The 111,383-nt window shown below is 61.9% G+C and carries 113 protein-coding genes and 3 tRNA genes (1 of these 116 running past the window's edge); 56 read left to right on the forward strand and 60 right to left on the reverse strand.

Going from position 1 to position 111,383, the window contains the following annotated elements; genetic code table 11:
* The 4 genes from AV929_RS04825 to AV929_RS04840 all read right to left on the reverse strand — a co-directional run.
* The coding region (locus AV929_RS04825) for a surface glycoprotein (protein WP_196219975.1) at window positions 1–399 on the reverse strand (399 nt) is incomplete at its 3' end.
* 430 nt (window positions 400–829) lie between these two features.
* Window positions 830–1,582 carry a VOC family protein gene (locus AV929_RS04830; protein ID WP_064287595.1) on the reverse strand — a complete coding sequence of 251 codons (753 nt, stop codon included), beginning with the start codon at window positions 1,580–1,582 and terminating at the stop codon, window positions 830–832.
* A 72-nt stretch (window positions 1,583–1,654) separates the two neighbouring features.
* On the reverse strand, window positions 1,655–2,095 hold the full coding sequence (locus AV929_RS04835) for a TIGR04206 family protein (RefSeq protein WP_014040755.1): 441 nt from the start codon (window positions 2,093–2,095) through the stop codon (window positions 1,655–1,657).
* Window positions 2,096–2,229: 134 nt separating this feature from the next.
* The gene (locus AV929_RS04840) at window positions 2,230–3,339 is read right to left on the reverse strand and encodes a GTP-binding protein (RefSeq protein WP_014040756.1); all 1,110 of its coding nucleotides are present in this window, start codon (window positions 3,337–3,339) and stop codon (window positions 2,230–2,232) included.
* 159 nt (window positions 3,340–3,498) lie between these two features.
* Between AV929_RS04840 and AV929_RS04845 the strand changes: the two genes are divergently transcribed.
* The 5 genes from AV929_RS04845 (at window position 3,499) to rpl12p (ending at window position 6,612) form a co-directional block, all read left to right on the forward strand.
* On the forward strand, window positions 3,499–3,699 hold the full coding sequence (locus AV929_RS04845) for a hypothetical protein (RefSeq protein ID WP_044951920.1): 201 nt from the start codon (window positions 3,499–3,501) through the stop codon (window positions 3,697–3,699).
* A 138-nt stretch (window positions 3,700–3,837) separates the two neighbouring features.
* Entirely contained in the window at window positions 3,838–4,326 is a 489-nt protein-coding gene (locus tag AV929_RS04850) for a 50S ribosomal protein L11 (protein ID WP_004591731.1), read from the forward strand.
* Window positions 4,327–4,563: 237 nt separating this feature from the next.
* Entirely contained in the window at window positions 4,564–5,202 is a 639-nt protein-coding gene (locus AV929_RS04855) for a 50S ribosomal protein L1 (protein WP_050036750.1), read from the forward strand.
* Between the two features lies 1 nt (window position 5,203).
* The gene (locus tag AV929_RS04860; RefSeq protein WP_064287596.1) at window positions 5,204–6,247 is read left to right on the forward strand and encodes a 50S ribosomal protein L10; all 1,044 of its coding nucleotides are present in this window, start codon (window positions 5,204–5,206) and stop codon (window positions 6,245–6,247) included.
* 17 nt (window positions 6,248–6,264) lie between these two features.
* On the forward strand, window positions 6,265–6,612 hold the full coding sequence (gene rpl12p / locus AV929_RS04865) for a 50S ribosomal protein P1 (protein ID WP_014040760.1): 348 nt from the start codon (window positions 6,265–6,267) through the stop codon (window positions 6,610–6,612).
* A gap of 149 nt (window positions 6,613–6,761) precedes the next feature.
* On the opposite strand, the gene AV929_RS04870 is transcribed toward rpl12p, so the two are convergent.
* Together AV929_RS04870 and AV929_RS04875 are read right to left on the reverse strand one after the other, a co-directional pair.
* The gene (locus tag AV929_RS04870; RefSeq protein WP_064287597.1) at window positions 6,762–10,535 is read right to left on the reverse strand and encodes a hypothetical protein; all 3,774 of its coding nucleotides are present in this window, start codon (window positions 10,533–10,535) and stop codon (window positions 6,762–6,764) included.
* A 527-nt stretch (window positions 10,536–11,062) separates the two neighbouring features.
* Window positions 11,063–11,134: transfer RNA gene (locus tag AV929_RS04875), tRNA-Ala, on the reverse strand.
* Window positions 11,135–11,344: 210 nt separating this feature from the next.
* Here AV929_RS04875 and AV929_RS04880 point away from each other — a divergent pair.
* Genes AV929_RS04880 through AV929_RS04900 form a run of 5 tightly spaced genes read left to right on the forward strand, consistent with a single transcriptional unit; the run spans window position 11,345 to window position 14,676 of the window.
* Complete coding sequence (locus AV929_RS04880) at window positions 11,345–11,950, forward strand: hypothetical protein (RefSeq protein WP_064287598.1); 606 nt, start codon at window positions 11,345–11,347, stop codon at window positions 11,948–11,950.
* Window position 11,951: 1 nt separating this feature from the next.
* Window positions 11,952–12,539: a hypothetical protein gene (locus AV929_RS04885; protein ID WP_014040763.1), complete on the forward strand. Its 588-nt coding sequence runs from the start codon at window positions 11,952–11,954 to the stop codon at window positions 12,537–12,539.
* A complete protein-coding gene (locus AV929_RS04890) occupies window positions 12,527–13,507 on the forward strand; it encodes a hypothetical protein (RefSeq protein WP_014040764.1) in 981 nt (326 codons plus the stop codon). The genes AV929_RS04885 and AV929_RS04890 overlap by 13 nt, the downstream gene beginning before the upstream one ends.
* On the forward strand, window positions 13,497–13,940 hold the full coding sequence (locus tag AV929_RS04895; RefSeq protein ID WP_008313095.1) for a hypothetical protein: 444 nt from the start codon (window positions 13,497–13,499) through the stop codon (window positions 13,938–13,940). The genes AV929_RS04890 and AV929_RS04895 overlap by 11 nt, the downstream gene beginning before the upstream one ends.
* A complete protein-coding gene (locus tag AV929_RS04900; protein WP_008313093.1) occupies window positions 13,933–14,676 on the forward strand; it encodes a hypothetical protein in 744 nt (247 codons plus the stop codon). The genes AV929_RS04895 and AV929_RS04900 overlap by 8 nt, the downstream gene beginning before the upstream one ends.
* Window positions 14,677–14,684: 8 nt before the next feature.
* Here AV929_RS04900 and AV929_RS04905 read toward each other — a convergent pair whose 3' ends face one another.
* Entirely contained in the window at window positions 14,685–16,421 is a 1,737-nt protein-coding gene (locus AV929_RS04905) for a polymer-forming cytoskeletal protein (protein WP_064287599.1), read from the reverse strand.
* Window positions 16,422–16,569: 148 nt separating this feature from the next.
* Window positions 16,570–18,261 carry a hypothetical protein gene (locus AV929_RS04910; protein WP_014040767.1) on the reverse strand — a complete coding sequence of 564 codons (1,692 nt, stop codon included), beginning with the start codon at window positions 18,259–18,261 and terminating at the stop codon, window positions 16,570–16,572.
* A gap of 369 nt (window positions 18,262–18,630) precedes the next feature.
* Between AV929_RS04910 and AV929_RS04915 the strand changes: the two genes are divergently transcribed.
* The 4 genes from AV929_RS04915 to AV929_RS04930 are packed head-to-tail and all read left to right on the forward strand — an operon-like array spanning window position 18,631 to window position 21,084.
* Window positions 18,631–19,101 carry a 30S ribosomal protein S15 gene (locus AV929_RS04915; protein WP_008313088.1) on the forward strand — a complete coding sequence of 157 codons (471 nt, stop codon included), beginning with the start codon at window positions 18,631–18,633 and terminating at the stop codon, window positions 19,099–19,101.
* Window positions 19,102–20,223 carry a hypothetical protein gene (locus AV929_RS04920; RefSeq protein WP_064287600.1) on the forward strand — a complete coding sequence of 374 codons (1,122 nt, stop codon included), beginning with the start codon at window positions 19,102–19,104 and terminating at the stop codon, window positions 20,221–20,223.
* Complete coding sequence (locus tag AV929_RS04925) at window positions 20,220–20,450, forward strand: KEOPS complex subunit Pcc1 (RefSeq protein ID WP_004518217.1); 231 nt, start codon at window positions 20,220–20,222, stop codon at window positions 20,448–20,450. Before AV929_RS04920 ends, AV929_RS04925 begins: the two co-directional genes overlap by 4 nt.
* A complete protein-coding gene (locus tag AV929_RS04930) occupies window positions 20,443–21,084 on the forward strand; it encodes a 30S ribosomal protein S3ae (RefSeq protein ID WP_053969003.1) in 642 nt (213 codons plus the stop codon). Before AV929_RS04925 ends, AV929_RS04930 begins: the two co-directional genes overlap by 8 nt.
* A 187-nt stretch (window positions 21,085–21,271) precedes the next feature.
* Here the strand turns inward: AV929_RS04930 and AV929_RS04935 are convergent, their stop codons facing one another.
* The 3 genes from AV929_RS04935 to AV929_RS04945 form a co-directional block, all read right to left on the reverse strand.
* Window positions 21,272–21,715, reverse strand: a complete 444-nt coding sequence (locus AV929_RS04935; protein WP_064287601.1) for a plastocyanin/azurin family copper-binding protein — start codon at window positions 21,713–21,715, stop codon at window positions 21,272–21,274.
* Window positions 21,716–21,780: 65 nt separating this feature from the next.
* On the reverse strand, window positions 21,781–22,926 hold the full coding sequence (locus AV929_RS04940) for a 5-(carboxyamino)imidazole ribonucleotide synthase (protein WP_064287602.1): 1,146 nt from the start codon (window positions 22,924–22,926) through the stop codon (window positions 21,781–21,783).
* Window positions 22,927–22,951: 25 nt separating this feature from the next.
* Window positions 22,952–24,925, reverse strand: coding sequence for a flippase activity-associated protein Agl23 (locus AV929_RS04945; RefSeq protein ID WP_064287603.1), 1,974 nt, complete (start codon window positions 24,923–24,925; stop codon window positions 22,952–22,954).
* Window positions 24,926–25,076: 151 nt separating this feature from the next.
* Between AV929_RS04945 and ribH the strand changes: the two genes are divergently transcribed.
* Both ribH and AV929_RS04955 read left to right on the forward strand, forming a co-directional pair.
* Window positions 25,077–25,490 carry a 6,7-dimethyl-8-ribityllumazine synthase gene (gene ribH / locus AV929_RS04950; protein ID WP_050007152.1) on the forward strand — a complete coding sequence of 138 codons (414 nt, stop codon included), beginning with the start codon at window positions 25,077–25,079 and terminating at the stop codon, window positions 25,488–25,490.
* Window positions 25,487–26,647, forward strand: a complete 1,161-nt coding sequence (locus AV929_RS04955) for a pyridoxal phosphate-dependent aminotransferase (protein WP_064287604.1) — start codon at window positions 25,487–25,489, stop codon at window positions 26,645–26,647. Before ribH ends, AV929_RS04955 begins: the two co-directional genes overlap by 4 nt.
* A gap of 320 nt (window positions 26,648–26,967) precedes the next feature.
* Here the strand turns inward: AV929_RS04955 and AV929_RS04960 are convergent, their stop codons facing one another.
* From AV929_RS04960 to AV929_RS04970, 3 genes are all read right to left on the reverse strand, one after another.
* On the reverse strand, window positions 26,968–27,678 hold the full coding sequence (locus AV929_RS04960; RefSeq protein ID WP_225308096.1) for a hypothetical protein: 711 nt from the start codon (window positions 27,676–27,678) through the stop codon (window positions 26,968–26,970).
* A gap of 94 nt (window positions 27,679–27,772) precedes the next feature.
* Entirely contained in the window at window positions 27,773–28,201 is a 429-nt protein-coding gene (locus tag AV929_RS04965) for an adenylyltransferase/cytidyltransferase family protein (protein ID WP_064287605.1), read from the reverse strand.
* A complete protein-coding gene (locus AV929_RS04970; protein WP_014040778.1) occupies window positions 28,198–28,695 on the reverse strand; it encodes a Mov34/MPN/PAD-1 family protein in 498 nt (165 codons plus the stop codon). Before AV929_RS04970 ends, AV929_RS04965 begins: the two co-directional genes overlap by 4 nt.
* A gap of 94 nt (window positions 28,696–28,789) precedes the next feature.
* Here AV929_RS04970 and AV929_RS04975 point away from each other — a divergent pair, with 94 nt between their 5' ends.
* Window positions 28,790–30,703, forward strand: a complete 1,914-nt coding sequence (locus AV929_RS04975; protein ID WP_064287606.1) for a DHH family phosphoesterase — start codon at window positions 28,790–28,792, stop codon at window positions 30,701–30,703.
* A 27-nt stretch (window positions 30,704–30,730) separates the two neighbouring features.
* On the opposite strand, the gene AV929_RS04980 is transcribed toward AV929_RS04975, so the two are convergent.
* Window positions 30,731–32,356 (reverse strand): phosphatidylserine/phosphatidylglycerophosphate/cardiolipin synthase family protein, encoded by a 1,626-nt coding sequence (locus tag AV929_RS04980; RefSeq protein WP_064287607.1) that lies wholly within the window; start codon window positions 32,354–32,356, stop codon window positions 30,731–30,733.
* Window positions 32,357–32,398: 42 nt separating this feature from the next.
* Window positions 32,399–33,670, reverse strand: coding sequence for a HEAT repeat domain-containing protein (locus AV929_RS04985; RefSeq protein WP_064287608.1), 1,272 nt, complete (start codon window positions 33,668–33,670; stop codon window positions 32,399–32,401).
* 125 nt (window positions 33,671–33,795) lie between these two features.
* Between AV929_RS04985 and AV929_RS04990 the strand changes: the two genes are divergently transcribed.
* From AV929_RS04990 to AV929_RS05055, 14 genes are all read left to right on the forward strand, one after another.
* A complete protein-coding gene (locus tag AV929_RS04990) occupies window positions 33,796–35,418 on the forward strand; it encodes a uracil-xanthine permease family protein (RefSeq protein WP_014040782.1) in 1,623 nt (540 codons plus the stop codon).
* 2 nt (window positions 35,419–35,420) lie between these two features.
* Window positions 35,421–35,843, forward strand: a complete 423-nt coding sequence (locus AV929_RS04995; RefSeq protein WP_014040783.1) for a hypothetical protein — start codon at window positions 35,421–35,423, stop codon at window positions 35,841–35,843.
* Window positions 35,844–35,889: 46 nt separating this feature from the next.
* Window positions 35,890–36,540, forward strand: a complete 651-nt coding sequence (locus tag AV929_RS05000) for an AIR carboxylase family protein (RefSeq protein WP_014040784.1) — start codon at window positions 35,890–35,892, stop codon at window positions 36,538–36,540.
* A gap of 156 nt (window positions 36,541–36,696) precedes the next feature.
* Window positions 36,697–37,110: an NADH-quinone oxidoreductase subunit A gene (locus AV929_RS05005; RefSeq protein WP_004957100.1), complete on the forward strand. Its 414-nt coding sequence runs from the start codon at window positions 36,697–36,699 to the stop codon at window positions 37,108–37,110.
* Window positions 37,103–37,795, forward strand: a complete 693-nt coding sequence (locus AV929_RS05010) for an NADH-quinone oxidoreductase subunit B (RefSeq protein ID WP_004957101.1) — start codon at window positions 37,103–37,105, stop codon at window positions 37,793–37,795. Before AV929_RS05005 ends, AV929_RS05010 begins: the two co-directional genes overlap by 8 nt.
* A gap of 6 nt (window positions 37,796–37,801) precedes the next feature.
* Entirely contained in the window at window positions 37,802–39,484 is a 1,683-nt protein-coding gene (locus AV929_RS05015; protein ID WP_014040785.1) for an NADH-quinone oxidoreductase subunit D, read from the forward strand.
* Window positions 39,484–40,524, forward strand: a complete 1,041-nt coding sequence (locus AV929_RS05020; RefSeq protein WP_014040786.1) for a complex I subunit 1 family protein — start codon at window positions 39,484–39,486, stop codon at window positions 40,522–40,524. Before AV929_RS05015 ends, AV929_RS05020 begins: the two co-directional genes overlap by 1 nt.
* Window positions 40,525–40,570: 46 nt before the next feature.
* The gene (locus AV929_RS05025) at window positions 40,571–41,032 is read left to right on the forward strand and encodes an NADH-quinone oxidoreductase subunit I (protein ID WP_004518194.1); all 462 of its coding nucleotides are present in this window, start codon (window positions 40,571–40,573) and stop codon (window positions 41,030–41,032) included.
* Between the two features lie 293 nt (window positions 41,033–41,325).
* Window positions 41,326–41,595: an NADH-quinone oxidoreductase subunit J gene (locus AV929_RS05030; RefSeq protein WP_004591678.1), complete on the forward strand. Its 270-nt coding sequence runs from the start codon at window positions 41,326–41,328 to the stop codon at window positions 41,593–41,595.
* Window positions 41,592–41,990 carry an NADH-quinone oxidoreductase subunit J gene (locus tag AV929_RS05035; RefSeq protein WP_014040787.1) on the forward strand — a complete coding sequence of 133 codons (399 nt, stop codon included), beginning with the start codon at window positions 41,592–41,594 and terminating at the stop codon, window positions 41,988–41,990. The genes AV929_RS05030 and AV929_RS05035 overlap by 4 nt, the downstream gene beginning before the upstream one ends.
* Window positions 41,987–42,289, forward strand: coding sequence for an NADH-quinone oxidoreductase subunit NuoK (gene nuoK / locus AV929_RS05040; RefSeq protein WP_014040788.1), 303 nt, complete (start codon window positions 41,987–41,989; stop codon window positions 42,287–42,289). The genes AV929_RS05035 and nuoK overlap by 4 nt, the downstream gene beginning before the upstream one ends.
* A gap of 3 nt (window positions 42,290–42,292) precedes the next feature.
* Complete coding sequence (nuoL, locus tag AV929_RS05045; RefSeq protein ID WP_014040789.1) at window positions 42,293–44,386, forward strand: NADH-quinone oxidoreductase subunit L; 2,094 nt, start codon at window positions 42,293–42,295, stop codon at window positions 44,384–44,386.
* Window positions 44,387–45,922: a NuoM family protein gene (locus AV929_RS05050; RefSeq protein ID WP_014040790.1), complete on the forward strand. Its 1,536-nt coding sequence runs from the start codon at window positions 44,387–44,389 to the stop codon at window positions 45,920–45,922.
* Complete coding sequence (locus AV929_RS05055) at window positions 45,923–47,473, forward strand: NADH-quinone oxidoreductase subunit N (RefSeq protein WP_014040791.1); 1,551 nt, start codon at window positions 45,923–45,925, stop codon at window positions 47,471–47,473. It begins immediately after the preceding gene.
* A 45-nt stretch (window positions 47,474–47,518) separates the two neighbouring features.
* On the opposite strand, the gene AV929_RS05060 is transcribed toward AV929_RS05055, so the two are convergent.
* On the reverse strand, window positions 47,519–48,466 hold the full coding sequence (locus tag AV929_RS05060) for an MBL fold metallo-hydrolase (protein WP_064287609.1): 948 nt from the start codon (window positions 48,464–48,466) through the stop codon (window positions 47,519–47,521).
* Window positions 48,467–48,614: 148 nt separating this feature from the next.
* Here AV929_RS05060 and AV929_RS05065 point away from each other — a divergent pair, with 148 nt between their 5' ends.
* From AV929_RS05065 to AV929_RS05085, 5 genes are all read left to right on the forward strand, one after another.
* The gene (locus AV929_RS05065) at window positions 48,615–48,884 is read left to right on the forward strand and encodes a hypothetical protein (RefSeq protein WP_008313024.1); all 270 of its coding nucleotides are present in this window, start codon (window positions 48,615–48,617) and stop codon (window positions 48,882–48,884) included.
* Window positions 48,885–48,932: 48 nt separating this feature from the next.
* Window positions 48,933–49,007 (forward strand) — tRNA-Val (locus AV929_RS05070).
* Window positions 49,008–49,343: 336 nt separating this feature from the next.
* Window positions 49,344–50,093: a pirin family protein gene (locus tag AV929_RS05075; protein WP_064287610.1), complete on the forward strand. Its 750-nt coding sequence runs from the start codon at window positions 49,344–49,346 to the stop codon at window positions 50,091–50,093.
* 96 nt (window positions 50,094–50,189) lie between these two features.
* Window positions 50,190–50,750: an NAD(P)/FAD-dependent oxidoreductase gene (locus tag AV929_RS05080; protein ID WP_014040793.1), complete on the forward strand. Its 561-nt coding sequence runs from the start codon at window positions 50,190–50,192 to the stop codon at window positions 50,748–50,750.
* Window positions 50,751–50,844: 94 nt separating this feature from the next.
* Entirely contained in the window at window positions 50,845–51,258 is a 414-nt protein-coding gene (locus AV929_RS05085; protein ID WP_007190793.1) for a DoxX family membrane protein, read from the forward strand.
* 20 nt (window positions 51,259–51,278) lie between these two features.
* Here the strand turns inward: AV929_RS05085 and AV929_RS05090 are convergent, their stop codons facing one another.
* The 4 genes from AV929_RS05090 to AV929_RS05105 form a co-directional block, all read right to left on the reverse strand.
* Entirely contained in the window at window positions 51,279–51,893 is a 615-nt protein-coding gene (locus AV929_RS05090) for a TetR/AcrR family transcriptional regulator (protein ID WP_050007154.1), read from the reverse strand.
* Window positions 51,894–52,002: 109 nt separating this feature from the next.
* Window positions 52,003–52,350, reverse strand: a complete 348-nt coding sequence (locus tag AV929_RS05095; protein ID WP_050007155.1) for a TRAM domain-containing protein — start codon at window positions 52,348–52,350, stop codon at window positions 52,003–52,005.
* Window positions 52,351–52,404: 54 nt separating this feature from the next.
* Entirely contained in the window at window positions 52,405–52,782 is a 378-nt protein-coding gene (locus AV929_RS05100) for a hypothetical protein (RefSeq protein WP_050007156.1), read from the reverse strand.
* A gap of 75 nt (window positions 52,783–52,857) precedes the next feature.
* The gene (locus AV929_RS05105; RefSeq protein WP_064287611.1) at window positions 52,858–54,099 is read right to left on the reverse strand and encodes a hypothetical protein; all 1,242 of its coding nucleotides are present in this window, start codon (window positions 54,097–54,099) and stop codon (window positions 52,858–52,860) included.
* A 121-nt stretch (window positions 54,100–54,220) separates the two neighbouring features.
* Between AV929_RS05105 and AV929_RS05110 the strand changes: the two genes are divergently transcribed.
* Window positions 54,221–54,664 (forward strand): DUF6653 family protein, encoded by a 444-nt coding sequence (locus AV929_RS05110; RefSeq protein ID WP_050007157.1) that lies wholly within the window; start codon window positions 54,221–54,223, stop codon window positions 54,662–54,664.
* Window positions 54,665–54,721: 57 nt separating this feature from the next.
* Here AV929_RS05110 and AV929_RS05115 read toward each other — a convergent pair whose 3' ends face one another.
* A complete protein-coding gene (locus AV929_RS05115) occupies window positions 54,722–55,768 on the reverse strand; it encodes a phytoene/squalene synthase family protein (RefSeq protein ID WP_064287612.1) in 1,047 nt (348 codons plus the stop codon).
* A gap of 151 nt (window positions 55,769–55,919) precedes the next feature.
* Here AV929_RS05115 and AV929_RS05120 point away from each other — a divergent pair, with 151 nt between their 5' ends.
* Together AV929_RS05120 and AV929_RS05125 are read left to right on the forward strand one after the other, a co-directional pair.
* Window positions 55,920–56,147, forward strand: coding sequence for a hypothetical protein (locus AV929_RS05120; RefSeq protein WP_225308094.1), 228 nt, complete (start codon window positions 55,920–55,922; stop codon window positions 56,145–56,147).
* Between the two features lie 140 nt (window positions 56,148–56,287).
* Window positions 56,288–57,625, forward strand: coding sequence for a glycoside hydrolase family 68 protein (locus AV929_RS05125; protein ID WP_064287613.1), 1,338 nt, complete (start codon window positions 56,288–56,290; stop codon window positions 57,623–57,625).
* Between the two features lie 44 nt (window positions 57,626–57,669).
* Here AV929_RS05125 and AV929_RS05130 read toward each other — a convergent pair whose 3' ends face one another.
* The 3 genes from AV929_RS05130 to AV929_RS05135 form a co-directional block, all read right to left on the reverse strand.
* Window positions 57,670–59,781 (reverse strand): GH32 C-terminal domain-containing protein, encoded by a 2,112-nt coding sequence (locus AV929_RS05130; protein WP_064287614.1) that lies wholly within the window; start codon window positions 59,779–59,781, stop codon window positions 57,670–57,672.
* Window positions 59,782–60,017: 236 nt separating this feature from the next.
* Window positions 60,018–60,152 (reverse strand): hypothetical protein, encoded by a 135-nt coding sequence (locus AV929_RS22745; protein ID WP_023843340.1) that lies wholly within the window; start codon window positions 60,150–60,152, stop codon window positions 60,018–60,020.
* A gap of 220 nt (window positions 60,153–60,372) precedes the next feature.
* Window positions 60,373–61,869 (reverse strand): hypothetical protein, encoded by a 1,497-nt coding sequence (locus AV929_RS05135; protein ID WP_064287615.1) that lies wholly within the window; start codon window positions 61,867–61,869, stop codon window positions 60,373–60,375.
* A gap of 206 nt (window positions 61,870–62,075) precedes the next feature.
* On the opposite strand from AV929_RS05135, the gene AV929_RS05140 reads away from it, so the two are divergent.
* The gene (locus tag AV929_RS05140) at window positions 62,076–62,261 is read left to right on the forward strand and encodes a hypothetical protein (protein WP_008311620.1); all 186 of its coding nucleotides are present in this window, start codon (window positions 62,076–62,078) and stop codon (window positions 62,259–62,261) included.
* Here AV929_RS05140 and AV929_RS05145 read toward each other — a convergent pair.
* Both AV929_RS05145 and AV929_RS05150 read right to left on the reverse strand, forming a co-directional pair.
* Window positions 62,258–63,352 carry a rod shape-determining protein gene (locus AV929_RS05145; RefSeq protein ID WP_008311619.1) on the reverse strand — a complete coding sequence of 365 codons (1,095 nt, stop codon included), beginning with the start codon at window positions 63,350–63,352 and terminating at the stop codon, window positions 62,258–62,260. The genes AV929_RS05140 and AV929_RS05145 overlap by 4 nt on opposite strands.
* A gap of 140 nt (window positions 63,353–63,492) precedes the next feature.
* Window positions 63,493–63,978 carry a FlaD/FlaE family flagellar protein gene (locus AV929_RS05150; protein WP_014040806.1) on the reverse strand — a complete coding sequence of 162 codons (486 nt, stop codon included), beginning with the start codon at window positions 63,976–63,978 and terminating at the stop codon, window positions 63,493–63,495.
* A gap of 170 nt (window positions 63,979–64,148) precedes the next feature.
* Between AV929_RS05150 and AV929_RS05155 the strand changes: the two genes are divergently transcribed.
* Both AV929_RS05155 and AV929_RS05160 read left to right on the forward strand, forming a co-directional pair.
* Complete coding sequence (locus AV929_RS05155; RefSeq protein WP_014040807.1) at window positions 64,149–65,054, forward strand: ParA family protein; 906 nt, start codon at window positions 64,149–64,151, stop codon at window positions 65,052–65,054.
* Window positions 65,051–66,034: a chemotaxis protein CheW gene (locus AV929_RS05160; protein WP_064287616.1), complete on the forward strand. Its 984-nt coding sequence runs from the start codon at window positions 65,051–65,053 to the stop codon at window positions 66,032–66,034. Before AV929_RS05155 ends, AV929_RS05160 begins: the two co-directional genes overlap by 4 nt.
* A gap of 710 nt (window positions 66,035–66,744) precedes the next feature.
* Here AV929_RS05160 and AV929_RS05165 read toward each other — a convergent pair.
* The 4 genes from AV929_RS05165 to msrA form a co-directional block, all read right to left on the reverse strand.
* The gene (locus tag AV929_RS05165; RefSeq protein ID WP_064287617.1) at window positions 66,745–67,890 is read right to left on the reverse strand and encodes an NAD(P)/FAD-dependent oxidoreductase; all 1,146 of its coding nucleotides are present in this window, start codon (window positions 67,888–67,890) and stop codon (window positions 66,745–66,747) included.
* A 69-nt stretch (window positions 67,891–67,959) separates the two neighbouring features.
* On the reverse strand, window positions 67,960–68,934 hold the full coding sequence (mvaD, locus tag AV929_RS05170; protein WP_014040810.1) for a phosphomevalonate decarboxylase MvaD: 975 nt from the start codon (window positions 68,932–68,934) through the stop codon (window positions 67,960–67,962).
* Window positions 68,935–69,021: 87 nt separating this feature from the next.
* Window positions 69,022–69,558 carry a cob(I)yrinic acid a,c-diamide adenosyltransferase gene (locus AV929_RS05175; protein WP_014040811.1) on the reverse strand — a complete coding sequence of 179 codons (537 nt, stop codon included), beginning with the start codon at window positions 69,556–69,558 and terminating at the stop codon, window positions 69,022–69,024.
* A gap of 100 nt (window positions 69,559–69,658) precedes the next feature.
* The gene (gene msrA, locus AV929_RS05180) at window positions 69,659–70,327 is read right to left on the reverse strand and encodes a peptide-methionine (S)-S-oxide reductase MsrA (protein WP_014040812.1); all 669 of its coding nucleotides are present in this window, start codon (window positions 70,325–70,327) and stop codon (window positions 69,659–69,661) included.
* Between the two features lie 91 nt (window positions 70,328–70,418).
* Here msrA and AV929_RS22255 point away from each other — a divergent pair, with 91 nt between their 5' ends.
* The 3 genes from AV929_RS22255 to AV929_RS05190 all read left to right on the forward strand — a co-directional run bounded on the left by AV929_RS22255 (window position 70,419) and on the right by AV929_RS05190 (window position 71,268).
* Window positions 70,419–70,589: a hypothetical protein gene (locus tag AV929_RS22255; protein ID WP_004591646.1), complete on the forward strand. Its 171-nt coding sequence runs from the start codon at window positions 70,419–70,421 to the stop codon at window positions 70,587–70,589.
* A gap of 68 nt (window positions 70,590–70,657) precedes the next feature.
* Entirely contained in the window at window positions 70,658–70,861 is a 204-nt protein-coding gene (locus AV929_RS05185) for a hypothetical protein (protein WP_014040813.1), read from the forward strand.
* Window positions 70,862–70,899: 38 nt separating this feature from the next.
* Complete coding sequence (locus AV929_RS05190; RefSeq protein WP_014040814.1) at window positions 70,900–71,268, forward strand: response regulator; 369 nt, start codon at window positions 70,900–70,902, stop codon at window positions 71,266–71,268.
* 128 nt (window positions 71,269–71,396) lie between these two features.
* On the opposite strand, the gene AV929_RS05195 is transcribed toward AV929_RS05190, so the two are convergent.
* The 6 genes from AV929_RS05195 to AV929_RS05220 form a co-directional block, all read right to left on the reverse strand.
* Window positions 71,397–74,519: a PAS domain S-box protein gene (locus tag AV929_RS05195; RefSeq protein ID WP_064287618.1), complete on the reverse strand. Its 3,123-nt coding sequence runs from the start codon at window positions 74,517–74,519 to the stop codon at window positions 71,397–71,399.
* A 76-nt stretch (window positions 74,520–74,595) separates the two neighbouring features.
* Window positions 74,596–76,017, reverse strand: coding sequence for an aminomethyl-transferring glycine dehydrogenase subunit GcvPB (gene gcvPB, locus AV929_RS05200; protein WP_064287619.1), 1,422 nt, complete (start codon window positions 76,015–76,017; stop codon window positions 74,596–74,598).
* An 82-nt stretch (window positions 76,018–76,099) separates the two neighbouring features.
* Complete coding sequence (gene gcvPA / locus AV929_RS05205; protein WP_064287620.1) at window positions 76,100–77,443, reverse strand: aminomethyl-transferring glycine dehydrogenase subunit GcvPA; 1,344 nt, start codon at window positions 77,441–77,443, stop codon at window positions 76,100–76,102.
* A 106-nt stretch (window positions 77,444–77,549) separates the two neighbouring features.
* Window positions 77,550–77,927: a glycine cleavage system protein GcvH gene (gcvH, locus tag AV929_RS05210; RefSeq protein ID WP_014040818.1), complete on the reverse strand. Its 378-nt coding sequence runs from the start codon at window positions 77,925–77,927 to the stop codon at window positions 77,550–77,552.
* A complete protein-coding gene (gcvT, locus tag AV929_RS05215) occupies window positions 77,924–79,015 on the reverse strand; it encodes a glycine cleavage system aminomethyltransferase GcvT (protein ID WP_064287621.1) in 1,092 nt (363 codons plus the stop codon). The genes gcvH and gcvT overlap by 4 nt, the downstream gene beginning before the upstream one ends.
* A 226-nt stretch (window positions 79,016–79,241) precedes the next feature.
* Window positions 79,242–81,041: a PAS domain-containing sensor histidine kinase gene (locus AV929_RS05220; protein ID WP_064287622.1), complete on the reverse strand. Its 1,800-nt coding sequence runs from the start codon at window positions 81,039–81,041 to the stop codon at window positions 79,242–79,244.
* A gap of 163 nt (window positions 81,042–81,204) precedes the next feature.
* Between AV929_RS05220 and AV929_RS05225 the strand changes: the two genes are divergently transcribed.
* The gene (locus AV929_RS05225; protein WP_014040821.1) at window positions 81,205–81,651 is read left to right on the forward strand and encodes an NYN domain-containing protein; all 447 of its coding nucleotides are present in this window, start codon (window positions 81,205–81,207) and stop codon (window positions 81,649–81,651) included.
* A gap of 53 nt (window positions 81,652–81,704) precedes the next feature.
* A complete protein-coding gene (locus AV929_RS05230; RefSeq protein ID WP_014040822.1) occupies window positions 81,705–82,550 on the forward strand; it encodes a TatD family hydrolase in 846 nt (281 codons plus the stop codon).
* Window positions 82,551–82,556: 6 nt separating this feature from the next.
* Here the strand turns inward: AV929_RS05230 and pstB are convergent, their stop codons facing one another.
* The 4 genes from pstB to AV929_RS05250 are packed head-to-tail and all read right to left on the reverse strand — an operon-like array spanning window position 82,557 to window position 87,159.
* Window positions 82,557–83,456, reverse strand: a complete 900-nt coding sequence (gene pstB / locus AV929_RS05235; protein ID WP_014040823.1) for a phosphate ABC transporter ATP-binding protein PstB — start codon at window positions 83,454–83,456, stop codon at window positions 82,557–82,559.
* A 3-nt stretch (window positions 83,457–83,459) separates the two neighbouring features.
* Complete coding sequence (gene pstA / locus AV929_RS05240) at window positions 83,460–85,160, reverse strand: phosphate ABC transporter permease PstA (protein WP_014040824.1); 1,701 nt, start codon at window positions 85,158–85,160, stop codon at window positions 83,460–83,462.
* A gap of 19 nt (window positions 85,161–85,179) precedes the next feature.
* Window positions 85,180–86,112: a phosphate ABC transporter permease subunit PstC gene (gene pstC, locus AV929_RS05245; protein ID WP_044951933.1), complete on the reverse strand. Its 933-nt coding sequence runs from the start codon at window positions 86,110–86,112 to the stop codon at window positions 85,180–85,182.
* A 51-nt stretch (window positions 86,113–86,163) separates the two neighbouring features.
* Window positions 86,164–87,159 (reverse strand): PstS family phosphate ABC transporter substrate-binding protein, encoded by a 996-nt coding sequence (locus AV929_RS05250; protein ID WP_014040826.1) that lies wholly within the window; start codon window positions 87,157–87,159, stop codon window positions 86,164–86,166.
* A 308-nt stretch (window positions 87,160–87,467) separates the two neighbouring features.
* On the opposite strand from AV929_RS05250, the gene AV929_RS05255 reads away from it, so the two are divergent.
* A complete protein-coding gene (locus AV929_RS05255) occupies window positions 87,468–88,466 on the forward strand; it encodes a phosphate uptake regulator PhoU (RefSeq protein WP_064287623.1) in 999 nt (332 codons plus the stop codon).
* 55 nt (window positions 88,467–88,521) lie between these two features.
* On the opposite strand, the gene AV929_RS05260 is transcribed toward AV929_RS05255, so the two are convergent.
* The gene (locus tag AV929_RS05260) at window positions 88,522–88,893 is read right to left on the reverse strand and encodes a 30S ribosomal protein S8e (protein WP_008311571.1); all 372 of its coding nucleotides are present in this window, start codon (window positions 88,891–88,893) and stop codon (window positions 88,522–88,524) included.
* Window positions 88,894–88,983: 90 nt separating this feature from the next.
* Here AV929_RS05260 and AV929_RS05265 point away from each other — a divergent pair, with 90 nt between their 5' ends.
* Window positions 88,984–89,424, forward strand: coding sequence for a DUF2240 family protein (locus AV929_RS05265; protein ID WP_008311569.1), 441 nt, complete (start codon window positions 88,984–88,986; stop codon window positions 89,422–89,424).
* Complete coding sequence (locus AV929_RS05270) at window positions 89,424–89,768, forward strand: hypothetical protein (RefSeq protein WP_064287624.1); 345 nt, start codon at window positions 89,424–89,426, stop codon at window positions 89,766–89,768. Before AV929_RS05265 ends, AV929_RS05270 begins: the two co-directional genes overlap by 1 nt.
* Window positions 89,769–89,904: 136 nt before the next feature.
* Here AV929_RS05270 and AV929_RS05275 read toward each other — a convergent pair whose 3' ends face one another.
* Window positions 89,905–90,387, reverse strand: coding sequence for a hypothetical protein (locus tag AV929_RS05275; RefSeq protein WP_049943000.1), 483 nt, complete (start codon window positions 90,385–90,387; stop codon window positions 89,905–89,907).
* Window positions 90,388–90,507: 120 nt separating this feature from the next.
* Between AV929_RS05275 and pyrF the strand changes: the two genes are divergently transcribed.
* A complete protein-coding gene (gene pyrF, locus AV929_RS05280; RefSeq protein WP_014040831.1) occupies window positions 90,508–91,341 on the forward strand; it encodes an orotidine-5'-phosphate decarboxylase in 834 nt (277 codons plus the stop codon).
* Between the two features lies 1 nt (window position 91,342).
* Here pyrF and AV929_RS05285 read toward each other — a convergent pair whose 3' ends face one another.
* Complete coding sequence (locus AV929_RS05285; RefSeq protein ID WP_064287625.1) at window positions 91,343–91,543, reverse strand: hypothetical protein; 201 nt, start codon at window positions 91,541–91,543, stop codon at window positions 91,343–91,345.
* A 138-nt stretch (window positions 91,544–91,681) separates the two neighbouring features.
* On the opposite strand from AV929_RS05285, the gene AV929_RS05290 reads away from it, so the two are divergent.
* The gene (locus tag AV929_RS05290) at window positions 91,682–91,870 is read left to right on the forward strand and encodes a hypothetical protein (RefSeq protein WP_064287626.1); all 189 of its coding nucleotides are present in this window, start codon (window positions 91,682–91,684) and stop codon (window positions 91,868–91,870) included.
* Here the strand turns inward: AV929_RS05290 and trpG are convergent.
* Genes trpG through trpD form a run of 4 tightly spaced genes read right to left on the reverse strand, consistent with a single transcriptional unit; the run spans window position 91,867 to window position 95,724 of the window.
* On the reverse strand, window positions 91,867–92,490 hold the full coding sequence (gene trpG / locus AV929_RS05295; RefSeq protein ID WP_064287627.1) for an anthranilate synthase component II: 624 nt from the start codon (window positions 92,488–92,490) through the stop codon (window positions 91,867–91,869). The two genes, AV929_RS05290 and trpG, sit on opposite strands and share 4 nt — an antisense overlap.
* Window positions 92,487–94,091 (reverse strand): anthranilate synthase component I, encoded by a 1,605-nt coding sequence (gene trpE / locus AV929_RS05300; RefSeq protein ID WP_064287628.1) that lies wholly within the window; start codon window positions 94,089–94,091, stop codon window positions 92,487–92,489. The genes trpG and trpE overlap by 4 nt, the downstream gene beginning before the upstream one ends.
* Window positions 94,088–94,732 (reverse strand): phosphoribosylanthranilate isomerase, encoded by a 645-nt coding sequence (locus AV929_RS05305; protein WP_064287629.1) that lies wholly within the window; start codon window positions 94,730–94,732, stop codon window positions 94,088–94,090. The genes trpE and AV929_RS05305 overlap by 4 nt, the downstream gene beginning before the upstream one ends.
* Window positions 94,729–95,724 carry an anthranilate phosphoribosyltransferase gene (gene trpD / locus AV929_RS05310; protein WP_064287630.1) on the reverse strand — a complete coding sequence of 332 codons (996 nt, stop codon included), beginning with the start codon at window positions 95,722–95,724 and terminating at the stop codon, window positions 94,729–94,731. Before trpD ends, AV929_RS05305 begins: the two co-directional genes overlap by 4 nt.
* Window positions 95,725–95,902: 178 nt before the next feature.
* Here trpD and AV929_RS05315 point away from each other — a divergent pair.
* Window positions 95,903–95,977: transfer RNA gene (locus AV929_RS05315), tRNA-Val, on the forward strand.
* A gap of 627 nt (window positions 95,978–96,604) precedes the next feature.
* Here the strand turns inward: AV929_RS05315 and AV929_RS05320 are convergent.
* From AV929_RS05320 to AV929_RS05340, 4 genes are all read right to left on the reverse strand, one after another.
* The gene (locus AV929_RS05320; RefSeq protein ID WP_064287631.1) at window positions 96,605–97,552 is read right to left on the reverse strand and encodes a hypothetical protein; all 948 of its coding nucleotides are present in this window, start codon (window positions 97,550–97,552) and stop codon (window positions 96,605–96,607) included.
* Window positions 97,553–97,708: 156 nt separating this feature from the next.
* Window positions 97,709–98,236, reverse strand: a complete 528-nt coding sequence (locus AV929_RS22260) for a hypothetical protein (RefSeq protein ID WP_064287632.1) — start codon at window positions 98,234–98,236, stop codon at window positions 97,709–97,711.
* A gap of 523 nt (window positions 98,237–98,759) precedes the next feature.
* Window positions 98,760–99,548: a hypothetical protein gene (locus AV929_RS05335; protein WP_155120725.1), complete on the reverse strand. Its 789-nt coding sequence runs from the start codon at window positions 99,546–99,548 to the stop codon at window positions 98,760–98,762.
* Window positions 99,549–99,556: 8 nt separating this feature from the next.
* On the reverse strand, window positions 99,557–99,955 hold the full coding sequence (locus AV929_RS05340; protein WP_064287635.1) for a hypothetical protein: 399 nt from the start codon (window positions 99,953–99,955) through the stop codon (window positions 99,557–99,559).
* A 75-nt stretch (window positions 99,956–100,030) separates the two neighbouring features.
* On the opposite strand from AV929_RS05340, the gene AV929_RS05345 reads away from it, so the two are divergent.
* On the forward strand, window positions 100,031–100,630 hold the full coding sequence (locus tag AV929_RS05345; protein ID WP_064287636.1) for a CBS domain-containing protein: 600 nt from the start codon (window positions 100,031–100,033) through the stop codon (window positions 100,628–100,630).
* A gap of 202 nt (window positions 100,631–100,832) precedes the next feature.
* Here AV929_RS05345 and AV929_RS05350 read toward each other — a convergent pair whose 3' ends face one another.
* The 5 genes from AV929_RS05350 to AV929_RS05370 all read right to left on the reverse strand — a co-directional run bounded on the left by AV929_RS05350 (window position 100,833) and on the right by AV929_RS05370 (window position 107,652).
* Window positions 100,833–101,117, reverse strand: coding sequence for a hypothetical protein (locus AV929_RS05350; RefSeq protein ID WP_064287637.1), 285 nt, complete (start codon window positions 101,115–101,117; stop codon window positions 100,833–100,835).
* Window positions 101,118–101,162: 45 nt separating this feature from the next.
* Window positions 101,163–101,486 carry a hypothetical protein gene (locus AV929_RS05355; protein WP_230458839.1) on the reverse strand — a complete coding sequence of 108 codons (324 nt, stop codon included), beginning with the start codon at window positions 101,484–101,486 and terminating at the stop codon, window positions 101,163–101,165.
* Window positions 101,487–101,628: 142 nt separating this feature from the next.
* A complete protein-coding gene (locus AV929_RS05360) occupies window positions 101,629–104,262 on the reverse strand; it encodes a DUF1156 domain-containing protein (RefSeq protein WP_064287639.1) in 2,634 nt (877 codons plus the stop codon).
* Between the two features lie 2 nt (window positions 104,263–104,264).
* The gene (locus tag AV929_RS05365; protein ID WP_064287640.1) at window positions 104,265–105,155 is read right to left on the reverse strand and encodes a hypothetical protein; all 891 of its coding nucleotides are present in this window, start codon (window positions 105,153–105,155) and stop codon (window positions 104,265–104,267) included.
* Entirely contained in the window at window positions 105,139–107,652 is a 2,514-nt protein-coding gene (locus AV929_RS05370) for a DUF499 domain-containing protein (protein WP_064287641.1), read from the reverse strand. The genes AV929_RS05365 and AV929_RS05370 overlap by 17 nt, the downstream gene beginning before the upstream one ends.
* Window positions 107,653–107,993: 341 nt before the next feature.
* On the opposite strand from AV929_RS05370, the gene AV929_RS05375 reads away from it, so the two are divergent.
* A complete protein-coding gene (locus tag AV929_RS05375) occupies window positions 107,994–108,800 on the forward strand; it encodes a hypothetical protein (RefSeq protein WP_064287642.1) in 807 nt (268 codons plus the stop codon).
* Here AV929_RS05375 and AV929_RS05380 read toward each other — a convergent pair.
* Window positions 108,797–109,810, reverse strand: a complete 1,014-nt coding sequence (locus AV929_RS05380; RefSeq protein ID WP_064287643.1) for a tyrosine-type recombinase/integrase — start codon at window positions 109,808–109,810, stop codon at window positions 108,797–108,799. The genes AV929_RS05375 and AV929_RS05380 overlap by 4 nt on opposite strands.
* 490 nt (window positions 109,811–110,300) lie before the next feature.
* Between AV929_RS05380 and AV929_RS05385 the strand changes: the two genes are divergently transcribed.
* Window positions 110,301–110,654 carry a hypothetical protein gene (locus AV929_RS05385; RefSeq protein ID WP_050007161.1) on the forward strand — a complete coding sequence of 118 codons (354 nt, stop codon included), beginning with the start codon at window positions 110,301–110,303 and terminating at the stop codon, window positions 110,652–110,654.
* A gap of 11 nt (window positions 110,655–110,665) precedes the next feature.
* On the opposite strand, the gene AV929_RS05390 is transcribed toward AV929_RS05385, so the two are convergent.
* Both AV929_RS05390 and AV929_RS05395 read right to left on the reverse strand, forming a co-directional pair.
* Entirely contained in the window at window positions 110,666–111,157 is a 492-nt protein-coding gene (locus AV929_RS05390) for an HTH domain-containing protein (protein WP_064287644.1), read from the reverse strand.
* Between the two features lie 181 nt (window positions 111,158–111,338).
* On the reverse strand, window positions 111,339–111,383 hold the 3' portion of the coding sequence (locus AV929_RS05395) for a lycopene cyclase domain-containing protein (protein WP_050036796.1). The gene runs 276 nt beyond the window's last position; 45 of the gene's 321 nt are visible here — the last part of the coding sequence; its start codon lies off the right edge, out of view; it ends in the stop codon at window positions 111,339–111,341.

Raw genomic sequence — 111,383 nt, forward strand, 5'->3', positions numbered from 1 at the left:
CGTCACGTCGATGTCCTCAGCGACGACCGTGTTGTCACCGCCGGAGAGACCTGAAACCTCGACGGTCAGGTTCCGGTTCGGCTGAACGTCCTGATCCAGACTGAACTGGAGGCGTCCAGTCGTCCCGTCGTCAGTCCCGTCGACTGACGAGACACCGTAGTTGCTCGGGTTCTCGTTTCCGTCGATGTAGATGTCGATGTCTCCCGTCGTGACTGGGCTACCGGTTGAACCATTGAGTGCCAATTCGACTGTCCCGCTATCGTATTCTGCTGCCTGCTGGACGCTGACGTTCGCGGCGGCGGCTGCGCCACCGGAGAACGCGATGGTCCCGGCGAATACCGAGAAGACCATCAGCGCCGTGAGGAACAGGCTGCGAACCTTGTCTGAATTTCCTGTCATAGTTTGTGTTTGCTATCGGGCGACCCCAGCAGTTTTCCACCTGGTCGGAACGCGGCCACCGTGGCCACGCATAGACCGAACCGGCGTACTCACTTCTGGCGTCATGGGTAGGGGTACAGTCTAAACGATAGGTGTCTGTTGTATATGTTTTGTGGTTAGGAAATCTGATTGTCATGAATAGTCAAGCCCCAAAGACGCCATCTGAGGCGATTAGATGTGGTCCAAGCAGCTTGTAGGTCATAGCACAGGATCGGCATTCGGGCGTTTGACGGCCCAGAGATACGTATCGGAGATGGTATCGCTGGCCTGAGACGCTAGGGCTTCACAGATCCTCACTGCTCGCTCAGGAACGACTCCGTAGACGAATCTCCTTCTGACAGCTACCGCGCGAGAATAGATTAGAACAGACGGGTAGTACCGACCAGTGCCGTCAGTTGGTCACGAGTTCGATTTCGCGGGCGTCGGGGTCTTTGGTGAACGCGTAGCGGTCGTCACAGCTCTCGGGGTCGCGGTAATCCTCGGCGTGGCGACCCATCAGCGTCTCCCACGCGCTATGGAGGTCATCGGTTCGAACCGCGAGATGCCCCCAGGCATCGCCGAGTTCGTACGACCGGCCGTCGTAGTTGTAGGTGAGTTCGACCGACATCGCCTCTTCTGGGGCATCCTCGGGCTTGAGGAAGTACAGGGCGAAGTCGTCGAACTCCTCGCGGCGGAACAGGTCGTAGTCGAGCTTTCGGGTGTACCAGCCGATAGCCTGTTCGGCGTCTTCGACACGGATCATCGTGTGGTCCAGCGACCACTTCGCGCCGTGGTCCCGTTCGACGATCTCGATCTCGTGACCGTCGGGGTCCGTGACGAAGGCGTAGGAGCCGCCACAGGAGTCCGGGTCGCGGTAGTCCTCGACGCCGGCGTCCATCAGCTCGTCGTAGGCCTCGTACACGTCGTCACAGCGGACGGCGATGTGTCCCCACGCGTCACCCATCGTGTACGAGCGCCCGTCGTGGTTGTACGTGAGTTCGAGCAGGGCACCATCATCGTGGACGTCCTCCGGACCGAGGAAGACGTTCGTGAAGGTGTCGGCCTCCCAGCGGCCCTTCTCCTCGTAATCGAAATACGTCTGGTACCAGTCCAGCGACGCGTCCAGATCCTCGACGCGCATCATCGTATGATCGAGTGACCACATACACGGCACATGGTGCGAGCGAGCGAAAAGGCTACCGCCACAGGTGGTTCCGTCCGGATTCGATACCGCGGCTCACTCCGTCGCCGTGTCCGCTCGGATAGCCGGGAGGTAGTACCACCAGACCACGATAAGCAGGACAAGGGAGCCGACCGGGACAGCCACGTAGTTGAGCCGCCTGTTGAATCCCAGAAACACCGGAAACTGCGTCAGACCCGCACCTGCGAGTGCGAGGGCGGTCACCCGAACATCCTCACGCCAGACGACACCGGCAACGGCGCTGGCTAGAGCAAAGGCATACAGCAGGACGCCCGAACCCCACGATTCGATAAACTGCGGGAGTGCGCTGGTAAAGCGGATGAAGTAGCTGTAGACCGAGAGCAACTCCGGCGGGTTCGTGTTGAACAGGCCAAACGAGAAGACGAGCGTCAGTTCCTTTCCAATTAGCACCACTGTCCAGGGGACGAGGCCGGCAACAACGACGGCGATAAGACGGCGTCTGGGACCGCGGTCCATAGTTGGTAGCAGGGTTCCACACCAATGAACGCATCTACTCCGCTATGCGGTAGCGGTCCTCCACAGGATTGTTCTTCCGTGGGACCCTTTCTTTTCAGTTGTTCGCGTGCACGCGAGAACCGACGCGCGACAACCTAGCGGTTAGCGACGATCCGCAAGATATCTTCGTCAGCGAGTTCGTGGTCGCGCCCGACCTGCTGTTCGTCGTGCTTGGCGCTTGGACCGGTCACACGAGCGAATCGGAAGCGCTCGTCGAAGCTCCCGCCGAGTTTCTCGCAGGCGTCGTCGACGGTGTCGCCCTCGCGGAGTATCAGCGGTTCCTCGCGGTCGACACCGCGGCCCGGCTTGTCCATGTAGATCCGGATCAGGCCGAGTTCGTCCCAGATGCGTTCGGTGAGGCTATCGAGCCCTTTCTCTTCCTCGGCGCTGATGAAGATTGCTTCGTCGGGGTCGATGTCACGCTCCCGGAGCTCGTCTTCGACTTTGGGCAGGTAGTCGGGTTCGATGAGGTCAGCCTTGTTGACAGCAACGAGGGAGGGCAGATAGACGCGGTTGTCCATCACGCCGTCGATGAGCTGGTCGATGTCGATCTGCTCGCCGATGGTGACGTCGGCGTTGACGTAGCCGTGCTCGCGCAGAACGGCTTTGACCGTCTCGTCGTCGAGTTCGACGCCGGAGGCAGTGTTGACCGAAATCCCGTCCTTGCCCTTCTTCCGGACGTTGACCCACGGCGGGTCCTGGTCGAGTCGGATCTTGTTCTTGTACAGTTCTTCGCTGAGTCGGTCGTACTGGTCGATCTCGAAGACGGAGATGAGGAAGACGATGAGGTCCGCAGTCCGGACGACGGACAGCACCTCCTTGCCGCCACCGCGACCACCAGCAGCCCCTTCGATGAGACCGGGAACGTCGAGAATCTGGATGTTCGCTCCCTTGTGCTTGAGCATTCCCGGGTAGACATCAAGTGTGGTAAACTCGTAGGCTCCCGTTTCGGACTCGGCGTTTGTGAGTGCGTTCAGCAGCGTCGACTTCCCGACGCTGGGGAACCCGACGAGCGCGACGGTCGCGTCGCCGTGTTTCTCGACGCCGTAGCCACCGCCGCCGCCCGAAGAGGCCTGCTGTTCGAGCTTTTCCTTTTTCTCCGCGAGCTTGGACTTCAGCCGACCGATATGGGCCTCTGTAGACTTGTTGTAGGGAGTGCTGGCGATTTCGTCCTCGAGTTCCTGAATCTCCTCTTCGAGCCCCATTAAGTGTATGTCGGCCCCTCGCACCGAATAAGGCTTTCCTCCCTCGCCGACGCCACCCCATCGGCCCGGGTCGACGCAGTTGTCCTGCCGTTCAGAATGGTCAAACGACCCTCATGTAATTCGACACACCTATAGGGTATCCACCGTCATGTGTCGATAATGGGAGCGGCGAGTCGGTTCCGCGACAGCACGCAGATACTGCTGCCAGTCGGTGCGCTCGACGGAATTCGCGAGGAGTTGGAACAGCAGTTCACTGTGAGTGTTCATCAGGACGGTGAACAGATTCGGATAATCGGCTCCCCAGTCGAAATCAAGGACGCGAGCGACTTCCTCGCGCGGCACGGCGTGACGTTCGCCTGAACTGACTGGGATTCTATTCTTTGCCGCGCTGACCTCTTGTTTGTTGGTTCCAAACGGTGAGCGTTCGTGCGTGTGGAGGCCTCACGCAGCGATCCGTGAAACGCAATCCTTTAAACTGCCGCGAGGATTCCACTATGTATGGCTGGAACTATCGAAGTCCTCGTTCCCGGTGGGGAGGCCAACCCTGGCCCGCCACTCGGTCCGGAACTCGGCCCGACACCGGTGGACGTGCAGGCAGTCGTACAGGAAATCAACGACCAGACGGCAGCGTTCGACGGCACCGAAGTCCCCGTCACCGTCGAGTACGACGACGACGGCTCCTTCGAGATCGAGGTCGGTGTCCCGCCGACGGCCGAACTCATCAAGGACGAGGCCGGCTTCGAAACCGGCAGCGGCGAACCACAAGAGGACTTCGTCGCTGACCTCTCCGTCGACCAGGTCAAACAGATCGCCGAGCAGAAGCATCCCGACCTGCTCTCCTACGACCTGAAGAACGCTGCAAAGGAAGTCGTCGGGACGTGCACCTCCCTCGGTGTCACCATCGAAGGCGAGAACCCACGCGAGTTCAAGGAACGCATCGACGCGGGCGAGTACGACGACGTGTTCGCGGCCGAAGCACAGGCGTAAGTCGGACCGCTGTGCGGCTGGCGTGTGTTTTCCCTTGCTTTCGACGCTGTGAGCTACTGCACAGTCGGTGGGATCGTCACCAGCGACTGGTCCCTGAGAACCGGAAACACGCCCGTCAGCGGCCCTTGGGCTGGTTCGACGGGTTTAAGTGTCGCATTGGCGTCTACCCGCACGAGACAGGCATCCGCCTGTTTCACTGACCCGTAGAAGCCGATTGGCGTACTACGGAGGTGAACAATGGCAGATCAGGAAATAGAGAACGCAGTCTCGCGCGCACTCGAGGACGCACCTGAGCGGAATTTCCGCGAAACGGTCGACCTCGCTGTGAACCTGCGCGACTTAGATCTTAACGACCCGTCGAACCGCGTCGACGAGTCCGTCGTGCTTCCTGCTGGCACCGGCCAGGAGACCACTATTGTGGTCTTCGCCGAGGGCGAAACCGCCCTCCGTGCCGAGGAAGTCGCAGACGACGTACTCGACGAGGACGAACTCGAGGAACTGGGTGGCGATGACGACGCCGCCAAGGACCTCGCCGATGACACTGATTTCTTCATCGCAGAGAAGGGCATGATGCAGGACATCGGTCGCTACCTCGGGACCGTCCTCGGTCCGCGTGGGAAGATGCCGGAACCGCTCGACCCCGACGACGACGTCGTCGAGGTCATCGAACGCATGAAAAACACCGTGCAGCTCCGCAGCGGGGAACGGCGAACGTTCCACACGCGGGTCGGCGCGGAGGACATGTCCGCCGAAAACATCGCGGACAACATCGACGTTATCCTCCGCCGTCTGCACGCGGACCTCGAGAAGGGCCCGCTCAACATCGACACTGTCTACGTGAAGACGACGATGGGGCCTGCGATGGAGGTTGCCTGATATGAGCGCCGAATCCGAACGCAAGACCGAAACCATTCCCGAGTGGAAGCAGGAAGAGGTCGACGCCATCGTAGCGATGATCGAGTCCTACGAGAGCGTCGGCGTCGTCAACATCGCCGGGATTCCGTCCCGACAGCTACAGGACATGCGACGTGACCTGCACGGGACCGCCGAACTTCGCGTCTCCCGGAACACGCTGCTTGAGCGTGCGCTTGACGAAGTCGACGACGGACTCGAAGACCTCAACAGCTACATCACCGGGCAGGTCGGGCTCATCGGGACCGACGACAACCCGTTCTCGCTGTTTCAGGAACTCGAGGCCTCCAAGACGCCCGCACCCATCGGTGCCGGCGAGGTGGCCCCGAACGATATCGTGATTCCGGAAGGCGACACGGGCGTCGACCCCGGTCCGTTCGTCGGCGAACTCCAGAGCGTGGGTGCCGACGCACGCATTCAGGAAGGCTCCATTCAGGTCCTTTCTGACTCGACGGTGCTTGACACCGGCGAGGAAGTCTCCCAGGAACTCGCGAACGTGCTGAACGAACTCGGTATCGAACCGAAGGAGGTCGGTCTCGACCTCCGCGCCGTCTTCGCTGACGGCGTGCTGTTCGAACCCGAGGAACTGGAACTCGACGTCGACGAGTACCGGAGCGACATCCAGGCGGCTGCCGGCCGGGCGTTCAATCTCTCGGTCAACGCCGACTACCCGACCGCGACGACGGCCCCGACGATGCTCCAGTCCGCTCGTGGCAACGCCAAGAGTCTCGCGCTCCAGGCGGCCATCGAGGACCCCGAGGTCGTGCCTGACCTCGTGAGCAAGGCCGACGCACAGGTCCGTGCGCTCGCCTCGCAGATCGACGACGAAGAGGCGCTCCCGGAGGAACTCCAGGGCGTCGAGGCCGACGTGGCGACAGAGGAACCGACTGACGATCAAGACGACGACACCGCATCCGAGGACGACGCCGACGCCGACGACGCGGCCGAGGAGGCCGACGACGGCGACGACGACGAGGACGCCGGCGACGCGCTCGGAGCGATGTTCTAACAACACACACTACAACAATGGAATACGTATACGCTGCACTCATCCTGAACGAATCGGGCGAAGAGATCAACGAAGACAACCTCACCGACGTGCTCGACGCCGCAGGCGTCGACGTCGAGGAGTCCCGCGTCAAGGCCCTCGTCGCCGCCCTCGAGGACGTCGACATCGAGGAGGCCGTCGACCAGGCCGCTGCGGCACCGGTGCCGGCAAGCGGTGGCGCGGCCGCACCCGCCGAGGGTGGCGCTGACGAGGCCGACGAGGCCGACGAGGAAGCCGAAGAAGAGGCTGCCGACGACGGCGGCGACGACGATGACGACGAGGACGACGAGGCAAGCGGTGAGGGCCTCGGCGAACTCTTCGGCTAACTCGGTTCAACACAGCACAGCTTTTCTTTGCGTGCGCTCGACCGGTGAGAGGCATCGCTACCGCTCGAATCCTGGAAGCCGCCGTATTGCCTGCCTTCGAAGTATCGTCCGACGAACAAGCGACTGCAGAAGGATGTCGATGCGGCTGTTTAGCTACCGAGTGTCACCGTGTCTGAGTCGACCGTAACCGGTGAGTCGTTCCCGGTCGCCCCCGTTTCGTCGACGTTCTTGAGATATATCTCACCCGTCGCGGTGTCGGCCACGGTGCCGCTCGCCGTTTCGTCGTACACGGTCACCTCATAGGTGTAGTAGCCGGGGTCGAGATCGACGTCGTAGCCCGCCCAAGCCGGGAACGGATCGGTATTGGTCAGGTCGCCGGTCCCAGCAGTGACCATCTCGGAGCCGGCGAAGACGGTCGACCCGTCGCTTTTGTTTTTGATTGTGAGGTTCACTTCCCGTTCGTCACCTACGGTCCCGTTATTGCGGACCTCCACGGTCATCCGCTGTGCGCCGCCGCGACGCTCGATTAGTTCTGAGGTGTTGTAGGTCTCCGCGCCGATGTTCACCGACTGCGTGTCGTTGACGACAACGTTCGACTCCCCCACGAAGAACGACAGTTCCGGGGACGTGGAGTTCGACGTTTCGATGTAGTAGGTGTAGTTGCCGCGACTGGTCGGCATATCAAGCGTAAACTGTCGGGTTTCACCTGGGTTGAGGTCCGCTGACATGGTTTTCGAGTCGATGTCGGTAAATGACGGACTTGTATCGTCGTTGTTTTTCGCACGGAGGACGACGGTATCTGTACCGTCCTGCTCGCCAACGTTAGTGACGTTGACAGTCGCCGTTGCCGTGTCGTCACTGTCAATCACGCTCTCGGCACGGACTGAATCAATCTGCATGAACTGTCCTTCCGTATCACCGACACGCACGTTCCCGCTCGCCTTCTGTTGCGTACCGGGGATAGATACCGTGTACGGATAGCTTTCCCCAGTTGCCTTTGAACTAGTCGGAAGGGTGAACGTGACGGTTTCGGTCTCTCCGGGTTCAATTGTCGTCGAGTTCGTCCCGGCACTGTTGCCATCAAAGCTGCTCTCTAGGGTAGCTTCACCGCTCTTTCCGCCGACGTTCATTACCTCAGCCGTCAGCGTTGCGTCGGTTGTCTCATCAACCCTGCTTGGGGCGTCGGTGTCGATGAGGTTGTACTCCGGACCCGTCTGTACGTCTTTTTCGATTGCGTTGACTGTGAACAGGACAACGGCATCGTTATAGTCAGGGTCGCCGTCATTTGCCGCGTTAGCTGGGTCTGCGTCCTCCTGTGAGAGTTCATAGAGGAGTGCGCGTTCCCCGTCGCCCAGTTGGAGATACCCCGTGTCGTTCACGCGGCTTCCGAGCGTATCCTGAATGTCTCGCTGGTACCACTGTGCTTGCTCGAACGCTGGAAGCTCGTCGCCGTCGTTCAGGATGACGAGGTTCTGCTGGTTCTGTGTCTGGCTGACAGTGGTCGTGTCGTATGTATCCCAGTCACTACAGTACTTCGTGTCATAACCAGCCAGCTCAATCGAAGGAGAGGTGTAGGAATACCTGTCACAGCCGTAGGACTTTGCAAAGACTGAGATCTCCGTTCCGGGTTCGAACGAATCGGAGTAGTAGTACGGGTTCTCGTGTTCGTCAGAGATGAGGCGCTGCTCCGCGTGCGGACCATTGATGTCGCCGTTCTCGTACCCCCGCCAGAGTCCGATCGACTGTGGGTCGGACCCGTTGTCGACATATAGTGACATCTGCACGGGTGCATGGTAGATGTAGTTCCAGCGATTTGAGAAGCCTTCCAGGTCCGCACCCTTCAGCGCAACCGAAGCATTGACCGACTGCTGTATCGTGATCGTCGAGCCGTTCCCTTCGAGCAGCGAGTCCGGCTCGACGGTCAGCGTCGACTGTCGCGACCGGTTCGCCGTCGAGAAGGTTACCGAGTAATCCCCGGGTTCGGTGGGCGCCGTGACGGTCCGATTGAGCGTGACGCTCTCCCCGGGGTCGAGCCGTTCGTCCTCCGCAATGTGGGTCGTTCCGTTGTACTCGACGCGCAGTGTTTGCTTTCCTTCGGTTCCGCCGGTGTTCGCGACGGCGAACTTGATATTCGTCTGGTTGTTCGGTGCGACGGGGTTCTGTACGTCTACAGCGGTGATCTCGTACAACGGCGGCGACGATGAACCGACGACGAAGGACCCTGACCCGGTATCGTCCGGTGTCTCGACGACATAGGTGTACTGCTGTGGTGACCCGACTATTAGCGGGCCACTGGTCACTGAAGCGGTCCCCGACTCAGTGCCTCGGCGAGTCCCGTTGAGGGTGAGCGTCGTGGTCTTCGACGCAACAACGCTGCCAGACGCGTTCTCGATACGGACCTCGACATCGGTGGATTTCCGAATGTCACCAGTGTTTTCGACCGTTGTGTCAACGGTCGCCGTATCCCCACTTTGCAATCCACCCGGCGGCGAAACGGACGCTATCTCGAACACACCTGCATCACCGACGATGAAGTAGTGTCCGTCGTCGTTGTGTTGTGAGTATGTATCATCCTCTGTTTCGACTTCCAGGTCGTACGTGCCGTTCTCCGACGTTGGCATTGACGGCCCGAAGTCGATTGTTCGGCTCTGTCCAGGGCCGACCAGCACGCTTCGCGTCGTGCTTTTCGACCCGTTGACGCGGAAGACGACCTCCTGATCTGCCGTCATTTGCCCAGTGTTCGTGACTGTGACCTCAGCCGATGGGACCTGATTCAGCCGCGCTGTTGCCGGAATCGAATTGCTGGTGACATCCAGTGACGGCGTTCCGTGGACGGACGTATACTTGATGACTTTGTAGTCTTCGTCCTGCTTTGACTCCACAGTGAAGTTGTGTGGCGTCGCCGACGAGACGCTCACCGACCGACTCACAGTGGTCGATTCCCCGCCGATGAGGGTCATTGTCTCCTCCACCTCGCTTGGTGACCCCGACTGGTTGTGCTTCAGCGTGATATCCTGTGTATCTTCTAAGCCTCCGGTGTTCCGGACCGTCGCTGTCACGACTGCTTTCCCAGGGTCTGACGGGTCCGGCTTGACCGTGACACCCTCGACTTTGAACTTCGGGTTCGTCACGTCGCCGAGTGCAAAGCGTATGTGAACGCTCTCTCCCGGCTTGACAGACGCCGGGGTCACCTCAACGTACTGATCATCGTAGGTGCTCCGTGCCCAATCTGCCCAGGCGCGGGCATAGCTACTGTTTTCGATAGTCAATGTCGCGTTGGCGACTTGCGACGGAGTACACTCATAACTGGGTGACGAAATTGAGCCGGTTCGCGCGTCCTCGTAGGACGCGTCGGTGAACAGGGCCATCTGCAGTGCCGCTTCGTGCGACCGCTTGGCCGTCGCGTTGGATTGAATGGCAACCGAACTCCCCTGGATCTGCTGTCCGGAGATATTTGCGAACGATACCGACAGTGCCCCTTCGTCGTAGTTCACTGCTGGGGGCGACGACATCGTTGCGCCCGACTCGGTCATCCGCCACACACCCCCGCCCTGATAGCCGACCTGTTGGCCGTTCTTTTGATACCGAATCGTCTGCAGCGAGCGGTTCCCCGTCGAACAGGCCGAGCGTCCGTTCAGCGTCAGATTGTATGCCGCGTTGCCAGAAACGGCGACGTCAGACCGAACCCGGTCTGGGATCTCGACTGATTCGTTGGTGTCTGACCGCTGGAAGCTCTGATCGACCGACAGCAGCACCTCCTCGGCGAGTTCGACGTTCGCGTCGTCGTTGACATCTCCGATTGTCTGTTGCCCCACCTGAACGATCAGTACGGCACCAACAATGACGGCGCTTGCCAACAACACCACACCCAGAACATGCGATACACCCCGGTCTCCAGCCCCCCGGCTGCCCCACTCGAACATACTTATTTACATACCAACTATTGCACATAAGTTTACTGTTTCACCCATACTAATAACGGTTCCATCGGTGACCTACTGAGGTTAAACAGCAGGTATTCCCTCTAACGGGACCTACCAGCGGTATACACTACCGGCACCGTGTGTCGAATTCCGGAGCCACTGACATTACAATACCCTCCGTAAATGTCATATATTAACCAAGATTGCTATGCCATATGTTGGAACGCTTGTGATATGTGACAACACTAAACAAGATTTAGTTGACTGAGGTTCCTTATTATTCGTATACGGTGGACTGGACGGTACTTACGTAATGCGAATTGAGCCCCAACTTGACCTTTTAATTGAATCCGGCAGCAACGGGTAACGGTTGGTTTAGTAATGTCTCTAGCTGGTTTTTCTCCTAATATCTTGGTTAGACAGTATTGTGCCCTCGATTGTGTGGTTTATTATAGAATCTGCCGGGCTACATCCCAAATCAGCCTACCTGTGTCGTCGATCTCTCATCCACGACGGTAAAATAAGGATGGACTCGCCGGGATTTGAACCCGGGGCCTCTCCCATGCCAAGGGAGTGATCTACCCCTGATCTACGAGCCCTTGCGTGCATTGTTTGCTTCCCGATGGGATTGCTTAAACCCATCGAAGCACCGGGACATAGAGAACCGGCCCCACGGTCTCGGTTAGGCCAGTACTACATCGGCCTCGTGGAGTGCATAGAAATCTGGTAATTGGAGTTACAGTACGGCCATAATGGCTATAACGACTGAGGCCATCCCTACAGTAATCTCAGTTTAGTGAATCAGGCTCATGAACCGTAGGAGAAACGAGACGCAGTCTAACGACCGGCGTGTCGGCCGGTCACTCTGGATCGAAGAGCACCGGCGCGGGCAGACGACGCTGGACTTCGCGATCGGTATGAGCCTGTTTCTGAGTGTCCTGATATTCATTTTCCTGTTCATTCCGGGGTTGTTGTCGCCGTTTTCTGCGGGGGTTCAGGAGGAGACAGTCACGACCGACAGAGTCGCCGATGGGCTCACAATGGGGATGCTCGGTTCGCCACAGCAGCTGTACGTCCTAGACGAACACTGTACTCGGGAGTTCTTCGCTGGGAACGCACCACCGTCAGGATGTGGCTACGAGTCAGGCGGGAGTGCGGAGGAACGGGTCGGGCTCGACCCGGCTCGGGAGAACGTGAACGTCACAATCCGGGGGAACGCGACGGCAACAGCGGCCTCCGGTGAAACGCTCTGCTGGGATGGAGCAACTGAGGAACTCGTTGAAGCTAGTGGTAGTTGTGGGACGGTACTCACTACTGGTGGGAACCCGCCGACAAACAACGACGCGTCGGTCACTGCGTTGCGAGTGGTCTCGTTGAACGGGCAGGATGTCACAGTACGCGTGGTGATGTGGTAGCATGCGCGCGCAGGCACACACGCTCGAAGCCATCGTCAGCGGCATGCTGTTACTCGCGAGCCTGGTGTTCGCGCTGCAGATGACGGCGGTGACGCCGCTGTCCGCGAGCACGTCGAGTCAGCACATCGAGAACCAGCAGCAGGCAATCGGCCACGGCGTCCTCGCCTCCGCGGCGGCAGAAGACGCACTGAAACCGGCTGTGCTCTACTGGGACAACAGCACGGCGCAGTTCCACAACACGGCCGGCGGTCGGGAGTACTACACGAACGGGCCGCCGGACAATCGATTCGGGGAGTTGTTAGAACGCGCGTTCGACCAGCGGGGAATCGCGTACAACGTCTATCTCAGGTTCCAGAACACGCAGGAGCGAACCGTCACGACACGATACATCTACAGCGGCGAACCGAGCGACAACGCGGTGCGTGCGAGCCACACAATCACGCTCATGGACGACGACCACCTGCGTGATGCGGACGGGACGCGCAACAGCACGCGGCTCGGTGACCCAGCGACCGATTATACGGTTTCGGACACTGGAAAGAACGTCTACAACACGGTCAGCGTAGAGGTGGTCGCGTGGCGCATCTGAACGACGACGACCGCGGACAGATAATCCTCATCGCCGCGTTGGCCCTGGCGGTGACGTTCATCGGGCTTGCGCTGGTCGTCAACTCCGCGATCTACACGCAGAACCTCGCGAGTCGGGGCGAGGTCGCCGGGAGCAACGACGCGCTGGAGATGCGGGCGATGGTGGAGACAAACGTCGGGGGCGGCATCACCGCGGCGAACAAGTACAACTACTCGACCCAAACAACACTCGAAACCGGTGTGCGTGAGAGCATCGGGACCGTCAGTACACAGACGGAACGCCAGCGGGTCACGAGCGGGACGCTGGTGAACGTCACACTCGCCGGCCCGCCGACCTACGGCACGCGGATCGCCCAGACCAACACGTCATTGTTCGAATCCGGCGAGGCGACACCGAGCGCCGATTGGATGGTCAGAGAGCGGGTCACGCGCCCGGGTGACGGAACGAACGCGACCAGACGGTTCGTCATCAACGCGACACAGCTCCCCAGTTCGGGAAGTGAGTTCGTCGTCGTAGCGAACGGCACCGGCGGCAACCCGAAATGGACGATGCGGGTCTGGGGTGACGTCGGACCCAGCGGGACGGTCAACGTGGAAGTCGACACACCGAGTGGCACACAGACGTGTGCTGTCCCTATCGAGGAGCCGTACGCCCACATCGACGTGACCGGCGGAACAGTCCAGGGCGAGCCGTGTCTCGCGCTCCAGGGCGGGAGCTTCGACGGGCGGTTCGCTCACGGTGTCGGCGACGAATACAACATCAGCTACGAGTCGGGCGACCAGATCAGGGGGAACTACTCGATGGTTGTCCGCGATAGCAAGCGGGCCTACACGCTCGATACAGCGCCCGCGTCGCCGTTCAGCACAACCGCAATCTACGATGTGACCGTCCGCTACCGCTACGACACGTCGAACCTCCGGTACGAGGCAAAGATACGGGTGGCCCCGGGTGAGCCAGATGCGTCGTAACCGTGCCGTCTCAACGACGCTGAGCTACACGCTGAGCCTGGCCATCGCCTCGATTCTGGTGTCCGGGCTCCTCATTGCCGGCGGCAACTTCGTCGAGAATCGGCAGGAGCAGGTCATCAGGGACGAACTCGAAGTCGTCGGACAGCAGGTCGCCGCCGACATCGCCCGTATCGACCGGCTGGTGGTCGCTGCCGACGACGACCCGACTGCGCGGCTGAATCACACGTTCCCGGCGCGGGTGAGTGGAACCGGCTACCGGGTTTCGATTGACGCCGGCGCCGATGAACTCGCGCTCGAATCGACGTCGCCGGACGTGTCGGTGACTGTGTTGCTCAAAACCCGGACAGACCTAGGGGACTCCAGTGCTGGCGGCGGTGTTATAACCGTGTTCTACGACGAATCGAACGATCAACTGGAGGTGCGAGATGGCTGACCGCGCCGTAAGTGAGGTGCTGAGCTTCGCCCTGGTGTTCAGCCTCATCGTGGCATCGATAATACTCGTCTCAGTGAGCGGGCTGGGGGCGTTACAGAACGCTCGGGACGCGGAGCAGATGGAGAACGCCGAACGGGCGTTCGACGTGCTCTCCGACAACATCGCGGACCTCCACAAACAGGGCGCGCCGAGCCGTGCGACGGAGGTCAGCCTCGGTGAAGCCACGCTCAGGACGGGCGAAAACACGACGATATCGGTACAGGTCCACGACGGGACTGCCCCCAAAGACGTCGGGACCTGGGAGATACGACCGATCATCTACGCCGGCAGCCAGGAGCGAGAGCTCGTCTACGAGGCAGGGGCAGTGTATCGGACGAACCGGGACGGTGGGGTGCAAAAACGGACGCCACCGATACTCGTCTCAGACGACCGCGTGCTCATCACCGTGGTCGGCACGACCGCCAGTGGCCAGCAGAGCCTGGGCGGGTCGACGGTGCTCGTCCGGACGAACCACCGGAGCAGCAACGTCTCGTTCGCCGATACCGGTGGGAACATCGAACACGTCAACGTCAGTGTCGACTCGACTCCACAGCGCGAGGCACTCTGGCAGTCGTACTTCGAGCAGGAAGGGTTCGCCTGTGGGGCCGACGGCTGGTGTAACTTCACGTCGTCTTCCGGCGGCATCCAGCGGACGTACGTCGTCTACCACGACATTGCGGTCGACATCGACCAGTAGCCGGTCGACTACCCGCTGGTCACGTTGATCCGGTTCTTCGAGACGTGGAGGTACGTCAGCCGGATGATGTTCGTGTTCTTCGGGACGGCCCGCTCGTTTCTGAGCGCCCGGTCGTAGTGGACCAGTCCGCCGTTATCCACCGTGACTGACCCGGCGACGAGGCCGCCGTACAGCTCCGCCTTCTTGAGTGAGACGCTGCTGGCACCGACGCCGCCGGCGGGTGCGTAAATCACGCCCTCGAACTGCGGAGTATCGGTGTCCCCCTCGATGACGGCGTCGAAGTCCGACTGACCGTACACCCAGAACTGCTTGGAGTTATTGGCGTTGTCGATGTTGACGTCCCCGGTGCGATAGATGTGGAAGTGGTGACCGCTGGCGGACGTCGCCTCGCCTTTGACGTAGAGGCGGACTTTCCCGCCACCGTTGACTTTTATCTGCCCGTTGTTCTCGATGTAGACGTAGTCCCGGACGGCGATGGTCACGTCGTCACCACCAGTGTTAATCGTCAGCGTCTCGCCGCTCAGTGTCAGGTCTTCTAAGTAGTAGGTGCCTGCGCCCAGCGTCTGGTCGCCGCTGTCGAGCTGGTTCCCCGAAATACTGCTGGTCGCGCCGTTGTCGTTGCCACTGCTTGCGTTGGCGACTCGCCGGTTCACCAGGCCGTCGATAGCGCCGGCTCCCTCGACGCCCGAGATCTGTCTGACATCGCCGTTGACAGTGCCCTTGATGTGCTTGGTAGTCGAGTACTCCACGTCACGGGTGACGACGCCGCTTCCCTTGACCTCGACTCTGTCACCGGATCGAACGGAGCCGTCCACCTCGCTGTTTCCTTTCACGTACACGTCACCGGCTGTGGTGATCGTTCCGAACGACCCCCGTGAGGTCGAGTAGTCGCCGACAGACGAGTTGTAGCTGTCCGTTCGAGCGGGGTCGGTACCGCTACCGGAGAGCGTAATCTGTCCGCCGGCGGACGTGGCCGCGACGGCGCTCGTCACTTCTCGCGGCCCCGTCGGCACGACCAGCGTCGTGGTCACGCTGTCGTTTTCGTGGTCGTAGTACGCGTCACCGTCGGTCCGCTCTTCGAAGTAGCGCCCCCATGACCGGTAGTACTCGCTCTGGACGGTGATGTTGACCGTCCCGGTATCCAGCGGATTGATGTTCCCAGCTGCCTGGTCGGGATACACCTGCGTCGTGCCGTCCTTCGAGATGCTCGCCCGTGAGCCAAGCGACCGGTCGCCACGGACAGTGATGAGTGGGAGCGTCAGCGTCGCGTCGCGGTAGTAGAACTCCGGCGGTGAAACCATGACACTGCCGCTGTCGGAGCGCCGCCACACCCCGCCGCCCTGATAGGCGACTTCCTGGTTCCCGTTTTCGTAGACAACCGCGCCGAGGCGCTCGTCCATCAGCGTGACGGTGGTCGGGGGCGAAGCAGAGTGGTTGGTGATATTGACGGTCATCCGACCGGCAGTGTCGTCGATTCGGTACGTGGATCTGTCCGTCCCGACGAGAGACACCCGCTGGCTGTCGGCGTTCCCAAGCGCCACCAGGGCCGCCTGGGAATCCAGTTGGGTCATCCCCGTCTCCGCCCGGGAGACGTCGAGCCCGGCCTCAGTATCGACCAGCGCCGTCGCTCCCAGGCTGACAACGACGCCGGAACCGACGATGACGAGACTGAGAACCAGTATCAGCCCGAGCGGGGCTGATTGTGCCCGTTGCTGACCCCGACCCTGACCCCAGGGGAATCGCATTATCCGACAGTAGTTATCACAGCTGATAAGGCTGCTGGCCGTCCCGTCAATAGTCGCTACCAGCGACTGTCTATGGCAGCCACAACAAAAACCGACCGACGCTAAGTGCTACCATTTCTGGTAGTGATGAAGTGAGGTGTGTCGGCGGTCAATTGGACGTGATGTTGACGTCGTTCGTCGAGATGTGGAGATAGGTGATCGCAACCACGCTCGTGTCTTTGGGAATTGTACGCTCTTGTTTGAGTGCCCGGTCAAAGTGGACTCTGCCACCCTTTTCCAGTTCGACTTGGCTGGTGACCGCACCGCCGTAGAGTTCGCTCTTCCATATCTCGAACCTGCTCGTTCCGGTCTTTCCCCCCGGCGCGTAGATGACGCCAGTGACTTTGGACTTGTCTGACCCTTTCTTCTCCATCCGGGCCTGGAGATTATCTTTGCCGTAGATCCACACTTGCGTCGACCGCTCACTGACCGCCCCGGTTGTCCTGATCTCACTCGCCCGTGTGAAGAAGTGATAGCCGTCAGCGCTCCCGCCCGACGCGGGCGACTCGCCTTTTACGTAAATCTTCACCTGATTCGGGCCGGACACCGTGATATCGTTTCCGGTGTTGAGGCTCACGTAGTTCTCGACGCCAATGATTACGTTTCCACCAGTCGTGTCGAACTCCACGTCGTCACTGAGGTCGATTCTGTCGACGTGATAGCGGCCCGCGGACAGGGTCGTCGTCCCCTCGGTCCCGTCGATGACGCCGTCGTCGGCTATCGTTCCCCCGTTATCGTTCGACGACGATAGGTCGTCGACCTGTGTGTCGACATGGGAGTTGATATTGGTGGTATCACCGAACGAACTGATCTGCTCGTCGGAACAAGAGCCGGAACACGCTCCGTGTTTGTCGTCGAATGCGTCCGCCCATTCTACCCGGTCACCGTTGAACGTCATCGAGTTACTACTGAATTCGACGCGACCGCCCGAGGTGATGTTTCCATTCAGTTCCGCACTCCCGGTGACGATGACATCACCTGCCGTCGTGAGATCGCCGCCGTCACCGGCCTCGGAGGCGTCGTACCCGTCCCCGTCTGCCGAGGTATAGCTGTCGGTAAATGCATCGTTCCCGCTCAGTTTGATCGACCCGGAATCACTCGTCGCGGCGACGGCGTTCCGGACTTTTCGCGGCCCTGCAGGGACCTTGAGAACGATCGAAACACGACTGCTGTCGGGGTGGTACGTCACATCACCGTCCGTTCGCTCCTCGAAGTACCCGCCCCACGCGCGGTAGTACTCGCTCTGGAGGGTAACGTTGACTTTCCCGTCTTCCAGCGGGTTCGTGAAGTTCGCGTTTCGCGTGGTGTTCGGAAAGTGCGACGTTGTTCGGTTGTGGGTGATCGACGCGCGGTCTCTGATTGTCCCGGACCCGCTCACTGTCACCAGGGGGAGCGTCAGCGTCGCGTCCCGGTAGTGGAACTCGGGCGGGGACACCATCACCGACGTTCCGTCACCGCTGGACCGCCAGACGCCGCCGCCCTGATACGCGAGTCGCGTCTCGTCACTGCCGTGATACGCCACCTCACCCATCGATTCGTTGAATACGGTCGTCCGACTCCCGGACGTTGTATTCTGATAGGAGACGTTCATCCACCCAGCGTCCTCGTCGATACGATAGGTGCTCGAACTGCTCGCAGGAAGTGAGACCTGCTGTACGTCCGTCTGTCCCAGTGCCACGAGCGCGGTTTTGGAATTGAGTTCCGTCAGCGACTTTTCCGTTCGTTCCGCGTCGAGTTGCGTCTGCGTGCTCGTAATTGCGTCAGCACCCAGTGCGACGACCGCCGTCGTCGATATAATCATCACCGCAAAAACCAGCGCTAGCCCGAGCGGAGCACTCTGCCCGCGACTGCCGAGTCTCCGCCCTGCGCTACCCATACTACGCATATCTACTCTAACAACTCACTTAAAGAAGCAGGGCGAGTTATCAATCGTAATACTGTGAAGCCGCTCGGCTGTGAAACGGGTTTCGCGGCTATCCTCGTTTCGAGACGCGACCGGGAAGCGGAACGGTTTAGTCGCGCCCTCTCAGACAGGGAGATGGGAACAGCACGACCGCAAATCTGACTCGCTGTGGACTTTCACAGCTCGGGATTGCGGCCGTGTTCGGCACTGTACAGTGCCAATACGCCTCGTAACGAGAGCGGTTCGTGCGGTTCCAACCAGATTACAATGGCACGAATGCATACACGCCGTCGCGGTTCGTCCGACTCGGACAAACCGGCGGCAGACGAACCCCCGGAGTGGAGCGACGTCGACGAGGACGCCATCGAAGAGCGCGTCGTCGAACTGGCCGAACAGGGCCACTCGCCCAGCGAGATCGGCCTGAAGCTGCGCGACGAGGGCGTTCAGGGCACGCCGATCCCTGACGTCTCGCTCGCGACCGGCAAGAAAGTCACCGAGATCCTCGAGGAGAACGAAGCTGAGCCGGACCTGCCGGAAGACCTTCGGAACCTGCTCGAGCGGGCCGTCCGCCTTCGCGACCACATGGACGAGAACCCCGGTGACTACCAGAACAAGCGTGCGCTCCAGAACACGCAGTCGAAGATCCGACGCCTCATCGACTACTACCGCGGTGACGAGGTCGACGAGGACTTCACCTACAGCTACGACAACGCCGTCGAAGCGCTGGGTCTCGAATAGATGTCGGCGACCGGTCGGGAACCGACGCCAGCCACGTCGCCCGGTGACCTCGCCGGGTCGCTGCGGGAGGCCGCCTTTGTGCGCCTCGTCAGCGACGCGACCGGCGAGGCGCTGGCTGCGACTGGCCTGCTGGCGCGGGCGCTCGGTGACACGCCGTTTCAGGCGAGCGTCGTCCGCCCGTTCGAGGACCCTGACCGGACCACGGAGACCGACATCACTGTCGCCATCGGTCGTACGCAGCCGACTGCCGACGTGACGCTGACCGACCGCGCCGCCGCGACCGCCTTCGAGACCGCTCGCGAACTCGGCACGGCCGACGCCGCGCTCGCCCTGGCTGGCACGATTGCTGCCGGGGACGTTGACGGGACAGTCGCCGAAGCCGCCGAGCAGGCAGGGCTCGACCGCCGACCCGGCGTCGCAGTGCCGGGCACGGACCTCGCGGACGGGCTGGCCCACTCGACGCTGTTTGTCGCGCCCTTCTCGGGCGACGCCGACGCAGCGCGGGCCACGCTCGCCGACCTGGGCCTCGACGCGGACCGGATTCAGTCTGCGGACTTTTCGGCCGACGACCACCGACGCCTCGCGTCGCTGGTCGCGTTGGCTGTCACCGAAGACGCGCCGCCTCGGGCCGCCGATGTGGTCCAGCGCGCGCTCCGCCCAACAGCGGGCGGCCCCTTCGAGACGGTCGGCGGCTACGCCGACGTGCTCGACGCCGTCGCCCGCGAACAGCCGGGCACCGCCGTCGCGCTCGCACTCGGCCACGAGGCCGTCAGCGAGGACGCGCTGGCCGCCTGGCGCAGCCACGCCACACGCGCCCACGAAGCAGTGTCCGAGGCGACCACGGGCCGGTACGACGGCCTGTTCGTCGCCCGCGGCGACGCGATGCCGACCGGCACCGTCGCTCGACTATTCGCGGACTTCCGCGCACCGGAACCAGTGACGCTCGTCGTCACCGACGACCGGGCCGCAGCCCGCGCCACGGACGGCCGGGACGTGGCCGAAACGATGCACGCAGCCGCCGAAACAGTCGGCGGCGACGCCGTCGGGACCGGCGACCGGGCACGCGCCCGGTTCAACGTGTCGACGGCTGACTTCATCGAAGCGTTTCGGGAGGCAGTATGAGACGGGCCGAGATTCGGACGACACACGACTCGCCCGAACGCGTCGCACGCGCGGTGCGGCCGGACAACACCGACGAGATGACCACACGCGTCGAGGGCGACGCCGTGGTCACGACTGTCGAGCGCGATTCGACCGGCGGCCTGCAGGCGACCGTCGACGACTACGTCGTCAACATCCGGGTTGCAGCACAGCTCGCAGACCAACACACACAATCCAATCATGAGTGAACGAAGCGTTTCCAAGCGCACAGAACAGAAACGGTGGTACACCGTGCAGGCTCCCGAGCAGTTCGACCGGGAGGTTCTCGGTAAGACACCGGCAGACGAACCGGACAAGGTGCTCGGACGCACCATCGAAACAACGCTCGGCGAACTGACCAACGACGCCAGCGAGAACAACACGAAGCTGACCTTCAAGATCAACGAGGTCGCCTCGGACTCGGCGTACACGGAGTTCATCCGCCACGAACTCACGCGGGACTACCTCCGCTCGCTCGTCCGCCGCGGCTCCTCGAAGGTCGAGGCCTACATCACCGTGCTGACAACGGACGACTACCGCGTTCAGGTCCAGCCGGTCGCCGTGACGACGAAGAAGGCTGATGCCTCCCAGGAGAAGGCCATCCGCCGGACGATGATCGACCTCGTTCGCGAGACGGCCGAAGACCGCACCTTCGAGGAACTCGTCGACAGCGTCGTCGAAGGACGCCTCTCCTCGGCTATCTACGGCGAGGCCAAGGACATCTACCCGCTCCGACGCGTCGAGATCAAGAAGACCACGCTCGAAGCGCGGCCCGAAGAAGTCGCCGCCGAAGAGGAGACAGCCGTCGACGTGGACGAAGAAGACGTCGACGTCGAAGCCTAACACGTCTCAGCGCCGACGTTCGATTTTTCTGCCGCAGTGAGAGACCGAGTCACAGCGACGCAGCGGACCTGCCTCTCTTCTGTGACGCTGTTGCCGACGGTCGGAGTTAGCGACCGCTACCGCAAAACAGCGCACAGCTGACACACCCAGCACGGACGAGAGAAGCTCGGAAAAGGCAACAGCGATGCTACTCGCCGGTCGTCGCCGTTTCTGGGTTTTCGGTTACAACGACGGTTCCGACCATCCCGGCCCGCTCGTGCGGGATGCAGAAGTAGGCGTACTCGCCGAGCACCTCGAAGGTGTGGGTGAAATCCTGGCCTTCGTACATCGTCCCGCCGGAGGAACTCCCCCAGTTGTCGCGGGCGGCCTGTTCAGTGTCGAAGCCGCCGGAGGCGAAGTAGTCGGCCTCGTCGGGGATCTCGTCCTCGTAGGCTGTGACCGAGTGGCCCTGCTTGCTCGTGTTGAGCCACCGCACGGTCGTCCCCGGTTCGACGGTAATCTGTACCGGGCGAAACGCCGCCGCCGACATCCCCACGTCGTAGTCGGTGTCAGCGCTCCCACCGCCGAGACAACCGGCGAGCCCTGCGACTGCCGCCGGGCCGGCCGCACGGAGAAAATCCCGTCGCTCCATATCGCGACTCAGGACCGCATAGTCAAAGACCGCTCGGTTTTGGACTACGAATCAGCCGGCGGCGGTCACTCGAAGGTCAGTCCGTCACGGAGTTCGCGGGCGTCGGCGAGCAGGCCGTCGCGGTCGTCAGCCGTCAGCGTTACGTGCCCCATCTTCCGGAGGGCGTACACGTCGCGCTTGCCGTACCAGTGCAAATGTGCTCGGGGCGTCGCCAACACGCTGTTTTCACCCCGTAGCTCCGCAGGCTGGCGCTCGGCCACGTCCCCGAGGATGTTCGTCGAGACGGTCGGGAACCGCTGGTCGGTCGACCCCAGCGGCTGGCCGGTGACGGCCCGCAAGTGTTGCTCGAACTGCGAGGTGTGACACCCCTCGATGGTCCAGTGCCCGGAGTTGTGGGGCCGGGGCGCGATTTCGTTGAGCAAAATCTCGCCGTGGGTCGTCTCAAACAGTTCGATGCCGAACACGCCGCGGCCGTCCATCGCGTCCAGCACGTCGTGAGCAACCCCACGCGCGCGCTCACGGACGGCGTCCGACGCCCGTGCCGGCGCGACAGACTCCCGGAGTATTTCCTCGCGGTGGATGGTCTCGGTGACCGGGAACGTGTCCCGCTCGTCCGCGCCCCGACAGCCCATGACCGCCAGTTCCCGCTCGAAGTCGACCATCTCCTCGACCATCGCGGGACCGGCGATGTCGTCGATAGCGTCCTCGACAGTCTCCGGCCCTTCGACGCGGATGTTTCCGCGACCGTCGTAGCCGCCGGTCCGGGCCTTGAGCATCGCAGGGTAGCCCAGTTCAGCACAGGCCGCCCGGAGGTCGTCAGCGGTGTCGACGGCGCGGAACTCGGGGACCGGAACGCCGGCATCCGAGAGCCGGCGCTTCTGGACGAGTTTGTCCTGAATCGTCCGGAGCGTCTCGGGAGCGGGATGCACCGGCGTCCCTGTCTCTTCAGCGACCCGTTCGAGCACGTCCGGGTCGGCGAGTTCGATCTCGAAGGTGAGGTAATCGGCGCGCTCAGCGAGTTCCCGCAGGGTCGCCGCCTCGTCGAAATCCCCGACGAGCTGGTCGCGGACGACCGGCGCGGCCGGGCAGTCCGGTGTCGGGTCGGTCACGAGCAGTTCGAGGCCAAGCGGCGCGGCCGCCTCGCCCAGCATTCGGCCAAGCTGGCCACCGCCGACCACGCCGACGGTCGGCCCTGGTGACGTGAGCGTCATACCGCGCGCTTCCACAGCAGCAGGGTTAACGGTTCGGTTCTCGGCCGTAGGACTCGTGGACCCACACTGTCATGTCGTTCGAGCTGTATTTCGTTCGCATCCGGTGAGTCTTGGGCGTGTACCCGGCGGCTTCGAGCTGTTCGTCAGGGACCGTGCTGTCAATCCGCTGGGTGATGATTATCGGCGGCTGGTCCGCCTGAGCCTGTTTGGCGAGCGTGTCGGGCCGATTCTCACACGAGACGTTCACGTCGTCGGCCGCGTAGTACCACGGCAGCGGCAGCGAGTTGTGCCACTGCAGGCAGGTCGGTCTGGTGTTCCACCACGAGTCGTTCCACTCACCGCGGTCTTCCTTGACGTACGCGTCGTCGCCGTCGTATGCGTCGCTGCGCTCTCCGTGGTACATTATCACATCAGTGCCGTTCCCGTTGGCCGTCGCGATCCGGTCCATCTCGGCCAGATCCGCACGGAGCGACTCCTGTGGCTGAGCGTACTGGACCAGCGAGTTCCCCTCCAGATGCTCGTTTGTATACACCCGCGTTGCGGTCGTGTTGACGACGAGTACAGTGACGAGCAGAACGATGACGGCGGCGATGGCAGCGCCGGTCACGTCGTCAGCCGACAGCGACTCGTTCCCCCATCGGACGACGGCGGCGAGCCCGACGGCGGCTGGAATCGACAGCGGGACGACGACGTGGACGGCGAGCCACGGCGCGCCGATGTCGGTTCCGATGGGGTAGCCCAGAATCGAGACGTAGCCGCCGTAGGCCGCGAACGGGATGAGGTGACGCGGCTCGACGATTCCCAGTCGGTCGACCGCGTACCCGAAGACCGAGAACAGGAGCAGCGGTGCCGCAGTGTAGCCCAGCGCTTTCAGCAGTACCTCGTAGTGACCGTCGACACTCTCGTAGAACGTCTCGATAGAGTCGACCAGGCCTGTTTCAGTGGTCGTGGCTTTCTCCGAGGCCGGCGAGAACCACTCGCTGTACTGGTCGACGACGCGCTCCCAGGTCACCTGAACGAGCTCCGGGAACAGCGACGGGTTCGTCACGCCGGACCAGAAGTTCACGTCGCCACTGGCGGCCGGCGCTGGCGGGTATTCGATGCCCGCGACGCCGGCCCCGCGGGGCGCGTAGAAGAACAGCGAGACGAAGCCAAACACCAGCGCGGCGAGGATGATGTGACTCGCGTACGCCGCGAGGACGGAGCCGGCGCTGTCGTGGCGGTCGCGGAACGAGCGGACAGTGTTGACGACGAGCGCGATGTCGGCCCGAACGCGGCCCGATATCCGACGCCAGATTGCGCCGACGCTCGGGACGCCACGGAGGAAGCCGACCGCGTCGCGATAGCCGTTGGGGAGGACCAGTACCTTCGCCAACAGGAGGCCGGTCGCGCCGAGCCACGTCAGCACGTAGACGATGGCGTTCTCCTTCGAAGCGAAGCCGAGCGCCATGAACGCCGCGACGCCGTAGAGATAGCGCGCCTTGCGGGTGTCGACGAACCGGACGAGCAGGCCGAAGGCGGCGAACATGAACGCCGCGACCAGCACGTCGCTGCGCATGAACCGCGAGAAGTACAGCAGGACCGGATTGAGCGCGAGAAACGCGGCCATGAGGACAGTCTCGTCTGACCGGAGGTGTTCGCGAAAGAGCAGTGCTGTCAGCGGGAGCAGGCCACCGACAATCGCGACCGGGAGCCGCATCGTGAAGTCAGTCGGCGCGGCGACGGTGAACACCCAGGCGTCGACGTGCTGGATGAACGGGCCGTGGATGATGTATCGGTAGGCGAACGAGCCGGAATCGCGGAGATGCAGCGCCCAGTAGGCCACGCGACCCTCGTCGAAGTGGGCGACGCGGCTCCCGAGCGCCGCGACTCTGAGGACGAGTCCGAGAAGCGTCACGGCGACGACGAGCTTCACGGTGGCGCGGGGGTCGTCCGCGAACCAGGACCGGATCCGGTCCCGGATATCGTGGAGGGCAGACAGCAGGGACGACTCAGCCATATCTGGCTCAAGCACATGGGGCATTAGAATCCTTCTGGTTTCTATAACATGTTTTTAACCTAGCGGGCCACCTCAGATGCCGGCACAGCAGTCTGGAACTACGGAGGCATGGAACGGTAGTTCTTTAGTCGCCCCTGCCCGGGTGTCAGGTATGGTGCAGCTCGGGCTGGTTGTCGCCCAGTATGATAAACACGGGGCCGTTATCGAGGAGATGGAGCACGGGGCTTACGAGGCCGCTGCCAACAATGACGCCGAGATTGTCGCGTCGATTGACGTCCCGGGGTCCTACGATACGCCGCTGGCCGCCGACCGGCTGGCGCGGCGGTCGGATATCGACGCCGTGGCCGTGCTCGGCGCGATTATCAGCGGCGACACTGACCACGACCAGGTCATCGGCAACGCCGCCGCACAGGGGCTGACCGACGTGTCCCTCGACCGCGACACCCCCGTCACGCTGGGCATCATCGGCCCGGGCATGAGCCAGGACGAAGCCGAGGCCCGAACCGACAAGGGAGCCTCGGCCGTCCGGAGCGCAATCGAACTCGCCACTGAACTCGAACAATGACTATGGACTTTGCATCCCGCGTCGAACGTGTAGAACCGAGCGCGACCCTCGCAATCAGCAACAAGGCCGCAGAGCTGGAAGCCGAGGGGAAAGACGTCGTCGACCTGAGCGTCGGCGAACCCGACTTCGACACGCCAGAGAACATCAAAGACGCCGCCAAGGACGCACTTGACGCCGGCCACACCGGCTACACGTCCTCCAACGGCATCCCCGAACTGAAGGAAGCTATCGCCGACAAGCTTCACGAGGACGGCCTCACCCAGTACGACCCGGAGAATCTCATCGTCACGCCCGGCGGCAAGCAGGCACTGTACGAGATCTTCCAGACCATCATCGACGACGGCGACGAGGTCGCCCTGCTCGACCCGGCCTGGGTGTCCTACGAAGCGATGGCGAAACTCGCCGGCGGGACGCTGACCCGTGTCGACACTGCCGCCCACGACTTCCAGCTTGAAGGCGCGCTCGACGACCTCGCCGACGCCGTCTCCGACGAGACGGAACTGCTTGTCGTCAACTCGCCGGGCAACCCCCACGGCGCGGTGTACTCCCGCGATGCGCTGGAGGGCGTTCGTGACCTCGCCGTCGAGCACGACATCACGGTCATCTCCGACGAGATTTACAAAGAGATTACCTACGATGGCGTCGAAGCCGTCTCGCTCGGCACCCTTGAGGGCATGGAGGACCGAACGATAACGCTCAACGGCTTCTCGAAGGCCTACTCGATGACCGGCTGGCGGCTGGGTTACTTCGCGGCCCCGGAAGAACTGGTCTCCCAGGCCGGGAAGGTCCACTCCCACTCCGTCTCGTGTGCCGTCAACTTCGTCCAGCACGCCGGCGTTGAGGCCATCACGAATACCGACGACGCCGTTGAGGAGATGCGCCAGGCCTTCGCCGAGCGCCGCGAGTTCCTCATGGGCCTGTTCGAGGACCACGGCGTCCACGTCCCCGAGCCACAGGGCGCGTTCTACATGATGCCCGAAATCGCACCCGACGGAGACGACACCGAGTGGTGCGACCAGGCCATCTCGGAGGCACAGGTCGCCACCGTCCCCGGGACCGCGTTCGGGACGCCCGGCTACGCTCGCATCTCCTACGCAAACAGCAAGGAGCGCCTGCAGGAAGCCGTCGACCGCCTCGCCGAGGCCGACCTGATCTGACGCGCGAACCGTCGTTTTGCGAACGGTTTTGCCCCGACCACCGTTCGGGAGTCCTACCCGCCCGAGCCAGGCTGGGACTCCGTCGCTGATTCAGGCCCCGACAATCTGACCGTAGCCGTTCCGAACGACGGCGAGTACGCGCTGGCGATTGCGGCCGGCATCGACAGTACCGGTGAGCGCGTCGTCTCAGAGGCGGTTGTTACTGTCGTAAAACGAAGGCTGTGGTTAGACTGGAATCGGGGCCACTCACATCACGCCTCCAAGAACTGTGAGCACCACGTTCGTATCTCGGACTGGAACAGGGAGGGCTACGTCACCGATTACAGTGTCCCGATAGCCCGGTGGCGACGAAACAGGTAGTAGCAGCCGATTATAGGGTACACTATCGGCCCGGGAATCAGGAAAAAGACACCGAGATTGACGTAGTTCCCCGGATTAGGCTGCCACGTCCCGGACTGAAGGCGAACGTAGGTCGCATCGCGGTAGATGGCGACGGAGAACGGTACCGCGGTGAGGATACCGACGCCAATCGAAACAAGTCCGATACCGACGCTTCCGCTCGAAACAAGTACGCCCCCGAGAGCGAGGCAAACGGGCGGCAGCACGGCCCCGATAGCGACAACCGTCCACCACCAGTCCCGGTCGACCCAGTCGACGACATACTGATGGCGTTTGTACAGGTGGTGAAGTTTCATCAGGTAGCCGAGGAAGAAGCCGGCGACCGCATACAGGACTGGATTCGGGTCCCAGTCCACGTCTGCTTCCTGCACTTTCTTTGTATCAAAGTAGAGGAAAACCGGCGTTACGAGCCACGATATCAGTGCCACGACAATGCCACCGAGGTACCAGACGCCGAACGTCCCGAAGATGCTGGCCATCCCGAGGGGCCCGGTACCCACACTCTCGCCCCCTATCCCGACAACGATCAGTCCGAGACCGAGGAATCCAAACAGGAGCGTCGGCAGGAGCAGCAGTATCTCTACAGCGCGGTACGACCGTGAATCGACGTCGTTGACTGTGACCATCCCCATTGTATCGTCCCAACTGGTGATTGCATTAGCGATACGTGAGTGTAAAATAATTTTGCTAATATGCTGATAAGAGTGGGCAGACTACGGAACCGAGTCAGCTACGCTCGTCGACAATCCGGTCGATGATCCGGCCTGTCGACAGGAGCCGGTCAGCCGCCTCGGCTTCCAGCGGGCTGGCCCGGCAGATATCACAGTCGAGGCCCCGGGCGGACAGCGCCGCTTCGAGTTGCTCGTCGTCGTGGTGCTGGTCGTAGCCCAGCGCGATGATGTCCGGTTCGATGCGCTCAATGGGAACGAAGATGTCCTCGGGATGGCCGAGGTGCGCTTTGTCGACCGGTTTGAGCGCGCCGACCATCTCCCGGCGCTGCTCGTCCGGGACGACCGGCGGCTCCTTGTGGGTGACGTTGACCGAGCGGGCGACGATGACGTGCAGTTCGTCGCCCATGTCGGCGGCGTCCTGTAGATAGTGGACGTGGCCCGGATGCAGAATGTCGAACGTTCCCTGTGCGACGACGCGGGTCACTGATCGAACTCCTCCTCACGTAGCTCCGCGTCGATGTCGGCCTGATCGAAATCGAAAAAGGACTCCTCCGGCGGCTCCACGTCGAGCACCGGAAGGTCGACGACCGAGCCGTCGCTGTCGAAGGCCTTCCAGTCGTCGCGACCGTACGGGTAGCCGACGATGATGTGAACGTCGCCGCGGCCGAACGTCGCGAGGTCGGCGTCACTGGGCTTGAGGACGCCGTTCGGGTGCGAGTGAATCGACCCCGCTGCTCGCATGTCGTTCGGAACCATGCTCGTCTTGACAGTCGCACTGACCGGGTTCGACTCCGTCCCCGGAATGACCAGAACATCGGTCAGAACGGTCCCGTCGTCGTCGAGCCCGAGCTTGCTGGCGTCATCGCCCCTGAGAAAGCCCATATACTCGTTGGGATGGGCCTCCTCAGAGGCTGCGAGCGCGAACTCGAGTGCGGACTCCGCAATCCCGAGTATCCCGCTCGTTCGGAACAACCCCATACCACGCAGTCGGGTCGGACGCTTTTTACGCGTTGTGTTCGTCCCTCCGCGGATTCCGAAGAGTACAAACGGGGGAGCACCGAAGGATTGACAAATGTCTTCGCCAACTGGCACCGGTGACGGTGCTACGGTCCCCGACGGCGGGACCATCGTCTACGATCTCGCGGACCAATGTACGTCCGACGATCTCGAAGAAGGCGCACTGTACCACGCAACTGTCAACGGCACTGTCGAATACGGCGTGTTCGTCGATCTCTCCGACGCTGTCTCCGGACTCGTTCACGACTCTAATCTCCTTGGTCAGTACGACGTGGGCGAGGACCTCATCGTCGAACTCGGCGAGATCCGTCCCGACGGCGACCTGAGCTTCGAGGAAGTGCGAGTCGCCGATTACGAGGAACAGCACGTCGCCCACGGCAACGCGACCACCGTCGCCGACCTCGTCGACGCCACCGGTGAGACGGTCATCATCGAGGGCCAGGTCGTCCAGATCAAACAGACCGGCGGCCCCACTGTGTTCCAGGTCCGGGACGAAACCGGTATCGTCCCCTGTGCCGCCTTCGAGGAGGCCGGCGTCCGGGCGCACCCCGACGTCCAAATCGACGACATCGTCCGCGTCTCCGGGCGCGCCGAGGAACGCGACGACGGCTTGCAGGTCGAGGCTGAATCGCTGACCGTCCTCGACGGTGAGGAAGCCGACGACATCGAGAGCGACCTCGACGCCGCGCTGGCGGAGGCCGCCGAACCGGCCGACGTGGAGCCGCTGGTCGAGTGGCCCGCCTTCGAGAAGCTGTGGGACGACCTCCGCGAAGTCGCGACCGAACTCCGCAAGACGGTGCTTTCGGGCCGCCCGATTCGCATGCGACACCACGCCGACGGCGACGGGCTCTGTGCGAGCGTGCCGCTGCAGGTCGCGCTGGAATCGTTCATCGCCTCCCAGTACGAGGACGCCAGCGCGCCCCAGCACCTCCTCAAGCGCCTGCCGAGCAAGGCCCCCTACTACGAGATGGAGGACGTGACCCGGGACCTCAACTTCGCGCTGGAGGACCGTACCCGCCACGGCCAGAAGCTCCCGATGCTGCTGATGCTCGACAACGGCTCCACCGAGGAGGACACACCGGCCTACCGTAACCTCCGGCACTACGACATCCCGGTGGTCGTCGTCGACCACCACCACCCGGACCCGGAAGCCGTCGAGCCGCTCATCGAACAGCACGTCAATCCATACCTCCACGACGAGGACTACCGCATCACGACGGGGATGCTGTGTGTCGAACTCGCCCGGATGATCGACCCCGACCTCACCGAGGACCTCCGACACGTCCCCGCTGTCGCGGGCCTGTCGGACCGCTCCGAGGCCGAGGCGATGCGCGACTACATCGACCTCGCCGGCGAGAAGGACTACGACGAGGCCGACCTGCGCGACATCGGCGAGGCGCTGGACTACGCGACCCACTGGCTGCGCTACAACTCCGGCGAACAGCTCATCACCGACGTGCTGAACGTCGACTGCGACGACCGAGACCGCCACGGGGAAGTCGTCGACTTCCTCGCCGACCGGGCCGAGCGCGACGTCGAGGACCAGCTCGACGCCGCGATGAGCCACGTCGAGCACGAGCGCCTCGACAACGGCGCGCACCTCTATACGATCGACGTGGAGAACCATGCCCACCGCTTTACCTACCCCGCGCCGGGCAAGACGACCGGCGAAATCCACGACCGGAAGGTCGCCGAGACGGGCGACCCCGTCATCACCATCGGCTACGGCCCGGACTTCGCCGTCCTGCGCTCGGACGGCGTCCGCCTCGACATCCCGCGGATGGTCACCGAACTGACCGAGGAGGTCGACGGCGGCGGCGTCTCCGGCGGCGGCCACCTCGTCGTCGGCTCCATCAAGTTCGTCAAGGGCCGGCGGGAGTCGGTCATCGACGCCCTCGTCGAGAAGATGGCCGAAGCCGAGATCGACGAGGAGCTCGGAAGCTCGACGGCGCTGCCGGAAGAAGTGTAACGCCGCTCGACACACGATACCCGTTTTTTACGCCTCGAACGAAACCCGACGAGCGGCGAGCCCGGCGACCACGATGAGTCCGAGCAAGGCCACGAGTGCCCCAATCGGCGTGTCGAACCCGCCGGCCCCCCAGTCAGCGTCGAAGACGGCACCGAAGTAGTCGACCGCGTCGCGGCCGTGCAACACGAGTACGACCTCGCGATTCGACGTCGCTGCCGCCTCGTTCCAGTTGAGGCTGCCGACGACGACCTGCTTGTTGTCGATGACGGCGCCCTTCGCGTGGATCTTCTCGTAGCGACCGGCGGGGTCCGCCACTTTCGCCGTCAGCGATGCGTCGTTGCGGTCGGCCCACTCCCGAAACCGCTGTGCTGTCTGCGTGTTCTCCTCGCGAACGTACCACGCGTCACTCAGCAGGAGGCGGACTTCGACGCCGCGCGACGCGGCCCGGCGGAGCGCCCGCAGAAGTGGGCTCTCCCAATCTCCGACCGTGGGCTGGATGACGTCGATGGAGTCGTCCGCGTCGTCTATCGTCGCGACGAGTTTGCCCTGGGCATTGTCCGGGGTAACCAAGAGGTCCGTCCGCTGGACGGCCACCGACTCCGTCCGGAACTCGCTCGGGTACGAGCCCGTCGCCGGCTCGCCCTGCTCGAACTGTCGCCCCTGACGGTACTCCCCCCACCGCTCGCTGTCCTGCCAGCCGGCGTCAGATCGGAACGTCTGATTCAGCCCGTCGACGACCCGTCGTTGTGCCGTGATGACGCCCCAGCCCCGGCTGCTGTTTCCGCCGGTTCCCGCGGGTTTCCAGTTCTCCGTCAGCACGACGGCCCGCCCGTCGGCGACGGCGTACTTCGCGTGGTGGTAGCGGTATCTGGTGCGCGGGCCAGTCACTACCCGAACCGGGACGCCGGCGTCGGTCAGCCGGTCGAGGGTGCGGGCTTCCGCGGCGGTGCGGCTCCCGACCGGTTCACCTTCGAGAAGGACGCGGACCGTCGCGCCACGGCGCTGGGCGGCGATGAGGGCGTCGGCGACCCTGGCCGAGGAGAGCGTGTAGCCGGCCAGGTACACCCGTTCGGTAGCGTTGCGAATCGGTTGCATCGGCGCGGCGGGCGAGTCCGGAAGCGTGAACGCTTGTACCTCGCCGCCGGCGGCCCTGACGACCGGTTGGTCCGTCGCGCCCAGCGGTCGCCAGCGGATGACTGATCCGTTTACCTCGCCGAGTTCCCCCTCGACAGCCTCGGTGTACCGAACGGCATCGACAGTCTGATTGGCACGCTGAAGGCGAACCCGCTCGCCCCCGTTTGCCAGTGCGAGATGTCCGTCGAGGCCGACGACCGGCCGGTCGGTGAGCCCGCGTGTCCGGTTCGGTGCCGTCGAGAGGACGACGCGCCCGCGTGCGCTGGTATTCGGAATACCCGCAGTCCCGTCACCGTCGGTAATGGCGTACTGTCCGATGTCGGTCCCGTCGGGGATGTCAAGGACGACGAACTCCCCCGCGTCGCCGCCAGCGACAGGGTCCGGGTACACCGCGTGAATCGACGGCTCCGCAGGACGGCTGGCTGTTGTGCCGGCTTGAGACGCCTGTCCAACTGCGATATGGGGACCTATCGCGGCGAGGACGAGCACGCAACAGACGAGTGGGGCGAGCGACCGCATCGGGGCGTCTGGCCGCCCGTTCGTATAAAAAGATTCCCTGACTCAGGCGCTTGACGCCTTCTCGGCTTCGGCCTGGACGATGTACGCGCGGTCGTCCGTGTAGCGGGCGGCTTCCTCGAGCGCCGTTTCGGTCCCGATCTGTCGGAGCGCCCACGCGGCGGAGGCGCGCACGGAGTCGCTGTCGTCGGACTCGAGTATGTCGCCGAGCGGCTCGATAGCGCGGGTGTCACCGAGCAGGCCCAGAGTGCGGGCGGCGACCGAGCGGATTTCTTCGCTGTCGGCGTCGAGTCGGTTGGCGACCGGCTGGACCGACTCCGCGCTGCCGATAGCGCCCAGCGCGCGCAGCGTGACTTTCTGGAGCGCGGGGTCGCCGTCGCCGTCGATGTAGTCGTGCAGCGTCTCGGTCGCGCGCTCGTCGCCGATCTTCCCCAGTACCTCGATTGGCCCTTTGTCGCGCTTCTGGGCGCGCTGGTGCATCGCGTCGAAGGCCGGCTCGGCGTCGCTGCCGAGGTTGTACAGGAGGTCGACGATGTATCCGTCGAAGAACTCCGACCCGAGTTTGTCGTATGCGAACAGAACCTGTTCGAAGTCCCCCTCCTCGGCGTGGAGCTTCGCGGCGTTCCACTCCGGCGGGAAGTCCTTCCGGTTCTCGTTGGTCAGGATATCATAGAAGCCGCGGGCGTCGAGTTGCTCCTGTACCGTGAGGTCGTCCCAGACTTCGGCTTCGTCCAGCCCTGTTTCCAACGTTTCCGCCGCTTCGAGGAGCCCTTCGATAGTTTCCGTGTCCTCGTCAGGGTCGAGGTTTGCCGCTTCGATAGCGTCGACGACTGTGGTCAGCGCATCCCCGGCAGCGACGAAATCGCCGCCCGTGTCGGCGTCGTGGTCGACGAACTCGGCGCTTTCGTCGAGGAACGTCTCGACGGCCTCCTGGGCCTCGCCCTCGCCGTCGTCGGTCCACTCGCTGTCGGTGACGGTGTCTTCCGCGTCGGAAACGATAGTGACCACGTCCTCGGCGTAGGGGCCACGCTGTGCATCGAGGTCGTCCCGGAGGTCCGAGAGCTGTGACTCCAGTTCCTCGCGGGGGTCTTCAGCGTCGTCGTCTTCGTCGGGTTCAGGCAAGTCGGCGGCTTCGAGGTCGTTCTCGATGTCGTCGAGGGACGACTCGACGTCGTCGAGGTCTGCCTCCGTCTCTGCGGCGTCGAGGTCCTCGCTGGCCTCTGTAAGACGCGATTCCAGTTCTTCGGCGGTCACGTCGATCTCGTCTGCTGCCTCGGCGTCGTCCGACGCGTCGGCCTCGTCGTCCCCGTTGCTCATGTCGAAGACTGTGTCGGAGCGGGCCAAGAGCGTTTTCCTTTCGAGGCGGGCGGCTGAACCACGTCGCCGCTGGGCCAACGAGCAAAGAATATGTATCGGGAGTTGCAGTGCCATGGGTAGCGAGCATGACTGACGCGACACCGCCGGACGACGGACAAAATCCGACCACACCGGAGGAACCGGAAACCGCCGGCTTCGTCGAGTACGGCATCGACGACAAGCCACCGCGAAAGCAGGCGATACTGCTCGGCGTCCAGCACTACCTGACGATGATCGGCGCGTCCGTGGCGATCCCGCTCGGACTCGCGGGCGCGATGGGGATGTTCGAGGCCGCGCCGGACCAAGTTGGCCGTCTCATCGGGACGTTCTTCGTCGTCTCCGGCATCGCGACGCTCGCCCAGACGACGCTCGGGAACAGATACCCGATCGTCCAAGGCGGGACGTTCTCCATGCTCGCGCCCGGGCTGGCCATCATCGGCGTGCTGGCCCAGCAGGGGGCGGACTGGCAGACAATGCTCGTCGAACTACAGGGAGCTGTCATCGTCGCCGGCATCGTCGAAGTGGTGATCGGCTACAGCGGCCTCATGGGGAAGCTGAAGCGGTACGTCGGGCCGGTCGTCATCGCGCCGGTCATCGCGCTCATCGGACTGTCGCTGTTCAACGTCCCACAGATAGCGAACCCGAACTTCGGCAACCCCGGGACCGGGCAAAACTGGTGGCTGCTCGGGCTCACAATGCTCTCGATTATCGCGTGTTCGCAGTATCTCGATCGACGCCACCGCGCGTTCAAGCTCTTTCCCGTACTTCTGGGTATTCTGTTTGCATGGACCGTCGCGGCTATCCTCTCGGTCACCGGCGTCTTCGCCGCAGGCTCGGTCAGCTATGTCTCGCTCGGTTCGGTCACGAACGCACCGCTGGTCCAGCCCATCTACCCGTTCCAGTGGGGGCTCCCGCAGTTCACGCCGGGGTTCATCGTCGGGATGTTCGCCGGGATGCTCGCTTCCGTCGTCGAGAGCTTCGGCGATTACCACTCCGTCGCCCGCATTGCCGGCCGCGGTGCGCCGAACAGCCGCCGAATCAACGACGGTATCGGGATGGAGGGGGTCGGCAACGTATTCGCCGGCATCATGGGCACCGGCAACGGCTGTACGTCGTACACTGAGAACGTTGGGGCAATCGCTATTACTGGCGTCGCGTCCCGCTATGTCGTGCAGATCGGCGCCGCGGTAATGATTCTGGTCGGCTACTTCGGTCCAGCGGGCCAGCTGTTCGCGACCATCCCGTCGCCGATCATCGGCGGCCTCTACATCGTCATGTTCGGACAGATCGCTGCCGTTGGCCTCTCACAGCTCAAATACGTCGACCTCGATGCCAACCGGAACGTGTTCATCGTCGGCTTCGCGCTCTTTGCCGGCCTGGCGGTGCCCGAGTATATGAGCCAGGTCGGGCAGGGAATGGACGTCGGCAGTGCGACAGCTCTCCAGCAGGGCTTGGCAGCCGTTCCGGTCCTCGGGAGTGTGCTCGGGACCGATGTGGTCGCGACGACGCTGTTCGTCATGGGTGGCACCGGGATGGTCGTCGGCGGTATCGTCGCCTTCGTCCTCGACAACACCGTGCCGGGGACCCGCGAGGAGCGCGGCCTCGCAGCCTGGGCCGCGCTCACGGAGGACGACAGCGAATACGTCTCGTCACTGGACCGCATCCGCGGCCGCGGCGGCGACCGCCCGGCTGCAGTGAGCGACGACTGACCGTGGACGACGACGGCGACGGCACGACCGCAGACGCCGCATCGCTTGTCGACACCGAGCGGTACGCCGGCACGCTCCGAACCGGCGGGACTGTCATTCTCGGTGCTGATCGCCTGGTGGTCGACCGTGGCGACAATCCGGTGGTCGTCGACCTCGACGACATCGTCGAGGTAAGTCTTCAGGACGTCGACTGGTTTCTCGCGGTGATGAGCGCCGCGCTGGTCGGGTTCGGTCTGCTGTCACTTGACCGGTCGGTCCTCCTCGGTGGGGCCTTCGCTGTCGCCGGTGCCGCCAGCCTCGCGCTCACCTACCGCAAGCGGTACGCGCTCAGGATACAGGTCACCGGTCGTACCGACCCACTCAGGTGCTTCCCTGCGGACCCACAGACGCTGCTTGCCGAACTGGAAGCGGCCCTAGCCGACTGACCGGAAATCGCCTACACTTACGCCCGTCCCCGTTCCAGTCGGTCGTATGCCCGCAGACAGCGTCCAGTCGCTCATCGACCAGTTACGCGAAGAAGCCGAGATGGACCGGCCGAACGATCTGACGCCCGATGTCGGCATCGTCATGGGGTCGGACTCGGACCTGCCGACGATGGCCGGCGGGCAGGGCAAGCGGCCCGGGGCCTACGCGGCGCTTGCCGACGAACTCGGCTTCGAGGAACAGACGGACTACACCGACGCGCCCGAGAGCCGCTTCACCTTCGAGACGTTCGTCTGCTCGGCCCATCGGACGCCGGACCTGATGTACGCGTACGCAGAGACGGCCGCTGACCGCGGCATCGACGTCATTATCGCCGGCGCTGGCGGCAAATCCGCGGACCTGCCGAACATGACCGCCAGCATCGCCTACCCGCTGCCGGTTATTGGCGTCCCAGTGCAGGAGAAATCCGTCGACTCGGTCATCGGGATGCCACAGGGCGCGCCGCTGACCGCGGTCGACGCTGGCAAGTCGTTCAACGCCGCGCTCTCCGCGGTACAGATTCTCGCACGGCAGCACGACGAACTCCGTGACCGTCTCGTCTCGTATCACGAAGGCCTCCAGACCAACGTCGGCGAGGCGTCGCGCGACCTCCACGAACTCGGGACACCCGGGTTCAAGCGCGAGTACTGGGACGAGTGATAACTGAGGGGCGTCACACCCTGGGAGGTGCGGCAGTTACAGGTCACTTGCCATCCGAGAGCGCGTCGGCTCTTAAAGACCCACAGGGCCGAAAAACCGAACAATGAACCCTTATATGCGAGTACTTCTAACCGGCAGACGATAGGAGATACCGGAATGAGTAATCCATGGATCGCCATCGGCGCGCTCGCGGTCGTGGCGCTAGCCATCCCACTGACGATGATGGCAGTTTCGAGCCTATTGCGGCCCAGCGTGCCGGAACAAGGCAAACGCACCACCTACGAGTCCGGTGAAGTGCCGACTGGCAGCAGTCGACAGATCAAGTTTAATATCCAGTACTACATGGTCGCGCTGCTGTTCGTCGTCTTCGACATCGAGACCGTCTTCATCTTCCCGTGGACGGTCATCTACAGCGACGCTGCCGCTGAGCTCGGGATGACCACGGCACTGCTACCGATGGTCGTATTCATTACGATTCTCGCCATCGGACTCGGTTGGGCCTGGCGTAACGGTGCAGTTCAGTGGGTGCGCAGTCCGCGCGCCACGAAGGGGGCAGACACATATGAGTAGTGACCAGACACCACCGGCCGTCGAAGACGTATCGACACAGGAGGCCCGCATGGGCGACGGGGCCGACGACCGCTTCAACTCGACGCTACGTGAGGCGTTCGGGTCGACGCCGTTCATCCTGACCAAGTTCGACAAGTTCATGAACTGGGTCCGGGGCTCCTCGATGTTCATGCTGCAGTTCGGGATCGCCTGCTGTAGCATCGAGATGATCCACACCTACGCGATCAAACACGACCTCGACCGCTTCGGGTCAGGGGTGCCACGCGCGTCCCCGCGCCAGGCGGACGTCATCATCGTCCCGGGGACCATCGTCTCGAAGTTCGCGCCGCGGATGAAGCGCGTCTACGACCAGATGCCCGAGCCGAAGTTCGTCGTTTCGATGGGGTCGTGTACCATCTCCGGCGGCCCGTTCCAGGAAGGGTACAACGTGATCAAGGGCGCGGAGGAGGTCATCCCGGTCGACATCCACGTCCCGGGCTGTCCGCCCCGCCCCGAGGCACTCATCTACGGCGTCGCCAAACTGCAGGAGCGCATTGCCGAGGGCGAGTCCTCACCGGTGACGGTCAAACCCTACGAACTGGAGCAGTTCGGCGACCTCGAACAGGACGAGCTCGTGGATAAACTCGCCAGCGAGATCGACGAGGAAGACCTCGTCATGCGGTACAACTGGAACGACTCTCCATAACCTGCCATGAGTTTAGAAAAACCATCACGCGATACGGCGCTCGACGTCGGCGTTACGGAGGACGGCCTTGATTACGACGCGCTCGCGGACCTGCTCGGGGGCCACGTCCTCGACCGCGAGGAGCACGTCAACGCCGAGGGGTTCGTCATCCGTCCCGACGAGGTCCAGGAAGTCCTCTCGACGCTGAAAGAGGAGGCCGGGTTCGACCACTGCGCCTGTGTCACGGCACAGGAGTACGACGACCGGTACGAATCCATCTACCACCTGCGGAAGTACAACGACCCGACACAGGAGCTGTCGATCGTCGTCCCGTCGCCGAAAGACGACCCGCACAACGAGTCGGCCGCTCGCGTCTACGACACCGCGGACTGGCACGAGCGGGAGGCGTATGACCTGGTCGGGATCGACTACAACGACCACCCGGACCTGCGTCGCATCCTCCTGCCAGAGACCTGGCAGGGCCACCCCCTGAGCCAGGACTACAATCAGGACCAGCCACAGATCGTCTCACTGCGCGAGCACGCGAACCCACTGAAAGACGACAAACGCAGCGAGGACGATCCGGACACGATGTTCGTCAACATCGGCCCGCACCACCCGGCGACCCACGGCGTGCTCCACGTCGAAACGGTGCTCGACGGCGAGCAGATCGCCGACCTCGAACCCGACATCGGCTACCTGCACCGCTGTGAGGAGCAGATGTGCCAGCAGGGCACCTACCGCCACCAGATCATGCCGTACCCCGACCGGTGGGACTACATTTCCGCTGGTATCCTCAACGAATGGGCGTACGCGCGCGCGGCCGAGGACCTCGCGGATATCGAGGTCCCCGAGTACGCGCAGGTCATCCGGACGATGGCGGCGGAGATGTGCCGGATCGCCTCGCACGAGCTTGCGCTGGCGACGTTCGCGCTGGACGTGTTCGGCGACTTCACCGCCGTCTTCCAGTACGGCATCCGCGACCGCGAAATCGTCCAGAACCTGCTGGAAGACCTGACCGGCCAGCGGCTGATGTTCAACTATCTCCGGCTGGGCGGGGTCGCCTGGGACCTACCCGAGCCTCGCGACGAGTACTTCGAGAAGATCCGCGACTTCCTCGACGATCTCCCGCACAAGCTCGAAGAAATCCACGACCTCGTCACCGGGAACGAGATCTTCCAGATGCGGTGTGTCGACACCGGCGTCCTCTCGCCGGAGCAAGTCAAACAGTACGGCGCGACCGGTCCCGTGGCACGCGGGTCGGGCGTCGACTACGACATCCGGCGCGACGACCCGTACGGCTACTACGACGAACTCGACTGGAACGTCGTCACCGAGCAGGGCGGCGACAACTTCAGCCGCGTTCTCGTCCGCCTTCGCGAGGTCGAGGAGTCCGCCCGCATCATCGAGCAGTGTGTCGACCTGCTGGAGCAGTGGCCGGAAGACGACCGCGAGATTCAGGCCAACGTCCCGCGGACGCTCCGACCCGACCCCGACAAGGAGATTTACCGCTCCGTCGAAGGTGCAAAGGGCGAACTCGGCATCTACATCCGCTCGGACGGCACGGACAAGCCGGCCCGGTTCAAGATCCGCAGTCCGTGCTTCTCGAACCTGCAGACGCTGCCGGAGATGTCCCAGGGCGAGTACATCCCTGACATGATCGCCTCGCTCGGGAGCCTCGACATCGTACTCGGGGAGGTGGACCGGTAATGCAGTCGGCGCCGTTACCGGAAACGCTCGCGAACCTGCTGGACCTCGACCCCAACAGCACGGCCGTGATGATCGTGCTGAGCCTCGTCGGAGCTGGACTCATCGGGACGCTCATGATGACGAACACGGCGCTTGCCGGTCCGTGGGCGAAGCGAAAGATTACGGCCGCGTTCACCGACCGCATCGCCGTCGACCGTATTGGCCCGTACGGGCTGTTCATTATCGTGGCTGACGCCGTTCGCCTGCTATCGAAGGAACTCATTGTTCCCGAAGGCGTCGACCGACCGGCGTGGGACCTCGCGCCGCTGATTATCGCCAGTACCGCGCTGCTCGGCTTTGCCGTGATTCCGATGGGGAACGGCATTCACCTCGCCGACCCCGAGGTCGGGCTGGCGTACGTGTTCGCCGTGGCCTCGACCACGTCGATCGGTCTCGTGATGGCCGGCTACGCATCGAACAACAAGTACTCGTTCCTTGGCGGGCTGCGCGCCGTCGCGCAGAACCTCGCCTACGAGATCCCGCTCATCCTGACGGGCGCGTCGGTGGTCATCTTCGCCGGTTCGCTCCAGATGAGCGAGATCGTCGCGGCCCAGCAGCAGTCCCTTATCGGCCCGCTGCCGTCGTGGTACGCGTTCGTGAACCCCTTCGCGTTCGTGCTGTTCATGATCGCGAACCTCGCGGAAGTCGGCCGGAACCCGTTCGACATCCCCGAAGCGCCGACCGAAATTGTCGCCGGGTATCAGACCGAGTACTCCTCGGTGTACTTCGTCCTGATCTACCTCGGGGAGTTCATCCACATCTTCCTCGGCGGGGCGATCATCGCCACGATCTTCCTCGGTGGGCCGGCCGGTCCGGTCCTGCCCGGCATCGTCTGGTTCCTCATCAAGATCTGGGGCGTCTTCCTGTTCACGCAGTGGGCCCGTTCGGCGGTGCCCCGCGTCCGGATCGATCAGCTTATCGAAATCGGCTGGAAGGGAATGCTGGTGCTCTCGCTGGCGAACCTACTGCTGACCGCGGTTATCGTCGGGGTGACCGTCTGATGACGGCCACGCGAACCGACCCACGAGCGACCGGAGGTGACCTGTCATGATCGGAATCCTGAAATCCATGGCGACGACGATGAAACACGCCCTCGACGGGGAGACGTTCACGGTGGAGTACCCGGACGTCGCCCCCGAGGTGAGCCCCCGCTTCCGCGGCGTCCACAAGTGGAGCCAGGAGCGGTGTATCTGGTGTCGACAGTGTGAGAACGTCTGCCCGAACAACACGATCCAGATCGTGATGGACGAGCAGCGCAACGGCGAGCAGTACAACCTCCACATCGGCCAGTGTATCTACTGCCGGCTGTGTGAGGAAGTCTGCCCGACCGACGCCATTCTCCTGACCCAGAACTTCGAGTTCACCGCGGACACGAAAGACGAGTTCGCCTACGACAAGGAGCAACTCAAAAACGTCCCGTGGTACAAGGACATCGACCCACTCGAGTCACGCGAACCGGACCGGGGCGCGTGGATCGGCGAAGGCGACGGCGAAGTGGACTACCAGTAACTCCTTTTACGACGGCTTTCAGCGGTTCTCTGTCGGGTCAAGCGTCGTTGCTGAACTGTCATCCGTACGTGACTCGCCGAAACGACCGTCCGCTCAGCGAGGCCGACCTTCCAGTATCACTCCCTGGGTAGAGCTACGGGCACCACCGCTGCAACCCACCAGTTAATTGATAGGTGTTCGCCAGCAGGACGGAAGTGCCCCGAAATATGGGGGCCATACCGGCAAACAGTGGCTCTACTGGCGAGACGAAAGAGGAATCTTCAAAGGGACGCCGCAAAGAGTCTCCAAGTAAGATGGCACTGGCAGAGTCAATTGCGTTCGCGCTGTTCGCTATGGTAACGGTGGGCAGCGCTGCGGGCGTCGTGTTAGTCCGGGACGTCTGGCACTCGGCGCTGTTACTGGGCGTGTCACTCGTCAGCGTCGCAGTGTTCTACGTAATGAACCAGGCGGCGTTCGTCGCAACGATGCAGATCCTGGTGTATGTCGGCGGCGTCCTCGTCCTCATCACCTTCGCGGTGATGCTGACCCGCGAGGACGAGTCGGTGATCGAGGTGACACCATGACCACAAAACCCGAACTACAGACGGAGGGGAGTTTCGTCGCTGGACTGGCCGCAATCGCCCTGTTCGTCGTTCTCGGTGCAGTGTTCATGGGCGTCTCGTTTCCCGCACCAGCGGGCTTCGGCGAGGGAGCGGCGATAACCAAGAGCCTCGGCGCGGCGCTGTTCGATATCGCCCCGAGCGCGATTATGGGCGAGGGTGAGACGGCCGTTCCCGGTGAAGGGTTCCTCGTCGCCTTCGAGGTCATCGACATCGTGCTGGTGGCCGCACTCGTCGGGGCCGTCATGCTCGCTCGCCGCGAGGTCGCCGGCGAGTCGGTCACGCTCGGTGTCGAAACCAAAGAAGACGAAGACGTGCCCGTTGCCGCTGACGGTGGCCCGGGAGGTGACGACTCGTGATTCCGGCCGAGACGTATCTCCTCCTGTCGGCGGCCATATTCTGTATCGGCCTGTTCGGCATCCTCACGCGACGGAACGCGCTCATCTTCCTGATGTCCGTCGAGCTGATGTTGAACGCTGCGAACATCAACCTCGTCGCGTTCTCGCTACAACACGGGAACCTCACCGGCCAGGTGTTCAGCCTGTTCACGATGGCACTCGCCGCCGCGGAGGTCGCCATCGGGATCGGTATCGTCCTGGTCCTGTACCGCAACTTCTCAGACGTGGACGTGACGAAGGCGACGACGATGAGGTGGTAACAGATGGCTGCATTCACATACGCTCCGGCGATTGTCCTGCTGCCGTTCGTATCGTTCCTCGTCGCGCTGTTTGCCGGCGACCGCATGCCGAAAGGCGGCGCGCTCGCGGGCATCACCGCGACGGGTGGATCGCTTCTGCTATCGATCTGGGTCGCGCTGACAGTGGCCGGCGGTGAGGTTCACAATGAGATACTGTACCAGTGGACCACGAGCGTCGAGTCGCTCCAGCTTAACTTCGGACTCCTGCTGGACCCGCTGTCGGCGCTCATGCTGCTTATCGTCTGTCTCATCTCGTTCCTCGTCCACATCTTCTCGCTCGGGTATATGAACGACGAGGGCGAGACCGGTCTCCCGCGCTATTACGCCGGGCTCGGCCTGTTTACGGCGAGCATGCTCGGGTTCGTCGTCGCCAACAACCTCCTGATGGCGTTCATGTTCTTCGAGCTGGTGGGCCTGTGTTCGTACCTGCTCATCGGCTTCTGGTTCCGTGACGACGGCCCGCCGAGCGCCGCGAAGAAGGCGTTCCTGGTCACCCGTTTCGGTGACTACTTCTTCCTCATCGGCGTCGTCGGCATCTTCGCCACCTTCGGGACCGGTCTCTTCGCCCCCATTACGCAGGGCGGCGAAGTGGTCGCCGAGAGCTTCCCGATGCTTGCCGAACACGCCATCGTCGACGGCGAGACCGAAGGCATCGCGATGCTTGAGACAGTCGGCATGGGGCCACAGCAATGGTTCACCGTGCTCGGCCTGCTCGTGCTGGGCGGCGTCGTCGGCAAGTCCGCGCAGTTCCCGCTGCACACATGGCTGCCCGACGCGATGGAAGGTCCGACGCCGGTCTCAGCGCTGATCCACGCGGCGACGATGGTCGCGGCCGGTGTGTACCTCGTCGCGCGCATGTACGGTTTCTACGCCCTCTCGCCGACGGCGCTGGCCGTCATCGCGCTCATCGGCGGCTTCACCGCGTTGTTCGCAGCGACGATGGGCTTGGTCAAACAGGAAATCAAGCAGGTACTCGCGTACTCCACCATCTCCCAGTACGGGTACATGATGCTCGCGCTGGGCTCAGGTGGCTACATCGCCGCCGTCTTCCACCTGACGACCCACGCCGTGTTCAAGGCGCTCCTGTTCCTCGGCGCGGGGTCGGTCATCATTGCCATGCACCACAACGAGAATATGTGGGACATGGGCGGCCTGAAAGACCGGATGCCGGTGACCTACTGGACGTTCCTTGCCGGCTCGCTCGCGCTCGCTGGTATCGTTCCCTTCGCCGGCTTCTGGTCCAAAGACGAGGTGCTGTACGAGGCGCTTATCCACGGCTTCGGCACTGAGGGTGGTCTCGGCACGGCCTACCTCGTCGCGTACGCGATGGGGCTGCTGGCCGTGTTCTTCACCGGCTTCTACACCTTCCGGATGGTGTACCTGACCTTCCACGGTGACGCCCGCTCGGACACCGCGCGTGACCCCGAGCCCGTCCGCTGGAATGTCAAGGGCCCGCTGACGGTGCTTGGGATTCTCGCGACGACGATCGGGTTTATCAACATGGCTCCGGTCGCGAAGCTCACCGGTGCCCACATCGACTTCCTCCACAAGTGGCTGACCGGGCCGGAGAACGGTGGCTGGCCTGCGGCGCTCAACACTGGACTGCACCACTACGAGGGTCTCCTGCACGATGTTTCACACGTTGTGAAGGGCTACCCGCTTGGAGAGACGCCGACACTGCTCGCTTCTGCAGGCGTCTCGCTCGGGCTGGCACTCGCCGGTGTGTTCGTCGCTCGGAGCCTCTATGCCGGTGCCGACCCGGTCGAGCATACGGACAAGCTTGGCGGTCTGAAGACGCTACTCATGCACAACTACTACCAGGACGAATATCAGGTGTGGCTCGCGACGGGTGTCACCTACCCGCTCGCCCGTGTGATGAACAAGTTTGACCAGGGTGTCGTCGACGGCGTCGTCAACGGCATCTCCAGCGTGAGCCTGTTCGGCGGCAGCCGCATCCGACGCATCCAGTCCGGCGTCGTCAGCAACTACGCGACGCTGCTGACGCTTGGACTCGTGCTCTTGCTTGCTGCCTTCGGCATCATGGGAGGGTGGTTCTAGATGTGGGTCGCTGCACTGCTGCTCGTGACCCTGCTGGGAACCGGCCTCGTGTTCCTCTCGCCTGACCGGTACGCCGGAAAGCTCGCCGCGGCCGTCAGTGCGGTGCCGGCGCTTGGCAGCATCTACATGTATTGGGTGTACCTCACGCAGTACGGCGGGACGGGCAACGCACTGCTGTCGCCCGCCGACATCGCGTTCGGCCAGCAGATCCCGTGGATCACGCTGGGTGAGCTGGAAGTGTCGTACTACGTCGGCCTCGACGGCATCAGCATGCCGCTGCTCGCGCTGACGACGGTGCTGACGACGCTCGCCATCGTGTCCGCGTGGACGCCCATCGACGAGCGCCAGTCCCAGTTCTACGGGCTGATGCTGTTCATGGAAGTGAGCCTCATCGGCGTGTTCTCCGCGCTCGATTTCTTCCTCTGGTTCGTCTTCTGGGAGGGCGTCCTCATCCCGATGTACCTGCTCATCGGTGTCTGGGGCGGCCCGCGCCGGAAGTACGCCGCGATCAAGTTCTTCGTCTACACGAACGTGGCGTCGCTGATCATGTTCGCGGGGCTGTTCGCGCTCGTGTTCAGCACCGACCTCACGTCGCTGTCCCTGCCCGCGATGGCCGAGGCGTTCCGCACCGCGAGCGGGCTGCCGACCATCGCCGGCGTGAACCTGATGACCATCTCGTTTATCCTGATGTTCTTCGGGTTCGCGGTGAAGGTGCCCGTCTTCCCGCTGCACACATGGCTGCCCGACGCACACGTCGAGGCCCCGACGCCGGTGTCGGTCATGCTGGCCGGTGTCCTGCTGAAGATGGGGACCTACGCGCTGCTGCGGTTCAACTTCACGATGCTCGCTGACACGGCGCGCCAGCTCGCCGTTCCGCTGGCTATCATCGGCGTTGTCAGCGTCATCTACGGCGCGATGCTCGCGCTGGCACAGCGTGACCTCAAACGCATCGTCGCCTACTCCTCGATTTCGTCGATGGGCTACGTCATCCTGGGCCTGGTCGCGTTCACGCCCTACGGCATGGGCGGGGCGACCTTCCAGATGATCGCCCACGGCCTCATCTCGGGGCTGATGTTCATGTGTGTCGGCGTTATCTACAACACGACGCACACGCGCATGGTCGGCGACATGTCCGGCCTCGCGGACCGCATGCCCTGGACGGTTGGCATCTTCGTCGCCGCCGCCTTCGGCTACATGGGCCTGCCGCTGATGGCCGGCTTCGCCGGGGAGTACTTCATCTTCCAGGGTTCGTTCAACGCGCCGACACTCGGCGGGGCTGCACCGGTGTTAACCTCGCTGGCGATGTTCGGCATCGTCATCGTGGCCGGCTACCTGCTGTGGGCCATGCAGCGCACGCTGTTCGGGGCCTTCAGTCTGGAGACGGACTACGAGGTCAGCCCGGCCGCGTTCCACGACGTCGCGCCGCTGGCCGTGTTGCTCCTGCTGGTCATCGCACTCGGTGTCGCACCGGACCTCTCCTTTGCCATGATACAGGACTCGATTTCACCGGTTCTCGAAATCGGAGGTGGTGCATAGATGGTCGCACTCCCTGACTGGATGGCGCTCGCCCCGGCACTTTCGCTGGGCCTCGCCTCTCTGGTGTTGCTGCTAGCGGACTCGATCGACCCGGACACGACGAACACGGGGCTTCTGGCCGGCATCTCGGTGCTCGGCTCCCTGCTTTCCTTCGGGTTCGCCGGCTGGTTTATCACCGCCGGCACCGGCATCGCCGATAGCACTGGCGTCGCACTGTTCAACAACCAGCTCGTCGTCGATCAGATGGCCCTGTTTTTCATGGCCATCGTCGGCAGCGTCACGACGCTGGTCGTGCTCGCGAGCTACGACTACGTCGCCGAACACAGCTACCAGGCCGAGTTCTTCGCGCTGGTCCTGCTGTCCGCGACCGGGATGAGCCTCCTGAGCGCGGCCAACAGCCTGGCGACGGCCTTCGTCGCACTCGAACTTGTCTCCCTGCCGTCCTACGCACTCGTCGCCTTCCTCAAGGAGAACAAGGGCAGCGTCGAGGCGGGATTGAAGTACTTCCTCATCGGCGCAGTGTCCTCGGCGGTGCTCGCCTACGGTATCTCGCTTGTGTACGCTGCGACGGGCGTCCTTCGATTCGACGGCGTCGCGACGGCCATTTCCAGTGGCACGGTCCAGACCATCGTCGACGGGTCGGTTCAGGCCCAGTCCGGTGAGCCTGCCGTCCCGATGGCTATCCTCGGCGTCGGTATCCTGATGATTATCGGCGGCGTCGCGTTCAAGACGGCTTCCGTGCCGTTCCACTTCTGGGCACCCGAGGCGTACGAGGGCGCGCCAGCGCCGATCTCGGCGTTCCTCTCCTCGGCGTCGAAGGCCGCCGGCTTCGTGCTGGCGTTCCGCGTCTTCGCCGTCGCCTTCCCGATCGGTGACCTGCTCGCCGCCGGCGGCGCGATCAACTGGGTGATGGCGTTCCAGATCCTCGCCATCGCGACGATGTTCATCGGGAACTTCGCCGCCGCGACCCAGGAGACGGTCAAGCGGATGCTGGCCTACTCCAGTGTCGGCCACGCCGGCTACGTCCTCATCGGACTCGCCGCCGTGTCCGGCTCCGGTGAGGGACTGAGTCTCAGCATGAGTGCGGGGATGTCCCACCTGCTCGTCTACGGCTTCATGAACACGGGCGCGTTCCTGTTCATCGCGCTGGCCGAGTACTGGGGCGTCGGCCGCCGCTTCGAGGACTACAACGGCCTCGGCAAGGAAGCGCCGGTCGCCTGCGCGGCGATGACGGTGTTCCTGTTCAGCCTCGCCGGCCTGCCGATCGGCGGCGGGTTCTTCTCGAAGTTCTACCTGTTCCAGGCGACGCTCAACGTCAGCGCATGGTCGCTGGCCGCCGCGCTCATCATCAACAGCGCGCTCAGCCTGTTCTACTACTCCCGCGTCGTCAAGGCGATGTGGATCGAGGAACCGACCGGCAGCCGGACCATCGAGTCGTACCCGATGGGGCTGTACACCGCTGTGGTGGGCGCCGCCATCGTGACGGTGCTCCTGCTGCCCGGCTTCAACCGCGTCTCCGAGATCGCGTTCCAGGCAGCGCAGTTGCTGTAGTCTGACGCCTGGCTATTTTCTTTCTCACACGCTTGTTAGCGAGGCTTACACTGACTCGTAAACGAAGACGCCGCCGCTCTCGCGTTTTTCGACACGGTCAGTGACTTCGAGTACATCCAGATGGCCGACAGCCTCGCTCATCCCGGCGAAGTACTCCGTGGCAGGCAGATCGCCAAACAGCGCGGTCATCACGTCACTGGGTGTCGTCGCCCCGCCGGAGACGATGTCAGCGACCTCCGTGGTACGCTGATCGTGTTCCGCGAGGATGTCGTCGATGCGTTCCTGCGGTGATTCGACGGGTTCGCGGTGGCCGGTGAGAAAGCGGTCGTGACCCTGCTCGCGGAGCCATCGGAGCGAGTCGTTGAACGCCGGCAGTACCCGCGGACGCGTTCCGGTCTCATCAGGCACCTGCAGGAACGGGTTGGGTGTGATGTCGCCCAGCACGTTGTCGCCGACGACCGCTTCACGGCGGCCCTGAATGTCGTACGAGAAGATGATTTCGCCCGCAGAGTGGCCCTGTACGGTGTCGACTGTAAGTTCCGTATCGTCGACGGTGACGGTGTCACCGGCCGCGAGCGCGCGGTCGGTATCGACGCTCTGGGCGTAGGGCAGGAACGCTTCCGGTAGCTGTGTGACCGTCTCGGCAGTCTCGCGTGAGACGCCACACCGCTCGAAGAAATCCGCGAAATAGGACTGTTCGGTGTGTAGCTGCGCCGCGAAATCGCGCATGATATCGGCCGCCGGCTCGCTGGCGAGGACACGCGCCCCCCGCTCGGCGAACCGGTTTGCCATGCCGAAATGGTCCGGATGCGGATGTGTGACCAGTACCTGCTCGATGTCATCCGGGGACAGCTCGCGTGCTTCAAGCGCCTCGACCAGACGCGACCACGCTTCCTCGCTGTCGGGTCCCGGATCGACGATAGTTCGTCGCGCGATGTATGCATTGACTGGCCCGACCTGAAACGGCGTGGGAATCGATACCCGTGTGAACATGTCTCCCCGTTGCAGGTGCCGGCGCAAAACAGTTCGTACCCGCGGGACACGTTTACCATCGTGGCCGCTCGCAGCCCCGCGATCAGCCGTGATTGGACACTGTGTTCCGGGCACAAGAGATATATTCGTCCTTCGCGTAAGGTCATATATGAACAAGCACTTCGAAGACGCACGATACTACCTGAAGCGCGCCGGCAAGACCGCCACCAAGGGCGTCAAGGAAGAACTCGAACCGGTCGAGGAACGGTTCCGAGAACTTACTGGGAAGGAAGCTGAGCCCGAACCCAGCCGACTGGAGGCCGTCAAGGCTGACCTGAAAGAACTGCAGGGGAAAGCCGAAGGCGAAGCCGAGGAAGCGATCGCTGACGCCCGCAAAAAGATCGGCGAGTACCGCGGGAAGGAAGAGCCGGAAGCGTAGTCGGAAAGCAATTCTTAAGGGATACGCTCGAATAGAGTCGAGTGCATCGGGTTGGTGATCTAGTTCGGTTATGATACCTCCTTCACACGGAGGAAGTCGGCGGTTCGAATCCGCCCCAACCCATTCTTGTGACGAACAGGCGTGAGGAGCAGAATGGTCCGGCGGATTCGGACCCTGCGAGACGAACGCAGTGAGTCTCGCTTCGGTGAGAATCTGCCCCAACCCATTCGCTCGCTTCACACTTTTGAAGGACAAAATACCACTGTATGAGGCTGTGCTACCGCAGTTTCCATCGAGGCCTGTAGTACACGGAGAGCGAGGGGTTTGCCCGTCTGCAGGGCTTTGTTCCACCCGCGAGAGCGGATTCGATACCGGTGACGGCAGTGTCACCGAACCAAGGCTACGGGTGATTGCAGTTCACTCCCGACAGTTTTTACCGCTCGGTAAACAAGAAGCGGTATGACCGAGAGCGAGTCACAGGCGTCGACTGACGGACCGATTCCTGGAGAGATGGTCCGGCATGGAACGGGCGTGAATTCAGACCGTGCGTTCCCGACGGACAGCTATCCGTACAATCTGGACCCATTTGTCCTGTTTGAACAGTTCTATATCGACCCTGACACGGGGTTTCCGATGCATCCCCACCGCGGCTTCGAAATCGTCTCGTACATCATCGAAGGCGGGATGGAACACGAAGACTCGCTCGGCGTCGCAAACACTGCATACGAGAACGATGCGATGCGAATTACAACCGGAAGCGGGATACGTCATTCTGAATTCCCCGCGGATGGGCAGGCCTGTACCGGACTCCAGCTCTGGGTAAATCTGCCGCAGGCGGTGAAGGACGCTGACCCGGATTACGTCGACGCGACGGCCGACATGCTTCCGACGGAAGAACAGGACGGCGCGACGGTCACGACAGTTGTCGGCGAGGGCTCGCCGATCAGCCTCTATACGCCGATGGAGTATCTGGACGTTTCCGTAGCTGGCGCGTGGACGTGGTCAGTTCCGGCGGAGTGGTCCAGGTTCCTCTACGGTGTCGCCGGTAGCGGGACGGTCGAGGGGCATTCGTTCACTGACGGTGATGTTCTACCGGTCACTGACGCGCGGTCAGTGACGCTCCGGGGCAATGAGTCGCTCCGTGTCGTCGCCGTCTCGGGCCGTCCGCACGGCGAGTCGATCCGACAGCGCGGGCCGTACGTTCTTTGAGTGGGCAGCGTTACGTGGTTGAGAGCCACCTGTGAGCTTCCGGCCGGATTTTACCAGATGGTAAGACTCTTTTATTGGTGGCCCCTGGCTTGAGACATGGCAGATGTAGCAGTTGTCGGCGGCGGCCCCGCCGGACTGAGTGCGGCACAGTACGCTGCGAAGAACGACCTCGAAACGATCACTTTCGACACGGACGAGTCGTGGATGCACAAGGCACACCTGTTCAACTACCCCGGCGTGCGATCCATCAGCGGCGACGAGTTCCTCACCATCGCTCGCGGGCAGACCCGCGACCGTGGCGCGACGCTGCACGAGACGGAAGTCACCGATATCGAACAGACCGACGACGGGTTCGTCCTGTCGACAGCCGACGACGAGTACACCGCGGAGTACGTCGTCCTCGCGACTGGTGGCGACCGGAGCCTCGCCGAGGACCTCGGCTGTGAATTCACCGATGAGGATGTCGTCAACGTGACCGTCGACATGGAAACGTCGGTCGAGAACGTGTACGCGACCGGTGCGATGGGTCGGGCGGAGAAGTGGCAGGCAGTCATCGCGGCCGGTGACGGTGCTGCCGCTGTCCTCGACATTCTCTCGAAAGAGAAAGGCGAGTACTACCACGACTTCGATATGCCGTCAGACGTGCCGGAACTCTAACGATGCAGCCAGAATCGACTCCCACAATGAATTCCGCTACTATCCCGAATCACACTGCTGGAAACGCCCGCGTGGGCTCGGTGGTGAGTTTGTGATGGCACCCGAACTCAACGTCGTGTTGCTCGTCGCCGGCCGTGTCCTCTTCGGCGGCGTGCTCGCCTTTACGGGCCTGAGCCACTTTACGCAGACCGAACAGATGGCCGGCTACGCCGAGTACAAGGGCCTCCCGGCGCCGAGATTCTCCGTCCTCGCGTCCGGTGGGCTCCTCATCCTTGGCGGGCTCGGTGTGACCGTGGGTGTCTTCCCAGTCGTCGCAGCGGTCGCCCTCGCCGTGTTCCTCATCGTCTCGGCGGTTGCGATGCACGACTTCTGGGCCGTGCCGGACGAGGACCGGCAGGACGAACTGAACAGTTTCCTGAAGAACGTGACGCTTGCAGGCGGGGCGCTCGTCGTCGCGGCGTCGGCAACTGGAACATGGGCGCTCAGCGTCGGTATTAGCCCCCTCTGACGCTGCCTTTTCGGCCCAATCTACTGCGGCGGGTACAGCGAGTCGAGAATAAAGTCGTTGACGGCCCGCTTGGCCTCGTCGGGTGCGTCCTCGTGGCCAAGCGCAATCCGCCGGCCGCGGGCCGCGTGAATCACGTCCGTGATGAGCTGCCCCATCAGTTCAGCGTCAACATCGCGAAACGTGCCCTGCTCGACTCCGTCTTCGATGACTGTGGAGATGCTTTTGCGAAGTCGGTCGTAGTGCTCGTTGAACAGCGCCCGGTGCTCGTCGTCGTTTTGCGCGTAGGCGTACAGCTCGTGGTACACCTTCATCCGGTCCCAGTGTGAGAAGTCGTCGAATTCCGGACCGAACAGGCACCGGTCGATGCGGACATCGAGTTCTGTACGGGGGTCGGTTTCATCATCGACTTCGACACTGCCCTCGTACTGGTCGATAATGTATTCCAGAAACGAAGAGATCAGGTCGTACTTGCCGTCGAAATGATAGTGAATCACCTGCCGGGACATGTCCATCTCCTCGCCGATGTCCCGGACCCGCAAGTCCTTGTAGCCGTGCTTGCTCAGCGCCCGAAAGGTGGCCTCCATAATGACCTCCCGGGTGTCCTGTGGCGTGCTCTGCCCGTCCGATTCGCTCATGCCCTGTTTTATCGTGGTAGGCACATATCGGTTTCTCCCTCCGTCGGGACTGGCGATCCGTCGTCGAGCGGGACGTGCCTCGCCTCGAGGCTGTAACCGCTCCCCTCGCTCACGCGCGTTCGACGAACCGAGCGTCGGCGGAGGTGTGGCCCCGGTTGAACGACAGCACCTTCGCTCGAATCACATCGCCGGCTGACACCGACGACGGCACGTCTTCGGTGAACAGGACGAATCCCTCGACTTTCCCGACGGCGACGGGGTCGCCGGAGTGGTGGTCGCTGAATTCGGTGACGCCGAACTCGTAGGTCTCGCCGAGTTCGACCGGCGGGTCTCGCTTCTGTGCGGCCTCGTGGGCGCGTTTCGACGCACTCTCTCCGGAGCGGCGAGTGATCACAAATGCCAGCGCGAGGCCCACGGCGAGGGCGGCCCCGCCAGCGGCGAGCCAGATCGGTTCCATGCCAGAGGTTGCAGGACGAACGGATTAATACCTTTCAGAGTCCGACGGGCGTGCTCACAATCCGAGGCGGTCCAAGAGGCCGCCACTGGAGTCCGAGCTCCCGTCTTCAGAGTCCCACTCCGTCGGTAGCTCGGCCGCGAGTGACGTGACCTCGTCGTCGCTGTAGCGGGGGTCCGTCGTCGCGTCGTCCAGCCAGTCCGCCCACTCTTCGGCCGTCATCTGACCCTGTGAATCGACTTCCCACTGGTCGACGAGCGCCTCCCGGTCGCGGAACGGGATGTCCATGCCGCTGTCGCCCCAGTACAGCGGCGAAAGCGCGAATTCGTGGGTGTCATCCTCCAGCCAGACGAGCCGGTAGGGGTAGTCGTTGTAGCAGAACACGTCGTCCGGCGAGACGACATCGCCGTTGGGGAGCTCCAGGGTCTGAGACATTGTATCACAGTAGGGGCTACCCACGCTTCAGCGTTATGTGTCGGTAGAGCTACTGGAGCGCCTGGATGCCCGCCGCTACGCGAGCGGGTCACACAGCGCCCACTCGTCCGTCTCAGGGTCGAGATTCGAGGGTTCTGCGCCCCGGTCAGTCACGATGCCGGCGTGGTAGTAGATCGCCTTCAGCTGGAACACAGTGGGGGAGTGATAGACGCTACCGTCAGTAAGCTCCGAGCGGCGGAGTTCGCCGTCGCCGGTCAACACCCGCTGGCGGACGGTCTCGTCGCCGCGGAGGAACAGTTCGACAGTGAACTCGGGGTGCAGCGCGTGGAGGTACGCCACGAACTCGACGAGCGACGGGGAGCCGTAGCCGTCCCGGTGGCAGGCGTAGAGCCCGTCGACGAGGAGGTCCGTGGCCGGATAGTCGGAGACGACACGGCGGACGAGCTGGCCCCACTGTGGCGCGATGTCGATGAATCGCTTGCGGGACCGCTGCCAGTCCTCGAACCGGCGGAGTGCGGCGTCGATGTCGCCGACTGTCCGGAGCGCGAACCGGACAACCTCCCGACCCAGCGGCGTCAGCGTGAGCGACCCCTGGCCGGCGTCAACCAGATTCAGGAACTCCGCGCCAGCGATAGCGCCGTCGACGGCCCCGACGACGTGGCTGGCAAGCAGGTCCCGCGCGTCGCCGTCATGGTAGACGGCCAGCGGGACTGCGACGTAGTTCTTCGGATGGTTGAGCCCGAAGTTCTGGTCGGCGACGCCCTGGGCGCTGGCCTGGAACCGGATCGCCGAGGCGGCGTCCATCGACCCGTGGCCGACCACGCGGGGCCGTTCCAGCACTGAGACCGAGCCATCGGATTCGACGCCCAGCACGCCAACGTTCAGCTCGCGGGCCATCGTCCGCGCGGCGGTGGAGATGCCGCTCCGGGGGGCGGTCAGGAAGGCGACGTTCGCCTCGTTGAGCCGGTCGTGGGCCTGGACGACCCCGCGCTCGGCGTCGACGCCGCCGTTGCCGGTGTACCCCTTCGCCTCGACGACGATCAGCGGCGGCCGGTCACTGAGCCGGTCGACGGACAGCAGGTCCGTCGAGAGCGTCTGCACGCCGACGAGGTCGGGATAGCCCGTCCCGACCCGGACGTGGTTGAACGGTGCGAGCGTCGCCTGCACGGCCGCCTCGATAGGCGTTTCGTCCAGCCAGCGCTGCTGTGCGAACTGTGTGTCCGCGACGACGTAGGCGTCCTCGCGGTCCGCAAATAGCCGGTCTTTCGTCCGGGCGAGTACCTGTGGCTCGGAGAGCCCCGACGCCGCTGTGGCCATAGACGGCGTTCACACAGGGCGGACATGAGTGTTCTGTCCCCGGAGAATCAGATCGGGGCCGCTGCTCTGGGCCACACCACCCGGCAGCAGTGTTATCCTCTGTCACGGTCGATAGGAAGATATGACAGCACCACTACCGAACAGCGTACGGGACTGGTTCTGGAGCCGCCACTCGAACCCCAAGAGCGGCTGGTCGCGCGTTCCGACCGGCGCTGTCATTGTGTACGCAGTGTATCAGCGTCGCTGGCGACTCTTGACCGCGGCGCTGCTGTGGACAGCTATCAACCCAATCCTGTTCGCGCCGCCGGACACCGAGGACGCTTGGATGACCCGCGCCGTGCTGGCAGAGCGGTGGTGGCTCAGGGAGCAGGATAACGGAACGATGGGCCTCGATTATCCGAACGTGTGTAACACCGGCGGCGCGCTGGCGTCGACCATCGCTCTGTACGCTGCCTGGCGTCGCCGACCGGTCAGCGCCGCGGCCGCCACGCTGGCGATGAGCGGGCTAAAGCTCTGGTGGCTCCGCGAGATCGTACAGCAGTACGACAAACGCGGCCCGGAGTAGGCGGCGCTCGTTTGAATGGGAAACGGGACCGGAAAAGAGGAATGTCTCTGCTGGTCGTCAGTACTGGTGGAGCGGCTGCTGGCGGATTTTCGCCCGCAACTCCCCGATTGAAGGGTCGCCGTCGCCGCCGAACTGCTGTGTCACGGAGTGGACCTCCTCGCGAGAAATTTTGACGTTGCCCTGCTCGATGACGTCGGCGGGTCGTTCGCGGAGTTCACGGATCGTCCCGACCGCGAGCAGGAACGGAATGGCCCACGCTGAGAGGGTGTTACCGCGGGTTTCGGGCATGGCTTCGAGCCACGCCTGTGCGTCGTCGAGATAGCCCTCTGCTCGCTCGGTGACCTGCTCGATGACGGGCACCAGCGAATCGACGTTGCCGGTGTCGCTCACGTCGCTGTGATCAAGCCCCTGTTCGTGGAGTAGTTCCAGCGGGAGATAGACGTTGTTCTCCTCTTCCATGTCCGTCGCGGCGTCCTTGGCGACGTTGACGAGCTGGAGCAGGAGGGCAAACGAGCGGGCGTTTTCCTCCATCTGGGCGATCTGCTCGTCTGTGGCTTCGTGGGAGACCAGCCCGGTCACCAGCGTACCGACGGTGCCGGCGGCGTACCAGCAGTACTCTTCGAGTTCGTCCAGCGTCTTGATTCGAAGTCCGCCGGCGTCGGCGTAGCGGTCGACGAACATCGCCATCCCGTCGACGAGTTCCCGGACCGGCCCGCGAATCGTCTGCGTGGAGTGGTCGTCGAGGGTGTGAAACACGTCGACGATGCGGCCCGCGTTCTCGACGACCTCCCAGTCGGCGTTCGTCGTCGTTGGAATCCACTCCTCGACGGCGTCGTGGAACGACGACACGGTCGTCCCGCTCGACGGTTCGAGCGAGCGGCTGTACGTCTGCAGGAGTTCGGTCTGTACCGCTGGAGGGAGGTGGCCGGCGTCCTCGATCGTGTCAGCCACGCGGCAGAGAAGATAGCCCAGACAGATGTCCCGGGCCATCGGTTCGTTGAGTTCCGAAATTGTGAGACTAAACGTCCGCGACACACGATGGACGGCATCGTAGCACCACTCGATGTCTTCCGAAGACGACCGGTCTGTGTGGTTCTGAGACATTCCCGACATCCGGGGTAGGGCATACGATGATAAAAATGGGACGGCTACGGCGTCAGTCTCGTCCCGGTCACGGGTCGGTGTTCCGACAGACTCAGGAGTGTCCGAGCCTAATTTGCGGTATGAACGGCACAGCAACGTGGGGGCTGCGACCGTGAACAATCGGGACACAGCAGTGCTAGTGCTGACGGTTCTCGCTGCGATCATTCTCCCCGGACTCGCGAACTGGGGATTCAGCACGCTCGGCTATCCGTGGATCGGGAGCGCGGTCTGGGCGCTGGGGTACGGCCTCGGCGTCGTCTTCATCTGGCACGAGTGGGTCCGGCCGCTCGATATCACCGGTCCAGAGGGTGTCAGCGGCAGCGAGGACTCAAGCGAGTAATGTGCTGTTCGGCCCCCTTGACCTACCCACTATCAGTTTTCTCTGCTAGCGCCCGGCACTGTCGTATCGCATATATTTCATACAACACCCGTAGTACCCGCCTGGCAACATTTATACCCGTGGTCGGCCCAACGTGAGATATGACAAACGAGGCGCTCGGCGAGGGTCGTCCCGGAACGAAGGGGCGCGCCGGGTGGACACGCGAGCAGGCGAGTCGGATCGAGCGGACCGACGACACCGTTGCCCCCATCGTCTACCCGCCCGCGACCGAACAGATTCCGGAGGTCCACATCTGGGATACCTGGTTCCTCCGCAACCGCGACGGCACGCTGGCGACGGTCGACGGCTATCGGGTCTGTTTCTCGCTGACGGCTCCGTCCGACCTGTTGCCCGGCAAGCGCCACGACGTGGCGACCATCCGCTGTTTCTACTCCGATGACGGTCGCAACTGGCACAACGCCGGCCCGGTGTTCGAGGACGCACTGGGCCAGCGCCAGTGGGCCGGGTCCGCGCTGTACGACGACGACGGCAGTGTCTATCTATTTTATACTGCAGCCGGCGAGGAGGGAGCCGACGACCTGACCTACACGCAGCGCATCGTCGGCGCGGGCGGCGGCAGCATCGACACGGCAGACGGGTTCGTGCTTTCGGGTCCGTGGACCCACCACGAACTGCTCCAGCCAGACGGCGACCGTTACGAGCGCGAAGACCAGTCTCGCGGGATGATATACACCTTCCGCGACCCGTGGTTCTTCGAGGACCCCGAGACGGGCGAGACGTGGCTCCTGTTCGAAGCGAACACGCCGGTTCCGGAGGGGAGCGACGTCTGTGGTGGCGACGCCGCGTTACAGGAGTTCAACGGGAGCGTGGGCGTCGCCCGCTCGCCGACGGGCGACCCGCTGGAGTGGGACCTCGAAGACCCGCTGCTCGACGCTGTGGGCGTCAATCAGGAACTTGAACGGCCCCATATCGTGTATCGAGACGGCCTGTACTACCTGTTCATCTCCAGCCACCTCCACACGTTCGCGCCGGGACTGGAGGGGTTCGACGCGCTGTACGGCTTCGTCGCAGAGGATCTCCGCGGTGACTACGTCCCAATGAACGAGTCGGGGCTCGTCGCCACGAACCCCCAAAACGCGCCGTTCCAGTCCTACTCGTGGATGGCCTTTCCCCACGACGGCGAGGTGCTGGTCCAGAGTTTTTTCAACTACTACGACTTCGACGGCGACACGCTGGACGAAATCGCCCATCTGTCCGAGTCTGAGCAGATGCGCCGGTTCGGCGGCTCACTCGGCCCGACGCTCCGGCTTGAGGTGGAGGGGAGCCGGACACGCATTATCGGGTCGCTTGGGCACTGGCACATCCCGCTGGACGGCGAGACACTCCCACTGACGGACCGAGAGCTGATTCGGCGCGGGAAACGCAACGATACCAGTACCGGTGGCTACGGCGCGCGAACCGAGGCTGAGCGGAAGTAAAGCGTCTCAAAGCGGTCTTTTCACAGGAATTCGGCCGGGACTGTCTACCAGACAGAGTCCAGGTCCCAGACGTCCAGCGACGCGATAGTGGCGCGACCGCCGTCGGCCGACAGCGAGATGCCGGTCGCATCATCGCGGGTCGGATACACGCGGCTGGTCAGGCAGTGCCGTTCGTTGGCGAACACCTCGACGACGCTCCCGTCGACGAAGACGCGCAGCGACAGCGGCGCGTCGTACGGTCGGACCCGCATCGACTGGGTATCGCCGGTCGCTTGCGGGTCAGTGCTCGACGCCGACCGGTCGACGGCGACCTCGCTTTCGTAGGTGTAGCTGATCGGCGTCCGCTCCTCGCCGTCCGGCGATTCGAGGACAGACAGTTCGACGGCTTCAGCGTCCTCCAGCCGGACGGTTGCGCGGAGCTCGAACGACCGGCTCTCGACCGGCAACTGCTCGGTGTCGCCCGCGTCGAGGCGCACCACGTCGTAACTGGTGTTGTCGCCCCGTAGCTCGGTGAGTTCGGGGGCCGGCCGCTGGCACAGGCCGCCGTCGTCGGCCAGGGACAGCTCCCGGGGCAGCGACATCGCGCCGGACCAGCCGGCGTTCCACTGCCCGCTCACGTCACGGGCCTCGGGGAGCCACCCCCAAGTCAGGATGCGGCCGTCGTCGGTCCACATCGACTGCGGGGCGTAGAAGTCGCCGTGGTCGAGCTTGTCGCGGCGGTCGGCGTCGAACTCGCCGTCCTCGTACGTCCCGAGGAAGTACACCACGTCCTCGTAGTTCGAGATGTGGAGGAGCTGTCGGTCCCCGAAATCGAGCAGCTCCGGGCATTCCCAGACGGTCCCGGCGGTGTCGCGGTCGCCGGTGAGAATCGGGCCCTGGTACTCCCAGTTCCGGAGGTCGGAGGACTCATACAGCAGGGCCGCTCCGCCGCCTCCCTCGATGCCCGCTCCGATGAGCTGGTACCAGGTTCCGTCCTCGCGCCAGACACAGTGGTCCCGGAACTCCCCCTCCCAGTCCTCGGTGCGGAGCACCTCCGGTTCCATCGGCAGTTCCTCGATGATGGGGTTGTCCGGGTCCTTGTCCCAGGCCGTGAGGTCGTCGTCCGCTGCGGTGGCGATGCAGGGAAGCTGGCGTTTGTCCCGGCCGCCCGTGTACAGCACGGTCGGGACGCCGCCGTCGTCGACCGCACAGCCGGACCAGCAGCCGTCCCGGTCCGGGCCGTCCGGCGAGGGCGTAAGCGCGACCGGGCGGTCCTCCCAGTGTACGAGGTCGTCGCTGACGGCGTGGCCCCAGTGAATCGTGTTGTGGAACGGCCCGGCCGGGTTGTACTGGTAGAACAGGTGATAGCGACCGTTCCAGTGGATGAGCCCGTTCGGGTCGTTGAGCCAGTTCGCCGGCGGCGTTACGTGGTAAGACGGGCGACTCGGGTCATCGCCGAGCCGCTCGCGCAACTGCCCGAACGTGTCGACGTCCTTCGGACGGCCGGTCAGCGGGTGCTGGTCGGCCGTCGCCAGGAATCCCAGCGCGTTCTCGATGAGCGTCTCGCGGTTGCCCTGGCACACGTCGTGGGTCGGCTGGGCGAACGCTACGGACGACCCGATGCCCAGCACCTGCCCGGCTCTGGGCTCCCAGGAAAGAATCGACATCTGCTTGACCACGTCGGTATCGCCACGGACCGTGCTCGCGAGCACGTCCCCGGACTGGGGTGCGATGGACTCGTATCTGGCGTAGGGGATCGTCACGCCGGCCCCGCGGGTGTGGACGCGAAGGGTGTCGTAGTCCGCGTGGATTGGGTGGTCGGCGTACAGGGCCTGCCAGAGGTGTCCGGTCGGCTCCGGAATCTCCTCCCAGCCGACGGCGTCGGGCGCGACGTCGTCGAACCCGAGCGGTTCGACGGCCGAGAGCGCGCTCAGTGTCAGCAGGAGCGAGCCGCCGTCACGAACGTACGCGGCCAGGGCCGGCGCGTCGGCCAGCGCTCGCTCGTCGAACAGTTCGTCCCGATGCCACCAGAGGACATCGTACTCGGTCGGCTCGACCGACGAGAGCTCGCACCGCTCGGCATCGTCGACTGCCTCCTGACACCAGTCGTACGCCGCCGCCTGCTCGTCCGTACAGGCGTCGGCGTAGAGACAGCCGATGCGTGGCGAATTTCCCATTGCTCGGTTATCCCCTCCTGAAATATAAAAATATTCGGCAATCGTTTCTGAACGAACATGCACGCTCTTGTGGATTATGTCGTCGGTGCGGCCAGCGAAGCGTCTGGCGGCCTATCGGCGGCCCGTAGCGTGGCCGCAACACGAGTCAGCGACGAGGCAGAGATACTGGCAACGCCGTCAGTAGCCAGAGCAGTGGCTGAGAGTGGGACTATCGGTGAGAAAGTGGGCGGAACCGGTCAGTGAACGCGGGCGTTGCGGGCCTCGGCCTTCCAGTCGATGACGGTTTCGTGACAACTGGGACAGACGAACTCGGTGAGCTTTGTCGTCTGATCGTTGTATGACATCCGCGTGCCACAGTTGGTACAATCCATTATAATTGTATATATTCTACTGAAGGATATAAATTTTCTCCTGACCATAGTCGGCTCGGGCGGGAGACGGCCTGACACGGCTGAATTATGCTATGTCATTACATGGTGTTGATCAGAAACCCCCAGTCTGTGGCAATAGCGCCACCGCTACACAGTTTCGCCAGGGTGCGGACGGTCGCAGACAACGGACGGCGAGCCGAGAACGGATGGCTAGCGAGGACTACGACCCACCGTGTCCCGTCGGATCGATTTTCGGGTCGGTGCCGTCGATACCGCTCTCGATATCCGAGAGGTCAGTCGTGTCAGTCGGTGACGGCGAGGGTTCGTCGGCGGTCGTGATGTCCAGGTCCGGCGTTGTCCCAGTCTCGTCGAAGCGGTCGTCCACGTCGACGGGTTCGCCACCGAGTCTGGCCTCCGTCCGCGAGAGTCGCTGTTCCACGGCATCCAGTTCCGCTTCAAGGTGATCGGTGGCGTCCGGATAACAATCCTTGGCGTCCGCCAGCGCGGTTTCGAACGCCGCCCGGGCCGTCTTGTACTCCTTTAACGCGGCGTCGGGCTGGCTGGCGTCGGCGTACCAGTCCCCTGCCTCCATCGCGTCCGTCGCGACCGTCCGCCGCGCGGCGACGAGGTTCTCCGCGACTGTTCCCAGTCGGTCCCGGACCTTCTCGGGGTCGCCAGCGAACCGCCGCTCGTCCGCGCCCCAGTCGAGTTCGAGAACGTCTCGGTAGGCTTCGAGCGCCTCGGCCCAGTGATCGGCGGCGACAGCGGGGTCTTCCGCCGCGACGGCCTCGTTGTCGGCCGCGACCGCAGTGCGCAACGGCGACTGTTCGAGGTCCTCGATGACGGTGTCGAGTCGGTCCCGCTCGGCACGGATGTCCGGGAGGTCGGTGACGCCCCCCGTCGGGAGCGAAAAGATCTCGTCGTACTCCGCCCGCGCCGCCTCGTAGGCGTCGTACGCCGCCTCGAAATCGTTCCCCCGCCAGTGCTTCTCACCGGTGTCGACCGCCCTTCGGGCACGGCTGCGGCGGACTTCCGCGAGTGTCGCGACGTGGCGCTCCCGTACCGTCGCGACACGCCTTTCGAGCGCATTCGCGTCTCCGGGCGGCCCGAACTCGGTGGCCGTCTCGCCGGCCGCGTCGAGTCGGTCCCCGGCTTCCAGCACCGACTCCAGTGCCTGCTCGTGGTCCCCTCGGTCGCGCTGTTCGGTCGCAGTCACGAGGATCCGCTTGACCTCGTCCAGGATGTTCTCGACGCGGACCCACGCCTGTGACGCGTGCGAGAGGTACGCCGTCAGGTCCACGAGTCCCTGCTTCCCACAGTGGACCTGCCACTCCGTGTCGCCACATCGCCGAAACGTGATCCGGCCGTGTCCCAGCGATCGGTCGCCCGCAATCTGATCGATATCGACGTGTGGGATGGCGAACCGCGTGTCGCCGTCGTCGTCGCCCACCAGCAACAGGAACCGCTTGTCAGTCACGATCCCGATCATCCGATAGTTACTTCCTGGTCGCACCGTCTCGCCGGACTCCGACGTGCCGATTTCGATGCCGTGCTTGCGACTGGTGAGGGCGAACTGCGCCGTCTCGTCGTCGTCGACGGCTCCCAGTGCTGGCCCATCGTGGAGATATCCGGCCGAGAGGAGTCCGCCCGAACCGGTGCCGGTGAGAACGTCGGGCGGATCTCCCTCGAAATTATCTAAGTTGATAATTTTTCCCATTACCGGGTAGAATAGGCCTTAGGACTTGATATTCACTTATCTATTCTGATATCGCTGTGGTAAATTAATCTGGTTTGGGTGCATATCGTGCTGCTGTTCCTCGGTCACGGCAGCCCTGTCGACTACGCCGTGACTCCCTACCGTGCGTCAGCCGGCAGACGGCTGTCTGACTTGGCTTTAGGTATCATGTCTCCGTACTTGGCCACATGCCACGTACCCGTCTCAGCGGGGGTTCGTCTCAGGAGCGACAGGGTGGTGGTCTCTCGACCGACGCGACCCGTCTCGGAATCGACACTGACGTATTCGAACTGCTCTCGACCGATCGTGGTCACGAAATGGCACAGTCTGAGCCCAGAATCGAACGGTGGCTGAACTGCTGGCGGAACCCCTAGTTGGTCTCGACGAGACGCGCCGCGATCCGCTGTGCGCCGATGGTCGGCGCGACGTCCGGTTCGTCGGCGGCGATGACTTCGATGTCGCGGTTCAGCTCCGCACTGAGTCGCTCCTCGAACTCGTCGACGATGCCGGGGATACAGGCCATGCCGCCGGTGATGGCGATCGGCCGGTCCAGTGCTAGCTGGTACACCTTCATGTAGTCGTTCGCCAGCTCCGGCAAGAACGTGTTCGCCAGTTCGTCGACAGCATCGTCGAGGTACTCGTTGACCGCGTCCATCACCGAGCGCTCGATGGTGAACTCGTGTGAGCCGCCGCCGGGCTGCTGGATGATGTCCGTGAACGGCTCGAAATCGACGAAGTCGGCGTGTTCCTCCTTATATTCGCGGGCAGTCTGATTGTCAATGTTGACCCGGCCCTGGGTCTCCTCCTCGACGTAGTTGGCGATCATCCGGTCGACCTCGTTCCCGGTCACCGCACCCGTCGTGAACGGAGAGAGCTGTTCACCGCGGCGGTACGCGGAGGCTTCGAGGTTCGTCGACCCCATGTTGACGGCGACGAAGATCTCGTCGATGGCTTCCAGGTCGTCACCGAAGGCCGGAATGGAGCCACACAGCGACTCCGGATAGCTCTCGACGAGTTCCAGCCCGATCGAGGAGTTCTCGATGACGTTCTGCAGGTTCTCCAGCCCGGTCGGGTTGTCGATAGTCGGGATGGCGTACACGACGCCGCTGTTTGCCGGAATGTCATGCTCCTCGATTATCGCCTCGAAGAACGTCTTGGTCATCTCGGCCCGGTCGGCGTCCTCGGGGAGTCCCGACCGAAGCATGTACTCGACGCGGTCCGGATACTCGCGGGCCGCTTCCTCGCCGTAGAGGATCTTCTCCTCGCCGGTCAGGGCGTCCTCGTACGTCGCCATGCACGTCAGTGTCTTGATGATTCGGTTCTCCGTGCCGTGTTCGCCCGGCAGGGCAATGACGGTCCGGGTGCTCCCGAGTTTGACCCCGACCGGAACAGCGGCAGCGCCGTCCGACGACACACCGGCGTCCGATTCGGACCCGGTGCCGTCGTCCGCATCCTCGTCACTCATATACGGTCGTCCTTGTCGACCGCCCGATATATATCCTCTCCCTAGTATTCAGGACTGATAGCTGTCCTCTCAGGTGGCTGATACTGAAACCCCCTCGGTAGCGGGGATTCGAAGGAAAAAGCTGGTGCTGAAAACGAGCGTTACGTCATCGCAGTGAGCTTCGCGACGTAGACGAGACTCAGCATGTGGTCGTCGACGCTCAGTTCGTTGTCGTCGTTCGTCGCCGACTCGTCGATGCCGAGCAGATAGTCCGAGAGGTCGTCCTGTACGTCCTCGGTGATCCAGTCGATAGAGCGGTAGTAATCGAGCGCTTCGTCGGCCCCCTGATACCCGGAGTGCATCAGCAGGAACTCCAGCCACTCGAAGACCACGAACTCCGCGGCGTAGGTCTCGGGCAATGTTTCGAGATAGGGCTTCTCGTTGGCGTCGCCGCCGAGGAACGGCAGCAGTTCACGGTACAGCCCGGAGCGGAACGAACTCCCCGCAAGCACCTCTTCGTCGGAGTCGTCAAGCCCCATGTCGAGGCCCGTCGGGTCCGGGACGTCTTCGTCGCTCATCCCGTTCCCCCGCTGACGAGCCATCTTCCGTAACTCGTCGAGGTCGTAATCGCGCGGGTTGATGGTCATGATACTGACCCTTCAATCTACACAATCATAAATCTTGCACACCGTCAGACGGCCGTCATGCACACGCTCGCGGGTGTTTCTGTCTCGTCCGCGTTCCGTCCCCCAGTTGCGACGTTGATAATCGGGACCACATTTTTATAGTGGCTCGGAGTCGACCTGTGGATACTTGGATGATGAACCGGCAATCAGAAACCGGTCCAGCCCGCTTCTGTGTGACCAACGCGAAAGGCGGGACCGGAAAGACGACAGTTGCTATCAACGTAGCCGGTGCACTGAACGACCGCGGCCGGGACGTCCTCTTTATCGACCTCGATCCCCAGGGCAACGCCACGGAAGGCGTGGGCCTCGTCGAGGCGTACGACGCCGACCCGCCGACGCTGTTCGACGCACTGACTGGCGACCCATCGGCGCTGGGTGAGCTTATCTGCGAAGGCGAGGAGATGGACGTGATCCCCTCCAGCATCGATATGCTCCAGGCCGAGCACGAACTGACCATCGCCGACCTCATCGCCCGGGTCAACACCCAGGGCGGAGATATCGATCAGGCCGCGCTGGCCTCGTTCGCGATCAACATCACGCCGGAGATGGTCACGGGGTCACACGCGCTCGACACGCTCGACCGGGCGCTGTCGACGCTCGATGCCGAGTACGACTACGTTATCATCGACTGCCCGCCGTTCTACGGGAAGCTGACTGACACCGGCATGTACGCCGCACAGAACGTCCTCATTCCCGCACTGACTGAAGCGACCTCCGAGCGAGCCATCGAACTGCTGATGGACCAGATGGCCGCGATGGAGCGCCAGACCGACGCGTCGATCAACACGCTCGGTGTCGTCGCCAATCGGGTCGAGACCACGTCCGAGGACGAGACGATGCTCGAATGGTTCAACATGGCGTTCCCGGACAGTCCCGTCTGGGAGGTCCGCAAACGGGTGGCGCTTCAGCGGGCGTTCAGCGCCGGTCAGTCTATCTTCGCGACCGAGGAATCGTGTGACATGGCGGCTGTCTTCGAGGACATCGCCGCTGAACTCGACGAGCAGTTCGGCTTTACCGACACAGAGGTACCAGCATGAGTGACGACGAACGTATGGACAGGGCGGAGCGCATCCGGCAGATGCGCGAGGGGAACAAGGCAGAAACTACCGACGACACTGAGGAGACAAACGACGCCTCCGCGGACGGCTCCGGTGAGCAGCCCACCGACGAGGGCGAAACCGAGGAGACAGCAACCGAGGTAGCCACCACGGACTCAGCGGCCGCCAGCGATGACGCGGCTGACGAAACGGCTACTGCCGATGAACAGGCCGCCGACGACGGCGGTAGCGATACTGGCTCCGACGGCGCAACGACTGATCAGAGCGACACTGACGCGATGGCCGCCGCACAGCGAGCGGCAGAGGCCTCAGCACAGGTAACTCCCGAGAACGTCGCCGCCGGTGGTGCCGACCAGCCGACGGACGACCTGTCGGCGTCGGCCAGCCCGATGCAGGGACCGACCGGCGTTGAGTTGCCGGACCAGGAACTCATCGAGGAGGCGATGGCGTCGGACAACACCGCCACGACCGAAGGTGGCGCGCGCGCCGCGGCTATCGACGACGACGCGACCCAGACAGAAGAACTGGTTCGGGTACTCGAGTTCGCGCTCGGTGACGAGTACTACTGTCTCGATATCGACTACGTCGAGGAGATCGTCAAACGCGAAACGGTCACCCGCGTTCCCAACACCGAGGACTACGTCGAGGGCGTCGTCGACCTCCGGGGCCAGATTACGACGATCCTCAACCCCAAGGAGATGATGGACATCGACAGCGACGGGACTGAGAACCTCATCGTCGTCTTCGACGCAGGTGTGTTCGAGGAACAGGGCGCGATGGGCTGGATCGTCGACGAGGTCCGACAGGTCGTCCCCGTCGCCGAATCTGAAGTGAACACCGCCCCAGTCGACGGCGAGTACATCAACGGCGTCGTCGACCGCGACGGCGAAGACGAGTTCGTCATCTGGATCGAACCCGACGACGTGCTCGGGAACGCGACCGCGGACGGCGAGGACTGACGCGCCCTACTGTTTTCAGCTTGGTTGCATCCCCTAACTGGCACAAATATCGTGTTGCATACGTAAAGGTGTATCCAGCGTTGGTGTCGAGTCAGATGTCTCATTCCACAATGTACATCACCTATCACGATCACGCACTTTCACAGAGGCTATGTCAGAAAAGTCGCCCGGCAAATCCTCCAGCAAGTCCTCCAGTGGCCCCTCCGGTTCACCGTGGTGGTATGGCATCGCATTCTTCATCGGCGTTTTTGTCGTAGTGCAGGCTTCGTATCGTGTTCTCCAATTAGTGAGCGAAACACAGGCCGGTGCTCCACCAAGCCTTGTGCCCTCCGGTCCGGAGACTGGCTTGCTATTCTTACTTTCCTTACTCACGGTCTCAGCAACGGTTCTAATCGGAGGTCTTCTGGCCCCACTGTACTCGTTGTGCCTCTATCTCGATGTCAGAACGCTCCGTCAGCAAGGCACCGACTGGATACCGAACCGAGTGCTGTGGGGCACCGTTGCCATGCTTCACTTGGGCTCATTTGTGTTTTCGGCTGTGCAACTACTCACGATTCCGGCCGGTGTAGCATACCTATACAAGCGTCACAGAGAAATCGGACTCCGATAACTCCACAGCCACGATTTACCCGCGGTAACCGACTCGTGCGGTCTGTTCACCACGGCCGCAAATCCTATCGAGGCTTTCACCGGGGCCGTTTTCCGCTTCTCTACTCGCTTTCTGACTCCTCTGTGTCAAGGTCCAGCTCCTCGCTGACGAGATCGACCGCGTTCTGGACGGCTCCAACTGTTCCCAGATAGCCCGCGCCGACAGTCGTCTTGAGCGCCAGCGCGGCCCGCCCGGTGAGGATAGAGGGGCCGACCTTCGCCACGGCGTCGTCGCCGACCGAAACGAGCCACCCTGGGACATTGAACTGGTACTGGGTCAGTCGGGGCTGGAACTCGCCGGAACCGCCCTGTTGCCGCTCGACGAGCGTCCCGATGTTGTCCGCGGCCACACGGGCCTCGCGGATGGCAGCCGCCGCACTCGCCGGCACGGCCTCGCCGTCGCTGTCGACGACTCGGGCGGCGTCGCCGACGGCGAACGTCGACTCGCCGAGTCGGAGGTCCGCCCGGACGACGGGGCGGTCGGCGTCGAGTGCCGGCGACCCCTCGATACCGCCGGTCCAGACGAACTGGTCCATCGCCAGGTCCGAGCCGTCTTCGAGCGCGATGGTGTCAGCATCGGCCCCAGCCACGCCCGTTCCGGTCTTGACTGTCACACCAGCGTCGACCAGCGCGTCGTGGACCGCCGACTGGAACGACGCCGGGAACGACGGTGCGACGGCGTCTTCCTGTTCGAGCAGGAGGACCTCGCTGTCGCTGTCCGAGGCCATTTCGGCCAGTTCGCCGGCCACCTGCACGCCAGACAGGCCAGCGCCGCCGACGACCACGCGGTCGCCGTCGCCGAGGTCGAGGAACTGCTCGCGGATATCGTGGGCGTCGGCAAGGCGCTTCAGCGGCGTCGCGTGCTCGCGTACGCCCGGAAGGTCGTAGAAGGCCGTTCGTGCACCGAGACACACCGCACCCACGTCGTAGGACAGCGTCTCAGCCCCGTCCAGCGTCGCCGTCCCTTCGTCGGGCGATACGTCCGTGACTGTTGCCTGTCGGACCTCGCAGTCGAGGACGGCGTCGAGGTCGACAGTGATCTCGTCGGCCAGCGACGGCCGGCGGACGACCCGGTGGAGTTCGTGCTGGACGAGGTGTTCGGGCTCCTCGTCGACGACGACCAGCGAGACGCTATCGGGGAGAGTCTGTTCGAGCTTTCTGGCGAGCGTGAGCCCGGCGTATCCGGCTCCGAGAACGGCGACGCGCATTGTGTTCTCCGGTTAGGACGGCGTCGGGTTAACCCTGTGCTCGGGAGCGACGATTCGATCAGTGCCGGTTCAGAACAGCGCCTTGTCCTCGTCGAGAATCTGTGCGGGGCCGCCAACATCCCAGACGCGGGTGTCGACGCCGCAGTCGGCGACCGTCTCTTCGACGCGGCCGACGTACTCCTCAGTCGTATTGATGTAGACGCTCGCGCCGGTGTCGACGGAAAAGTACACCGGCACGTCCTCGGTGTTCCGGAGCTCCCGGACGGCGTTGAAAATCTCGATGGTGCGAGGCTGCCAGTACACCCAGCCGGCGGGACCGGTCATCGTCGCGGCGGCCAGCGACAGCGAGTCCTTCTCGGCGAGGTCGAAGACGGCGTCGAAATCGCCGTCGTACAGCGCGTCGCGCATGTCCGAGATCTGGCCGTGGATGTGGGCCATCCGCGACTCGAACATGTGGCTCTCGGCAGCCTCCTTGTGGGCTTCCTCGGTTTCCTTGTAGGATGGGACCATCCCGGCGACGATCCGCAGGTCGTCTTCGAGGTCCGTCTCAATGCGCTCGCTCCGACAGTCCTTGTCATTCATGCCGGTCCGCAGGTGGGAGAACGCGCCCGTCACCGCGCGAGCGGCCGAGGAGGAGCCGCGCCGGGCGACGGTCGATATTTCCGGTCGTGTCATGTCAAGGCCCGCCGCCTCAACGAGGGCCATTGCCGCGGCGGCAAAGCCCGACGAGGAGGAGCCAAAGCCGATGTTCGTCGGGAAGTTGTTCGCCGACTCGAAGCGGACGCCGTGGTCGATGTCCGCGAGGTCGCGGACGTGGTCCACGACGGCGTCGATACGCTCGGCCCCGCGGCCGGTGACCGTTTCGCCGTCGATGACGTACACGTCCTCCTCGCGGTTCGGGTCGAAGGCGGCCGTCGTCTTCGAGTGGCTCGGTGCGGTACAGACGGAGATGCTGTCGTGGTACGGCAGTCGCAGTTCCTCGTCTCGCATCCCGTGGTACTTGACCAGCCCCTGAATCGGATGTGCCTTCGCGGTCGCTTTCATACCTCACCCTTCCGGGCCGGTCACTTTGCTATTGCGAACCGCCGTCGCCGACGCGGTACTGACGGCGGCCGCGCGGGAGGTGTCGTCTCAGTACTCGGGGTTCTCCTCGCGGATGCCCTCCCGCTTGTTGACGAGGCGGGCGAGCGTGAACAGGGCGTCCGAGAGCCGGTTCAGGTAGATGATAGCCGTCTCGTTGACACCGGCCTCCTCGGCAGCAAAGGAGACGCAGCGGCGCTCTGCGCGCCGACAGACCGCGCGGGCGTGGTGGAGCTTCGCCCCCGGCTCCGATCCGGAGGGAAGGATGAACGATTCGAGCGGGTCAAGCTCCGAATCGGCCTCGTCGATGAGGTCTTCGAGCGTCTCGACGTGGGACTCCTGTATCCGTGGGTCGTCCTCGTCGGGGTCGGGGTTGGCGAAGTCGGCCTGAACGATGTGGAGGTGGTTCTGGATGACGCGGAGCTTTTCGTCGATGTCATCGTGGCCGGTCGGCCTGACGACGCCGACCAGTGCGTTCACTTCGTCGACGGTGCCGTACGCCTCGATGCGGCGGCTGTCCTTCGACACCCGCTCCATGTTCCGGAGATCAGTCTGGCCCTGGTCGCCGCGGCCGGTGTAGATAGTCATAGCTGGATCTGGCACTGCCAGCGTCTTATAGCCGTGGGCGAATCGTTGGGGCGCGCGGGCGGCCGAGCCCCGTGGCGACTGTGAACCGCTAGCTCCGTGTTCAGAGCCGGCGGCGGACCTCTGAGAGCGCAGCCGGTGAGATATCCAGTTCGGCAAACAGCGCCTCGCGCTCGGCGTCGTCCCCGTGGCCAGCGACGAAGCCGTTGAGCCGGGCGGCGACCGTCGAATCGACGAACGCATCGCCGTAGATATCTTCAAGTTCATCGGCGACCACTGGCGTCGAGCGGAGTTCGTACTTCTGGTGGTAGTCTTCCGCCAGGTAGAACTGGTCGAGGGTTTCGATGGCCGTCTCGACTGACCTACCCGTCCGCGATTCGAGTTCCTCGCGCGTCCGCTTGGCGGTTTCACGCTGCTGATCGTTATGAGCCAGCACCACGCCGCGGTACTGGCGTTTCCGAGGGGCGGAAAACGGCGTATGGTTCGCCCAGAACACGGCAAGCAGGTCCTCGTAGCGCACCGCCTCGGGGTCGTACTCGACCTGGACGACCTCGGTGTGGTCGCCCAGCGAGTAGTAACTGGGGTCCAGGTCGGTGCCGCCGGCGTAGCCGACTCGTGTCCTGACCACGCCCGGTGTCGCGCCGAAGCGGGCGTCTGGCCCCCAGAAACAGCCCATGCCGAACGTCGCCGTCTCGGTCGCCGACGGCGGCAGCGATTCAGCGTCGACGGCCAGTTCGGTCGGATGAGTCGGCTCGTACGCACTCGGAATCATACTGGGATACAGGGGTTCGAGCGGTTTGCCCCCTTCGACGCCCCGAGTGGAACCGGGAAATTCAACTGTACCCCCGCGGAAACAACTGGATATGGGCCTCGAACTCGAACACTACTGTCCTGAATGCGAAGAGTACCGCGACTTCTGGAAGGTCGCGAGCACGACGATGCACCTGGGGACCAAGATCAAGTGGCACTGCCCGGAGTGTGACTACGGGTTCGTCCGCATCGACGGCGAAGTCGACACCGGCCAGGCGGCATAGCTCTCCGGAGCGGTATAGAGACCTCTTAGCAGCCGTTTTACACCGTCCCTGAGAGGTATCCATTACCGATGAGTCTCGACCCGGACGGTGCGGGAAACGCGACCGCCGAGCGAACGCAGGCCCCGCACGACCTGTCGATGACCGTGGTTGAGTACACCGGCGAACCGGACCGCTGTACCGTGTCACCGCGGGGGCTCTCCGGCATTGCCAAGCTATCGACGTGGATTACCGTGGACAAGGACATCGTCGTCAACCTGGATGCGATGCGGTGACCGAGAGTTTTTATCGGGGAACCACGGACCTAGAACCGATGAGTATCGAGGTCCTACTGGTAGACGAGGACGTAGACGTTCTGGACATCGTCGGGACGTTTCTGGGACAGGAAGACGAGTTCGAGATCACGACGGAAGCCGACCCAGAGGCGGCACTGGACCTGGCAACTGACGGCGATTTCGACGCCGTCGTCAGTGACTACAAGATGCCCCGGCTCGACGGGATGGAGCTATGTGCCGCGCTCCGGGAGAACGACGTCGACATCCCGTTCCTGCTGTTTACGGCCCGCGAGTACGACGACGTCGCAGATGCTGCCGCGGAACATGGCGTCACTGCCGTGGTTCAGAAGGGGACGGGCACGGAGCAGTACAGCGTGCTCGCCGACCGGATCCGCGACGCCATCTAAGTATCCAACCGACAGTGTGTCATAGAATGCGTCTCACGCTCTCTACTTGGCGATTATACAATCATAAACTTTCGTTTAAGCCTGTGGTTTCGCTATTCGCCGGTTCTATTCAATATAGAGACAGTGGATCATAACTGTCGAGAACTATTGTATGACAGGCTCAACCGAGGCAGTTCTAGCGTGACGACTGTCCCGCCGTCCCGACCGCTAGCGAAGTCGACGGTGCCGCCGTAGGTTTCGGTCACCCAAACGACCAGCCACAGGCCGAGGCCGGTCCCGTGACGGAGTTGTGTAATCGGTTCGTCGCCGGTCACGACGTCGAGTTCGTGCTGTGGAATCCCCGGGCCGTCGTCGGCGACAGTGATTGAGACGGTTCGCTGGTCGGCCGTCACGTCGACGCTAATCGACGGGTCGTCGCCGGCGTGTTCGAGGCTGTTTTCGAGGAGTTCACCGAGAATTCGGTGCAGCCGCCCATCACCCGCCGTAACCGACACATCCGGGAGGTCTGTTTTGATTTCACCGGCATACTCGTCGTGATACGAGGATACGGTATCCGTAACGGTTGCGGGCACGTTGACCGGGGCCGCGCCGTACTGGTCGCGGCGAACGGAACGCTCCATGTCGCGCGCCCGCTCACTCAGCGACGCCATCTCCTCCGCCTTTCGCTGAAGTCTGTGGAGAATGGCTCGCTGGTCCTCGTCGTCGATTCGCTCGTCCAGCGCGTCAGCCATTCCGAGGACGACAGTCAGGTCGTTCCGGAGGTTGTGCCGAAGGACGCGGTTGAGCAGTTTCAGCCGGCGTTCGCGCTCGCGCTGCTCAGTGATGTCGGTGTAGATACCGAACCCGCGGACGCTGTCGCCGTCCCGGCTGTACGGCACGCCCCGGAAGAGGAAGTCACGGAACCCCGTCTCGGTCATCAGTCGGAGTTCGGTCTGGAAGGGGTCGCCGTTCGCCCGTCGGTCGTCGAACTGGGGCAGTTCGTCGTGTGCAGTGTCCGGTGGTCGGAGGAGGTCGGAGAGTGGGCTGTCGACGGCTGTGTCCTCGCCGTACCCGAACACGTCGGAGAACGCGGGGTTGACCGACCTGACGACCGACTCGTCCGCGACCGTCTCCGTTTCGATGACGGCGTCTGGGAGCGTGTTGAACAGGTACGAGAACCGGTCACGCTCGTCTTTCAGCTCTGCCCGCGCCTGCTTGAGTTCGGTCAGGTCCCGGACGACGCCGACAGTGCCGCGGAACTGGTCCGCGTCGAGCAACGAGACCTCGATTTCGGCCGGACGCGTCCCTCCGCTGGCCGTTTCCAGCGCCGCTTCGAGCTGGACCGCCCCGGTTCCGCCCGCGCGGCAGAGGTCGCCGATACGACAGGCGAACTCGTCGATAGTGTCCTGGTCGAGAACAACGCGCGGATGCTGGCCCAGAAGCGTCGCCCGCTCGTAGCCGAGCCACTCCGCGAGCGGTTCGGTGACCAGCTGGAACCGACCCTCGTCGTCGAGGACGTACATCATGTCACGGACGTTCTCGAACACTGACTCGTACCGTAACAGGCTTCGCTCACGCTCGACGCGGTCGAACGCGGCGGCTGCATTGGACGCGAGAATCTTGCCGACGGAGACGTCCGACTCGGTGAACTCGTGGCCCTGTCGCGCACCGATGCTCACGACTCCGTGGTCCCCCATCGGGAGGTACATCACCGCTGTCAGCACGTCGGAGTCGTAGTTGTCGATCCGCTCGAACTCGTCAACGATCAGCGGCTCGTCGCGCTGGAACGCGTCGCCGGGGAACCCTTCGTCGGCGTCGTACACCGGTCGTTCCGGGACCTTGTCGCTGGCTGCGACCGGTCGGAGTGTGTCCGCCTCCTCGTCGTACAGCCTGACGAGCGAGTGGTCGAACCCGAGATCCGACTCAGTCGCCTCGATGACTGTTTCGGCGACCTCCTGGGGTGTCTTGGCCTGCATGAGCGACCGAGTCGTATCAAGCAGTCCGGACAGCGCCTCGTCGCGCCGTTTCTGTTCCGTGATATCCCGGATGACGCCCGCGGTCCCGGCGAATCGCTCGTCGTCGTCGTACAGCAGCGTCATGTGGTCCTGGGCGGGGAATGAGTTCCCCGACGCCTGCTGGATCTCCAGCTCGAACGATTCCTCGTCGTCGCGGTCCCCGAATATCATCTCCTGAACGATTGATTCGGCGCGCTCGACGACGGCGTCGTTCTTGATGAACCCGGTGTAGGCGCCGAGCAGCTCCGACTCGGAGTAGCCAGTGAGGTCGGTCATTGCTTGGTTGACGAACTCGAAATACCCCTCTGAGTCGAGCGCATAGACGCCGTCGTCGACCGCTTCGATGATGTTCTCATATCGTTCGAGTTCGTCCTCGCGGCGGCGGCGTTCGAGTTCGCGGTTCATCCATTCGGTCAGCAGTTCGAGAAACGCCTGCTCCGAGTCCGAAAACGGCTCCGGACGCGGGTCGCTGTCGGCGAAACACAGCGTCCCGTAGGTCGTCCCGTTGACGCTGAGTTCGCTCCCGATATAGCAGGACATCCCGGTTTTCTGGGCGATTGGTGGACCGCCCGCCACGTCGGTAGCGTCGGCGACCTCGTACATCTCGCCGGTCTCGATGACCCGATCACAGTAGGTATCTTCGACCGGGGTCGTGGCCCCGGGCTCGAAGCGGGGGTGATCGCCGACCATTACCGCGATCTCGTGTGTTCCGTCCGCGATCCGGTTCAGAAAGCCAAGTGACACGCCGAGCCGCTGGCATCCGATTTCGAGGACTCGTTCGACCGTTTCGGTCTCCGTGAGCCCGTCTTCCGTTGCGAGCTGTGCTAGCTTCCGAAGCGCCGCGTTGTTCGTCTGTAGCTCGTGCTTGCGCTCGATGGGATCGGCTGGACTGTCGGCGCTCGTGTCGGTCCCTGTCAGGATGTCGCCGACCCGTGTCGCCAGGTCCACATCGCTCCGCGGGACGTACTCAGTGACGGCCAACTGCGTCGCACGGGCGGCGACCTCGCCGTCCGGTTCGGCCGTACAGAGAACGATCGGGAGGGCGTCGTATTGCTCGCGTATCGCCGCCAGCACGTCCAGACCCGTTTCGTCCCCCGGGAGCTCTTGCTCGCAGATGACGGCGGCGTAGTCGCGGTCGGCCAGCTCCGACAGCGCGTCTGCCGCGCTGGTGACTGGCGTAACTGCAACCGATGCGTCAGGTGTGGCTGTGTCCGCGTCGGCAAGACCCACGTACAACAGGTGCGGCGTATCGGACATAGCGTTGCGTTGTAACTGCTATACAACGGGGTGGCATATACGCTCGGGCGGGAGTATCAATTGTCGAAACGAGCAGCTACGTGTCGTCAAGCGCCTGCCAGGAGAGTCGCGGGTTTCGGGCCGCAGTCGCCTGGTCGATGCGTTTCGCCGCCGGACGCGACGGCGCGTCGGCCAGTTCGGCGTCGGAGTCGCCGGCCACGGCGTTGAACGCGGCCGCGAGCTGGTCCAGCGAGCGTTTGGTTTCGCTCTCCGTGGGCTCGGTCATCAGCGCCTCGTCGACGATTTCGGGCCACTTCGTCGTCGGCGGGTGGACGCCGTAATCGAGCATCCGCTTGGCCGCGTCGGCGGCGTCCTGCTCGCCCGCGCTGGCGACGAACTCGTGGTGGAACGGGCCGAAGGGCACCTCGTACTCGATCTGCTCGGCGAGGTAGTTCGCGTTCAGCACGGCCTTCGCGCTGGCGTCTCGGAGGCCTTCGTCGCCCAATCTGGCGATGTACGCAAAGGTCTTGAGCAATACCGGCCAGTTACCGTAGAAGCCGTGGACCTTCCCGATGGAGTTGTCCGGCTCGTAGTGTTCGTAGTTGCCGCCGCGCTCTCTGACGTGTGGGTTCGGGAGGAACTGAGCGAGTTCCTCGCGGACGCCGACCGGGCCGGCCCCGGGACCGCCGCCACCGTGGGGCGTCGCGAACGTCTTGTGGACGTTGTAGTGCATCACGTCGAAGCCCATGTCGCCGGGGCGAGCGCGCCCGAGCAGGGCGTTGAGGTTCGCGCCGTCGTAGTACAGCAGGCCACCAGCGTCGTGGACGATGTCGGCGACGTGCTCGATGTCGCGCTCGAACAGCCCCAGCGTGTTGGGGTTCGTGAGCATCAGCGCGGCGGTGTCGTCGCCGACAGCCGCCTCCAGCGCCCCGATGTCGACCCGGCCGTCGTCGCCGCTCGGGAGCTCGACGACCTCGTAGCCGGCCATCGCCGCCGTCGCGAAGTTCGTCCCGTGCGCCGAGTCCGGGATGACGACCTCCGAGCGCTCGTCGCCGTTGTGCTGGTGGTAGGCCTTCGCGATCTGTATCCCGGTGAACTCGCCAGCCGCGCCGGCCGGGGGCTGTAGCGTCACCGCGTCCATCCCGCCGATGCGGCCGAGGTAATCCTGCAGGCGGTGACACAGCGCCAGCGTTCCTTGCACTGTGGAATCGGGCCGGTCCGGGTGGATGGCGGCGTCCGCCCGTGCAGCCACGTCCTCGGTGAAGGAGGGGTTGTACTTCATCGTACACGAGCCGAGCGGGAACGGCCCGCTCTCGACGCCGTAGTTCATCTGCGAGAGGCGCGTATAGTGCCGGGCCAGTTCAGGCTCGGCCGGGTCCGGCAGGGAGAGCGAGTCCCGCGTCAGGTCGTCGGGCAGCGGCGAGTCTTCGATGTCGACCGTCTCGCTGGCTTTCTCCGAGAGCAGCGGCTCGTACCGGTCGTCGCTGTCGTCGGTCCAGCGCGCCTGGTCGTATTTCACGCGAGACACCCCCGTGTCGAGCGTGAAGCTCGTGGGACGTGGTTTGTCCCACGGTGTTTCGCCGAGTAGCGCGAGGCGAGTGTCATTTCGCCACCTCCCGGAACGCCGCCACGAACTCGTCTGTGGCATCAGTAGTGGTCTCGGTCACACACACCTGCACCAGGTGGTCGTCGACCGCGTGGACCGCGAAGCCATCGGCTGCGAGGTCGGCAACGATGGCGCTTGCGGGCTGGTCCGTGTGTGCGAGGAACTCCCGGAAGTGGTGGCGGCCGTGAATCGGGGCCGTCACCCCGACAATATCGTCGAGGCGGTCGGCCAAGTCACGAGCGCGGGTGACGCAGTCTTCAGCAAGATCGACCAACCCGTCCGGACCGAGCCACGCGGCGTGCATCGCGGTCCGGAGCGCAACCCACGCCTGATTCGTACAGATGTTCGAAGTGGCCCGTTCCTTGCGGATGTGCTGCTCCCGCGTCTGGAGTGTCAGCGTGTACGTGCGACGGTCGGCTGCGTCTTCGCTGGCCCCGACCAGCCGACCGGGGACCTGCCGCAGATACTCCTCGCGGGTGACGAACATCCCCAGCCCGAAGCCGTAGGCGGTGCCAGTCCCCAGCGACGCGGCGTCGCCGACGACCACGTCGGCTCCGACATCGGCTGGGCGCTCCAGCAGGGACAGCGCGATCGGATCCGAGCCAAGACAGAACAGCGCGTCATGGTCGTGGGCAAGGTCACCGATTGCGCCGAGCCGTTCTTCGATAACGCCACGGACTGTCGGCGACTCGGCGTACACCATCGCGGTGTCGTCGCCGATCTCGTCGGCCAGCGCCGGCACGTCGGCGACGCCGTCGGTCATCGGGTATGACTCGACCGTGAGGGCCGGTCCTTCGGCGTAGTTCGACAGAACGGTGCGTTTGCCCTCCCGGAGGTGCTCGGGAACCAGAATCCGGTCGCCCGAGACCGAACGGACGCGCTGGGAGAGCGTCGCCGCCTCGCCCAGCGCCGTCGCGTCGTCGTACATCGAGCAGTTGGCGACGCCCAGTCCCGTGAGTTCGACCAGCATCGACTGGAACTCGAACAACGCTTGGAGAAAGCCCTGTGCGACCTCTGGCTGGTACTGCGTGTAGGAGGTCAGGAACTCCGAGCGGCTGGCGAGGTCGTCAACGACGCTCGGGACGTAGTGGTCGTAGTGGCCGCGGCCGAGAAACTCGGTGAGGTCGGCGTTGCGGCCCAGGAGGCCGGCGACTTCCCGGCGCGCCGCCCGCTCGCTCCGGGCGTCGATACCGAACTCGCCGTCGAAGGCGACGGACTCGGGAACGTCGAACAGCGATTCGAGGTCGTCGGCCCCGACTGCATCGAGCATCGCCGCGGTCTCTGCGGCCGTCTGCGGTGCGTACGGACTGCCTGTTGCGTGTGAGTCACTATCGCTCATTGGAGAACCACCCAGTAGCGCCGGGGTGACATGATATCGACAGCTAGCGACCGTGCCCACATTAGGTTACTCCTTTCACCCCCGCAGGGACCGCTGCCACCGAGGGTTACTCGATCTGGTCGCGGTACGCGTCGGGTGAAAGCAGGTCGTCGCTCTCGTCGGCTATCTCGACCTCAAGCATCCACCCGTCACCGAACGGGTCCTCGTTCAGCAGTTCCGGCTCGTCGCGGAGCCGGTCGTTGACTGCTGTGACGGTGCCGGAGACGGGGGCGTACACGTCGGATACGGCCTTGATAGACTCCACTACGCCGAAGTCCTCGCCCGCGGTCAGCTCCGCCCCTGCCTCGGGCAGTTCGACGAACACCACGTCGCCGAGTTCGTCCTGTGCGAACGCCGTGATGCCGACCTCGGCGGTGTCGCCGGAGACGCGTACCCATTCGTGTGACTCCAGATATCGCAGGTCGTCGGGAACGTCGAAGCTCATCTATCGAGGAATGGTGTGCTCCTGGTACGTGCTTTCTTCGGTTCGCCGCGGACGACGACGCGGACAGTCTCGCCCGGTTGGGCGTACGCCGTCGGGACGTAGGCGAGGGCAATCGGCGCTCCCAGCGTCGGACTCATCGTACCGCTGGTGATGTGACCGATCGGCTCTCCGTCCGGCGTCGTCACGTCGTACCCGTGACGCGGGACGCCGCGGTCGATGAGTTCGATGCCGATGAGCTTCTCTTCGGGACCGTCAGCGGCGACGCCCTCCAGTGCGTCCCGACCGACGAACTCCGTATCTAGTTTGACGGTCCAGCCGATACCGGCCTCGTAAGGCGTCCTGGGCTCGTCGACCGGGTGGAACTCCTGCCCGGAGAGCAGAAAACCCATCTCCAACCGGAGGGTGTCGCGCGCGCCGAGCCCGCAGGGCTGGCACTCAAGCGCGCCCCAGACCGCCTCGGCTTCGTCGGGCGGACAGAGGATTTCGAAGCCGCGTTCGCCCGTGTATCCCGTCCGAGCGATCAACGAGTCGACACCGGCGACAGCCCCGTCAGCCACCTCGAACCGCGACAGGGCAGCGAGCGAGACATCTGTCTCGGCTGCCAGCAGGTCCGGCGCGTCAGGCCCCTGGACGGCGATCATCGCGTACTCCTCGGTCCGGTTCGTCACCGTCGCGTCGATCCCCCGCTCGTCCCGCTCAGAGAGCCACCGTTCGGTCATTTCCCCGTCGTGCCCGGCGTTCGGGATGAACAGGAACTCGTCGGCCGCGCCTTCGGGCAATCGGTAGACGACGGTGTCGTCCAGCATAATTCCGTCCTCGTCTGTGATGGCCCCGTACTGGGCCTCGCCCGGGTCCAGCACGGTCACGTCGTTGGTGGTCAGCCGCTGTGTCAGCGTCGCCGCGTCCGGCCCGGACACGGTTATCTGTCCCATGTGTGAAACGTCGAACTTCCCGGCTTCGCTCCGGACAGCCTCATGTTCCGTGCGGATCGACTCGAACTCGACCGGCATCTCCCACCCGCCGAAATCGGTGAACGAAGCGTCGGATCGCTGGTGAACCGCAGAGAGCGGTGGTGCCCGCAGTGTCATACGCGGACCTCTCGTACCGCGTGGTCTTACCGTTTGGCCCTTGACCGCCTGTGGCCTCGCGATAAACCATATGTGGCGATATCAAATCGCGGATTGCGGTATAGTAGCCATTGAAAATCAATGCACACCTGATCGCACGACGGCAGTGCGATCAGTGTTAAATCGTTTCAATTGTTACTATAGATGGAGCGACAGAACCGGGACGGAAAATAAGCAGTCGTCTTCCTTACTCGCTTCGCGCCTGCGGAAACACGATCTTGACTGGTGTTCCGCCGTCGTCGTGGTCCTCGTCCATCGTCACGGACCCGCCGAGTCGTCGGGCAAGCCACATGACTGCCCACAGTCCGAGCCCACGGCTGTGTGCCACTGGCCCTTCCGTCTCCGAAGCCAGGACATTGCGCTCCATCTCGGGTATCGCGGAGCCATCGGTATCGACGCTGACTGTCACCTGTCCCGACGGTGTCTCTTCGGCCGTAAGTTCGACAGTTGGGTCGGCCAGGTCACTGTATTCCAGAGCGTTCTCGAGGAGAATCTCCAGTATCAGGTCGATAGCCATCCTGTCACCCGAAACCTCCGCGTCAGTGGGTGCGATTTCAATGGTGACTCTGGGGTGCTGTTCTGTGAGGTCATCTTGGACATCATTGAAGACCTGCCGGAGGTGGACTGTCCCGCTTCGGAGGTCTCGATCAATGACACGGTCGAACGACCGTGCCCGCTTGGCCAGTGAGTCGAGTTCTTTCGAGGCGTTTTCGATTCTATCGATATGTCCCTTAGTGGCATCAACGGGGAGCTCAGACGAGGTGAGTTCTTCCTTGAGGAGCCTCGAATTGCCCCGTATCACGGTCAGCTTGTTTCGGATATTGTGTCGGAGGATCCGACTCATGACCATTAGCCGCTGCTCTCGCTCCTTGTCCTTCGTGATGTCGCGGACGATGCCTCGCAGTTTCGGTGTCCCGTCCCGGACAGTTTTTTCCGCACGGAGTCGGAACCAGCGCTCGGTTTCGTCCGCGGTCTGGCGGCGTGCCTCTATCTCCATCGGTTCGCCGGTTTCACAACAGGTCTTGATCGCGTCGCGAACGACCGCTCTATCGTCGGGGTGGTACTGCTCGATAGCCTCCTCAAGCGTCGGATTGTACTCTGGCGTCCCGTAGAGGCGTTTCATCCCGGTAGTTCCCTCTATCATACCTGTCTCCAGATCGAGTTCCCACCCGCCAACGTCGGCCAGGGTTTCGGTCCCGACCAGCCACTCTAGTTGCTCCCCCCTCTGTTTTAATCCCGTTACGTCGTCCAGACCAACGACGACGCGCTCAACAGTCCCGTCCTCACCCAGTATCGGCGCGGCATTGCTCGAAAGCCACCGCTCGCTCCCGTCGGCAAGTTCTATCCAGTGCTCGAACCCGAACACCGGTTCACCCGAGTCAAGCACCTGTGTGACAGGGTGTTCCGAATTGGGGATCGGTGTCCCGTCTTCGTAGTATATGTTCCACTCCGGTTGGGTGTATCGTCTCTGAGTGATTTTCTCGCGTTCGAGACCGAGCAGTTCCTCGGCGCGCTCGTTAGCTAGCGAGATTCTGCCAGATCGTTCTACGGCGACGATGCCAACCGGACTGACCTCAAACACACGCTCAATGAGGGCTTGCTTTTCTTCCCGCCGCTTACGCTGTGTGATATCTTCTGCCAGCCATAGCACGCGCCCCACGTTATCACCGCCGACCGGCGTGACACGAGCCTCGAAATATCGCTCTCCGTGGTCAAGCGATAGCTGGTACTCGATATCCTGCTGTTCACCCGTTTGTAAAACGTCCTCGATAATCGCGTGGAACTGGTCGGCCTGTGCTGTAGAGAAAATATCCCAGAGATCCGCTCCTAGCAGTGTTTCCGGATCTTTGAAAAACAATGCCCCGTTGTGGGCGTTGTGAATGACATCGACAAAGGTGCCGTCGGCGTCTATGACCAGAGCCGGATCGGAAATTATCTCACAGAGCCCGTTTAGTACGTCTTGGTCGTGAAGATGTCCTTCACTCATAGTCAAGTCCCACGCATTGTTGCTGGCTGACTGTGGACGGTGGTGCGTCCATAGTGTGAGGGGGGAATCATCCTAAGCTTTGTGTCGCACCATTCTATATAGCAGGAAAAGGTTTACCGACCGAAGCGGCACGCATAAGCGGACCGGGCAGGGAAAAGGGCGCATGGAGCTGTTTCGTCGGATATTCGGGGAGAAAGACTCGCAACAGCGCGTTGGACTGTTCGTCGACGGGCCGAACGTACTCAGGTCTGAGTTCGATGTCGACCTCGACGAGGTCCGGGACATTGCAGTCGACTACGGGCCGCTGGCGTTGACTCGCCTCTACGTCGACCAGAACGCCTCGCCGGGGCTGATTCAGGCCGCCGAGGCCCGGGGCTTCGAGGTCCGGACCACCAGCGGTGACGTTGATGTCCGACTCGCCGTTGACGCGACAGACGCCGTCGCCTCGGGACAGATCGACGTCTTGGTCGTCGCCTCGCGGGACACGGATTTCAAGCCGGCGCTGGAAGTGGCCGCACGGGAAGGGGTCAAAACGGTCGCCATCGCGCCGGGAGAGTATGGCCGCTCCGACGCGTTACGCAACGCGGCCGAAGACGCAGTGACGCTCTGAGGGCCGAACTCCGTGACGCCAACTGTTTTTTCCGCCAGTGCCATTGGCCACGTATGGACATCGACGACACGCCGGTACTGGACAACCACCTCCATCTCGATCCGGTCAACGGCCGGAACGTCGCGGCAGCCGAGGAATTCGCCTCACAGGGTGGCACACACTTGCTAGTGCTCAACAAGCCGTCCTGGCACCTCGTCGAGAAGGCGACAGCGGCGGAGACGTTCCGCGAGGTGTTCGACCTCACCGTCGAGGCCGCTGCCGCCGCGACCGAGGTACTGGATGGCCGCGCCTGGCCTGTCCTCGGGGTCCACCCGGCGCTGATTTCGAAACTCGTTGATGACGGCTACACGCCGCCGGAAGCAATGGACATCATGCAGACCGGCCTCGACGTGGCGGCGGAGTACGTCGATAACGGTGACGCGCTCGCGATGAAGTCCGGGCGACCGCACTACGACGTTGACGACGCCGTCTGGGAGGCCTCCAATGCGGTGATGTGTCACGGGTTCGAACGGGCCGCCGACGTAGGTTGTGCGATACAGCTCCATACCGAAGGCGGCGAAGACTTTGAAGCAGTGGCTGGCTGGGCCGAAGACCGTGGCCTCGACCGTATGCAGGTCGTCAAACACTACTCCGGCGGGCGGCTCCGTGGCCCAGTCAAATCGGTGCTTGCGGATAAGGACGAACTGGAGATTGCGGTTGAGACGGACGAGCCGTTCCTGATGGAGACCGATTATATCGACGACCCGGACCGTCCCGGCGCGGTGCTGGGGCCGAAAACGGTGCCACGGCGTGTCCGCTGGCTGCTGGAGAACGGACACGAGGACGCAGTCAGAACGGCACACGTCGAGACGCCGAAGGCGGTGTACGGCATCGACACCGAAGCGACGTTACAGCGATAGTACAGGCTACCCGAACTTGCCAGTAATGTAGTCCTCGACGCGCTGGCTATCGGGATTCTCGAAGATTTTGTCCGTGTCGTCGAACTCGACCAGCTCGCCACCGGTGAGGAAGACGGCGGTCTTGTCCGAGATACGGGCCGCCTGCTGCATGTTGTGAGTGACGATGACAACGGTGAACTCCTCGGCCAGTTCCTCGATGAGGTCCTCGATCTTCGAGGTGGCAATCGGGTCAAGCGCCGACGCCGGCTCGTCCATCAGAATGACATCCGGGTCGACGGCAATAGCGCGGGCGATGCAGAGCCGCTGTTGCTGGCCGCCCGAGAGGTCGAGCGCGCTCTTGTCCAGCTGGTCTTTGACTTCGTCCCACAGCGCGGCGCGCTTGAGAGCCGTCTCGACTTTCTCGTCTATGTTCTCCGTCTGGTCCTGAATCCGGAGGCCGTAAGCGACGTTGTCGTAGATGCTCTTCGGGAAGGGGTTGGGGTGCTGGAACACCATTCCGATGCGTCGCCGCAGCGCCACCGGGTCCACGTCGGCATCGTAGACGTTTTTCCCCTCGAAGTAGAGGTCTCCCTCGACCCGCGCCGCGTCGATGAGATCGTTCATGCGGTTGATACACCGCAGGAACGTGGACTTGCCACAGCCGGAGGGTCCGATCATGGCCGTCACCTGTTTTTCCGGGATGGCCAAGTCGATACCCTGTAGCGCCTGCGTCTCGCCGTAGAACACGTTCAGGTCGCGGGACTCGATGACTGGCTTCCCCGTCTCGCCCGCGTTCGCGTCCGTTCCCTCCACGTCGATCGACTGGTCGACGAGGGGATCACCGGACGGGTCCGGCGACGACGCGGCTGTTTCAGTGGTCGGTGTGGGCTCGGTACTCTCGTTGCTCGTCATCTCGTTCTCTGTCATGAATTATCCTGTTCGCTGATACCGGTTCCGGATGACAATCGCTGTCGCGTTCATCACCAGCAACACTGCAAGCAGTGTAATCACGCCGGCCGCCAGCACGCCGTGGCGGAACGACGGGTCCAGTTCCGACGACCATGAGAAAATCTGGCGTGGCATCATGCTCGCCACGTCGAAGAAGCTATTCGGCGCGAGCCGGACCGACGCCGCCGCCCCGATCATCAGCAGCGGGGCCGTTTCGCCGATGGCCCGACCCAGCGCCAGTATCGTCCCGGTCAGAATGCCCGGAAGTGCTTCGGGGAGGACGACCTGCCGGATCGTCTGCCAGCGGGTCGCCCCCATTCCGTAGGAGGCCTGTCGGAACGAGTCGGGGACGGATCGAATCGCCTCCTGTGCGGAGATGATCACAATCGGGAGGATCAACAGGCCGACCGCGAGGCCGGCGACGATGACGGAGCCCTGGGGCCACTGGAGAACTCGGATGAAAAGCGCCAGTCCGAGCAGGCCGTACACGACCGACGGCACACCGGCGAGGTTCCCGATGTTGATTTCGATGAGTGTGACGAACTTGCCCATCAGCCCCTGGGAGGGTGCGTACTCCTCAAGGTAGATCGCCGCCCCGACGCCGACCGGGAACGTGGTGAGCACGATCACGATAATCATCATCACCGAGCCGACCATCGAAGGGTAGATACCGGCATCGGCGGCGGTCCGTGAGGTCGCGCTCGTCAGGAACCCCCAGTCGAGCCAGGGGTCCGGTCCGGCAAACCCGAGCGCGCCGGTGACGACGCTGCCGACGACCACGCCAAGCACGGCGGCGACCGGGAAGGCGAGGCCGCGGACGCCTTCGCCACGACGGAGCACGCCTTCCACGTAGACACCCAGCGGGAGTACGGCGAATGTGACTATGAGCAGCCACACGTCGGTCCCAATTCCCAGCAGTGGTCCGGCGACGACGCCCAGCACCGCAACTGCCGCCGTCAGCCCGACGACGGCTAGGCCGTCACGCCGCGACTCGCGTCGCTGTTCGACGAACCAGCCTGCGGCACCGGCGACTGGGAGCACGAGCGTCAGGAGTAACATGACCCAGTCCGTGGGCACGAACGGGAGCATCATGATGGCTTCTCGGAGGCTTATTACGCGATAGTACAGCCCGAAGTCGAGGCCGAGCGCCGCGGCGGCGTCGGTGACGAACCAGTTGAACCTGGTGGGTGGCAGCCCGAATACCGTGATAATCGGAGCGAGGAGCACCACGGCGAGGCGTTCGAGCGCGGCCTTCGGCCGCAGTCGGCCGTGTGCAACGATCAGGCCGCCGGCCACGACCAGCGAGATGAGGAGCGCGAACCACTCGAGTACGGAGAGCAGTTCGATGAACAGCACCGCAAACCCGCCCGTGAGCAGGAGTCCCACGACCGGGAGTCCGCTGGTGACGTAGGCGACCTCGCCGGCCGGCTCGTCGAGTCGATAGTAGTAGACGGCTAGTGCGGCCAGCGGCACCAGCACCGTCGCGGCGTAGGTCGCCAGCCACCCTGCGTCGGCCGAGAAGGGTCGGAACGCGTCGTTGGCGACGAACAGCAGGAGGAGCAGGACGGAGACGAGTCCGAACGCGGTCGCCGCGAGACAGGTCGCCTCGAAGGCACGCCCCCGAAGATGGTTGACATCGCTGTTCTCCCCGTGCCAGCCCGTTTCAGGTTCTCGTGTTGCCATCAGTTCAGTCCCCCAGTGTTCATTCGTACTCCTCCCGGTATCGCGCCGCGATTCGGTTACTCAGCAGGTTCAACAGGAACGTGATTACGAACAGCGTCAGGCCGATAGCGAAGAGACTGGTAAAGCCCAGTTGACTGACGCTGTCGGCGCTGTTGATCTGGACCATCGCCGCCGTCATCGGCTGGTACCCCTGAAAGAGGTTCGCAAGCGGGTCCGAGAGGTTCAGCATTCGGGGCCGGCTGCCGGCCGCGACGACGACGATCATCGTCTCGCCGATGGCCCGCGACAGGGCGAGAATGAACGAGGAGAAGATGCCCGAGGCCGCAGCGGGGACGACGACGCCGGTGGTCACCTCGAATTTCGTCGCGCCCATCCCGTAGCCGGCCTGTCGTAGTGAGTCCGGGACGGAACTCATCGCGTCCTCGCTCAGGCTGGAGACCATCGGGATGATCATGATACCGACCATGATGGAAGCGCTGAGGATGTTGAACGTGTTCACCGGGAGCCCGATGGTCTGGAGGAACGGCGTCACGTACACGAGCGCGAAGATACCGTAGACGACTGTCGGGATACCAGCCAGAATTTCCAGCCCCGGTTTCAGCACCGAGCGCATCTGGTCGCTAGCGTACTCGCTGAGATAGACCGCGGCCGCGACACCCGTCGGGAGTGCGATGACGGCGGAGATCACCGTGACCAACAGCGTGCCGCTCAACAGCGGGAGTAACCCGTAGACGTTCCGACTGATGAGGAACTCCGTTCCGGTGAAGAAGTCGACCGGGTTCACCAGCGTAAAGAACGTAATCGCGTCGCGTGCGAGCAACACGACGATGCTGACGGTGACGAGAATCGACGCGGCAGCACACAGGAGCAAGACGTATCGGTACATACGCTCGCGTGCTGCACGCCCGCTTGGTCTGGACGTAATATTCGGCCCGGGCGTCTCGGTACTCATTGTGTTGTCTCTCATAATGTACTCATGTGAGTAAGCCGGCTCTCGACCGTGTTAGCCGGCGATCTCGTCCAGCTTTTCGAGGTTCTCGTCGCGCTGCTCGGCGCTCGACGGCACGTACCCGATATCCTGCACTAGGTCGGTTTCGGCCTGCTCGAGGTAGAACTGAATGAACTCGTACACTTCCTCTCGCTGAAGCGCTGACTCGGCCGCGTAGATGAACAGCGGTCGGGCCAGCGGATAGGAACCGTCCTTGGCGTTTGCCAGACTCGGAGGGGTACATTCGTCGCCCTCTTCGGCCTTGACTTCGACGGCTTTCACCGCCTCGGAGTTGGAGTTGTAGTAGGCGAAGCCGAAATACCCCATCCCACCCTCGTTGTCACGGATCCCTTTGACGATAGTCTCGTCCTCTTCGGTCGGCTGGTACTCGGTTGTGTGTTCGGTGTCCTCGCCGACAACGTTCTCGTTGAAGTAGTCGAACGTCCCGGACGTCGACGCCGGGCCGTAGCGTTCGATCTCCATATCGGGCCACTCGTCGCGCACGTCCGACCAGTTCGTGACGCCCGCTTCGTCGCTCCAGATCTGGCGAAGTTCGTCGAAGGTCATGCAGTCGACCCAGTCAGCGTCGTTGTTGACCGCGACAGTCAACGCGTCACCCGCGATCTCGAACTCGACAGGCTCGACGTCGTTGCCCGAACACTGCTCTATCTCGGCGTCGCTGATAGGGCGGGAAGCCCCGTTGATATCGGAGTCGCCGGGACAGAACCAGTTCTCGAAGCCGCCGCCGCTCCCCGTGGAGTCGACGGTGACGTTGACGTTCCCGTGTTCTTCCATGAACTCCTCGGCCATCGCGTCGGAGATGGGGAACACGGTACTGCTGCCCTTGATAATGACCTGCCCCGAGAGGCCGTCAGAACCGCTGTCAGTGGAGCCGCCGTCGTTGCCACGGCTCGTGTTCTGCGTACAACCGGCCAGTGCCAGCGCCCCAATCGCACCAGAACTTGTTAAAAATCGGCGACGTGAGAGACCACTGCTCGGTGAATCTGTCATCACCTGATGGAAGTTAGAGAGCGGATAAGTACCCTACTATTAGCCCTATATCTGGATATAAACACTATATACTACTATATATTTTGATGGCGTTGCTATCTCGCGCGCCTAAAGCGGGGTAACGGGCGTCTAAGCCCGATAGCGACCCAGTTAGAGAACAACTCGTTGATCCTGATATTGACACCATACTACACGGGGTAGCGCCCGCAGCGTGTGTCGTTATTTCATGACAGCACAGGTCAGAGTTTCGATCAGTAATATATAGTCACAGCATATTTTATAAATCTGCAGCGCGTATTCGTAGTACTATGGAGACGCGCAAAGTACAGCTGACGGGCGGGTCCACGTACACTGTCTCACTACCGAAGGAGTGGGCGACTGAGAATGGTGTCGAGAGCGGCAGTATCGTCGAGTTTTACGCCGAAGACGACCTGCTACTGGTCTCGCCACAGCACGGCGACGACCACGTCGAGGGAACGCTAGACGTGACCGGCCTCGAAAACAGGCACGAACTCACGCGGGCAGTGATGACGATGTACGTCAGCGGCTTCGACATCATCCGACTGGAGGCCGCTCGCATAACGGCCGAGCAGCGACGCATCATCCGCGATGCGACACAGGGACTGGTCGGCCTCGAGATGATAGAGGAGACGGCTGACCGAGTCGTCCTGCAGGACCTGCTGGATTCGTCGGAGCTCTCCGTTCTCAACGCCATCACGCGTATGCGGCTGGTTTCGTTGACGATGCTCTCAGACGCCGTCAAGGCGCTCATCGAGGACGACAACGACCTCGCCGAAGACGTTATACAACGCGACGACGACGTGGACCGCCTCTGGTACATGGTCTCGCGCGTGTTCCGAACCGTCCTTCGCAATCCGACGGCTGCCAACGAAATCGGCTTCCCGCGTGAGACAGTGTTCGACTATCAGTCCAGCGCCCGTCAGCTAGAGCGCATTGCTGACCACGCGACCAAAATCGCCAGCCTCTCCCAGGAAATCGGCGAAATCACCGGCGAAACTGCCGACCTTCTCGATCAGTTGGAAACCGAGGCCATCGCTGTCCCCGAAACCGCGATGGATGCGCTGTTGGCTGACGACAACGACAAGGCCGTCGAGTTGGCAAACGAGGCCCGTGCTCGTATTCCCGAAGTCGACGAAACCGCCCGCGAGGTAGACGGGAAAGTCAGGGAGCTAGACCCACAGAGCGCACAGCTACTTGGCCGCGTGGTCGACTCGCTGTCCCGAACCGCCGACTACGGCGGCAACATCGCCGAAAGCGCGCTCCAGAAGGCCGCTCCCCGGCCATAGCTGACGCTGTCGCTCCGAGTCCGTGAACAGCCGAAAAAGCTGATTGCGTGCCGGATTACTCGACCAGCACGGCGTTGACCTGACCGTGCTGTCCCGGGCGGGAGGTCACGCGGGCCTGTCCCTCGGAGGTGTCGAGGATTGCGCCTTTCGTGATGATGTTTCGCCGGGCGTAGTTCGGGTTCGACGGGTTCTCGACGACGTTCTCGATGGTCGCTTCGATGGTTTCCGCGCCGTCGGCGATGCTCGCAACGTCGGTCTTGACCGCACGGACCTTCTGGGTGTTACCGCGGGAGTCGACGGTCTTCAGTCGCTGCTCGCCGACCTGCGTCTCGACGGTGTCCTTGCCGAGCTCGTGTTTCTTCTTCTTGTGGTTCGGTCGTCGGCGGCCGCCTGTCCGCTTGCGAGGGGAGCGTCCCTGGTCTTTCATACGGGAAGGAAGACCCAGCGGCTACTTGAACCGTTCGATGCCGACTCGCCATCGTAATCGTTACCCCCGCGCCGACCGGTTGCTCTGACGATGAGTCTGAAGACGGCCGTCGCCGCACCGTTCCGCCAGCGTGGAACCGACCGGATGGCGGAAAGCGAGTTCGTCGTCGCGCTCTCGCTGGACCGGAACTGGTTCTCGCCCGACCAGGCCAAGACGCTGGTGGACGTGGCCGCGAGCGAGGGGCTGGTCGAACGGGACGAGGACGACCTCGTCGTCGCTTTCGACGCGACACACACCGCGATTCCGGACGGGTTCACGCCGGGTGAGGAAATCCTGCAGTCGCGGTCGACGTTCGAGCGGGTGCTCGACGCGGTCGTCGAGGCCGGCATCGAGAAACAGACCGCTGTCGCCGGCATCAACGCGCTCCAGTCCGACATCGGTGTCACGCTCGAGGCCGCGGCCGTGGTGTACGCGCGGAGTGAGGGTGTCGACGTCGAAGCCATCGCTGCCGACGTTCGGGAGGAGCTCTAATGGTCAAAGACAGGATTGCTGACGGCCGACGGATCGGACAGTTGCTCGCCTCGGAACTGACCGGCCTCCAGCGCGGGCCGCTTGCCGACGTGTCCGTCGTCGATGCCGATAGGGACGTGGACCCGACGCCGGACGGGGCCTTTGCCTACCGCGTGACGGCCGACGACGACGAAGTGGCAATCGTCGAGGTAACGCCGGAGACGGCTTGGTTGGTCTTGGAGCGAGAGCCCGCGACCGTGCCGGATCGTGATGACCTCACCGTCGACGGGACAACCATCGTCGTTCACAGCGGCGCGGCGGTGAAAGCCGCGGTCGACGTGCTGGAGCAGTCCCTCTCGGGGTAGGAGGGTTTTCCGGAGAAAGAAACGGTTGGCTGCGACTCCGACTGAAATAGCTGTACTCATACTGTCGGCTGTACGTCTGTAAAGAATTTCGCCACCCCGGGTGGCGAATATCTTAAAATAGTTACAGCCAACAGTATCAGTGACGACTCGGCTCGGCAATAGCCGCGGACGTCCACGCGACGAAGCCAGTGAGGACGAGCACGGAACCGAGCACCGCTGTCGCGGCAGCGATAGCAAGCACCAGCGTCGGGAGGCCGAGCGGCGTTCCGACGGCGATGACAATCGGTGTCGCGGTGATACAGAGCGACCCCAGCGCGACGGCCCGGCGCTGTGTCGTCGTTAGTTCGATGCCGAGATGGAACAGCGACCCGGGCTCCGGGTCGGGAGCGGCGAGGCCGAGACACAACAGCGGAACGCCGATAAACACCAGCGTTGCCGCGACAGCGTACGACCAGAACAGCCACTGTCCGGACGCGGGCGCGAGCGACAACAGCGCGCCGACGGCCACGAGCAGGACACCGCCGACGAGTCCGAACTGCCGCAGCCGCGGGTCGTCCAGGGCTTCGCTCAGGTCTGGGAGGGTCTCGGCCACATGGCCGACATCCATGAAACGGTCCATGAGCGGGCTTCTACCTGCGTTGTGAAATAGACACGGGGGAGAATATCAAATCTGATTCCATCGAAGCGGGCACGACGCGAGAAGGAAACGCTTGTATCGCTGCCAGCCGCCGCGGTATCTATGCACTTCTTCGACCGTCTCGCGGACCGAATCGCGACCGCCGACAGCGTGGTGTCGGTCGGCCTCGACCCGGACCCCGACCGCCTCCCCGACAGCGTGCTGGACGCCGACCTCCCGCGCTGGCAGTTCAACCGCCGCATCATCGATGCGACCCACGAACACGCCGCCTGCTACAAGCCGAACGCCGCCTTCTACGAGGACCCCGACGGCTGGCGCGCCCTCGAAGAGACCATCGCCTACGCACACGGGAAGGACGTGCCCGTGCTGCTCGACGCAAAGCGGGGCGATATCGGCAACACGGCGCGGCAGTACGCCCGGATTCTCGACGACGAGGAAGGGCCTGCGGCCGACGCCATCACGGTCAACCCGTTCCTCGGCCGGGACTCGTTGGAGCCGTTTCTCCAGCGCGCGGACAAGGGCGTGTTCGTGCTGGGGCGCACGTCCAACCCCGGCGGCGAGGACCTCCAGGACCTCGAACTGGCCTCCGGTGAGAAGCTCTACGAGCGCGTGGTCCACCTCGCGGACCTCTGGAACGGGAACGGGAACGTCGGACTCGTCGTCGGCGCGACCAACCCCGACGAACTCGAAGAAATCCGCGAATTAGTTCCGGACATTCCGTTCCTCGTCCCCGGCGTCGGCGCGCAGGGTGGCGACGCCGAAGCGGCCGTCGAGCACGGTCTCGCCGACGGCGTCGGCCTCGTCAACTCCTCGCGGGGCATCATCTTCGCCGGCGAGGACGCCGACACGCGGCGCGACGACTCCGGTGACGCGTTCTTCAAGGCCGCCGGACAGTCCGCGAAACAGCTCAAACAGCGACTGAATCAGTTCCGATAGCTTAGAACCGGTACGTGTCCACGCCGTCGGGCATATCCTCCGGCGACATCCGGTCGCTCGGCTGGCCGACCTCCGCACCGCACTCGACACACATCCCGGTGTCCTCGTCCCAGTGGCGGTCACAGACGAGTCGCCCGCATCTATCGCAGGTGTGGTCCACGTCGGGGCGCTCACAGAGTTCACACAGTCCGGCTACGCTCATGTCAGGATGTAGCATACCGGATGGTTTGAATCTTTGGCGGCGTGACTGCGGTAGTTAGTCCGGCAGGACGAACACAGAGAACCGGAGAGCCCCGAGACAGCCACGAAGTATTTCTCCGTGGGCATTCCTCTCTATAATATGTTGCCACTCCTCCAGCTCGGATCGCTTCCCTCACCGCCGGCGATACTCGTCGGCTTGCTGGCTATCGCCGTGGTGCTACTGGTCGGTCGGCTCGTGATGAAGGTGGCGTGGCGGCTCATCATCATCGCTATCATCGCCGTCGCAGTCCTCTGGATACTCGGAATACTGGGCTTTCAAGTCATCTAGAGCCCAGCGAGGAAGTTCCGGATCACGTCGTGACCGACCGCAGTCAGGACTGACTCCGGATGGAACTGAACAGCTTCGATGGGGTGCTCACGGTGGCGGACGCCCATCACCAGTTCCGTGCCGTCCTCGGTCTCCGTCGTCGCGCTGACGACGAACTCCTCGGGAACGTCCTCTGCAATGAGCGAGTGATAGCGCCCGCCCTGGAACCCCTGTTCCAGTCCCTCGAAGACGCCCTGCTCGTCGTGGTCGATGGGGAACGCTTTCCCGTGAATCGGCTCCGGCGCGCGGCCGATGGTACCGCCGTAGGCGTACACCGCCGATTCGAGGCCGAGACAGACACCGAGTGTCGGCACGTCAGGACTGACCTCACGGAGGACATCCAGCGTGACCCCGACATCGCGTTCGTTCTTCGGATGGCCCGGGCCCGGCGAAAGGATAATCGCGTCGGGGTCGAACACCTCGACATCGTCGAGTGATGCCGTGTTCCGGACGACTTCAGTCTCGGCGTGTTCGGAGACGTACTCGACAAGGTTGTACGTAAATGAGTCGAAGTTGTCCACGAACAGCACGCGGAGGTCGTCCCTGACGGCCTCCTCGCCGGCGGGCTGTGACGCGCTCATCGGGTCACCTCCTCGGGGCTGTCGGCTGACGACTGATCTCCAGTCTCTTCGATTCCTTCCAGCGCCGTCAGCACGCCGTCCATCTTCTGCTCGGTCTCGATGTACTCGCTTTCGGGGTCCGAATCCGCGACGATGCCGGCCCCGGCCTGGACGGTGATGCGGTCCCGGTCGCCCTCGTCCTCGACCGTCGCCGAGCGGATGACGATGGCGAAGTCGGTGTCGCCGTCCCAGTCGAAGTAGCCGACGCCGCCGCCGTAGGGGCCACGCGGCGAGCGTTCGAGTTCGTCGATGATCTCCATGGCGCGGATCTTCGGTGCGCCCGAGAGGGTGCCGGCCGGGAACGTCGCGCGGGCGGCGTCGAAGGCGTCCTTGTCTTCGGCGAGTCGTCCTGTCACCGTGGATTCGATGTGCTGGACGTGGCTGTACTTGAGGACGTTCATGAACTCCGGGACGCGGACGCTGCCGGCCTCGGAGACGCGGCGCACGTCGTTGCGCGCGAGGTCGACGAGCATCGTGTGCTCGGCCCGCTCCTTGCCGTCAGCGAGCATCTCGCCGGCGAGGCGGCGGTCCTCGACGGGGGAGTTCCCGCGCGGGCACGTCCCCGCGATAGGATTCGAGACGACGTGGTCGCCGGCGACGGAGACGAGCGTCTCCGGGCTCGCGCCCACGATAGTCAGGTCGTCGTAGCCAAGCAGATACATATACGGCGAGGGGTTCACGTCTCGGAGCGCCTCGTAGAAGCCCAGCGGGTCAACCTCGCCGTGCAGTTCGCGGGTCCGTGAGATGACGCCCTGGTAGATGTCGCCCGAGAGGACGTACTCCTTGGCGCACTCGACGGCGTCCTCGTACTCGTCTCTGGGGCCGGCGACTTCGTCCTCGCGGCGGAAGCCACCGGTCTCCAGCGGGGCGAGGTCCGAGAGGATGCCTTCGACGCGCTCGGCCTCGGTGACCAGTTCGTCGTAGCGGTCACCGGCGTCCTCGCCCTGGCGGACGACCGGCGTGAACACAAGCGAGACAGTGTCCTCGACGTGGTCGAAGCGGACCGTCGATGTCGTGAGCACGAACTGGGCGTCAGGGAACCGCGAGTCGGGCCGGTCCAGACCGACTTCATCGAGCCAGAGGTCGTAGACGGCGTCGTACGAGAGGAAGCCGACGAGGCCGCCTTCGAGGTGCTGGCGGTCCATCTCCGGGAAGTTCCGCAGCGCCACGTCAGGCATCGCCGCCCGGAGGTCGTCGACCACGTCGCCGCCGTCAGTCGTCACGAGGTCGGCGTAGCGGTCGTCGAACGCCTCGACCTCGCTCTCGTCGCCAGTCACGGTAACGACGGCGCGCGGGTCGTAGCCGACGAAGGAGAAGCGGGCGTGGCGGTCGTCGGTCTCCGGCGCGAACGCGCCGTCGGGGTCGCTTGAGGCGACCTTCTCGGCGCTTTCCAGCAGGAACGTGTAGTCGTTTGCGGCCACGTCGCTCGTGCGGCCGGTCAGCGCCGAATACGCGGTCAACGGCTCCACGTCGACAGCCAGCTCTGTGGCGGTGCGGACGACGACCGGGCGGTCGGCCTTGGCGTGTTCGACGAACTCCGCGCGGGAGATGTCGAGGGTCATACCCCACCCTCCGACGCTCGCGTGGCGTTCCGGACGAACCGCTCGACGGCGTCGTGGTCCTTCTTTCCGCCGGCAGACTCCACACCGCTCGCCACGTCGACGGCGAACGGCTTGACAGTCTCGACGGCCTCAGCCACGTTCTCGGGAGTCAATCCGCCGGCCAGCACGACGGGGACGTCCAGCGAGTCGACGAGGTTGCGCGTACGCTCCCAGTCGTGTGTCTCGCCCGTGCCACCGCCGCCGTCGGCGTCGACCGAATCGACGAGCAGGGCGTCGGCGTGGTCGGCGTAGTCCTCGATAGCTGGGGCCTCTGCCTCGACCACAGCCACGATGTTCTGGGTGATTCGGCTATCGAGGGCCCCGAGTTCCGCCGGTGAGAGTCCGTCGTGGACCTGCACTGCGTCGGGTTCGACCCTGTCGATGCGCCTGACGGCCTCCTGAACCGTCGTCGGCATCGTCACCAGCACGCTCGTCACGAACGGCGGGACGCCATCGACGAGCGTCGTGGCTGTCTTCTCGTCGACCTCTCGGGGCGTGTCGACCGGGACGCCGTGGATGACGCCGACCGCATCAGCGCCAGCCGCGATAACGGCGTCGCGGTCCTTGTTGTCCGTCACGCCACAGATCTTCACGCGCGTCATGCCCCGATCAGGTCGTCGAGTTTGTCGGCCGCCGCGCCCGATTCAATGGCCTGTCGGGCCTGTTCGACCCCCGCTTCGTGCGTGTCGGCGACGCCGGCGACGTAGATGGCCGCGCCGGCGTTCGCGAGAATGATATCCCGCTTTGCACCGGTTACGTCGCCAGTGACGATGCCACGGAGGTCGGCGGCGTTCTCCTCGGGCGATCCCCCGGAGATGGTCTCGATGTCGTGCATTTCAAGCCCTATATCCTCCGGAGTGATGGTGTACTCCTCGATCCGGTCGCCGGTGACCTCCGCGACAGCCGTCTCGCCGTGGATGGCGATCTCGTCGAGGCCGTCACCGTGGACGACCAGCGCTCGTTCGACGTCCAGTCGGGCCAGCGCCTCTGCCATCACGGGCACGAGGTCCGGGTCGTAGACACCAAGCACCTGCGCGTCCGCGTCAGCGGGGTTCGTCAGCGGGCCGAGAATATTGAAGACTGTCCGCATCCCGAGCTCCTGGCGCGGGCCGATGACGGCCTTCATGGCCGGGTGGAACACGGGAGCGAGCATGAAACCGATGCCGTCTCGTTCGATAGTCTCCTCAACGTCCGGCGGTTCGGCCTCGATGTCGACGCCGACTTCTTCGAGCACATCGGCACTCCCCGAAGATGAAGAAACAGAGTAGTTGCCGTGTTTGGCGATGGGGACGCCAGCCCCGGCAGCGACGATGGCGCTCGTTGTCGAGACGTTGATTGTGTTGTAGTCGTCGCCACCGGTTCCACAGGTGTCGACAAGCCCCTCGCGGTCGGGCCGGATGGTCCGTGCGGCGTCACGCATCCCCTCGGCGAAGCCGGCGATCTCGGCCTCCGTCTCCCCCTTCGCCCGCAGTGCCGTCAGGAGCGCACCGATCTGTGCCTCTGTCGCATCCTCGAAGACAGTCGTCGCAACGGCTCGGGCCTCGTCCTGTGTCAGGTCGTCACCGTCAGTGACGCGTTCGATGTACTCTTTCATTGTATTCACCAATGGACTTTTTCGTGTTGTAATGTACAAATCCGTACATTGACTTAAGCCTATCGGGACCCCTGCTCGCCGACGAGTATGTGTGGGCAATCAACAGACAACGTGGTGATACGGAATTCGAAACCTTCAATTATACCCACCGGAAACAATGTGGTGTACCTCGCAGTGAGGGTTCGTGGTCTAGGTCGGTTATGACACCTCCTTGACATGGAGGAGGCCGGCGGTTCAAATCCGCCCGAACCCACTTCCTATACTCTTTCACGGTATTTGCCAGACAGCGGCGGTGTTATCGCTCCGCCCTCTTATACCATGAGTGACGTCGATGGTGAATTTTACCCATCTTCTGCACGCCCACCTCGGTAGGCCGTCGCCGTGGCGCACTCACACCGTATTTGAACGCGGAGGAACCTAGTTCTTTCGACCGTTTGCATCACCTTGGCAGGGTCCATGGCGTTGCAAACCTACAGGATAGTCAGTGTCAAGAGACTGCGAGGGAGCAACCCACACGGGCGTCAGGCTCTCCGCAGGCTCCTGCACCGCCTCCGTGACATAGCGGACACCTCGGTCAAGCACCATCAGATGAGTCGGTCCATCATCCGCCATTCGGCAGCACGTACCTATCCCTCAAAGAAGACTTAGCGGCGGCAGCGTCCCAACTTCGGCACAAGAATCCAGAGAAGACGATGAAGTACGATCAGGCACCTGTGGACGACAGACAGAACGCTCTGGATCGAATGGGCTGATTCAAAAATAGAACGCTCTTCCCCAACGGTGTGAGATTTTCATATCGTATACCAGTTAAAACCCCCGTGCAAAGAACAACCATATCTTGCAAAGCCACTGGCACGCTCAGTTACTATTTCTGTCCCATCTATTCATCTAACATAGAATTTTCTACCTCTACCATAGATTCATAGATGCGTATCGCATCTTCGATGAAATCTTTTCTTTTTGTATCATTATATTCATGGAAGTGGAAGGAAGAAAGCTCATGCGCGTAAGTATTTCTCTCTGACCTAACTTGGTCAATGGTTTCAATCTCATCTGGCAGCTCTCCACGGGCACGGGAGAATTCGATCATGTTCTTGAAATTGACATGCTCTCCCCTTTGCGCTTTTTTACCAATCCCTGAGTCGGGATATTTCTGGATTATTAAATCTCGAAGATACGATTCAAAATATACACTGAGTAAAACCACTAATATCCCGAAGTTCCTATTATTATATGCTGAATAAACCTCATCAAAATGGAACATTTCATGCCCAATATAATGCGCAACATCATGAAGTAGTTCGCTATCTTCAGCCTTCGCGATTTCATGATCTCTGAGATGAGTGTCTATATTTGGCAGAAGATGTTCCAATATCTCTATAGCGTCAAGCGTTTCTTCGACGATCACGTTTCCATTTATATGATCTGTATCCTCTGACCAGATTTCTTTATTTTCATCGACTAAGACAAAACACTGTAAGAGTCCGTCAGGTGCCTTCTGTCTAAACGATTGTTCTGTCATATGTGTCTCCAACTCCTTGTCATCATCTGCATCAATTACGTATATCTGGATAACTGGGACCGACCTATATATAAATGAGAACCAATCTCTAATATTGTCTATTTCGTTGAAAAATACGGAGAAGTCTTCCACTCTCTTTGAAACAATAATATCTGGTGGCCTCCAGATGTAATGAGGGAGATCACTAGTTTCTCCTTCGCCATATCGTCTAGCAAAAAAATCATCATCATAATCAAACCTCCCAATCAACGAATCTAGCTTTTCATTCATTCGATTAACTAAGAACTCTAGCTGTATTTCTTCCATAATAGGTCTATAGACCTGATCGGGTCGGAGCCACTTTGAATTTGATTGTTACCCCTGTGGTTCTGAGTCAATGCTCTTCCTCCTGCACGTTAACCAGTAACAATATCCTCAAACCTATGTTGCTTTGTCAGGTTATATAAAGGAAGTGGGACGAACCTACTTTTTTCCCTTCTTGGGGTTAGGCGTCTTAAACCCTTCTCGGAAACACAGCCAGCACGGTAGGTCGTCGGGACACCACTCTCCACAGTCACAGCCCTCGGGTCGGCAGTCGTCGTGAGCTTCAGTATCCTCGCTCGCTTCAACGGTCACACCACCGTCGGTTGCAGCTAGCATAGGAGATGTCTCGACGTGATACCCGATCTGAGCGTCGACCGCCGTGGGATCAATCCACGCGGGAATAGTACGTTTACCAGTGGCGTACTCAACGCGACGAAGGTGTTTGCAGTGAGCCTCACGATACTGGTAGTCGGGACACTCACAGACATCGTCACGCGCGTCGACTAAGTATTCGCTCCCGCTCTCACTAACGACGATGAACAGTTCATCGGCATCCTTCGCACGCCCATACTCGGGGAGCACGGTCAGGTACTCGGTCAGAGCACGCACGCCACGCGGTCCAAGATCGGTGCTATCGGTAAGTCTTTCAGCGGCTTCCTCGTAGTTTGACATGGCTTCTGCCTCCATGTAGAAGCCGCGTCCGCGTGTTCCAGCACGCGGGCATTTCTGCCCCGAGGGACGCATCTTCTACAGTTACGTCTACAGACGCCAGCAACTTATAGTTTGCTACTGTAGCAAATTACTTGAGGCTTCGTCTTCTACACACGGATATGCGTGAGCCGAAATACAGCGACGAACAGTTTGAACAGGCTGTCAGAGACAACTCACCTGCCTCGACAAGCGAAGTCGCGGAGACCGTCGGTTGTACGAGGCAACTCGCAGATACACGCCTCAAAGATCTTGTCGAGTCGACCAATTTGAAGCACAAGCAGATCGCAAAAGTGAGTATTTGGTATTATGACTGTGGGTAATACCCACCCCGTCAAAATTAGGTCTTACTGCGGGACTCCTACCGCGTCCCGTGGGGGTGGATTATGCCGCGCGCTCTGACCCAATTTTGCTGACGTCCGTATGAGGTCGGTGGGGGTTTATTCTACCCCATTACACGTCATTGTAGTTGGAAGGTGCGTGGGTAAGGAGGTCACTCCCGTTACTTCCTCAGTTGCTTGCGTAGTTGGCTGACTGACCCACGGACGTCGTCGCGGTCCATCCCAAAGCCTTGTGCGAGAGTCTGAACTGCACCTCGATTCTCCATACGGTCAGAGAAGTCGACCCTGTCAGGATCGTCGGGAAGGTTGTCGTTCCCGACGACGACGATGGCGGCAACGATATGGGCGTCTTGTCCGCCACCCTCTCGCTCAGGTCCGTAAGAGGTGAAGGCTCCTGAGTTGATTGAGGTGACTACTCGGGCTACCTCACGAACATCTTCGCCCGTCAACCCTGCTGCGGTTCCACAGGCTTCTGCGCGCTGTTCGAGGAACCGACGGTCGCGGTCGAGTTTCTGGACGTCGTCTTGTCGGCCCCGATGCCCGTCTCGACCGTCGTTGTACTGGTCGAGAGGGTACACGTTGAACGACAGTTCGCTCCCGTCGAAGGTAGTCTCGCCAGCGGAATCCTCGACGACTGTAACGTGCCTGTTCTGGAGCGTTCCGCTCCCCTCTTCGCTGTCGTGGTCGAACTGTCGTCGTCCCGCTTCAATCTCCAGCGACGTTTCCCAGTACACCTGCCGTCGATGCACGAGACCACAGACACCACAGTAGGTATCGAAACGGCCTTGACGTAGTGGCCCCCAACACTCGTCGCACTTATTCGCCGTGTAGGCGAGGGTACTACCGCTTACTGGCTGTGCCTGACCGTCCCACGCGGATTTGAACCACGCACGGCGGTAGGGCTTGAACTGCACCACGACGTGCTCTGACTGCGAAGTTCCTCTGCTCATCGACATGGCTACCCCTCCCGAAGAACGCGGTCAGGAACGATTGCAGCGTGCTGTGACGTCGACCGTGACGACGTCTTGAGGGACAGAACGCTAATCGGGACCCAACCATCGACTCCCGTGATGGAACCCTCGCTGAAGTCGTCAGGGTCGACGCGCTCGCCACACGACTCTTCGGTGACGACTCGAAGACTTTCCAGTCGGAACTCGGGATGCTGGAGAAGCCGACGCATCAGCCCCCTCTCTTCCGTGTAGACCCAGACGCGGTCTTCCGACTTGGCGAAGCGGAGGAGAGTTTCTTTCTCGTCAGGGCCGAGTTTTCGGTCTTCGGCCACTGCATCGATTAGTTCAGAGTGATTCTGACTCTGTGCGTGATTTTCTGCGGTCGAGATGGCGGTTACTTTGCTCATCGTCCATTCAATCGTAGGGGAGGGAGATGCATAAGAGGAAAATCCTATTCAACTTCGATTGCATCTGATGCAATAATGGATCTCCAAACATACGAAACTATCACCGAGATGATGATAGACAAGCTAAATCGAGTCGGTCGAAACAAGGTCGAACTTGCTAAAGAGGTAGATGTTGATCCGAGTACCCTCAACCGAAATTTGAGTGGAGAGGCAGTAGCTCCATATCCCAGATTGAAAACGATGTGGGACGTGTTGAAAAGATGGGAAAGCGAGCAGACTCAGCCCGCTCAAGAGTTGATGATTACCGAATTTACATCGACACACCTGACTGAAACTCGACGGGAAGCAGCCGATAAGATGATTAAGGGTAACTTTTCACAACTTCCTGTGCGGGAACACGAAGATGGCGATATTGTCGGAATTGCGACCGACGCGGACTTGATGAAGGTACACGATGACGAGAGAGAAATCAGCGAAATTGAGTACCACCACCTCATTCGGGTGGAACGTGACACAAGCCGCCAACTCGTTGAGGAGATTCTTGATGAGGGACACTCGGCTGTCCTCGTGGTTGACGATGGTACCCCTGTAGGATTTATTACAAAATACGACCTCTTGATCGGGGGTCCGAAGTTAGAGCCGACTGGAGATACAAAGACGGAGGACGGTGAATAGTATAAGTAGCCGCCTTACACGTCTTTGTAACTGGTAGGAAGGTGGAATCGGGGTGTCAGAGACGTGGCTACATCATGAAGGAGTGAAGGGTCAAACCACGTAGGAAAGTTCCAAATGGTTAAAGATGTGTGTCGGCAGAGGGTTAAGACGGGTCCCACATCACTATCGACAGGCACGGCCATGTTTCGCGCGGGCGCGACGGTTATGAGAATTTCTCCATTACCTCACGAGCGGCCTCTTTAGCTGTTGCTTCGGTTTCATACGAATCCCCCTCGACATAATCTTGAGAAGCATTGTATACTTCAACTGCATATTTGTCATCCTCCTCAATCTTGTAGTCCGCTGCATCTTCAGCAACTTCTGACCAGATGACTATCTCGAATCCATTGGTATTTCGGAAGCGTGCCTCCGAATACGCGACAACGCCATCTTGAGGATGAGGTTCATCAATCTCCTCCCAACCGTTTGGTAAGGTTAGTCCCATCATCAATCACTTATGCCATATCTATACATATAAAACCGTCAGGCTGACCTACGACTGCACGTTGATGTTGCTGTAGTACCAGCCTGACCCCTCCTGCTCAATCCCGTGAAAGATTCGCTTGAGGGGTATCTCGTCGTTGCCGTCGCGGAGAACGGGTTCATCCCAGTATTCAACATCCCTAACTACGAACTGGACACGAGGATTCTGGGTCAACAAGAAGTTGACGTGGTCGCGGAGAATTTGGTAAACGTAGTCGCATGTTTCGAGTGGTTTCTCAGCACTACGTAAGAAGTCGTCAATACCGTGGACAGTGACGTCGTAGGGCAGATCTTCCATCCGTTTGACTCGACGGAGGAATTCGACGATACTCATTTGATCGTCAAACAGCCCATGTCGATCAATGGCTTCCTCCGAATGCACGTGAAATCCGATATCTAGGCTCATTTATTCACTTTCAAATTGTGTTGCCTTCTGATATAAATCTCAGTATGGGAGAGAGTTCGCTATTGCACGATTATGACCAGTCTTGGATGTCAGTTTGTGTGTCTGTTTGCTCCTCGACATAATCCGCTATGTCAGCATACTCGTCATCGTTCTCGATTTCCGCAAGCCGTCGGAGTGCAGCGATGGATCCCTGGTCGGTCCACTTACCGAAATTCTGTGCCAAGTGGTCAGTTTCATAGAGATATCGCAAGTAGTGTGCCTTATCTACCGCGAGGGTCTTCTGCTTAGATTCGATGCTGTCCGAACGGTCCAGCGGCCCACGCACGGTCAGCTGGTCGCCGTCATGTTCCAGCAAGCCCTCGTGGACGAGTTCAGAGACGTCCACTCCTCGCTGACGAAGGTCCTTGTTCAGCGCGCTGTAGGAGATTGTGCCTCCGCGTCCGAGTACGTAGGTGAGATAAACAGCGCTGAGGGTGTCCATTTCTTCGCTCATCGTTTGTACCCGTTCCTCCATCAGCTGTTCATCGACGATATTCTGAATGGCATCGACGGCCTCCACGACGCTCATCTGCTCACCGTCACGGATGATGTTTGGATAATGTTTCGAGAACGTCTCCAGACACTTTCCCATTGCGACTACGAACACGTCCCCACCAGTGAGGCGTCGACCGTGCTGTTCTAAACGCTCTATCTCCTCAGAAGCACGGAAATAAATATCGTCCTCCAGAGAGCGCCAAGAAACTTCGTCAGGGTCTTCTTCGCGCTTCCGACAGACAATAATCGTGTCGTAGTCGACCGTCGCTCGTCCGTGACGGGATCCGCCTCTCGTCTCGCTGTTCACAGGGTATAGTGCGCTGATGTAGAAATCTGCCTCTAAGACCGACCGAATCGTTGATGCCCACGCCTCGGTCTCCTTGTGGTGGAAGGTAAAGGCCATAATTCCATCATCCTTTAGTTTCCGATTGGATTCTTGGAAAACATTTCTCAAAGTCTCGATATAATGCTCTTCTGTCCGATAATCGTCTACATCTGTTTTCCGATCAACAACTGCCTCGTTACTCTTTGGTGTGAGTTCTCCTTGGAAATGGTCATAGGTGTCTTTTAGACCCTCTCGGAGCCAAACGTAAAAAAGGTCAGATAGCTCCGCATACATTTCGTTGTCGTAATAAGGGGGATCAGTGATGATCGCATCAACACTCTCGTCATCAACGGAGAGATACTCTGAAGTTCCACAATTCAGGTACGCATTTCCATTCTCTCCTAATTCGTCTGCCTCATCAACCAACTCTCCTGCAACGGGCGTACTGAGCTGCTTTTCTTGGGTATCGCCTTGGTCGTTAACGTATTTTTCAAACGGTTGTTGGCACCATTCCTTCCCTTTAAATACCATATTAAACGTCTTTCGAAAAGTTCCTCTACCATACTCAGTACCCCAGACGTTATTTTCAACTGGAGCGTGCCGAGGGATAATCGTGTCAATCATAGAGGGCTGAAGCTTGTTGTAGCTCTTCTCGTACATACAAAACATATTGTTTGCTCTGAGGTTCGCAGAGAAAGTTAGAAGGAGAAGTTCCTTGATATTCTGATCTTCTATATTTTTGATGGCGTCGAGCAATCGGCCTAATGCGAGCAGCTGCCGATCATTGAACATCTGGTGGTAATAATGATAGCCGTGATCCAAAGCGAAATCAGAGCTTCCGTGGTACCGCTTCTGGGTTGGGATAGGGAGATCGTCCCATTCCTCTTCCAGTTGCGATGATACCTTTTCATACAGGACTTCGTCGCTGTCATCAGAGGATTTGTATCCCTTCTCGTCGCAGGATTTGCAGTAGTACTCCACAGCGTACATTTGTGTGTCAGGCTTTCCAAATCGCTCTGTGGCACTGATGATCTCGCTTTTAACGCCGCAGTCAGGACAGACGTAGTTCTTCCGAGACACATTTCCTTCATTCGGGATGAAATCGTGTCCACAGCGCTTATTCACACAGGTCGTCTCCTCGTCTGAAGCATCCGCCTTCTGGACAGTCCAGCATTTAGGACAGAGTACATTCTTGTAGTTATCTTTCGAAGAGCGAGAGTCTGCGATGTAGTGGCTCTTCAAGAGCGGTACATCGTGCCCACAGTTGAGGCATTCCAGTTCCTTGACCCAAAAGTAGTACATCGCGTCAGCTGTTTCGTCACAATCAGGGCAAGATGTTGAGTAGTACTCCTGAATTTCTTGGCCGACTGAGTCGTAGAGTTCGTCGTATGCAGCCTGTAACTCGTCTAGATTAACGGGTTCAATCTCTTTTTTTACAGTGAACCATGCTACAGGGTTCAAATCACTTCCAATAACATTGCATCCCATCCGTAGAGCCTCTACAATTGTTGTCCCGCCACCCATAAACGGGTCAAGAACGGTCTTCCCGTCGAAGTCAACATCTTCGAGGTAGTATTCCCACAGTGCGTCGGGATTGTTCCAATCAACCTTTGGAAGTTCGTCGAAGGTATGTTGGCCGTTATCCTTGACGGTCATCTCCTCGTCGGCCAGCGAGTACAGGAGCATGGTTCGGAAAACTGAACCTAACCGCCGCGCCCAATACTTGTGCATCGTGTAGACGGGGCGATAGTACCTCTTTGCATGACCTTCTTTCTCAGCAATTTCGTTGACTTGCTCGATGGGAAACGATATCTCGATGGGTCGTCGGTCGTTATCAGAGTTCATGATTACAGGAATACTTCGATTCGTGGTGTGAGACACTCGTGAATACTCAGTCCGCCGTGTTGGAAGGTACTGTACTTACCTCGGGCGGGCCAAGTGTATCTGCCGATTGGCATATAGTAACCGTCCGCTTCAAGAACGAGACCATCGTCCACGAGATGATTCGCATTAACATCACCGATGCCCTCGAAGCGACCACTGAACGTCTCTTGTAGGGCCGACTTCTGCCTGTCGCTGATCTGGAAGGTATGACCAGCGTCGAGTCGTGCATACCCGTGGTCAGATCCAATTATCACGTGGTTGGTGTCGAGTTGATCGAGAATCGCCTGCAGCGCTGTATCGGTCTTTTCGTACATTTCCTCGATGGAGGAGAGCTTCGTCTTCCCCTCCTGAATGTTTTCGAGCAGGGCGTCAGGATAGCGACACCAGACAATCTCCTCGTCACCGTCGAGCGAGGGGTCTTGACTCTTGACGCTCGCCGTCTTGTGCTCTTTCTTGAGATCGGAGTAGCCGACGCGGTCGCGGTAGAACTTCGTCTCCGACGGCACTGAAGAGAACGAGTATCCCGTCTCAGGTTCGTGGCCCCGATCTTCGAGCATGTCGACGAACATCGCCGCCTCGCGGACGCTCATCGCATCCATCACCACGAACGTGCCACCATCAGGGACATCGAGAGACGCTTCGTTGACGCACTTGTCGGGAAGCACCTCGTCGAAGAACTCCCGATAGACATCCAACAGCAACCGCTCGTAGCTCACTGCGTCGGTCTCTTTGCCGTAGTGGTCGCTGACATCGTCGCCAGCGGGATACCAGATGTCCCAGAGTGCGTCCCATACTGGCGGGACGGGGTCGTCGTTCTCGACCAACTGAGCGAGGTCGTCAGTTTTCAGTCTCACGTTCGACCACCACCGTTGCATCGATGTGATCGCCACTCGGGAGCTGTTCGAGGAACTTGATCAGTTCGTCCTTCGAGATACCCGCGACATCGTAATTCAGGTCGATGCTTACCGTCGAATCGGTCTTGCTGTTGATTCGTGCATCGGCTTGGCTTCTGAGCACACGGGCGCTGTTGCCTTCCAACTCGATGGTCTCCTTAGTCGTAGAGACAGGTGAGGGACCGCCACCTCCGCCTCCCCCACCACTGCCGCCGCCTCCTCCTGGCGTCGGTTTATCGGGACCATCACCGCCATCTCCGCCGCCACCGCCGATGTCGCTGCCACCACCGTCACCGCCGCCAGTCGGCTCTGGCGGTTCCTCTTCCTCGAAAATCGAATCGTCGAGGTTGTCGGGGTGGTGAATCGTCAGATCGTCGTCGAGGTCGGGAAGATGGTCGTCCTTGTGGGGAACGTAGAAGTTCGCTCGATCTCCTTCGAGTACGATCTTCTCGTCACGGTACAACTGGCTGACCGCAGAGTAGAACACCTCGTCGGATAGGAGCATGGGCATCCGACGGAACTGCCTGAAGTCGTTGAGCATCGACGCGATAGCGATCCCGTTCTCGGCGTCCGCCACCTCTTCGCTGATCTTCTCACCAACGTAGGTCTTGTCCCGACCGACTTTGTCCTTCACGTCGTCGACATCTGCCGCCACGTCGATCCGCCGCATCCGTACGCCGTCGCCGCTCAGGTCTTCGCTCCACTTGACCCACTTCCCGAAGCGGTCTTCGAGTTCGTTCCGCAGTTCCCGACGTTCGTTGCGGATGATCGACGCGAGTTCCCCACCGTCGTCGACGTTTCCGCGGAGGTTTTCGGCTCCGAGCACGCGGGCGGCCTTGCTGATGATATCCTCGTCGTCGCGGATCTCCTTCTTCGGCGTGACAAACAGTACAGTGTTCTGGTAGGTGCGTCCCTCGAAAAAGTCGTTGAGCTTCGTTCGAAGTGCCCCGTTCGAGAGATAGTCGAGCATCACAACCGTGGTCAGTTCCTGGATATCGGGGACATCCTCGTCGGGGTAGACGCAGACGTCGTCTCCCCACACCTCGTTTCGGACGACGTCGACGAGCGTTTTTTCGATGCTGTCACGGTCGTCTTCAAGTGCGCGCTCCTGCTCCCGAGTAACGAGTGCGGTGAGCTTGGGGTCTTCCGTCAGGTAGTAGTTCTCTTTTTGTGAATCACGGTCGAGATAGTGGGCAACCCCGTATAGGCTCTCAAGCGACATGTGGAGTTTGTCGACAGTCGCCTTCTCGGATTTGAACGTCCCGAGTAGGCACTCAGTCACAGACGCCCGCTGCTCTCGCTCCTCGATGGTGTAGAGGAAGATCGTCCGTAGCAGGTCGTCCCCAAAGTCGATGTCTTCGACGGCATCCCTGTCCGAGACGTAACGGTTGAACAGTGTTTGGTTGATTCCACGGAAGGCACTCGGTTCGATGTCACACGTGACAATGAGGTCGGTCTCTTCGTACTTGCGGCGGACAGTGTCGGCAAGCACGTTCATCACGCCACGAACGCTCTGCCGCTCCCGTCCCGCTTCATAGATGTCGTCGAGTAGGTCGAGAAGCTCGGGGTGGAAGGGGTACGTCTCGACCATCCGATTCTCGTACCGCTTCGGTTCGTCGATCTCAATAGGGAAGGTGTAGTGGTCGACAAACTCGCTTACGATATCCCGCACAGCCTTATCGTCGACGTCCTCTTGGCGCGTCTCGAAGAGACGGTGGAGAATGATCTGTTCGCGGTCCCCAGTATCGTTCATGTCGACCGCGTAGGGGTTTGTACGGTCAAGAATTCGTCTGATGTCACGGCTCTTGTCGAGTAGAGTGACGAACGCGAATAGATCTTCCTGCGGGTCGTTGGCAACCTCAAAGAGATTCTGGAGAAAGAACTCGTTCCGTTCGAGGAGTTCTTCGTTCTCGCTCTCGTCGAAGGACTCCCACCACGTTTCGATCTCGTCGAAGAAGATAGCGACGGGTTCCTCGTCGCTCAGCCGTTCGAGGTGCTCCGTCGTCGGATAGCGTTTGATGTCATCGAGGATGTCTTCGCGGCCCAAGTCCCTGAAAATCGGCTCCCAAATGAGATCGGCGTCTGTCTCGCTGGTCGAGTGGATAGACGCCTTGGCACTCTCGGGAAGATCGAGCGTAATATCCCAGTCGTCGATCCACTTCTGGGCGACGTCTGGGCTGTTGAACATGTGGTAGAGTACCAGAAGACCGTGAGACTTACCAGCGCCGTAGGGACCAGAGAGTGCGATACCACCCTGACTGTCTCGCCCACGGAGCTTGTTGTCGACGTGGTCGAACGCAGTTTGCAGCGCGTTAGAGGGATAAGTCATCGAGATGAGACGATCAGCATCGTTCTCCAGCCTATCCTCATCGTCACCGACTTTGTGTGCCTGCAAGACACCTTGGAACTGCCCTTCAGTGACTTCGTCCCGAGGAGTAAGAAGGTCCGCGATAGTCATAGTCACGTGCTACTCCGACGTACGATTCCTTTGGTGTTTCCCCTCAGACGAGTGTCAACAGTAATATAAGACTCGCACATCATGCAGGATCTTTGTCCCATCTCGTTGATGGCTCCCTCTCGCATCCTTGGTACTTACAAGGACGCATGAAGGGGTTTGATAAAGGAGCAATTGGCAAATCTACCGAATTTCATGCAAAGGTCGGACCGTTCCCGCCCCCATCAAAAATAGATAATATCTCGGGACGGAGGTGGAATATCGGGTGGTGGATATTCGCTAGAGAACCGAATCAGCTAAATCGGGGGTAATTATATGGCAAAAGCGTAATATTCAGTAGGTAGATGGAAATAACGATTCTACAACTATTCCCACCTAACTTTTGGAACGTTAGGTTCACTGATGTTATTTCCGTTCTGGTGACAATTGGGCTGTTCATTGTCTACTGGCGAATGAAGAATATTCAGAATGAACAAAATGAGATACAGAGGAAACAGAACCAATTGATGAGCCGCCAGACGGATTTGATGGCCGCTAATCATCAGCCTCGGCTGTCGCGGGAATCCATTCGCGGGGAGGGTGATAAACTCATAACAAGTATTACAAACAGAGGCAATGGACCTGCAGAAAATCTACATATTCAGTGCGTAGTCTACGAGCATAAGGTATCTGATGATGGTGAGCCAATATTCGGCAAGGGCTACAAGAGGCAAGGAACTGCTGTAGTTCCACGCTGGAATCCTCTAACTCGTTACACAGGAACTCTTACAGATGGTGGGGAACCCAAGCTATCTGGAAGCCGCATCGAGGAAGGCGATGACAAAATTCAATTTCAATCCAATATCAAAATGAAGCCGCTTTCTATGCCGTCAGGAGGGTATGAGGCTCCATTCTCAGAGGTCATGCAACGTATCAACCGAGAATGGGATGCAGATAAGATTGCCATAGAATTCTGGCTACTGTTCAATGATGTGACTGGGAATCCAATTGGGTTCTGGTTCGGGAGTTTCAACGACATTGAATTAGATAGTGAAATTGATTTGGAGAAAGCTATAGACTCAGGAACGGAATGTAGAAGAATTGGAGACCCTGTAGGAGAAGATGAAGGGGCTTCGATGATGTTGTTAGAGCCAAATGATTTTGGTGATTAGATACTCTCCAAATATCCACGCCGCTGTTCCACCTTCTGCTCCGCGCTCCGTTTGTCATAGTGCTCATCCAACACCTTCGCGCTAACGTTCATGCGGTCTTCGATCACCTGTTGTGGAACGTCGCTGCTGAGGAAGTGGGTGATAGCAGACCGCCGAATGGTGTGGGGGTCAATACCACTCGGACAGCGGTTCCCACCGTCGTACCCCTTCGCGTCACACTCAGTGGGGTCACGGTCATGGGGACAGTCTGCGTAGAAACATGGCTGAGAGACGCGATAGACTGTCCGCCGTAGCGTCGTCTTGTGGGCACGGCCTTGAGTTGAAGCGAATAGCGGTTTCCGTCCATTGCCATCATCCACATTAGGACGGTTCGTCTCTATCCAGTCGTAGAGTATCTCACACACCCGCTCGTTCAGGGCAATGAACCGCTCACCGCGCTCGCCGTTCTTCAGGGGCGTGCCAGTTTCGGGACGGTGGACTATCCCAAGCCGTTCTCTCTCGCGGTCGAAGTCCCGCAGGTCAAGCGCCCGCGCCGTTCCGATTCTGATGCCCGTATGCCATAGCAACTCAAACAGAGTATGCTCCCGCGAGGCGTACTTGAACTTGTAGAGGTGGGTTCGGATAGACTCGGCCCGTTCCTTGCTAATCACTTCATCACGGGTACTTTCCTCACGGCTTACGTTCGGAAGGTCGATCTTCTCGTGTAGGTCCTTCGGAACCGCGTCCACGTTCTCACACCATTTGATGAACGTCCGTAGGCAACTCAGTTGGTTCCGAAGGGACAACGTGGATAAGTCGCCGTCGTCACGCCTCCATAGCCTGAATTCGTATAGCATCCTGCCGTCCAGCTCGTTGATATTCTCGACGCCGTTGTTCGCACACCACCGTTTGAAATGCTTAAGGCGGTAGCGATGCTCGCGGACGGTCGCCTCAGCCGCTTCACTTTGTTTAGCTTCGAGATACATCTGTACTGCGTCCGTCGGTTCCATAGCTTTGAGTTTCGTGCTCATACTGGTTCCTGAGCACGCCGTGGCGTGGCCCACGAGGGTGGGGACACCCGATGTCGCTGAGTTGATCTCCGTACCGAGAGCGAATGCCGATGCATCCGCACGGCGTGGAATGGAGGAGGGCGGCGTTCCCGCCGAGCCTTGGCGAGGCGGGAGCCAGAGGGAGCGCGCCCCGCGCGATCCCTCGCGGTTCAAATCCGCCCGAACCCACTACTTCTGTCGCAAGCAAACCGCGAGCGACGAATCTACGCGTGAGTGCGGATTTGAACCCTGAAAGACGAACGAAGTGAGTCTTTCTCTGGTTCACAATCCGCCCGAACCCATTTCTGACGACGTAACCGACGAGCGTAGCCAGTCGCGTTCGTCGTCTGTCTCTACTATCGTTGAGTAAGTGATTCCGACGGATGTGCGTTTCAACAGAATCGGAATGAGATCACCGGACCGACAGAGTCGTCCCATAGTTTCTTGCCCCAACCGCGTTAGAGTCATCTATATGAGAGATCAGGTCCAGTCGGCGGACGCGTTCGAACAGTTCGTGCTACTGGCGGTTGCGGAACTCGAAACGGCCGGCGAAACGCCGGCCCACTCCTATCATGTGACCCAGACGGCGAAGGCACATCTCGCGGATATCGACCGACAGCCGTTCGGCGGCGTCGAGCGCCAGAAGGTCATCTCGGCGCTGGGCCAGCTCGCCGACAAGGGGCTGTTACGAACCGAACAGACGGAGTCACCGACGGGGAAAGGACGGCCTGGGTACGAACTGGCTGGCGACCCGGACGAAGTGCTCGAAGTGCTGTCGGCGACAGACGAGTTCACGTCGTATATCGAAACGGTCCGGTCCTCGTAACCGATCCCTCGTTAGACGACGCTCACCCCGCCGTGCTCCTGATCAAGGGCGGGTGGCTGGCCCGCTTCGAGGCGTTCGAGCCGGTCCGTAATCGTGTGGACGACATCGCCTTTCGTACAGGGTGCGACGTGGACGAGTTCGTTGCCGTCGTACTCAGCCAGCCCCATGACTGGTAGCGCCATGGTGTCGTACGCCGATTCCGCCACTTCTGAGTCAACGGTCGTGTCCTGATAGAAGGATTCCAGCGAGACGTTGTTGGTCAGCGCCCACTGCTTGAACTCGGCGACGCGGTTCAGGATGTACGTGCCTTCCTCCGTCCGTGCGGCGGCCGACCGGGGTGCGATCTGCTTGCCCCAGACGATGACGTTGAACCCGTCGATGTGGCCGTTCTCGTCGAGCGTCTGGAGACGGTCGATGACCGCCTCCTGTCGTTCGTGTGCGCCGTCGGGCAGCATCGACCGAACGTACAGCTCGATGTGAGGTGTCGGGATAGTATCACTCATAGCTATCAGACAGCACTCCCGGCTGACACATATAGGTACTGTGAGAGATGTCTGCATAGGACAGATTGTGTCTTCAGACCCTGATACGCACGAAATCCCCATTTCTTGTGAGAGGGTCTACTTCCAGTTGTAACGCTAACGCAGGAGTAGTTAACAACTGAAACCAGTATTCGATTACTGACTATTCGGCGTTTGACCCGGACGAAAGACCGTGGAGGTTCTCGTG

This window comes from Haloarcula sp. K1 (assembly GCF_001647155.1).
Lineage (GTDB): Archaea > Halobacteriota > Halobacteria > Halobacteriales > Haloarculaceae > Haloarcula > Haloarcula hispanica.

What these genes read in the sequence shown, in the direction of transcription:
- gcvPA (WP_064287620.1), bottom strand. Translation starts at nt 77,443, where the DNA reads ATGAGCGATAGTGACTCACACGCAACAGGCAGTCCGTACGCACCGCAG.
- AV929_RS05020 (WP_014040786.1), top strand. Translation starts at nt 39,484, where the DNA reads ATGCAGTCGGCGCCGTTACCGGAAACGCTCGCGAACCTGCTGGACCTC.
- AV929_RS04980 (WP_064287607.1), bottom strand. Translation starts at nt 32,356, where the DNA reads ATGCGGTCGCTCGCCCCACTCGTCTGTTGCGTGCTCGTCCTCGCCGCG.
- AV929_RS04935 (WP_064287601.1), bottom strand. Translation starts at nt 21,715, where the DNA reads ATGGAGCGACGGGATTTTCTCCGTGCGGCCGGCCCGGCGGCAGTCGCA.
- AV929_RS05265 (WP_008311569.1), top strand. Translation starts at nt 88,984, where the DNA reads ATGAGTCTGAAGACGGCCGTCGCCGCACCGTTCCGCCAGCGTGGAACC.
- AV929_RS04885 (WP_014040763.1), top strand. Translation starts at nt 11,952, where the DNA reads ATGCGCGCGCAGGCACACACGCTCGAAGCCATCGTCAGCGGCATGCTG.
- AV929_RS22260 (WP_064287632.1), bottom strand. Translation starts at nt 98,236, where the DNA reads ATGGAGGCAGAAGCCATGTCAAACTACGAGGAAGCCGCTGAAAGACTT.
- AV929_RS04940 (WP_064287602.1), bottom strand. Translation starts at nt 22,926, where the DNA reads ATGACGCTCACGTCACCAGGGCCGACCGTCGGCGTGGTCGGCGGTGGC.
- AV929_RS05345 (WP_064287636.1), top strand. Translation starts at nt 100,031, where the DNA reads ATGGATCTCCAAACATACGAAACTATCACCGAGATGATGATAGACAAG.
- AV929_RS05130 (WP_064287614.1), bottom strand. Translation starts at nt 59,781, where the DNA reads ATGGGAAATTCGCCACGCATCGGCTGTCTCTACGCCGACGCCTGTACG.
- AV929_RS05220 (WP_064287622.1), bottom strand. Translation starts at nt 81,041, where the DNA reads ATGAGTGAAGGACATCTTCACGACCAAGACGTACTAAACGGGCTCTGT.
- gcvH (WP_014040818.1), bottom strand. Translation starts at nt 77,927, where the DNA reads ATGAGCTTCGACGTTCCCGACGACCTGCGATATCTGGAGTCACACGAA.
- AV929_RS04925 (WP_004518217.1), top strand. Translation starts at nt 20,220, where the DNA reads ATGAGACGGGCCGAGATTCGGACGACACACGACTCGCCCGAACGCGTC.
- AV929_RS04870 (WP_064287597.1), bottom strand. Translation starts at nt 10,535, where the DNA reads ATGTTCGAGTGGGGCAGCCGGGGGGCTGGAGACCGGGGTGTATCGCAT.
- AV929_RS04860 (WP_064287596.1), top strand. Translation starts at nt 5,204, where the DNA reads ATGAGCGCCGAATCCGAACGCAAGACCGAAACCATTCCCGAGTGGAAG.
- AV929_RS05145 (WP_008311619.1), bottom strand. Translation starts at nt 63,352, where the DNA reads ATGAGTGACGAGGATGCGGACGACGGCACCGGGTCCGAATCGGACGCC.
- AV929_RS04845 (WP_044951920.1), top strand. Translation starts at nt 3,499, where the DNA reads ATGGGAGCGGCGAGTCGGTTCCGCGACAGCACGCAGATACTGCTGCCA.
- AV929_RS05100 (WP_050007156.1), bottom strand. Translation starts at nt 52,782, where the DNA reads ATGTCTCAGACCCTGGAGCTCCCCAACGGCGATGTCGTCTCGCCGGAC.
- trpG (WP_064287627.1), bottom strand. Translation starts at nt 92,490, where the DNA reads ATGAGCGCGTCACAGCCCGCCGGCGAGGAGGCCGTCAGGGACGACCTC.
- AV929_RS05135 (WP_064287615.1), bottom strand. Translation starts at nt 61,869, where the DNA reads ATGGGAAAAATTATCAACTTAGATAATTTCGAGGGAGATCCGCCCGAC.
- pstA (WP_014040824.1), bottom strand. Translation starts at nt 85,160, where the DNA reads ATGGCAACACGAGAACCTGAAACGGGCTGGCACGGGGAGAACAGCGAT.
- AV929_RS04990 (WP_014040782.1), top strand. Translation starts at nt 33,796, where the DNA reads ATGACTGACGCGACACCGCCGGACGACGGACAAAATCCGACCACACCG.
- AV929_RS05260 (WP_008311571.1), bottom strand. Translation starts at nt 88,893, where the DNA reads ATGAAAGACCAGGGACGCTCCCCTCGCAAGCGGACAGGCGGCCGCCGA.
- AV929_RS05035 (WP_014040787.1), top strand. Translation starts at nt 41,592, where the DNA reads ATGACCACAAAACCCGAACTACAGACGGAGGGGAGTTTCGTCGCTGGA.
- mvaD (WP_014040810.1), bottom strand. Translation starts at nt 68,934, where the DNA reads ATGAAAGCGACCGCGAAGGCACATCCGATTCAGGGGCTGGTCAAGTAC.
- AV929_RS05030 (WP_004591678.1), top strand. Translation starts at nt 41,326, where the DNA reads ATGGCACTGGCAGAGTCAATTGCGTTCGCGCTGTTCGCTATGGTAACG.
- AV929_RS05340 (WP_064287635.1), bottom strand. Translation starts at nt 99,955, where the DNA reads ATGAGCAAAGTAACCGCCATCTCGACCGCAGAAAATCACGCACAGAGT.
- AV929_RS05275 (WP_049943000.1), bottom strand. Translation starts at nt 90,387, where the DNA reads ATGGACCGTTTCATGGATGTCGGCCATGTGGCCGAGACCCTCCCAGAC.
- AV929_RS05050 (WP_014040790.1), top strand. Translation starts at nt 44,387, where the DNA reads ATGTGGGTCGCTGCACTGCTGCTCGTGACCCTGCTGGGAACCGGCCTC.
- AV929_RS05105 (WP_064287611.1), bottom strand. Translation starts at nt 54,099, where the DNA reads ATGGCCACAGCGGCGTCGGGGCTCTCCGAGCCACAGGTACTCGCCCGG.
- AV929_RS05015 (WP_014040785.1), top strand. Translation starts at nt 37,802, where the DNA reads ATGAGTTTAGAAAAACCATCACGCGATACGGCGCTCGACGTCGGCGTT.
- AV929_RS05160 (WP_064287616.1), top strand. Translation starts at nt 65,051, where the DNA reads ATGAGTGACGACGAACGTATGGACAGGGCGGAGCGCATCCGGCAGATG.
- AV929_RS05060 (WP_064287609.1), bottom strand. Translation starts at nt 48,466, where the DNA reads ATGTTCACACGGGTATCGATTCCCACGCCGTTTCAGGTCGGGCCAGTC.
- AV929_RS05320 (WP_064287631.1), bottom strand. Translation starts at nt 97,552, where the DNA reads ATGGAAGAAATACAGCTAGAGTTCTTAGTTAATCGAATGAATGAAAAG.
- ribH (WP_050007152.1), top strand. Translation starts at nt 25,077, where the DNA reads ATGGTGCAGCTCGGGCTGGTTGTCGCCCAGTATGATAAACACGGGGCC.
- AV929_RS05370 (WP_064287641.1), bottom strand. Translation starts at nt 107,652, where the DNA reads ATGACTATCGCGGACCTTCTTACTCCTCGGGACGAAGTCACTGAAGGG.
- AV929_RS05185 (WP_014040813.1), top strand. Translation starts at nt 70,658, where the DNA reads ATGAGTCTCGACCCGGACGGTGCGGGAAACGCGACCGCCGAGCGAACG.
- AV929_RS04910 (WP_014040767.1), bottom strand. Translation starts at nt 18,261, where the DNA reads ATGATTATATCGACGACGGCGGTCGTCGCACTGGGTGCTGACGCAATT.
- AV929_RS05025 (WP_004518194.1), top strand. Translation starts at nt 40,571, where the DNA reads ATGATCGGAATCCTGAAATCCATGGCGACGACGATGAAACACGCCCTC.
- AV929_RS05075 (WP_064287610.1), top strand. Translation starts at nt 49,344, where the DNA reads ATGACCGAGAGCGAGTCACAGGCGTCGACTGACGGACCGATTCCTGGA.
- AV929_RS04955 (WP_064287604.1), top strand. Translation starts at nt 25,487, where the DNA reads ATGACTATGGACTTTGCATCCCGCGTCGAACGTGTAGAACCGAGCGCG.
- AV929_RS04830 (WP_064287595.1), bottom strand. Translation starts at nt 1,582, where the DNA reads ATGTGGTCACTCGATCATACGATGATGCGCGTCGAGGATCTGGACGCG.
- nuoL (WP_014040789.1), top strand. Translation starts at nt 42,293, where the DNA reads ATGGCTGCATTCACATACGCTCCGGCGATTGTCCTGCTGCCGTTCGTA.
- AV929_RS04975 (WP_064287606.1), top strand. Translation starts at nt 28,790, where the DNA reads ATGTCTTCGCCAACTGGCACCGGTGACGGTGCTACGGTCCCCGACGGC.
- AV929_RS05085 (WP_007190793.1), top strand. Translation starts at nt 50,845, where the DNA reads ATGGCACCCGAACTCAACGTCGTGTTGCTCGTCGCCGGCCGTGTCCTC.
- AV929_RS05125 (WP_064287613.1), top strand. Translation starts at nt 56,288, where the DNA reads ATGACAAACGAGGCGCTCGGCGAGGGTCGTCCCGGAACGAAGGGGCGC.
- AV929_RS05390 (WP_064287644.1), bottom strand. Translation starts at nt 111,157, where the DNA reads ATGAGTGATACTATCCCGACACCTCACATCGAGCTGTACGTTCGGTCG.
- AV929_RS05005 (WP_004957100.1), top strand. Translation starts at nt 36,697, where the DNA reads ATGAGTAATCCATGGATCGCCATCGGCGCGCTCGCGGTCGTGGCGCTA.
- rpl12p (WP_014040760.1), top strand. Translation starts at nt 6,265, where the DNA reads ATGGAATACGTATACGCTGCACTCATCCTGAACGAATCGGGCGAAGAG.
- AV929_RS04850 (WP_004591731.1), top strand. Translation starts at nt 3,838, where the DNA reads ATGGCTGGAACTATCGAAGTCCTCGTTCCCGGTGGGGAGGCCAACCCT.
- AV929_RS05080 (WP_014040793.1), top strand. Translation starts at nt 50,190, where the DNA reads ATGGCAGATGTAGCAGTTGTCGGCGGCGGCCCCGCCGGACTGAGTGCG.
- AV929_RS05285 (WP_064287625.1), bottom strand. Translation starts at nt 91,543, where the DNA reads ATGAGCGTAGCCGGACTGTGTGAACTCTGTGAGCGCCCCGACGTGGAC.
- AV929_RS04985 (WP_064287608.1), bottom strand. Translation starts at nt 33,670, where the DNA reads ATGAGCAACGGGGACGACGAGGCCGACGCGTCGGACGACGCCGAGGCA.
- AV929_RS04960 (WP_225308096.1), bottom strand. Translation starts at nt 27,678, where the DNA reads ATGGGGATGGTCACAGTCAACGACGTCGATTCACGGTCGTACCGCGCT.
- AV929_RS05155 (WP_014040807.1), top strand. Translation starts at nt 64,149, where the DNA reads ATGATGAACCGGCAATCAGAAACCGGTCCAGCCCGCTTCTGTGTGACC.
- AV929_RS05090 (WP_050007154.1), bottom strand. Translation starts at nt 51,893, where the DNA reads ATGAGCGAATCGGACGGGCAGAGCACGCCACAGGACACCCGGGAGGTC.
- AV929_RS04970 (WP_014040778.1), bottom strand. Translation starts at nt 28,695, where the DNA reads ATGGGGTTGTTCCGAACGAGCGGGATACTCGGGATTGCGGAGTCCGCA.
- AV929_RS05385 (WP_050007161.1), top strand. Translation starts at nt 110,301, where the DNA reads ATGAGAGATCAGGTCCAGTCGGCGGACGCGTTCGAACAGTTCGTGCTA.
- AV929_RS04855 (WP_050036750.1), top strand. Translation starts at nt 4,564, where the DNA reads ATGGCAGATCAGGAAATAGAGAACGCAGTCTCGCGCGCACTCGAGGAC.
- AV929_RS05150 (WP_014040806.1), bottom strand. Translation starts at nt 63,978, where the DNA reads ATGACCATCAACCCGCGCGATTACGACCTCGACGAGTTACGGAAGATG.
- pyrF (WP_014040831.1), top strand. Translation starts at nt 90,508, where the DNA reads ATGCACTTCTTCGACCGTCTCGCGGACCGAATCGCGACCGCCGACAGC.
- AV929_RS05360 (WP_064287639.1), bottom strand. Translation starts at nt 104,262, where the DNA reads ATGAACTCTGATAACGACCGACGACCCATCGAGATATCGTTTCCCATC.
- AV929_RS04840 (WP_014040756.1), bottom strand. Translation starts at nt 3,339, where the DNA reads ATGGGGCTCGAAGAGGAGATTCAGGAACTCGAGGACGAAATCGCCAGC.
- AV929_RS05230 (WP_014040822.1), top strand. Translation starts at nt 81,705, where the DNA reads ATGGACATCGACGACACGCCGGTACTGGACAACCACCTCCATCTCGAT.
- AV929_RS04905 (WP_064287599.1), bottom strand. Translation starts at nt 16,421, where the DNA reads ATGCGATTCCCCTGGGGTCAGGGTCGGGGTCAGCAACGGGCACAATCA.
- AV929_RS05305 (WP_064287629.1), bottom strand. Translation starts at nt 94,732, where the DNA reads ATGACGCGCGTGAAGATCTGTGGCGTGACGGACAACAAGGACCGCGAC.
- AV929_RS05065 (WP_008313024.1), top strand. Translation starts at nt 48,615, where the DNA reads ATGAACAAGCACTTCGAAGACGCACGATACTACCTGAAGCGCGCCGGC.
- AV929_RS04920 (WP_064287600.1), top strand. Translation starts at nt 19,102, where the DNA reads ATGTCGGCGACCGGTCGGGAACCGACGCCAGCCACGTCGCCCGGTGAC.
- pstB (WP_014040823.1), bottom strand. Translation starts at nt 83,456, where the DNA reads ATGACAGAGAACGAGATGACGAGCAACGAGAGTACCGAGCCCACACCG.
- AV929_RS05335 (WP_155120725.1), bottom strand. Translation starts at nt 99,548, where the DNA reads ATGAGCAGAGGAACTTCGCAGTCAGAGCACGTCGTGGTGCAGTTCAAG.
- AV929_RS05355 (WP_230458839.1), bottom strand. Translation starts at nt 101,486, where the DNA reads ATGAGTATCGTCGAATTCCTCCGTCGAGTCAAACGGATGGAAGATCTG.
- AV929_RS04900 (WP_008313093.1), top strand. Translation starts at nt 13,933, where the DNA reads ATGGCTGACCGCGCCGTAAGTGAGGTGCTGAGCTTCGCCCTGGTGTTC.
- AV929_RS04930 (WP_053969003.1), top strand. Translation starts at nt 20,443, where the DNA reads ATGAGTGAACGAAGCGTTTCCAAGCGCACAGAACAGAAACGGTGGTAC.
- AV929_RS04880 (WP_064287598.1), top strand. Translation starts at nt 11,345, where the DNA reads ATGAACCGTAGGAGAAACGAGACGCAGTCTAACGACCGGCGTGTCGGC.
- AV929_RS04915 (WP_008313088.1), top strand. Translation starts at nt 18,631, where the DNA reads ATGGCACGAATGCATACACGCCGTCGCGGTTCGTCCGACTCGGACAAA.
- AV929_RS05010 (WP_004957101.1), top strand. Translation starts at nt 37,103, where the DNA reads ATGAGTAGTGACCAGACACCACCGGCCGTCGAAGACGTATCGACACAG.
- trpD (WP_064287630.1), bottom strand. Translation starts at nt 95,724, where the DNA reads ATGAAAGAGTACATCGAACGCGTCACTGACGGTGACGACCTGACACAG.
- pstC (WP_044951933.1), bottom strand. Translation starts at nt 86,112, where the DNA reads ATGAGTACCGAGACGCCCGGGCCGAATATTACGTCCAGACCAAGCGGG.
- AV929_RS05375 (WP_064287642.1), top strand. Translation starts at nt 107,994, where the DNA reads ATGGAAATAACGATTCTACAACTATTCCCACCTAACTTTTGGAACGTT.
- AV929_RS05250 (WP_014040826.1), bottom strand. Translation starts at nt 87,159, where the DNA reads ATGACAGATTCACCGAGCAGTGGTCTCTCACGTCGCCGATTTTTAACA.
- AV929_RS04835 (WP_014040755.1), bottom strand. Translation starts at nt 2,095, where the DNA reads ATGGACCGCGGTCCCAGACGCCGTCTTATCGCCGTCGTTGTTGCCGGC.
- AV929_RS05115 (WP_064287612.1), bottom strand. Translation starts at nt 55,768, where the DNA reads ATGTCTCAGAACCACACAGACCGGTCGTCTTCGGAAGACATCGAGTGG.
- msrA (WP_014040812.1), bottom strand. Translation starts at nt 70,327, where the DNA reads ATGATTCCGAGTGCGTACGAGCCGACTCATCCGACCGAACTGGCCGTC.
- AV929_RS05380 (WP_064287643.1), bottom strand. Translation starts at nt 109,810, where the DNA reads ATGAGCACGAAACTCAAAGCTATGGAACCGACGGACGCAGTACAGATG.
- AV929_RS05000 (WP_014040784.1), top strand. Translation starts at nt 35,890, where the DNA reads ATGCCCGCAGACAGCGTCCAGTCGCTCATCGACCAGTTACGCGAAGAA.
- AV929_RS05350 (WP_064287637.1), bottom strand. Translation starts at nt 101,117, where the DNA reads ATGATGGGACTAACCTTACCAAACGGTTGGGAGGAGATTGATGAACCT.
- gcvT (WP_064287621.1), bottom strand. Translation starts at nt 79,015, where the DNA reads ATGACACTGCGGGCACCACCGCTCTCTGCGGTTCACCAGCGATCCGAC.
- AV929_RS05055 (WP_014040791.1), top strand. Translation starts at nt 45,923, where the DNA reads ATGGTCGCACTCCCTGACTGGATGGCGCTCGCCCCGGCACTTTCGCTG.
- AV929_RS05165 (WP_064287617.1), bottom strand. Translation starts at nt 67,890, where the DNA reads ATGCGCGTCGCCGTTCTCGGAGCCGGATACGCCGGGCTCACGCTCGCC.
- AV929_RS05140 (WP_008311620.1), top strand. Translation starts at nt 62,076, where the DNA reads ATGCCACGTACCCGTCTCAGCGGGGGTTCGTCTCAGGAGCGACAGGGT.
- AV929_RS05175 (WP_014040811.1), bottom strand. Translation starts at nt 69,558, where the DNA reads ATGACTATCTACACCGGCCGCGGCGACCAGGGCCAGACTGATCTCCGG.
- AV929_RS22745 (WP_023843340.1), bottom strand. Translation starts at nt 60,152, where the DNA reads ATGGATTGTACCAACTGTGGCACGCGGATGTCATACAACGATCAGACG.
- AV929_RS04945 (WP_064287603.1), bottom strand. Translation starts at nt 24,925, where the DNA reads ATGGCTGAGTCGTCCCTGCTGTCTGCCCTCCACGATATCCGGGACCGG.
- AV929_RS22255 (WP_004591646.1), top strand. Translation starts at nt 70,419, where the DNA reads ATGGGCCTCGAACTCGAACACTACTGTCCTGAATGCGAAGAGTACCGC.
- AV929_RS05270 (WP_064287624.1), top strand. Translation starts at nt 89,424, where the DNA reads ATGGTCAAAGACAGGATTGCTGACGGCCGACGGATCGGACAGTTGCTC.
- AV929_RS05110 (WP_050007157.1), top strand. Translation starts at nt 54,221, where the DNA reads ATGACAGCACCACTACCGAACAGCGTACGGGACTGGTTCTGGAGCCGC.
- AV929_RS05195 (WP_064287618.1), bottom strand. Translation starts at nt 74,519, where the DNA reads ATGTCCGATACGCCGCACCTGTTGTACGTGGGTCTTGCCGACGCGGAC.
- AV929_RS05255 (WP_064287623.1), top strand. Translation starts at nt 87,468, where the DNA reads ATGGAGACGCGCAAAGTACAGCTGACGGGCGGGTCCACGTACACTGTC.
- AV929_RS05290 (WP_064287626.1), top strand. Translation starts at nt 91,682, where the DNA reads ATGTTGCCACTCCTCCAGCTCGGATCGCTTCCCTCACCGCCGGCGATA.
- AV929_RS04895 (WP_008313095.1), top strand. Translation starts at nt 13,497, where the DNA reads ATGCGTCGTAACCGTGCCGTCTCAACGACGCTGAGCTACACGCTGAGC.
- trpE (WP_064287628.1), bottom strand. Translation starts at nt 94,091, where the DNA reads ATGACCCTCGACATCTCCCGCGCGGAGTTCGTCGAACACGCCAAGGCC.
- AV929_RS05095 (WP_050007155.1), bottom strand. Translation starts at nt 52,350, where the DNA reads ATGGAACCGATCTGGCTCGCCGCTGGCGGGGCCGCCCTCGCCGTGGGC.
- AV929_RS05225 (WP_014040821.1), top strand. Translation starts at nt 81,205, where the DNA reads ATGGAGCTGTTTCGTCGGATATTCGGGGAGAAAGACTCGCAACAGCGC.
- AV929_RS05190 (WP_014040814.1), top strand. Translation starts at nt 70,900, where the DNA reads ATGAGTATCGAGGTCCTACTGGTAGACGAGGACGTAGACGTTCTGGAC.